Origin of the sequence: Cystobacter fuscus DSM 2262 (genome assembly GCF_000335475.2) — a bacterium.
In the GTDB taxonomy this organism is placed as follows: Bacteria; Myxococcota; Myxococcia; order Myxococcales; family Myxococcaceae; genus Cystobacter; species Cystobacter fuscus.
The window spans coordinates 288,358-403,700 of the sequence record NZ_ANAH02000005.1 but is presented as its reverse complement, the minus strand read 5'-3'; the positions used below and the strand labels follow the sequence as shown (position 1 = coordinate 403,700).

The 115,343-nt window shown below is 67.8% G+C and carries 83 protein-coding genes and 2 pseudogenes (1 of these 85 running past the window's edge); 49 read left to right on the top strand and 36 right to left on the bottom strand.

From position 1 onward, the window contains the following. Positions 1-1,879, top strand: partial view of an ATP-binding protein gene (locus tag D187_RS49690; RefSeq protein WP_002623368.1) — the 3' portion only. Its footprint begins 65 nt before the window's first position; 1,879 of the gene's 1,944 nt are visible here — the last part of the coding sequence; the start codon falls outside the window, past its left edge; the stop codon is at positions 1,877-1,879. A gap of 29 nt (positions 1,880-1,908) precedes the next feature. Here the strand turns inward: D187_RS49690 and D187_RS09185 are convergent, their stop codons facing one another. After that, positions 1,909-2,565 carry a class I SAM-dependent DNA methyltransferase gene (locus D187_RS09185; RefSeq protein WP_002623369.1) on the bottom strand — a complete coding sequence of 219 codons (657 nt, stop codon included), beginning with the start codon at positions 2,563-2,565 and terminating at the stop codon, positions 1,909-1,911. A 280-nt stretch (positions 2,566-2,845) separates the two neighbouring features. Between D187_RS09185 and D187_RS09180 the strand changes: the two genes are divergently transcribed. After that, positions 2,846-4,186 (top strand): cytochrome P450, encoded by a 1,341-nt coding sequence (locus D187_RS09180; RefSeq protein ID WP_002623370.1) that lies wholly within the window; start codon positions 2,846-2,848, stop codon positions 4,184-4,186. 62 nt (positions 4,187-4,248) lie between these two features. Here D187_RS09180 and D187_RS09175 read toward each other — a convergent pair whose 3' ends face one another. Next, positions 4,249-5,022, bottom strand: coding sequence for a peptidoglycan recognition protein family protein (locus tag D187_RS09175; protein WP_245591654.1), 774 nt, complete (start codon positions 5,020-5,022; stop codon positions 4,249-4,251). A gap of 185 nt (positions 5,023-5,207) precedes the next feature. Between D187_RS09175 and D187_RS09170 the strand changes: the two genes are divergently transcribed. From D187_RS09170 to D187_RS09160, 3 genes are all read left to right on the top strand, one after another. Beyond that, a complete protein-coding gene (locus tag D187_RS09170) occupies positions 5,208-6,692 on the top strand; it encodes a glutamate-cysteine ligase family protein (protein ID WP_002623372.1) in 1,485 nt (494 codons plus the stop codon). A gap of 178 nt (positions 6,693-6,870) precedes the next feature. After that, positions 6,871-7,368 (top strand): hypothetical protein, encoded by a 498-nt coding sequence (locus tag D187_RS54910; protein WP_155893265.1) that lies wholly within the window; start codon positions 6,871-6,873, stop codon positions 7,366-7,368. A 13-nt stretch (positions 7,369-7,381) separates the two neighbouring features. Beyond that, complete coding sequence (locus D187_RS09160; protein WP_043428947.1) at positions 7,382-7,780, top strand: hypothetical protein; 399 nt, start codon at positions 7,382-7,384, stop codon at positions 7,778-7,780. A 10-nt stretch (positions 7,781-7,790) separates the two neighbouring features. Here the strand turns inward: D187_RS09160 and D187_RS09155 are convergent, their stop codons facing one another. The 3 genes from D187_RS09155 to D187_RS09145 all read right to left on the bottom strand — a co-directional run bounded on the left by D187_RS09155 (position 7,791) and on the right by D187_RS09145 (position 11,591). Further along, a complete protein-coding gene (locus D187_RS09155) occupies positions 7,791-8,492 on the bottom strand; it encodes a hypothetical protein (protein ID WP_002623378.1) in 702 nt (233 codons plus the stop codon). 66 nt (positions 8,493-8,558) lie between these two features. Further along, positions 8,559-10,355, bottom strand: a complete 1,797-nt coding sequence (locus tag D187_RS09150; RefSeq protein ID WP_169433418.1) for a CBM96 family carbohydrate-binding protein — start codon at positions 10,353-10,355, stop codon at positions 8,559-8,561. 297 nt (positions 10,356-10,652) lie between these two features. After that, complete coding sequence (locus D187_RS09145) at positions 10,653-11,591, bottom strand: L-lactate dehydrogenase (RefSeq protein ID WP_002623384.1); 939 nt, start codon at positions 11,589-11,591, stop codon at positions 10,653-10,655. 191 nt (positions 11,592-11,782) lie between these two features. Between D187_RS09145 and D187_RS09140 the strand changes: the two genes are divergently transcribed. The 8 genes from D187_RS09140 (at position 11,783) to D187_RS49680 (ending at position 21,529) form a co-directional block, all read left to right on the top strand. Further along, positions 11,783-13,738, top strand: coding sequence for a carbohydrate binding domain-containing protein (locus D187_RS09140; protein WP_002623386.1), 1,956 nt, complete (start codon positions 11,783-11,785; stop codon positions 13,736-13,738). A gap of 132 nt (positions 13,739-13,870) precedes the next feature. Then, a complete protein-coding gene (locus tag D187_RS09135) occupies positions 13,871-14,500 on the top strand; it encodes a CHAP domain-containing protein (RefSeq protein ID WP_002623388.1) in 630 nt (209 codons plus the stop codon). A 112-nt stretch (positions 14,501-14,612) separates the two neighbouring features. After that, positions 14,613-15,179, top strand: a complete 567-nt coding sequence (locus D187_RS09130) for a TetR/AcrR family transcriptional regulator (RefSeq protein WP_002623390.1) — start codon at positions 14,613-14,615, stop codon at positions 15,177-15,179. Positions 15,180-15,241: 62 nt separating this feature from the next. After that, a complete protein-coding gene (locus D187_RS09125; protein WP_002623392.1) occupies positions 15,242-16,603 on the top strand; it encodes an alpha-amylase family glycosyl hydrolase in 1,362 nt (453 codons plus the stop codon). A gap of 23 nt (positions 16,604-16,626) precedes the next feature. Further along, positions 16,627-17,775, top strand: coding sequence for a GspE/PulE/PilB domain-containing protein (locus D187_RS09120; RefSeq protein ID WP_245591653.1), 1,149 nt, complete (start codon positions 16,627-16,629; stop codon positions 17,773-17,775). A gap of 210 nt (positions 17,776-17,985) precedes the next feature. Beyond that, positions 17,986-18,852, top strand: coding sequence for a response regulator (locus D187_RS49685; protein ID WP_002623404.1), 867 nt, complete (start codon positions 17,986-17,988; stop codon positions 18,850-18,852). Next, entirely contained in the window at positions 18,849-19,829 is a 981-nt protein-coding gene (locus D187_RS09110; RefSeq protein ID WP_002623406.1) for a phosphate/phosphite/phosphonate ABC transporter substrate-binding protein, read from the top strand. Before D187_RS49685 ends, D187_RS09110 begins: the two co-directional genes overlap by 4 nt. Positions 19,830-19,846: 17 nt before the next feature. Then, positions 19,847-21,529 carry a sensor histidine kinase gene (locus tag D187_RS49680; RefSeq protein ID WP_002623407.1) on the top strand — a complete coding sequence of 561 codons (1,683 nt, stop codon included), beginning with the start codon at positions 19,847-19,849 and terminating at the stop codon, positions 21,527-21,529. Between the two features lie 58 nt (positions 21,530-21,587). On the opposite strand, the gene D187_RS09100 is transcribed toward D187_RS49680, so the two are convergent. Next, positions 21,588-23,291, bottom strand: a complete 1,704-nt coding sequence (locus tag D187_RS09100) for a phosphatidylinositol-specific phospholipase C (RefSeq protein ID WP_043428941.1) — start codon at positions 23,289-23,291, stop codon at positions 21,588-21,590. Between the two features lie 85 nt (positions 23,292-23,376). Between D187_RS09100 and D187_RS09095 the strand changes: the two genes are divergently transcribed. Both D187_RS09095 and D187_RS09090 read left to right on the top strand, forming a co-directional pair. Further along, positions 23,377-24,042, top strand: a complete 666-nt coding sequence (locus tag D187_RS09095) for a hypothetical protein (RefSeq protein ID WP_020917897.1) — start codon at positions 23,377-23,379, stop codon at positions 24,040-24,042. Positions 24,043-24,268: 226 nt separating this feature from the next. Next, on the top strand, positions 24,269-26,500 hold the full coding sequence (locus tag D187_RS09090) for a hypothetical protein (RefSeq protein WP_002623414.1): 2,232 nt from the start codon (positions 24,269-24,271) through the stop codon (positions 26,498-26,500). A gap of 60 nt (positions 26,501-26,560) precedes the next feature. On the opposite strand, the gene D187_RS09085 is transcribed toward D187_RS09090, so the two are convergent. The 4 genes from D187_RS09085 to D187_RS09070 form a co-directional block, all read right to left on the bottom strand. Next, on the bottom strand, positions 26,561-27,469 hold the full coding sequence (locus D187_RS09085; protein ID WP_002623415.1) for a MaoC family dehydratase: 909 nt from the start codon (positions 27,467-27,469) through the stop codon (positions 26,561-26,563). Positions 27,470-27,531: 62 nt separating this feature from the next. Next, entirely contained in the window at positions 27,532-28,182 is a 651-nt protein-coding gene (locus tag D187_RS09080) for a hypothetical protein (protein WP_002623418.1), read from the bottom strand. A gap of 29 nt (positions 28,183-28,211) precedes the next feature. Next, positions 28,212-31,352: a TonB-dependent receptor gene (locus tag D187_RS09075; RefSeq protein ID WP_002623419.1), complete on the bottom strand. Its 3,141-nt coding sequence runs from the start codon at positions 31,350-31,352 to the stop codon at positions 28,212-28,214. A gap of 160 nt (positions 31,353-31,512) precedes the next feature. Further along, a complete protein-coding gene (locus D187_RS09070) occupies positions 31,513-33,741 on the bottom strand; it encodes a glycoside hydrolase family 44 protein (protein WP_043428940.1) in 2,229 nt (742 codons plus the stop codon). Between the two features lie 685 nt (positions 33,742-34,426). Between D187_RS09070 and D187_RS56335 the strand changes: the two genes are divergently transcribed. Continuing rightward, on the top strand, positions 34,427-34,906 hold the full coding sequence (locus tag D187_RS56335; RefSeq protein ID WP_162159632.1) for a tetratricopeptide repeat protein: 480 nt from the start codon (positions 34,427-34,429) through the stop codon (positions 34,904-34,906). 35 nt (positions 34,907-34,941) lie between these two features. Here the strand turns inward: D187_RS56335 and D187_RS09060 are convergent, their stop codons facing one another. After that, positions 34,942-35,556 carry an SRPBCC family protein gene (locus D187_RS09060; protein ID WP_002623426.1) on the bottom strand — a complete coding sequence of 205 codons (615 nt, stop codon included), beginning with the start codon at positions 35,554-35,556 and terminating at the stop codon, positions 34,942-34,944. 182 nt (positions 35,557-35,738) lie between these two features. On the opposite strand from D187_RS09060, the gene D187_RS09055 reads away from it, so the two are divergent. Further along, positions 35,739-38,660, top strand: a complete 2,922-nt coding sequence (locus tag D187_RS09055) for a hybrid sensor histidine kinase/response regulator (protein ID WP_002623430.1) — start codon at positions 35,739-35,741, stop codon at positions 38,658-38,660. A 45-nt stretch (positions 38,661-38,705) separates the two neighbouring features. On the opposite strand, the gene D187_RS09050 is transcribed toward D187_RS09055, so the two are convergent. The 4 genes from D187_RS09050 to D187_RS09040 form a co-directional block, all read right to left on the bottom strand. After that, entirely contained in the window at positions 38,706-40,082 is a 1,377-nt protein-coding gene (locus D187_RS09050) for an L-serine ammonia-lyase (protein ID WP_002623431.1), read from the bottom strand. A gap of 196 nt (positions 40,083-40,278) precedes the next feature. Further along, entirely contained in the window at positions 40,279-40,725 is a 447-nt protein-coding gene (locus tag D187_RS09045) for a hypothetical protein (RefSeq protein ID WP_155893259.1), read from the bottom strand. Beyond that, complete coding sequence (locus tag D187_RS57620) at positions 40,650-40,865, bottom strand: helix-turn-helix domain-containing protein (RefSeq protein ID WP_076606122.1); 216 nt, start codon at positions 40,863-40,865, stop codon at positions 40,650-40,652. Before D187_RS57620 ends, D187_RS09045 begins: the two co-directional genes overlap by 76 nt. Further along, positions 40,822-41,166, bottom strand: a complete 345-nt coding sequence (locus D187_RS09040; protein ID WP_002623434.1) for a DUF2845 domain-containing protein — start codon at positions 41,164-41,166, stop codon at positions 40,822-40,824. The genes D187_RS57620 and D187_RS09040 overlap by 44 nt, the downstream gene beginning before the upstream one ends. 95 nt (positions 41,167-41,261) lie before the next feature. Here D187_RS09040 and D187_RS09035 point away from each other — a divergent pair, with 95 nt between their 5' ends. Then, the gene (locus D187_RS09035) at positions 41,262-41,897 is read left to right on the top strand and encodes a hypothetical protein (protein WP_155893258.1); all 636 of its coding nucleotides are present in this window, start codon (positions 41,262-41,264) and stop codon (positions 41,895-41,897) included. A 57-nt stretch (positions 41,898-41,954) separates the two neighbouring features. Next, positions 41,955-42,446, top strand: coding sequence for a VOC family protein (locus tag D187_RS09030; RefSeq protein ID WP_002623436.1), 492 nt, complete (start codon positions 41,955-41,957; stop codon positions 42,444-42,446). Between the two features lie 18 nt (positions 42,447-42,464). Here the strand turns inward: D187_RS09030 and D187_RS09025 are convergent, their stop codons facing one another. The 3 genes from D187_RS09025 to D187_RS09015 all read right to left on the bottom strand — a co-directional run bounded on the left by D187_RS09025 (position 42,465) and on the right by D187_RS09015 (position 46,639). Then, complete coding sequence (locus tag D187_RS09025; protein WP_002623437.1) at positions 42,465-44,033, bottom strand: serine hydrolase domain-containing protein; 1,569 nt, start codon at positions 44,031-44,033, stop codon at positions 42,465-42,467. 223 nt (positions 44,034-44,256) lie between these two features. Further along, on the bottom strand, positions 44,257-45,291 hold the full coding sequence (locus D187_RS09020) for an Ldh family oxidoreductase (protein WP_002623439.1): 1,035 nt from the start codon (positions 45,289-45,291) through the stop codon (positions 44,257-44,259). Further along, complete coding sequence (locus tag D187_RS09015; protein ID WP_211241481.1) at positions 45,173-46,639, bottom strand: Tm-1-like ATP-binding domain-containing protein; 1,467 nt, start codon at positions 46,637-46,639, stop codon at positions 45,173-45,175. The genes D187_RS09020 and D187_RS09015 overlap by 119 nt, the downstream gene beginning before the upstream one ends. A gap of 242 nt (positions 46,640-46,881) precedes the next feature. Here D187_RS09015 and D187_RS09010 point away from each other — a divergent pair, with 242 nt between their 5' ends. Continuing rightward, complete coding sequence (locus tag D187_RS09010; protein WP_020917894.1) at positions 46,882-47,715, top strand: Ig-like domain-containing protein; 834 nt, start codon at positions 46,882-46,884, stop codon at positions 47,713-47,715. A gap of 36 nt (positions 47,716-47,751) precedes the next feature. On the opposite strand, the gene D187_RS09005 is transcribed toward D187_RS09010, so the two are convergent. From D187_RS09005 to D187_RS08995, 3 genes are all read right to left on the bottom strand, one after another. Beyond that, positions 47,752-48,573: a carboxypeptidase regulatory-like domain-containing protein gene (locus tag D187_RS09005; RefSeq protein WP_002623442.1), complete on the bottom strand. Its 822-nt coding sequence runs from the start codon at positions 48,571-48,573 to the stop codon at positions 47,752-47,754. Between the two features lie 97 nt (positions 48,574-48,670). After that, positions 48,671-49,588 (bottom strand): gluzincin family metallopeptidase, encoded by a 918-nt coding sequence (locus D187_RS09000; protein WP_043428938.1) that lies wholly within the window; start codon positions 49,586-49,588, stop codon positions 48,671-48,673. Beyond that, positions 49,585-50,520, bottom strand: coding sequence for an alkaline phosphatase family protein (locus D187_RS08995; protein ID WP_043429096.1), 936 nt, complete (start codon positions 50,518-50,520; stop codon positions 49,585-49,587). The genes D187_RS09000 and D187_RS08995 overlap by 4 nt, the downstream gene beginning before the upstream one ends. 24 nt (positions 50,521-50,544) lie before the next feature. Between D187_RS08995 and D187_RS08990 the strand changes: the two genes are divergently transcribed. Further along, the gene (locus tag D187_RS08990; protein ID WP_020917893.1) at positions 50,545-51,627 is read left to right on the top strand and encodes a DUF4388 domain-containing protein; all 1,083 of its coding nucleotides are present in this window, start codon (positions 50,545-50,547) and stop codon (positions 51,625-51,627) included. Between the two features lie 15 nt (positions 51,628-51,642). On the opposite strand, the gene D187_RS08985 is transcribed toward D187_RS08990, so the two are convergent. Further along, positions 51,643-52,890, bottom strand: coding sequence for a dipeptidase (locus tag D187_RS08985; protein WP_002623446.1), 1,248 nt, complete (start codon positions 52,888-52,890; stop codon positions 51,643-51,645). Between the two features lie 189 nt (positions 52,891-53,079). On the opposite strand from D187_RS08985, the gene D187_RS08980 reads away from it, so the two are divergent. From D187_RS08980 to D187_RS08940, 8 genes are all read left to right on the top strand, one after another. Next, on the top strand, positions 53,080-54,834 hold the full coding sequence (locus D187_RS08980) for a carbohydrate-binding module family 20 domain-containing protein (RefSeq protein WP_002623447.1): 1,755 nt from the start codon (positions 53,080-53,082) through the stop codon (positions 54,832-54,834). A gap of 911 nt (positions 54,835-55,745) precedes the next feature. Further along, positions 55,746-56,699: an amino acid ABC transporter substrate-binding protein gene (locus D187_RS08975; protein WP_002623448.1), complete on the top strand. Its 954-nt coding sequence runs from the start codon at positions 55,746-55,748 to the stop codon at positions 56,697-56,699. 14 nt (positions 56,700-56,713) lie between these two features. Next, on the top strand, positions 56,714-57,628 hold the full coding sequence (locus tag D187_RS08970) for a DMT family transporter (RefSeq protein ID WP_002623449.1): 915 nt from the start codon (positions 56,714-56,716) through the stop codon (positions 57,626-57,628). Next, positions 57,625-58,152: a cobalamin-dependent protein gene (locus D187_RS08965; protein ID WP_002623450.1), complete on the top strand. Its 528-nt coding sequence runs from the start codon at positions 57,625-57,627 to the stop codon at positions 58,150-58,152. Before D187_RS08970 ends, D187_RS08965 begins: the two co-directional genes overlap by 4 nt. Positions 58,153-58,166: 14 nt before the next feature. Beyond that, entirely contained in the window at positions 58,167-59,222 is a 1,056-nt protein-coding gene (locus D187_RS08960; protein ID WP_002623451.1) for an aspartate-semialdehyde dehydrogenase, read from the top strand. Positions 59,223-59,447: 225 nt separating this feature from the next. After that, complete coding sequence (locus tag D187_RS08950; protein ID WP_002623453.1) at positions 59,448-60,533, top strand: amino acid kinase family protein; 1,086 nt, start codon at positions 59,448-59,450, stop codon at positions 60,531-60,533. Between the two features lie 27 nt (positions 60,534-60,560). Beyond that, positions 60,561-61,940 (top strand): methylaspartate mutase subunit E, encoded by a 1,380-nt coding sequence (locus D187_RS08945; protein WP_002623454.1) that lies wholly within the window; start codon positions 60,561-60,563, stop codon positions 61,938-61,940. A gap of 64 nt (positions 61,941-62,004) precedes the next feature. Continuing rightward, entirely contained in the window at positions 62,005-62,991 is a 987-nt protein-coding gene (locus tag D187_RS08940) for a TauD/TfdA family dioxygenase (protein ID WP_002623455.1), read from the top strand. A gap of 113 nt (positions 62,992-63,104) precedes the next feature. On the opposite strand, the gene D187_RS08935 is transcribed toward D187_RS08940, so the two are convergent. Then, the gene (locus D187_RS08935; protein WP_002623456.1) at positions 63,105-64,220 is read right to left on the bottom strand and encodes a glycoside hydrolase family 43 protein; all 1,116 of its coding nucleotides are present in this window, start codon (positions 64,218-64,220) and stop codon (positions 63,105-63,107) included. A gap of 143 nt (positions 64,221-64,363) precedes the next feature. On the opposite strand from D187_RS08935, the gene modA reads away from it, so the two are divergent. Next, complete coding sequence (modA, locus tag D187_RS08930) at positions 64,364-65,188, top strand: molybdate ABC transporter substrate-binding protein (RefSeq protein ID WP_002623457.1); 825 nt, start codon at positions 64,364-64,366, stop codon at positions 65,186-65,188. 25 nt (positions 65,189-65,213) lie between these two features. On the opposite strand, the gene D187_RS08925 is transcribed toward modA, so the two are convergent. The 4 genes from D187_RS08925 to gstA all read right to left on the bottom strand — a co-directional run bounded on the left by D187_RS08925 (position 65,214) and on the right by gstA (position 69,390). Then, positions 65,214-66,371, bottom strand: a complete 1,158-nt coding sequence (locus tag D187_RS08925; protein WP_002623458.1) for a GTP-binding protein — start codon at positions 66,369-66,371, stop codon at positions 65,214-65,216. Continuing rightward, positions 66,368-67,513 (bottom strand): anhydro-N-acetylmuramic acid kinase, encoded by a 1,146-nt coding sequence (locus tag D187_RS08920; RefSeq protein ID WP_043428936.1) that lies wholly within the window; start codon positions 67,511-67,513, stop codon positions 66,368-66,370. Before D187_RS08920 ends, D187_RS08925 begins: the two co-directional genes overlap by 4 nt. Positions 67,514-67,674: 161 nt before the next feature. Continuing rightward, positions 67,675-68,688: a beta-helix domain-containing protein gene (locus D187_RS08915; protein WP_002623460.1), complete on the bottom strand. Its 1,014-nt coding sequence runs from the start codon at positions 68,686-68,688 to the stop codon at positions 67,675-67,677. Positions 68,689-68,781: 93 nt separating this feature from the next. After that, positions 68,782-69,390, bottom strand: coding sequence for a glutathione transferase GstA (gstA, locus tag D187_RS08910; RefSeq protein ID WP_002623461.1), 609 nt, complete (start codon positions 69,388-69,390; stop codon positions 68,782-68,784). 158 nt (positions 69,391-69,548) lie between these two features. Here gstA and D187_RS08905 point away from each other — a divergent pair, with 158 nt between their 5' ends. Beyond that, on the top strand, positions 69,549-70,715 hold the full coding sequence (locus tag D187_RS08905; RefSeq protein ID WP_002623462.1) for a DUF6051 family protein: 1,167 nt from the start codon (positions 69,549-69,551) through the stop codon (positions 70,713-70,715). Between the two features lie 13 nt (positions 70,716-70,728). Here D187_RS08905 and D187_RS08900 read toward each other — a convergent pair whose 3' ends face one another. Further along, positions 70,729-71,958, bottom strand: a complete 1,230-nt coding sequence (locus D187_RS08900; protein WP_002623463.1) for a hypothetical protein — start codon at positions 71,956-71,958, stop codon at positions 70,729-70,731. Positions 71,959-72,282: 324 nt separating this feature from the next. Between D187_RS08900 and D187_RS08895 the strand changes: the two genes are divergently transcribed. Further along, entirely contained in the window at positions 72,283-74,064 is a 1,782-nt protein-coding gene (locus tag D187_RS08895) for a CotH kinase family protein (RefSeq protein WP_002623464.1), read from the top strand. A 25-nt stretch (positions 74,065-74,089) separates the two neighbouring features. Here the strand turns inward: D187_RS08895 and ccrA are convergent, their stop codons facing one another. Beyond that, entirely contained in the window at positions 74,090-75,286 is a 1,197-nt protein-coding gene (gene ccrA, locus D187_RS08890; protein ID WP_211241480.1) for a crotonyl-CoA carboxylase/reductase, read from the bottom strand. A 185-nt stretch (positions 75,287-75,471) separates the two neighbouring features. After that, entirely contained in the window at positions 75,472-76,488 is a 1,017-nt protein-coding gene (locus D187_RS08885) for a hypothetical protein (RefSeq protein WP_002623466.1), read from the bottom strand. Positions 76,489-76,930: 442 nt separating this feature from the next. Between D187_RS08885 and D187_RS49675 the strand changes: the two genes are divergently transcribed. Together D187_RS49675 and D187_RS49670 are read left to right on the top strand one after the other, a co-directional pair. Further along, positions 76,931-77,902, top strand: a complete 972-nt coding sequence (locus D187_RS49675) for a hypothetical protein (RefSeq protein WP_002623467.1) — start codon at positions 76,931-76,933, stop codon at positions 77,900-77,902. Between the two features lie 254 nt (positions 77,903-78,156). Further along, on the top strand, positions 78,157-79,608 hold the full coding sequence (locus D187_RS49670) for a metallophosphoesterase (RefSeq protein ID WP_043428931.1): 1,452 nt from the start codon (positions 78,157-78,159) through the stop codon (positions 79,606-79,608). 107 nt (positions 79,609-79,715) lie between these two features. Here the strand turns inward: D187_RS49670 and D187_RS08870 are convergent, their stop codons facing one another. Beyond that, positions 79,716-81,440, bottom strand: coding sequence for a M20/M25/M40 family metallo-hydrolase (locus tag D187_RS08870; protein WP_020917891.1), 1,725 nt, complete (start codon positions 81,438-81,440; stop codon positions 79,716-79,718). Positions 81,441-81,928: 488 nt separating this feature from the next. Here D187_RS08870 and D187_RS08865 point away from each other — a divergent pair, with 488 nt between their 5' ends. Continuing rightward, a complete protein-coding gene (locus D187_RS08865) occupies positions 81,929-83,932 on the top strand; it encodes a glycosyl hydrolase family 28-related protein (RefSeq protein WP_245591652.1) in 2,004 nt (667 codons plus the stop codon). Between the two features lie 49 nt (positions 83,933-83,981). On the opposite strand, the gene D187_RS49665 is transcribed toward D187_RS08865, so the two are convergent. Continuing rightward, positions 83,982-86,537, bottom strand: a complete 2,556-nt coding sequence (locus D187_RS49665) for a sensor histidine kinase (protein ID WP_002623472.1) — start codon at positions 86,535-86,537, stop codon at positions 83,982-83,984. A 475-nt stretch (positions 86,538-87,012) separates the two neighbouring features. On the opposite strand from D187_RS49665, the gene D187_RS08855 reads away from it, so the two are divergent. Further along, positions 87,013-87,441: a DUF533 domain-containing protein gene (locus tag D187_RS08855; RefSeq protein ID WP_002623473.1), complete on the top strand. Its 429-nt coding sequence runs from the start codon at positions 87,013-87,015 to the stop codon at positions 87,439-87,441. Between the two features lie 93 nt (positions 87,442-87,534). On the opposite strand, the gene D187_RS08850 is transcribed toward D187_RS08855, so the two are convergent. Further along, entirely contained in the window at positions 87,535-89,055 is a 1,521-nt protein-coding gene (locus D187_RS08850; protein ID WP_162159631.1) for a flavin monoamine oxidase family protein, read from the bottom strand. A 430-nt stretch (positions 89,056-89,485) separates the two neighbouring features. On the opposite strand from D187_RS08850, the gene D187_RS08845 reads away from it, so the two are divergent. The 8 genes from D187_RS08845 (at position 89,486) to D187_RS49660 (ending at position 102,115) form a co-directional block, all read left to right on the top strand. After that, positions 89,486-90,019, top strand: coding sequence for an RNA polymerase sigma factor (locus D187_RS08845; RefSeq protein WP_002623475.1), 534 nt, complete (start codon positions 89,486-89,488; stop codon positions 90,017-90,019). Between the two features lie 754 nt (positions 90,020-90,773). Beyond that, complete coding sequence (locus D187_RS08840; protein WP_211241479.1) at positions 90,774-92,333, top strand: cellulase family glycosylhydrolase; 1,560 nt, start codon at positions 90,774-90,776, stop codon at positions 92,331-92,333. Between the two features lie 273 nt (positions 92,334-92,606). Beyond that, positions 92,607-93,485, top strand: a complete 879-nt coding sequence (locus D187_RS08835; protein ID WP_002623477.1) for an aldo/keto reductase — start codon at positions 92,607-92,609, stop codon at positions 93,483-93,485. Between the two features lie 879 nt (positions 93,486-94,364). After that, positions 94,365-97,172: a serine/threonine-protein kinase gene (locus tag D187_RS08830; RefSeq protein ID WP_002623479.1), complete on the top strand. Its 2,808-nt coding sequence runs from the start codon at positions 94,365-94,367 to the stop codon at positions 97,170-97,172. A 52-nt stretch (positions 97,173-97,224) separates the two neighbouring features. Next, positions 97,225-98,085 (top strand): hypothetical protein, encoded by an 861-nt coding sequence (locus tag D187_RS08825; protein ID WP_020917887.1) that lies wholly within the window; start codon positions 97,225-97,227, stop codon positions 98,083-98,085. A 220-nt stretch (positions 98,086-98,305) separates the two neighbouring features. After that, on the top strand, positions 98,306-99,691 hold the full coding sequence (locus tag D187_RS08820; protein WP_002623481.1) for a cytochrome P450: 1,386 nt from the start codon (positions 98,306-98,308) through the stop codon (positions 99,689-99,691). Beyond that, the gene (locus tag D187_RS08815) at positions 99,688-100,755 is read left to right on the top strand and encodes a terpene synthase family protein (protein WP_002623482.1); all 1,068 of its coding nucleotides are present in this window, start codon (positions 99,688-99,690) and stop codon (positions 100,753-100,755) included. Before D187_RS08820 ends, D187_RS08815 begins: the two co-directional genes overlap by 4 nt. A 61-nt stretch (positions 100,756-100,816) precedes the next feature. Further along, a complete protein-coding gene (locus D187_RS49660) occupies positions 100,817-102,115 on the top strand; it encodes a glycosyltransferase (RefSeq protein ID WP_002623483.1) in 1,299 nt (432 codons plus the stop codon). 11 nt (positions 102,116-102,126) lie between these two features. Here D187_RS49660 and D187_RS08805 read toward each other — a convergent pair whose 3' ends face one another. Next, positions 102,127-103,005 carry a class I SAM-dependent methyltransferase gene (locus D187_RS08805; RefSeq protein WP_002623484.1) on the bottom strand — a complete coding sequence of 293 codons (879 nt, stop codon included), beginning with the start codon at positions 103,003-103,005 and terminating at the stop codon, positions 102,127-102,129. A gap of 528 nt (positions 103,006-103,533) precedes the next feature. On the opposite strand from D187_RS08805, the gene D187_RS08800 reads away from it, so the two are divergent. The 4 genes and pseudogenes from D187_RS08800 to D187_RS52055 all read left to right on the top strand — a co-directional run. Continuing rightward, the gene (locus D187_RS08800) at positions 103,534-106,962 is read left to right on the top strand and encodes a CHAT domain-containing tetratricopeptide repeat protein (protein ID WP_043428930.1); all 3,429 of its coding nucleotides are present in this window, start codon (positions 103,534-103,536) and stop codon (positions 106,960-106,962) included. Positions 106,963-107,164: 202 nt separating this feature from the next. Then, positions 107,165-107,602 carry a hypothetical protein gene (locus D187_RS54900; RefSeq protein ID WP_155893254.1) on the top strand — a complete coding sequence of 146 codons (438 nt, stop codon included), beginning with the start codon at positions 107,165-107,167 and terminating at the stop codon, positions 107,600-107,602. A gap of 144 nt (positions 107,603-107,746) precedes the next feature. Then, positions 107,747-107,858: pseudogene (locus D187_RS59505) on the top strand (IS5/IS1182 family transposase); the annotation flags it as partial. Between the two features lie 572 nt (positions 107,859-108,430). Then, positions 108,431-109,306: pseudogene (locus D187_RS52055) on the top strand (CHAT domain-containing protein); the annotation flags it as partial. Here the strand turns inward: D187_RS52055 and D187_RS08795 are convergent. Beyond that, a complete protein-coding gene (locus D187_RS08795) occupies positions 109,287-110,267 on the bottom strand; it encodes an ADYC domain-containing protein (RefSeq protein WP_020917886.1) in 981 nt (326 codons plus the stop codon). The pseudogene D187_RS52055 and the gene D187_RS08795 sit on opposite strands and share 20 nt — an antisense overlap. Before the next feature lie 72 nt (positions 110,268-110,339). After that, the gene (locus D187_RS08790; RefSeq protein WP_002623487.1) at positions 110,340-114,245 is read right to left on the bottom strand and encodes a bifunctional serine/threonine-protein kinase/formylglycine-generating enzyme family protein; all 3,906 of its coding nucleotides are present in this window, start codon (positions 114,243-114,245) and stop codon (positions 110,340-110,342) included. Positions 114,246-114,365: 120 nt separating this feature from the next. Between D187_RS08790 and D187_RS08785 the strand changes: the two genes are divergently transcribed. Further along, positions 114,366-115,298, top strand: a complete 933-nt coding sequence (locus D187_RS08785; RefSeq protein WP_081713622.1) for a hypothetical protein — start codon at positions 114,366-114,368, stop codon at positions 115,296-115,298. Positions 115,299-115,343 lie beyond the last annotated feature (45 nt).

Below are 115,343 nucleotides of genomic sequence, written 5' to 3'. Positions count from 1 at the left end.
GGTTTCCGCGCCCCCCGTGGTCCGCTCCTGGCTGATGGATCGGCTGGACTCACTGCTCTCGGAGTCGTTGCGGCGGGCGGAGCCCTCGGAGCTCATCCGCCACCGGATCATGGTCGGCGCCGCCTGCTTCTTCTCGCTGATCAACGTGGTGTTCGTGCTGCGCTCCATCTCGCAGGGCAACCACCCGTATGTGGCCCTCCTCGCCAGCATTGGCTTCCTGGGGACGTTGGTGCTGGCACGCAGGGGCCGCGCTCCCATCGCGCCCGCGATGGTGCTGCTGGCGACCCTGTTCCTGGGGCTGGTGCTCACCACCTTCGTGAGCAGGAGACCCACGGGCGGCGATCATGCCGTGAACATGTTGCTGCCCGTCCTCGCGGTGTACCTGGTGGGGCCACGCCTCGGGTTGTCCATCACCCTCGCCCTGTTCGTGGCGCTGGGCCTGCTCCACCCGTATTACCGGTCGCAGGTGGGCATCGACCCCAGCACCCTCACCCTCGGCGGCCTCTGGTTCAGCCATGTGTTCGCGGGCATCTCCTCCCTGGGTGTCTGGGCCCTGAGCTCGTTGCACAGCACCGCGCGCGACGCGGCGCAGGCCACCATCGAGCGCACGGTGCGGGAGCTGCGCGACAGCCAGAGCAAGCTCAACAGCGTCTTCGAGAGCACCGACGACATCGTGGTCTCGATTGATTCACAAGCGCGCCTGCTCACCGCGAACTCGGCCGCGAGGTTCATCTACGAGCATCGCGGTGGCATCGTGCTCGAACCGGGGACGCCGCTCTTCCAGCATGAGCCGCCCGAGAGCCGCAAGGCCTGGGATGCCCGGCTCGTCCAGGTGCTCCAGGGCCAGCGCCTGCGCTTCGAGCAGATCTACGAGGACCAGCAGGGCCTGTTGGTGCTGGACACCAGCGTGCATCCCATCGTGGATGAGGGGGGCCAGGTCGTGGGGATGACGATCTTCGGCCGTGATGTCACCGCCCGGAGGCAGGCCGAGGCCCGGCTGGGGGAGATGCACCGCACCCTGGTGGACGTCTCGCGCCAGGCGGGCATGGCCGAGGTCGCCACCGGCGTGCTCCACAACGTGGGCAACACCCTCAACAGCGTCAACATCTCCACCAGCCTCGTCATCGATCAGATCCGCAGGTCCCGGGTGACGAGCCTGGCCCGGGTCGCCACCCTGCTGCGTGAGCACCTCGCCGACATCCCCGCCTTCTTCGCCCGGGATCCCCAGGGCCAGAAGCTCCCGCCCTTCCTCATCGCCTTGTCCGAGCAGCTCCAGGAGGAGCGGGAAGCGATGCTCCGGGAGATGCACTCGCTGGGCGAGAGCGTCGAGCACATCAACTCCATCGTCAGCATGCAGCAGAAGCACGCGCGGGCCGCGGGCGCCGTGGAGCATGTGGCCGTGCCTCGACTCATCGACGAGGCGTTGCGTCTGCACGCCGTCTCCTTCGAGCGTCTGCTCATCCACGTCGAGCGTGACTACGCCGAGGTGCCTCCCATCTTCGTGGACCGGCACAAGCTGTTGCAGATCCTCATCAACCTGGTGAGCAACGCGCGGCACGCGCTGGTGGCGAGTCCGAAGAAGGACAAGCGGTTGGGCATCCACGTGCGGCGCGCACCCGGGACAGGGCATCTGCACATCGAGGTGACCGACAATGGGGTCGGCATCGCTCCGGAGAACCTGGGGCGCATGTTCTCCCAGGGCTTCACCACGAAGAAGATGGGGCACGGCTTCGGCCTGCACATCAGCGCCCTGGCCGCCGCCGAGATGAAGGGGCGGCTGTCCTGCTCCAGTCCTGGCCTGGAGCAGGGTGCCACCTTCCTCCTCGAGCTGCCGATGCAGACCGAGGTCCCCCCGGACCAGGACGCGGAGCCCTCCTGAGAGGGGACCGGGTGGAGGAGGGCGGGTGCTCAGGCCCTCCGCCAGAGCAGGGCGAGCAGCCGGGGCACCTCCGAGCGCGGAGCACCCGGGTCCCGGCAATCCCTCGCTCGCACCAGCACGAAGCCCGCGTCCGCGGCCGCGTTCAGGTACTCCGAGACTTCGTGCAGGTGGCTGCGGACGTTCTGGAGGGCACCGGTGTCCGGGTCCACGAAATACGCCTGCTTGCCCTGGAGCTGCCGGAAGGGGTGCAGCTCGCAGACGAAGAGCGCGCCGCCCGGCCTGAGGACGCGCCTCGCCTCGGAGAAGACGAAAGACAGCTCCTCGATGTGCTCCAGCACCAGGTTGCAGGTGACGGTGTCGCGAGAGGCCTCCGCGACGGGCCAGCGCTCGCGCAGGTCCTGCAGGAAGAACTGGACGTGTTGAACCCCCGGGCGCTCGCGGGCGCGGTTCAACATCTTCTCCGAGGCATCGAGCGCGAGCAGGCTGCGCGCCCGGGGGGCGAGCCACTCGGTGTTCTTCCCGGTGCCGCAGCCGATCTCCAGGACGTCACCTCGGAAGAGGGACGGGTCCTGGCCCTGGAGGATGGCGGCGTCGAGGTCACGCGTGGCGTTGGCCTGGGTGTCGTACACCTCGGACCAGACGTCGTACGCGGTCGCCACTTCGTCGGGGGGGCGCTTCGTGGTCATCTTCATCTCCTCCGCGGGGAGGTGACGAAGGCTCGTCACCTTCCCGTGTCTGGGGCCTCGCGGCCCACGGGTTCAGGTGACGTAGCTTTGTTCGCCCCCTCGAGGAGGAGGCCCGCAGCAGCGTCACTGCTGCGGTCCAGCGGTCGCTTGGCTACCACGCCCTCGGGGGAGGTGTCAAAGCGCTCCGCTCCCGCTGGGGTGGGGCTCTCTTTCCGGTGAGATAGGGTTGTAAACTTTCATCTCCAAGGGCCATTTCCCCCACGGCCCGGAGACGCGCGACATGACGCCCCAGGCCGACACCCCTTCCCCCGCTCCCGAGAACCTTCCGCTCCCGCCCGGCAGGACGGGACTCCCGCTGCTCGGCGAGACGTTGGATTTCCTGCGCTCCAGCCGTGACTTCGCCGAGCGGCGGCGGCGCCAGTACGGCCCCGTCTTCCGCTCGCACGTGCTGGGCGCGCCCGCCGCGTTCCTGCTCGGCCCGGATGCCCTCCAGTGGATCTTCGCGGGCGAGGGCAAGTACTTGAAGAACCGCTGGACTTCGGGAGTCCGCCAACTGCTCGGGGCCAACAGCCTGGCGCTGCTCGAGGGCGAGGAGCACCTGGAGCGTCGCCGCCTGCTCGCGCCCCACTTCAGCTACGCGACGATGCGCGGGTTCGTGCCCGCCATCGAGTCGCTCGCCACGCGGCACTTCGAGCGTTGGGCGGCGCTCCCGGGGGACTTCACCCTGTGGCCCGCCATGCGGGAGCTGGCGTTCGAGATCGCCCTGTCGCTCATCTTCGGCCAGGACCGCGTGGACGTGCCGTTCCTGATGCGCCACTTCCAGGCGTGGACGGCGGGGCTCTTCGTCCCGCTGGCGGTGAACCTGCCCTGGACGACGTTCGGACGGGCGCTCGCCGCGAAGAAGGCGATGATCACCTATCTGGACGAGCTCGTCGCCGAGCGGCAGAAGCGGACCGAGCAGCCGCCGGATCTGCTGGGCTCGCTGCTGCGGCACCGGGAGGGGGAGGAGCCCCTGTCGCGAGAGGCCATCGTCGAGGAGCTGCAGTTGCTGCTCTTCGCCGGACACGACACCACCGTCACCGCCACCTGCAACCTCATGCTGCAGCTGGCCCAGCACCCGGACGTGCTCCAGAAGGGCCGCGAGGCGGTGGCGGGCATGGAGGGTCCGCTCACCCTGGATGGGCTGCGGGCGATGCCCTACCTCGTGCAGCTCATCCACGAGGGGATGCGCCTCATTCCCCCCATCGGTGGGGCCTTCCGCGTCACCACGCGGGACGTGGTCTACAACGGCTACCGCATCCCCAAGGGGTGGATGGTGCCCGTGACCATTCGGATGGCGCACTCGAGCGAGCACTGGCCGGCGTGGGAGCGCTTCGATCCCGAGCGCTTCAGCTCCGAGAGCAACGAGCAACGCAAGCCGGGCACGTTCGTCCCCTTCGGAGGGGGACCGCGCATCTGCCTGGGGCAGCACTTCGCGATGGTGGAGATGAGCGTGATGCTGGCGCTGCTGCTCAAGCACTACACGTGGGAGCTCGTGCCGGGGCAGGATCTCTCGTACATCCTGGTTCCCTTCGCCAGGCCCCGAAGCGGCATCCAGCTGCGTTTGCGCCGGCGGGACTGATCGGGGCCGATGGGCCGGCCCCTCGGGGGAGGGGCCGGAGGAGCATGCGGTCTGGCGGCGCGTCAGAGGACGGCGTCCACGGCGCGGCGCACACGGGCCCAGTCGAAGTTGTCGGCGGGGTCCGTCTTGCGGCCCGGGGCCACGTCGCGGTGGCCGAGGATGTTCTGCTTGGGCACCCGGTACGTGCGGGCCAGGTACGGCACGAGCCGCTCCAGGACGCGGTACTGCTCTTCCGTGAAGGGCGTCGTGCCGGAGCCGTCGTTGGTGAGCTCGATGCCGATGGAGCGCAGGTTGACGCTGGGCTTCGTCTCCCCGTACAGCGAGGACACCCCGGCGTGCCAGGCGGCGCGCGAGTCCTGCACCAGTTGGTAGAGCGTGCCTCCAGGCGCCACGAGGTAGTGCGCGCTCACGCGATTGGGACCGCTGCCCTTGCGCAGCGTGGCCAGGTCCACGCTGGCGCGGTTGGAGGCGGTGTGGTGCAGGAGGATGACGTCGATGTCCGTGCCCCGGCGCGGCTCGTGGTTGGGGGAGGGCCGGGACACCACCTTCGGCTTGTAGACGGGCACCAGGGCCTTGAGGAGCGCCGCGCGCGTGCCGGGCCCATAGACGCCGTCCGGGGTGAGCCGCCAGTCGCTCTGGAAGGCCTGGAGCGCGGCCGTCGTCTTCGGCCCGAAGTCCCCATCCGCCCGGGTTGTCAGGTACTTGAGCCGCACGAGCACCGTCTGGAGTCGTTGCACCTCGGGTCCTTGCGCGCCCTCACGGAGCTCATCCTCGGGCAGCGACGAGGAGGTCGGAGCGGCGGAAGAGGGGGATATGGCGTTAGCGGTGGTGGACATGGGTTCGATCATACCGAGAAGCCATTCGACGAGCCGCTGGCTGGCGGCCAACTGTCCAGCCGAGCGCTGAATGACACGCCCGCGAGGGTCGGTTCGCCCAAAACACGGCATTGGCCGCCAGTCCATGGGGGCTCCCTCTCCTGGAGAGAGGCTCCCTATCTTGTATGTGACGACAGGAGGCCCCCGTGGGTCAGGCCCTCGAGAAAGAGGAGTTCACTCCGGAAGAGGTGGCACGATTCTCGGCGCGACTGGAGGAGTCGCTCGAGGCGCTGGAGCGAGTCCTTGCCCGTCCAGGCTTCGGCGTGGGGCCGCGCACGTTGGGTGCCGAACTGGAGGCGCACCTCGTGGACATTGGGGGCCGAGCCCTGAGTGTCTGTGGGGAGGTGCTCGCGCGTGCCCGCGACCGTCAACTGACGGTGGAGCTGGGCCGCTTCAACGTGGAGATCAACGCGCGGGTGGTGCCGCTGGCGGGGAGGCCGTTCCGCGAGTTCGGGGCGGATCTGACGCGCATGCTCGCGCGGTTGCGGCATGCCGCGGGCGAGGTCGGCGGCCGCGTGGCGCTCGTGGGCGTGCTGCCCACCCTGCGGCTGGAGGAGCTGGTGCCGGGGGTGATCTCTCCCTTGCCGCGCTACCGGGCCCTCCAACACGGCCTGCGTAGTCACCGCGCGCGCCCCTTCCGGCTGCACATCGAGGGGGAGGAGACGCTCAGCCACGAGCTGGAGTACATCAGCGCGGCGAGCGCCTGCACCTCGCTGCAGTACCACCTGAAGGTGGATCCGGCGGACTTCGCGCGAGCGCACAACGCCGCCCAGCTCGCCATCGCCCCGGTGCTCGCGCTCTGCGGCAACTCGCCGCTCTTCCTCGGTCGCCGGTTGTGGCACGAGACGCGCATCACGCTCTACCGCCAGCTCACGGACGGACGCTCGAGCGAGGAGGAGTCGATGGAGCTTCCCTCTCGCACGGGTTTCGGCCACGGCTGGGTGCGACAGGGTGCCCACGAGCTCTTCGCCCAGGGGGTGGCACTCCATCCCCCCATCCTCCCGGTCCTGGGACACGAGGCCCCGCTCGAGGTGGTGGCGCGCGGTGGGGTGCCGAGCCTGAGCGAGCTGCGGATGCATCAGGGCACCGTCTATCCCTGGAACCGCGCGGTGTACGACCCTTCCGACGGTGGGCATGTGCGGGTGGAGATGCGTGCGCTGCCCTCGGGGCCCAGCGTGCCGGACATGCTGGCCAATGGCGCCTTCCTGCTGGGGCTGACCCTGTCGCTGATGGAGGAGGTGGAGGCGCTCGTGTCGCGGATGCCCTTCCGTTGCGCGCGCACGAACTTCTACCGCGCGGCGCGTGAGGGGCTGGACGCGCCCTTGTACTGGCCGGGTCGTCCTGGCCAGCCCCTCGTGGTCCAGCCCGTCCGGGAACTCCTGCCCCGCCTGTTGGAGCGGGCGCGGCAGGGGCTCGTGTCAGCAGGGGTGGAGCCGGAGGATGTGGAGCCGCTCTTCGAGCTGCTCGAGGGCCGGCTGCGCACGGGCCGCACCGGAGCGCGTTGGCAGCTCGACGCCCTCGCGCGGCTCGAGGCGGACCGGCCCCGGCACGAGGCGCTCACCGCGATGTTCGAGCGCTACCTGGCCTACTCGGAGGAAGGCATGCCGGTGCATACCTGGCCGGACGCGTGAGGGGCTGGTTTCGTCCACGCCTCCCACCAGTCATCCCGACCACCCCAAGAGGGGCCTCACAGGCCCTGCTCCCGCAGTCACGGCTCTCCCTACCGATTCGAGGGATATGTGCCGGCCTTACCTGCCCGAGTCTGGTAGATAGGGCCGCACGCGCAGAGTTACCAGGAGAACTCCAAGGATGACACAGGCGGTCGCCAAGGAAATGAGATTGATTGTCCTGATAACCGCTCTGGTACTGGCCATCTCGGGATGTGCCCACTCGCAACGGCCAGAGTCCCGAATCTATGTTGTCTCCTCTCAATCAGAGGGAGTTGGCTCCGCGCTCGGAAGTGGTGGTGCTGGTGGTTATGACTGCAACGACGAATTCAAAAAATGCATGAAGAGATGCTGGGATAAACGCTATCCGTGGCCCCACAACAAGAAACAGAGCGGCTGGTACCACGAGCACTGCGAGCAGGATTGCAACAGGGCGTTCAATGAGTGCGAGGATGAGAAGAAGAAGGAGGAGGAGAGGCAAAAGAAATTGAAGTTCTCGCACATGGACGAGGCGATTGACTGGATCAAGAATCACAAGGCCGAGGTGGCGATTGGGACTGTCGTCATCGTCGCTGGCGTTGCCTTCGTTCTCTCAACGGGCGGTTCTGGCACTTTGATTCTTGCTCCTCTTGTTCTCTAATCAGAATGAGGAAATGATGTATAATAAAGATTTTGATGTTGATTTTGTTCTTGAAGTCCTCCGCGTCATGGACGAAAAATACCAGGAAGGCTCGCCAGAAGATGAAGCAATCCGAGTCGCCTCGGTGGCGTTGTTCTATGTTCGTGAGATCCAGAAGCTGAACGATTACCGCGAATTCTTCCGGAAGTTCTATACGCCCGCTGCCGACTATATCGTGCCTTCGCATACGTTTGCGACGAGAGAGGAGGCGGATGAGTGGCTCGCCAGTGGAAAAGCCAACGAGGGTGAACTCGTCAAAATCGCTGGCGAGGGATTCCGGGTGATCCCACTGCGAGATGCGAAGGGGTTGAGGTTTCGTCCAACGCCCCTTCCGGAAGAACTAGATAAAATGAATCCTCCCGACTCGGAGTAGATACCAGGGCTCAGCCGCTCCACCGGCCCACGAGCACGCCGAGCAGGAAGGCCATGGCGATCGCGGCGAGGCCCCAGCCCAGCGGCAGTCCCCGGGGCGCGGTGGCCGGGGGCGAGGGGACGGGCTCTCGGGACGGCAGGGGATCATCGGGGATGAGCACGCGAACCCGGATGCCGCCCGAGCGCAAGGCCACCTCGAGATCCTCGATGCAGCGCTCGTAGTCCTTCGCGGCCATGTCCAGCGGAGTGCCATGGTGGGCCTCGTAGCGTCTCGCCACGGACTCATAGCCGCGCAGCTGGGCCTCTTCCCGGGCGACGTCCACCCACCCGCAGACGAGGGTGGGGGCCGTGCCGCTCCGGGTGACGAGGGAGAGGGGCTGCCGGGCGAGGCGTCCTCCGGCGGTGCTCGGCCCCTCCGGCTCGTCGATGCGCAGGACACGGAGGTGGGGCGCGCGGCCGTAGCGCTTCTGGGCGAAGCGCTCGCGCAGCCGGTCCGCGAAGAGCGCCGCATGGGAGGCGAACATCGTCCGGTTCGATTCGCCCGCGGAGGCGGGGGGGAGCGTCTCGGGCTCCTCGTCCTCCACCACGGGCGCGACCCGCGTCTCGTTCGAGCGCGCGCGCCGGGCGTACTCCCGCTCGTCCTGCTCCAAGGAGCCGGCGCGCGTCTCCTCGGACCGTCTTCCGCCACCCTTGCCCTTGCTGCCATTCGCCATGCGAACTCCTCGTGCACGGCGGAGGATACCTCCCCGGAGGCGGGGCGTCCCCGGGCCCGTCGGCGCTCACGGCCCGGTGTACACGCCGATGGCGCCGGGTTTGCTTGGGGTTCCATCGAAGGCGACGAGGATGCGGCGCTGGGGGCCCGAGCGGTCCACCTGGATGTCCTTCACGGGCAGCCAGTGGACGAAGCTGGGGAGTACGCTCGCGCCGTAGAGCAGCACCTCACCTCCACGCACGCGGCTCAGGCCCTCGCCCCAACTGGCGCCCGCCCAGACGCTCTCGTCGCTCGGGTCCGCGGCCACCGCGGACACCCGGCCCGCTCCATCCACCAGCTCGGTGGACAGGGTGCGCAGCCGCTGCCCGTTCGAGTCCAGCAGCGCCAGGCCCCGGGTGAAGCTGCCCACCCACACGCTCTGGTCTCCCATCACCGCCATGCCCGACACGTTGTCATCCACCCGCTGCTCCCGGGTGGGAAGGGTGGGTTCACTCACGGCATCCGGCCACACGTCGATGCGGTTGGCGCTGTAGGCCCTGCCCTCGGTCTGTACCTGCGCGCTCCAGTAGTTGTAGCCCAGGGTGCCATAGCGGAAGCGGGTGGAGCGGATGGCACCGCCAAACCAGACATCCCCGTTGGGGGCCAAGGAGACGCCGTAGTACGCGTCGGTGAGCAGCACTACCCCCGTCCCGCTCGCGTTCCAGCCGTTGATGGCCGGATGGACATGCTCCATCACCCCCGCGCAGCCGTAGTTCCAGGTCCCCGGGGCGCACGAATAGCCGGTGAAGTCCGCGTTGCCCCAGGCGAAGCCATGGTTGGCGCCAAACCAGACGCCGCGCGTCTTCGGATCATAGGCGATACGCAGGATATGACAGAGCTTCTCCCGCCCGCGAGGCTCGGCGGCGACCATGTTGGGCCCCGAGGAGATGTCGTAATGCACCACCTGGATGCCGGAGCCGGAGAGCGTCACGCGATCCGCGTCCCCGCTCTTGTAGATGCTCGCGTCCGGGGTGCGGCCCGCGGAGGGGGCCGCGTCCCATTCGTCCTCACACGTGGGCATGCCCGCGGCGGGAGCCTTGCCTCCATAGCCGACGAAGGCCACGCCCGCGGGGCCTCCGGCGACCGAGATGACGTTGAGGTACTTCGTCCCCAGAGGGGCGCTCCCATCGATCATGTAGCCATAGGGGCGCAGGCCGTCCTCCATCGTGAAGCGGCGGAAGCGGGTCTGCCCCTTCTCGAGGACGAACAACCCATTCTCTCCGCCCGCCACCCAGAGGTTGCCGCCCGCGTCGGCGCTCACCCCGAGCACACGCGAAGGCAGGCCCTCGGCGCTTCCGTAGAACGTCCAGCCCCCCTGGGTGGGGGCGCCGCCGCCGTCCACCGTCACGACGAGCTGGGGCCTCGTGTCCGTGCTGGGCGACTCGCGCGAGTTGAACACGGTGCCATCCGTCCCCGTGGGACCCAGCGAGAAGCTCACCGTGCTCTTGCCCTGGACGGCGGACGTCACGTCCCACTCCACCCAGGAGTTGGCCGCCACGGACCCGGCGCTGGCCACCCAGGTCTGGTTGCCTGGCCGGGTCTGGTAGGTCACCGAGCCTTCCTGCCACGTCTCATCTGTCGTGTAGACGGCGGGTCCGTTGACCGTGGCATCCGTGGCGTACAGCCGCAGCTTCGCGCCGAGCACGGTCCCCGTCAGGCCCTGGAGCTCGAAGCGGAGGAAGGACTCGTATTGCGGCGAGCCATCCACCTTGAGGACCGAGGAGCCGCCGAAGTTCTGCGTCGCGGTAGTGCCCTCCACCCGGGCATCGGCCACGGGAGCGAAGACCCGGGAGTTCTGCTCGGACCCGGCGGCCAGGGCCGCCATGCCCTGTCCTCCCCATCCACACACCCCGGCGCCCACGACCCAGACACACACTGCCCCTCTCCAACTGCGAGACCCTCTGGCCATGTCCTTCTCCCACCTTGGTTGTCGCGTCTTGTCCTGCCCGCGTGGCCGGGCAGTGCATCCTGGATGCCGTTCGAGGAGAGGGTTTTCGCGAGCCCCCGCGGCTCGAACGGGGAAGGGTGTTTCTCCGCGTGGGAAGACGTGAAGACCTGAGTGCCTTCCCGCCGCCCACGCGGGGAGAACCTGGAGGAGTGCGTCAGGCGTTGGCGCCTGACTTCAGAAGCCCAGGGTGCGGATGGCCTTCCGGATGGTGTCCGCGCTGTGCTTCAAACCCTCGCGCTCGGACTCATTCAGGGGCAGCTCCAGCACCGCCTCCACGCCGCCGCGGTTGACGATGCTCGGCACGCTCATGCACACATCCTGGATGCCCAGGTAGCCCTCCAGGCGGGAGCTCACCGGGAGGACGCGCTGCTCGTTGTGGAGCAACGCCTCGAGGATCTGCGCCGTGGCCAGACCGATGGCGTAGTTGGTGGCGCCCTTGCCCTGGATGACCTGGTAGGCGGCGTTGCGCACGTTGTCGAAGATGCGCTGGCGGTCCTCGTCCGTGAGCCGCGCGCGCCCGGGGACGGCCCACTGCATCAGGGGCACCCCGCCCACGGAGGCCAGGCTCCACAGGGGGAGCTCCGAGTCCCCATGCTCGCCCGCGATGATGGCGTGGACGTTCTGCACCGCCACGTTCAGGTGACGTGCCAGCAGGAAGCGGAAGCGCGAGGAGTCCAGCACCGTGCCGCTGCCGAGTACCCGCCTGGTGGGCAGGCCGCTGAGCTTCTGCACCACGTACGTCAACACGTCCACCGGGTTGGTCACCAGCAGCAGCAGGGCGTCAGGGGCGACCTTCAGCAACTGGGGCACGAGCGAGCGGCACAGCGCCACGTTCGCCTCCGCCAGTTCCATGCGCGTCTGTCCGGGCTTCTGCTTGGCGCCCGCGGTGATGACGATGACGTCCGCCCCCGCGCACACGCCGATGTCGTCCGAGCCTTCCAGCGTGGCCATGGGGACGAACTGGAGGCCATGGTTCAGGTCCAGCACCTCCGCGTCCACCTTGGCCCGGTTGACGTCATAGATGGCGATGTTCTTGGCGACTCCGCGAATCATGGACGCGTAGGCCACCGTGGCGCCCACCGCGCCCGCTCCGATGATGGCGATCTTGCTCACACGCTCTGTCATAGGCGGCGCAGACAACCACACCGGGTTCCAGGAGGGGGAGGCAATTTTTCCGACGGTCTTCCGGCGGACGCCCGCCCTCCGCGGGGGAGCGTCCGCGTATCCTCGGACCGCTGTCTACACCCCGTGGAGAATGCCCCGGAATGATGCGACGAAGCAGGAAGTCTGTAGGGACGCGGTATGTGTTGGCCCTCCTGGCCGTGGGCCTGATGGCCGGTGGATGCAAGGTGACCGAGGAGCCGCCGCCGGAGCCTCAGCCGCAGCCTCAGCCGAACCCCGAACCACCCGCCCCCCTCGTGGTGGACGGGCAGCGCTACTCGTTGACCTGGGAGGAGGACTTCGGCGGGGCGTTGAACGGGGGCCAGCCCAGGTCCTTTCTCAACACGAACTTCTGGACGAAGGAGAACCTGGGCGTCAACAACGAGCAGCAGGCCTACACCAACCGGGAGTGTCCCGACCATCCGAATGACTGGAATTACTGTGTCGAGAACGGCAGGTTGAGCCTGCGTGCGCGGCACGAGTCCCTGGACTGTGTCGTCTGGAAGCAATGCACGGCCGACGCCGAGTGCGGTCAGGGGGGCACCTGCGCGGCGACGAAGTACTGCGTGTACGATCAGAACAAGAACGGCGTGTCCGACCACGAGGAGTGCGCGCCCTTCAACGGCACGGGCAACGCGCCGCACAACGAGACGTCGTACACCTCGGGCCGCATCAAGAGCGACGAGAAGGTCGAGTTCCGCTACGGCTACATCGAGTTCCGGGCGCGCATGCCCTTCGCGGAGCTGCCCGCGGGCACCACGCCGCCCAATGGGATGTGGCCCGCCATCTGGATGCTCGGGGCCAACAGCGGCATCGAGAAGGGAGGCCGTGAAGACACGGTGGGCTGGCCCATGAGTGGGGAGATCGACATCATGGAGTACACCCAGATCAAGGAGAACCCGGTCCTCTATCCCCAGAACGAGGCCATGGGCTTCAACGCCCTGTGGCGCGAATATCCCGAGGTGGGCGAGGCCGCCATGGCGGCGGGGGCCTGGCAGCCCAACGCATGCAGCTCCTGGCCCAACAATGGAGATGCCAAATGTGACGGGGACGTGGGTGGGGCGCGCGTGAGCTGGGGAGGAAAGACGATCGACTACCACCAGTGGCACACCTGGGGTTTTCTCTGGGACGAGAACGGCTTCAAGATCTACATCGACGAGCTGCCCCAGAACGGGGGCAAGCCCGTGGCCTCCTTCAGCACGGGTGACGACGCGACCGAGTACCGCCAGCCGATGTTCCTCATCCTCAACAACGCGGTGGGTGGGGATCTGGGGTGCTCGGGCTGGTCGGGCCGTGCCTGCACCACCAGCGCGCAGTGCGCCAATGGCGCGGCGTGTGAGAACGGCATGTGCAAGGAGACGCCGGGGTCATGCGTCGACGTCGACTGGGCGGCCCATGGAGACAAGGCCCAGTTGGAGGTGGATTACGTGCGCTGGTTCCACCGCGACTCGGGTTATGCGCGGGCCAAGGCGGCGCCCTGCCAGGATGGCAACGGCGATGGGACGCCCGACAACATCATCCGCAACTGCGGCTTCGAGGAGGACTACACCTCCCACCGCACCGATCTCTTCTTCGAGGGCGGCGGCGGTCTGACGGACATCCTCAACGAGGGCGGTGCGCACGGCTTCGTGCAGTGGGTGCGCGTCGACAACGGGGGAACGCAGCCCTACAGCGTGCAGGTCCGGCAGGAGGGCTTTCAGTTGCAGGCGGGCACGTCCTATCAGTGGACGGTGGACCTGAAGACGAGCGCGGCCCTCTCCGTGCCCATCAAGATCACCCTGGCGCACGAGCCGTGGACGACCGTGGCTTCCTTCTCGTGTGACGTCGGCACGGCGTGGACGACGTGCGGCCCGCCCCCGTTCACCGTGACGGCCACGGACACCTACAAGTTCGAGATCGATCTGGGCAACGTCGGCGCGAGCAAGACCAACGGCATCCAGGCGTACATCGACAACATGTACCTGGCCACCACGGCGAACACCTGCCAACCCGAGTGCACGGGCAAGCTGTGTGGTGATGATGGTTGCGGTGGCTCGTGTGGCGCGTGCGCGGCGGGGACGACCTGCGGCGATTGGGGTCAGTGCGTCGCGCCGAAGTAGGCACGAGCACTCCTGGCGAAGCATCCCGGGCGGCCTCCAGCGACGGTCGCCCGGGGTCCAGACGAGCATGACGGGCCGAAGCTCGCCGACCCGCCGATGAATGACCGGAGGGGCACGTCCGTTCAGACCCTCATGAGGTTTCGTCTGCTCAAGCTCCCCTGGCTGCTCGGCCTGGCATGCGCCGCTTCGGCGGTGTGCGGGCGTGAGCGGCCCGAGGAGCCCGCCGCGACGTCCTCCGTGGAGGTGACGGAGCGAGGCGAACGTGTGGCCCTCCGGGCCGCGGGGCTCGTGGGCACCTCGTTGCGCCGCTACCCCGTGTCGGACGACTGCTCGGGGCTCGTGCGGCTGGCCTACCAGTCGGTGGGCGTGGAGCTGTTGTCGCAGGGCAAGCGTCCTGGAGAGAACGCGGCGAGCGCCATGTACCGGCGCGCCATGCGCACGGGGGCGCTTCACCGCCACACCCCCGAGCCTGGCGACATCGTCTTCTTCCGCGAGACGTATGACCGCAACCGCGATGGCCTGCGCAACGACGGGGTGACGCACGTGGGCGTCATCGAGTCGGTGGCCAGCGAGGGCACTGTCGTCTTCGTGCACCGGGGCGGCAAGGGCGTGGTCCGCGCGCGGATGAACCTGCGCCACCCCGAACGCAAGGGGCCCGGAGGCGAGATCCTCAACGACTTCATCCGCAAGGCCGAGGGGGGAAAGCGCGCGCGGCTCACGAGTGAGCTCTTCGCGGGCTACGCGTCGGCCAGCCGCCTGTGAGTTCCATGCCTCCAGGGTGACTCTCGGCTGAGCGCTCGCTGTCCCACCAACCCTCGCGGGCGGCTCCCGAGGCGACATTGCCGCTCGATATACCGATCGGTATATTGCGGTCATGGATACGCGAGGAGCCATCATCGACCATGCCGTGCGGCTCTTCGCGGCGCGAGGCTATGACGCCATCGGGGTGCAGGAGATCTGCGAGGCCGCGGGCATCACCAAGCCGACGCTCTACCACCACTTTGGAAACAAGCGCGGGCTGTTCGAGGCGCTGATCCAGGAGCGGTGCCAGCCTTTCCTGGAAACGCTGCGTCGCGCGGCGGACTACGCCGGGGATCTGCCCCGGTCACTCCAGCAGGTGACCCTGGCCTATTTCGAGTTCGCCCGGCGCGAGCCGATCCTTTATCGGCTCCTGCTGATGTTCTGGTTCATGCGCCCCTCGGACGAGGCGTTCCAGCGGGTCGCCGATTTCAATGAGAAGCAGCACCAGTTCCTGGTGGAGATGTTCCGCGAGGCGCAGAAGGGCCACGGCAACATGAAGGGGCGGCAGCAGGCCCAGGCCGCGACGCTGCTCGGGACGATCAACACCTATATCGTCATGTCCCTCAATGGGCATGTCGAGTTGAACGAGCACCTGGCCCACCAGGCCATGCATCAGTTCTCACACGGTATCTACTCGTAGTCCGCCGTCCAATGACTCATCAACCATCCCTCCGCGTCGCCGCGGGGGACGAGGAGCGTTCCATGCCCGCATGGGTTCGTGATGCCGTGGTCTACCATCTCTATCCGCTCGGGATGTGCGGAGCGCCCGCGCGCAACGACTTCACCTCGCCACCCGAAGCCCGGCTGGCGCGGCTCCATGACTGGATCGAGCACCTGCGCGGACTGGGGATGAACGCGCTGTACCTGGGGCCCGTCTTCGAGTCGAGCAGCCATGGGTACGACACCGCCGACTACTCGAAGGTGGACCGGCGATTGGGGACCAACGCCGACCTGAGCCGGCTGGTGGCGGCCATGCGCGCCGCGGGCATCCGGGTCATCCTCGATGGCGTCTTCCACCACGTCGGCCGGGACTTCTGGGCGTTCCGCGACGTGCAGGCGCACGGGGAGCGGTCGCGCTACCGCGATTGGTTCTCGGGGCTCCAGTTCGGAAAGCGCAGCCCTTACGGTGATGCGTTCTCCTATGACGGCTGGAGCGGGCATTACAACCTCGTCAAGCTGAACCTCCAGAACGCCGAGGTCCGCGCGCACCTGTTCGGCGTGGTGGAGCAGTGGATCTCCGAGTTCGGCATCGAAGGGCTCCGGTTGGATGTCGCCGAGGTGATGGATGTCTCCTTCTTGAGAGACCTCGCGGCGTTCTGTCGCCGGCTGCGGCCTGACTTCTGGCTGCTGGGCGAGGCCATCCACGGGGATTACCGCCGCCTGGGCAATCCGGAAACGCTCGACTCCGTCACCAATTACGAGGTGTACAAGGGGCTGTACTCCAGCCTCAATGATCGGAACTACTTCGAGATCGCCTATTCCCTCCAGCGTCAGTTCGGTGAGGGCGGCATCTACCGCGACCTGCCGCTCTACAACTTCGTGGACAACCACGACGTGAACCGGATCGCGAGCACCCTGAAGGAGCCGGCGCAGCTCCTTCCGCTCCACCTGATGCTCTTCACGATTCCGGGTGTTCCCTCCATCTATTACGGCAGCGAGTGGGGCCAGCAGGGGGTGAAGCAGGGCGGAGACGATTCTCCCCTGCGCCCCGCGCTCGTCTGGCCCGAGGCCCTGCAACGCGCGCCTCGGCCTTCGTTGGTCCGCGAGGTGGCCCGGCTGGCGCGCATCCGCCACCAGACGCGGGCCCTCCGCCAGGGCGCCTACCAACAGCTCCTCGTGGCCCACGAACAGTTCGCGTTCCTGCGCCGCTTCGAGGCCGAGCGCGTCGTCGTGGCGCTCAATGCCGCCAACGCTCCGGCGGCCATGCGCCTCGACACGGGAGCCCCCGAAGGGAGCACGTTCGTGGATCTGCTGGAGCCGGACAGGCGCTTCACGAGCCGTGGCGGAAGACTCGAGATCGAGCAAATCCCGCCTCGGTGGGGGCGGATTCTCGCCTTGTCCTGAAAAGAGCGAATTGGAAACAACGGATGGCGTACACACGCAAGAGAGTGGCGCCTACGGAGAAGAACCGGACGGGTGGAATGATCTACAAGGGGAGTTCTCCAGACCCCGGGGGGCGTCCGATGCAGATGATGAAGAAGCGGCTGGGTGACATCCTGTTGGAGATGGGCGGCGTGGATGGGTTGCAGTTGCAGTCGGCCCTGGCCTACCAGCGCAAGTGGGGCGTTCCACTGGGGCAGGTGGTGGTGGACCTGCGCTTCTGCTCGGCGGAACAGGTGCTTCGGGCGCTGTCGCGCCAGGCGGGAGTGCCCGCGACGGATCTCGACGCGGAGCCCTTGGATCCGACGCTGACGAAGCTGGTGCCGAGGCGCCTGGCGGAGCAGCACCGGGTGGTGCCGCTGCGGCTGGAGGGTCCCCGGGACGATCTGGTGGTGGCCATCGCCGCGCCCGCGAACCTTCATTCCCTGGACGCGGTGCGCAGCGTGACGCGCCGGGCGCGGGTGGTGCCCATGCTGGCCTCGGATTCGGCCATCGCGCGCGCCATCGAGCGGCTCTATCTGGACGGGGCGGGGGCTGCCCGGCGAGTGGAGGCGGAGGCCATCCAGCTCCCCGAGGCCGAGGAGGACATGACGCTGCACCGCGACTGCATGGCCTCGATGGTGGAGGGTGGGGAGTCGGCCTTCTCGGATCGCGCCATCTTCCTGCCGGACCTGGATCCCCGGCGTGAGGTGCTGGAGCTGCCCCTGCTCGAGCCGCTGGAGGTGGAGGAGCTGGCGGAACTCCTGGCCCTGACGGAGGTGGCGCCCCCCGAGGCCGTCGAGGACTCGAGCGGCGTGCTCGTCTATGGCTGGAGCGAGGAGGTGGCGGCCGGGCTGCTGCGCCTGTTGGGTGAGGCGGGCTTCCAGGCGCGGGTGGTGGGCGAGGAGCGGCTCCTGTCGGCGAGCGACCATGCGGTGGTCCTCTCTCCGCTGCCGGCGCTGGAGGAGCTGGAGCGGCTGCCCCGCTCCCAGTTGCTGGTCGCGGGCAAGGAGCCGGAGCGGGATGTGATGCGGGCCCAGGCCCTGGGCGCACGGGGCTTCCTGGCGGCGCCGCTGGACACGGACCTGCTGCTGCGCGCGGTGAAGCGGCTGGTGAAGGCGGCGGAAGCTCCCTCGATGTTTCACGCGAGCTGCTGAGGGCAGGAGCTGGCGCCTGTCGCCTCGAAGAGCAGGTTGCCTCGCGGGCGGGGACGGCGGGGGCCCTCACGGCACGGGTTGATCCTTTGCATTTCGACGGGGCACGGCCATAAACTGGCAGGCCCCTCTTCGGTCGTCATCCGTGTCGCGCCACACGTCTCGATGCTGGGACAGGGTTCACGGAGAACTACGTGAGAAGTCTCCCGCCCCATGAGCCCCCACCCGTCCGAGAACAGGCGAATCCTCGTCGTTGATGACAATGAGGATATCCATGATGACTTTCGCCGGATCCTCTCGCCCCGCGAGGATACCTCCGACCTGGACGAGCTGGAGGCAGCGCTCCTCGGCGGGACGAGCACGGCGGCACCCAGGCCGCCGACCTTCGAGCTGACGAGCGCCCACCAGGGCTCCGAGGCACTCGCGAAGGTCCAGAAGGCGCTGGCGGATGGCTTTCCCTACGCGCTCGCGTTCATCGACGTCCGGATGCCCCCGGGGTGGGATGGGGTCGAGACGCTCGCGCGCATCTGGCAGGAGGACCCGAGCCTCCAGGCCGTCATCTGCTCGGCCTACTCGGACTACTCCTGGGAGGCCATGAGCGCCCGCTTCGGCCGGACGGACCGCCTGCTCGTCCTCAAGAAACCGTTCGATCCCGTCGAGGTCCGCCAGATGGCGAGCGCCTTGGTGGAAAAGTGGAACCACCTCGCGCGGTCCCCGGCGCCGACGTCCCTGGCCCTCCTCCCGCTCTCCGAGGACGTCGTCCTCCTGCCGCTCCTCGGCCCGGTGGATCCAGAGCGGCTGCGACAGGTGAGGGAGGCGCTCGTGATGGGGCTGTCGAGCCGGCGCGCGCGGTTCGCCATTCTCGATGTGACGGGGGCGCCGGGCCTGGGCCCCGAACTCGCCGAGGGTCTCATCGGCGCCGCGCGGGCCGTGAGTCTGGCGGGTGCCGAGCTCGTCCTGACCGGAGCGCTGCCCGAGCTCGTGAGGGCCCTGGCGCTTCTCGGGGGCGACCTGGGCGGCGTGAGGACACATCCCACGCTGCAAAGCGGCGTCGCCTTCGCCCTGGAGAAGCCCCGATGAGTGTTTCCACGCGTGGCACCCTTCTGCTCCTCGGCCTCGCGGGGGTCCTCGCGATCGCTGGCGGTGCCTTCCTCGGGTGGCGAACCTCCGTGCCGGAGACCGACGTCGTCATGGCCGCCGAGCAGACTCCCTCCCCGAAGGAACGTACCGGGACCGACGGCATGACCATCCGGCTCGCCATGTCCGCCGCCTTCGTCTCCGAGTCGGGGATTGGCGTCTACTCGCGGCTCGCCGAGTACCTGACGCACAAGACCGGCGTCCAGACCGAGTTCATCAGTGGGCTGGCCTACGGGACCATCAACAGCATGCTCGAGGAGGGAACCGTGCACTGCGGTTTCATCTGCGGCCTGCCGTACGTGATGCTCCGCGACACCCCGAGGCCCGCGGTCCGGCTCATCGCCGCGCCCATCATGAAGGCCGCCCGGTATGGGGGGAAGCCCAGGTATTACTCGGACCTCATCGTCCGACAGGACAGCCCCTACCAGTCCATCCACGACCTCGCGGGCAAGACCTACGTCTACAACGATGAGATCTCCAACTCGGGCTACAACCTGCCCCGCTACCGGCTGCTCCAACTGGGCCTGACGAAGGGGTTCTTCGGCAAGGTGGTTCGGTCCGGCTCCCACGAGGAGTCGATCCGCATGGTCGCCGAAGGTGAGGCGGATGCGAGCTTCGTCGACAGCCTCGTGCTGGATTACGACCGGCAGAAGGGCTTCGGGCACGCCGCGAAGGTCCGGGTCCTCGAGAGCGCGGGCCCGGCCGGCATCTGCCCGATCGTCGCCTCGAACCGGATGCCGGAGGAGATCCGGGAGTCGCTCCAGCGCGCGCTGGTGACGATGCACGAGGATCCGGAAGGGCGGAAGATCCTCGATGAGGCACTGCTCGAGCGCTTCACCCTCGTGGACGATAGCAACTACGACGATATCCGCTCGATGCGGGAAGCCGCGGACAAGGCGGGCTTCACCCACATCCGATGAGCGCCGGAGAGACACGGATGGCGAACCAGACCCGGAGGCTGCTCTGGCCCATCGCGGGGATGGTGACGCTGGGCGTCGTCCTGCAGGTGTTCTCCCTGCTGGCCGTGGTGGAGAGTGACGCGATCGCGGACCGGAGCCAGCAGTACGTCGCGGTCGCGGCCGACCAGCGCACCACCGCCGAGCAGTTCGAGAACGCCACCTACCTCGCCCTCGTCGGACTGGCGACGGCCAACTGGGAGTTGCTGTTGCGGCAGCGGGCCAGCGCCCAGGCGCTGGCCGGGCGCTTCGTGGCCGCGAACACGGCGATGCTCCAGGGAGGAGAGGCGCGCACCGGTGACGTGATGGTGATGCTGCGGGGCGTCGAGGAGCCGGAGGTCCATGAGGCACTCACCTCCGTGTGGGCGCTGTGGGAGGAGACGCACGCGGCTCACGTGCGTCTTCTCCGCTCCGACAACCACTCCCTCAAGAACAACCCCGACGTGGAGCGCTTCCGCGCCGCGTCGTCGCGGTTGACCCGGGCACTGGGCGATGTCTCCGTGCTCCTGCAGCGTCGCGCGCAGGTGGAGGAAAGTCGACTCGCCGCCGTCCATGGCCTCACCCCGATCGGCCTCTTCCTGCTGATGCTCGGGAGCGCCGCGTTCGTCATCTGGCGCATCCTCCTGCCATTCGCGGCCTCGACGGAGGAGCTCGCACGCAGCGAGGCGGCGCTGCGACTGGCCCGCGACGAGCTCGAGCAGCGGGTGGCCGAGCGCACGCGGGAGCTCGCACAGACCAACGAGGCCCTGCGCCACTCCCACGACGGGTTGGAGGTCCGCGTCAAGGAGCGTACTCAGGAGCTGAGGGACGCCCAGCGCCGCGCCGTGGAGCTGGCGCGCCAGGCGGGCATGGCCGAACTCGCCACCAACGTGCTGCACAACGTGGGCAACGTCCTCAACAGCATCAACACCTCGGCCAGCATCCTGGACGAGCGGCTGCGCACGCTCCGCGTGCAACCGCTCGTCAAGGTCGCCGAGCTGCTCGAGTCGCACCGCGCCGACCTCGCGGTTTTCATGACGGAGGACGAGCGCGGACGACGCCTGCCCGAGTACCTCGTCAAGCTCGGGCAGCACCTGTCCTCCACGCGCGACGAGCTATTGGAGATGACGGCGGCGCTCCACCGCCATGTCGAGCACATCCGGATGATCGTCGAGCTCCAGCAGAGCTACGCCACGTCCTCGAGCATCGTGGAGGTGACCTCGCTGCAGGAACTGGTCGAGGACGCGCTGCGCATCAACGCGGCGGCGCTCGGGCGGCACGGCGTCACGGTCGAGCGGCACTTCGCCCCACTGCCGCACGTGATGGTCGACAAGCACAAGCTGCTGCAGATCGTCCTGAACCTCATCAGCAACGCCAAGTACGCGGTGAATGACAATCCAGACGGCGAGCGGCGTGTCACGCTGAGGGTCGAGCGTCCCACGGAAGACCGTGTCCAGGTGCAGGTGCGGGACAACGGCATGGGCATCGCGCCGGAGCTGCTCACGAAGATCTTCCAGCATGGGTTCACCACGCGCAAGGACGGACACGGCTTCGGGCTCCACTCGTGTGCGATCGCCGCCCGCGCGCTGGGGGGCTCGCTGGTGGCCCACAGCGATGGCCCCAAGAAGGGGGCGACCTTCACGCTGGAGCTTCCCTACCGGCCCGAGGAGCAGGGCAGCGCCTGAGAGAGATGGGGCCACCTGGGGGGCCCCATCTCCTATCACCGCGGCTTCGGGCGGTGATTCAGTAACGCCAGATCTCCACCGAGGAGGCTCGATCATTCCAGCCCACGGTGGGCAGATCATCCCGGGTCTGGGGGACGTACAACCCCGCGCCGGACCCGTTGTCGTTTTCCCAGAGGTTCGCGCGGTAGTTGCCGATGATCCGGACGGAGGAGGTCAGGTCATTGAAGCCCTGGCCGCGCAGCTCCGAGACGGAGCCCGTCAGGTGGCGGAGGTCCCCCAGGTAGCCCGAGTGCTCGTACAGATACACCCCCTGCTGGGGTGCATAGCCCCACACCGCGTAGGCGTAGTCTCCCTGCCAGCGCATGTAGTGCGCCCCCCACGGCTCGTAGGCCCAGTTGTCGAAGCCTCCGGGGGCGCGCTTGACCAGGACACTCCAGGACTGGAACGGGAAGCGCGCCCGGACCCGCTCGGCCAGTTGCACGGCCCGGTTCTCCGCTGAGCCACTCAAGCCGCCGAGCTGTCCGTCGACGTAGCTCTGCAGCAGGCTCGCGCTGACCGCGCTGTCGCTCGTCAGGGTATTGAAGGCCACGTGGCTGTAGCCGTTGACCCAGTCGGACTTCTGGTACAGCCCGTGGTGCTGCACGGTGTAGCCCCAGTTGTCGGAGCCGGAGGTGCCCGACACGATGATGTGCCAGGACATTCCCGGCAGCGTGTGGTTCAGGAAGGTCCTGGCCTCCAGGACCCGGTCACGCGCCTCGTCATCGCCCTCGCTGTGGAAGCCATGGGCGACGTTGTTGAAGACGGTCGCGAAGTCCCCGCCGATGGCCGCCGCGCTCGAGGCCAGGCGGAAGTTGTGGGCGATGATGGCGTCGATCAACCCCGCTCCCGGAAAGTCCATCATCAGCACGCCGGTGCGCTGCACGCCGGTGCCCATCAGGTAGTGGAGCGCGTCCTCGTTGACGCTGCCCGCGATGGCGCTGGGCGTTCCCCCGACTCCGGCGGCGCTCAGGAAGTTGATGTACAGGGTGTTGGGGTTACCGGCGCTCGCCGCCTCGAGGTGCGCGCGCACCAGGTTCCACTTCGTGTCGGTGTTGGTCTCTTCCCACGCGTCCTGCTTGTTGAGGCTGCCCCAGCCGATGCCGTGGTCTCCGCCATCGAAGTCATCCAGAATGACAATCTTGCCCCGGACCTCGCCGAGCGTGGGGATGTGGGTGCCTCGCCAGATGTAGGGGCTGTAGGCGGGCTGATCCCGGTACCACTCGAACGTCGCGGCGAAGGAGCGCGTCGTGTTCTCCTCGGTGTGCTCCTTCTTGACTCGCATCAGGAGGGTTTCGGTGGGATTGTCCCGCAGGAACTGCACCGCCGTGCTCAACACCCCATCGAAGTTGGCCATGAGGTGGTACGCGCCGTGGTGGATGGTGAAGCCATTGCCGATGTGGCGGGCGCGGATGTCCAGGGCCCGAACGCCCGCGTCGAGCTGGGGCCGGAGCTCCATCCCCTGGGTGAGGATCCAGGCCCGCTCGATGGCGGTCACATACCATTCCGTCTCGTTGGCCATGGTGTCGTGAGTCCCCGGCACCGAGAGCGCCGCGACGCTGGTGGAGGAGGGAATCCACCGCATCCAATTGGGATGGCTGGTGGGCACGGAGCCCGAGTCGTTGAAATACCGCCCATGCGCGGCGGCGAAGGGCGCCGGAAGCAGCAACGCCAGGAGGAGGGCCAACACGAGGTTCTGGACACGGGGGACTGGGTGTAACGGCATGGCTGCGTTCTCCACGGTAGAGTGAGCACCCGGAAGGCCCAGACGCTCGCACGGAGAGTATGACATGAATGGATGCTCGAACCGCATGCACTTGCTGGTACCGTTGCTCCTGCTCCTGCCTGGAGTCTCGGCCGCCCAACGGCGCGTCACCGCGCCGGTGGATTTCGCCGTCGGTCCCGCGGCCTTCTTCTTCTTCGGCCCCGTGTTCGAGGATCAACCCCTCCATACCGGGTTGAAGCTCAACGTGGAGGCGGTGCTCGACAAGGAGTGGCTGAAGAAGAATCAAGCCCTCATTCCGCGCCAGTACCGCGGCCGTGCCCTGAAGTCGGGGGAGATCCGCTTCGCCCCGGCGATCACCGCCCTCATTCCGGATTCCCTCATCATCTCGCCGAAGTACAAGAACACCGGCATCTACGGCGCCACCTGGAAGCCGCTGGGGGTGGGCCTCGCGCTCAGCCCCAGTCCCGTGCGACTCTCCCTCGACGCGGGGTTGCTCCTCACCTACGCCTACCTGTACTCGGACACCCTGGAGAACACCCACTTCCTCCGGCCGGGTCTTCAGCTCGGCGCGGACCTGGAGTTCCAGCTCGGCAAGGGCTTCCTCCTCAGTATCGGCTGGGCCTCGGCCCTCTATGTTCCCCAGAGGCTGGGGAGCTTCCTCGACGTGGGGCCGCTCGATGCCTCCATCTTCCACGTGGGGCAGGCGTATCTGCTGCTCCATTTCCGGGTTCCCGTCTCCACCCGCCTCTGAAGCCGTGTGGCTCCAGAGGCAACATCCTGTTTGTTGCTTTTGAAGCTACACACAGGCGTGTTGCTTTTGAAGCTACACACAGGCGCGTTGCTCCAGAAACAACACGGTGAAAGGAATTTCCCGGGTCCTCCGCTGCTCCCTGATTGTACTTGCTTTAATAGGAATTGTTTTCTTATTCTAGACAATAGCCACCCTGTGGGGTGCGCTCATCAGGGGGACACCTTTCATGAATCACGTGAGCAGACAGACCAAGGGGTTGAAGTCCACGCCGTGCTGGCTCCTGGGCGCCGCGCTGGCGCTCGGAGGGTGTCAGCCCGGGCCCACCTCTTCCGAGGAGACCACGGCTCAGCTCGCTGCTCCAGCGGCGGCCGCCGCGGAGGAGGAGGGGAGCAGCACCGCGCTCAAGACCCTGCCCCTGGTGGACGCGAAGTCGGCGACCAGGGTTTTCGTCCAGCAACTCGCCCGGCCCACGGCGCTCGAGGAGAACGTGGCGGTGAGCGTGAAGCTGCCCCCGCCCGCGAACAAGGAACTCTCCAACAGCCTCGTTCGCGTGCTCGGGGACACGAGCAATCCCCTGGTCCTCTTCCGCTCCGACACGCTCGCCCAGCTGGGCATGATTCCCAAGAGCCCCGGTCCGGACTTCTTCACGTCCTTCTCGCAGCTGAGCGTGACGGAGTTGGAGCGGCGCGCCAAGAACGAGCAGCAGATGGCCTCGGGCGCCTTCGGGGAGATCTCCACCGAGGCGGTCCTGTTCAATGGCCGCCACCCGGTCAGCCGTGCCCTCGGCGCCGCCGTGGACGTGCGGGCCTTCTCGGGGGGAGCGCTCACGCCGCTGAGCGTCTGTCCGGCCCGTCCCGTCTCCACCCAGGCCTCGTGGGGCAAGACGCTGCTCATCCGGGATCCCGCCGTCGTCCTCGATCCGGCTCGTACCTGGGATCCCTGCACCGGCAACGGCACGCAGGGCGGCGTATGGACCTTCGCCCACCTCATGCGCGAACTGGCGCAGGGCTCGGGCCAGACGCCCGAGAGCTTCGTGAAGGACTGGTTGTCGCTCTGGGTCAACAACTACACCGTCAATGGGGACAACGTCCTGGCGCGCACCGACATGTTCGCCAAGGTGATTCAACCCTGGGCCACCGCCAGCGGGATCTCCTCGGCCCTCGTCGTCAATCCCAGCACCCAGCGCAATGAAGTCCTGCTCGGCGGTTCGCTCAATCTCGACATCGCGCCGTTCCGGCTGCTGGCCATCGTCAACCGCGCCGATCTCGGCAAGAGCTCGGGTGGGGGCTACGGCGGTTCCTCCGACGCGGGCGAGCTGCGCTTCGTGTTCGGGGTGACCCGTCCCTCGCCGTGGGGCGGCGGTACGGAGGCGAGCTGCAATCTCAAGGAATTCACCGTCATCTTCGAGTACGGCGTGCCGCGCTCGGGTTGCCGCCAGGTCATCGACTGGGCGCAGCAGTGGGTGCAACTGGGCACCCACGCCAGCTTCGACGCGAGCTACCTCTCCCAGTTGGAGACGATGACCGAGAGCGTCGTCCGCCATGGCATGGCCCCCTCGAAGGGCAACCAGAACGCGCTCAACCAGATCCGCACCAACGAGAAGGACTTCAACCCCCAGTGGGAACTGCGCGAGTTCACGCTCACCACCGAGAACCCCTCGGGTCCCGATACCCCCGTCAATGGTGGGCTCCGGCCGCATACCGTGGCGCTCACGCCGGATGACGCCACCCACAACTCGAACTTCGACCCCGATGTCGCCTCCTTCGTCCTGGGTACCATCGCCCCGACGGGCGTTCAGTCGCCGCTGATGGTTCCGAGCCAGTGCGCGGCCAGCTACACCGTGCCCTTCAGCGTGAATGGCCGGCCCTTCCTGGGCGGTAACGCGCTCGTGCGCCTGCCCAATCGCTGGGCCGCGACGGGTGCCAACCCCGCCTCGCCCCAGGAGGTGTGCGCTCGCAAGGAGTTCTCCCTCAACACCTGCAATGGTTGCCACTTCGCCGATACCGGCACCACCGACCTCAACAACATCAACAACCTGAGCTTCACGCACATCAGCCCCACCTCGGGCATTCCCGCTCGCATGTCGAAGTTCCTCACGGGTGGCAATCCCGGGTTCAGCTTCGGCGTTCCGGACACCCAGTTCGGAGCCTCGGTGGCGACCTGGTCCTTCGCCGACCTGGAGCGGCGCCACCAGCGGCTGTATGACATCGCCACCTGCTCCACCTGCTCCTTGCGCTTCTCCTTGAGCGAGGGCTTCCTGGGGGCGATTCGGGAGGTGGCGGGCGTGGTGCCCTTCGAGCCGGCCATCGCCACGGGGAGCCAGACGCCGTTCAAGGTGGGCCCCATCACCAACGTGGACCTGGTGAAGCGGCTCGTGGAGCTGCGCCCGCAGTTCAAGAGCGACGTTCGCGACGAGCCGGTGGACTTCCTCCGCCCCGTCGAGACCTTCGTCCACTGAAGTCGCGTCCCCTGGGGGTTCCCGGGGGACGAAACCCTGGAGCGACGAGCCCCTCCTCGTTCACGACGTGGAGGGCTCGGCTCCAGGCCGCAGCTCGCCCAGGACGTAGGGGGTGAGATCCTCCCCCCGCACGCGGTAGGCGGTCGCCCCCTCCGCCAGCGGCGCCGCCTGGAACACCGCGCGCGCGGGTAGCAGCAGGGGCCGGCGGAAGTCCGAGGTGAGGGTCAGCGCGGGCGCTTCCGCCTCCTGGCCCAGCGCCGCCACGCCGCGGCCCACGGTCCACATGCCGTGCGCGATGGCTCGCGAGAAACCGAAGGGACGGGCCGTGAGCGCGTGCAGGTGGATGGGATTGAAGTCCCCCGAGGCGAGCGCGTAGCGCCGGCCGGTGTCCTCGCGCACCGTCCAATGCTCGGTGCGGCTGGAGGCGAAGCGAGCCTCCTCCTCCGGATCCGGCGTGAACGGGGATCGGGCGCCTCGCGAGCGCTCCGCCGCGCCCGGCAGCCGGCGCAGCATGGTGGTGACGGCGCTCCAGGCGAGCGTTCCGCCTTCCTCCACCCGGGTATGCACCTCCAGCTCCCGCCCCTGCCGGACCTCGCGTTGGCCCTCCACCCAGACGTGCACGGAGAGGACCGCGCCCTCCTGCAACCGGCGCCACTGCTGGATGCGGTTGCGCACGTGGATCATTCCGAGCAACCGGTAGGGGAAACCGGGGTGGTTGAGCACCGCGAGGTGCAGCGGCGTGACGAGCACCTGGGGGTACGTCAGGGGAAGGAAGCCATTCGCCGGGAAGCCCGTCACCTCCCGGTAGCGCGCGAGGGCGCGGGGTTCCGCGCGGAGGTGTCGCATCCGCGCCTCGAGCCGGGGGACGTCGGCTGGGCGTGCGGCGCGAGGGGAGAGGGCGGCGCGCAGCAACTCCCCGGGCAGGGAGGGAAGGACGTCGAACTCGAGGACGGGTGGGGTCTGGGGCATGGGGTGTTCACGGAGCGAGGCGGGACGGCACGAGGACGTCCGCCTTCCCGAGATGGTAGCCGCTACTTCAACGACGGCGGTCGCTTCGCCGGCACGCAACGAAGCAGGGTGGGGTGGCAGGTGACGGCGAAGTCGGGATTGATGGTGAGCTCGGTCTGGCAGACGCTGTCATCTGGCTCGCCGGCTTCGCTCCCGCACTCGACGTCTCCCGGCCACATGGCCCAGACCTCGTACTTCGCGGTACAGCCGTTCTCGATGCGCTCGAGCTCCGCCACCATCTGCGTGCCCGGCGCCTGGGCGGTGGCGAGGATCCGGACGTTGCTCCACTGGTAGGAAATGCTCGTGGCGGGCTCTTGCCCGGCGGCGGGTGCGTCCTTGCGCGCGACCGGCATCTCCATGGCGGAGCAGAAGCCCTCGGCGTCGGATTGCTTCGCCAGCGTGCCGAGCGAATACGACGGCTGGGAGGAGTCGCGCTCGTTGAGGGCCACGAGCGACTCGGGGTTGATGGACAGCCGCTCGTCACCAGTGCGGCTGGAGAACTTCTGGATGCCGAGCCTCTCTCCCGCGATGACGGGGCAGAGGGTCGGCTCCTTCAGGGTGTAGACGGCGGACCAATCCAGGCTCTGCACCGGACATCCGATGGGAGGCTGGGAGGAGTCACAGGAGGACAAGAGCGCCACGGCCCCGGCCAGCCCGAGAATTCGTCGAGTCATGCGTGAGAAACCTTTCCTGACCAGGAGGGCTAGAAGGACAGCCGGGCGCCGAAGCGCACGGAACGCGGAGACTGGTAGGCCGTGGGCTTGCCGAAGTTCTTGTTGAGGCTCGCGGCCTCGATCGGCTCGCCGTCGGGTCCCACCAGCTTCGTCGCCAGATCGGCCTTCTGGCCGCCCTCGATGGGGAGCACGGGCGAGTACGTGTAGTTCTGGTCGTACGCGACGGGGGCCTGGAAGTTGAAGAGGTTGAAGACATCCACGCTGAACGACGCGGTGAGCTCGCGGGACAGCCGGTAGTTGAGCGCCACGCGGCCGTCGACGCGGTGCGACCAGGGCAGGCGGCCCGCGGCGCCGCGCGGCAGGATGAAGGACTCTCCCGCGCCGTAGTCATCATGCGCGCCGAGATAGCTGTAGGGCGTGCCCGAGGACGTCCGATAGGACGCGCCGAGGTTGAGGCTCAGGTTGGGGCGCAGGGCGAACTCCCGCGCGCCGAAGACCTTGAGCTGGTGGGTACGGTCGGCGGGCAGTGGCCCGGAGCGGTTGGGCAGCAGGGAGACGAGGTCGAAGTCGGAGTTGATGTTGGGATCCAACTGGCCGGTGTCCGAGCGGAACAGACCCTCGTAGTTGCCGCGCAGGGAGGACCACGTGTAGCTGGCCTGGGCGAGCCACTGGTCGGCGAAGTTCTTCTGGAAGAAGAGCGTGACGGCGTCGTAGTCGCGCTGGGGCTTGTAGGGGGCGAAGTCCCGGGCGAACCCGAGCCCCGGGTTGCCAATGAAAAAGGTGGCCCCGTTGTCCCGGCTCATGTCCTCGATGGCGATGTTGAGGGTGCGCCGGGTGTAGGTCGCTCCCACGCGCGCGTTGGGCAGGAGCTCGTACTCGCCACCCACCACGAACTCGTCGGTGGACGAGGGCTGGAGGGAGGGATCCACGATGGTGGCACCCGCGCCCATGGTCTCCCACAGCCGGTTGGCGTCCAGGTCGCCCGTGAAGGGGAGCCGGGCCTGGTCGGTGTTGCAGACACCCTGTTGCTGCGCCGGATCCCGGGGATCGCAGGAGGTGGAGCTCTTGTTCGAGCGCAAGCCGGGCTCGCCCGGGAACGAGCGGTCCACGAGATCCAGCGGGACGCTTTCATAGTAACGGGCGTAGTTGGCGTAGACCTTGGCCTTGCCGGACCGGGTGGGATCGACGATCACCCCCAGCCGCGGAGACCACTGGTTGGCCAGCACCAGAGCCAGGTTGCCGCCACCCATGAGGTATTGGGCGTCATAGCGCACCCCCACGTTGAGCGTGGCCACGTCGAACAGGCTCCAGCTGTCCTGGAGGAAGCCGCCGACGGAGTTGGAGGCCGACACCCGCTGCTGGGATTGCTCGATGTCCACCTGGTCCGGAGCGACCAGGTAGCCGAACTGGCGGTAGTCGTAGAAGTAGGCCCCGTCCTCGGACTCCATGAGCACGGTCCTGCCGCTCGCGGCGCGGACGTGATCGTAGCGCATGAATTCCAGATCCATGCCGGCCTTGATGACGTGCTGCCCCGCGCCCTGGAGCAGCAGGGTACCGATGAGCTTGCCCTGGTAGCGATCCAACCGGGTGTCGTCGAGCCGGCCGGGACCGCCCGTCAGGTAGTTGAGCACGGGACAGCGCGTGCCTCCGGGGGCATCGGGCACGAGACAGACGGAGGGATCCGGCAGGGTCTCGAACTCGGTGACGGAGTGCGGATTCGGGCGTCCCGCCGCGTCGGTGCTCCGCTGCCACGTCGTGTTGGCGATGCCCGCGTACCCGATGGAACTGCCCACGGGGGAGCCATCCGAGGGGAGCACGGCCCCCTCCTGGTGGTGCCACCCGAGGGTGGCGTTGAAGAGCAATCGCTTGTCCAGGAAGGCCGAGGACCACTTGAGGCTCGTGTCCAGGGCGTTGGCGATGCGCTGTGTGGCGAGGGCACTTGGCTGCCCCGAGATGAGTTCCACTTCCGGCAGACCCGTGCGCTCACTGATGGCGAAGCGGCCCTCTCCGCCCGCGGACGAGGGCGTGCCCGTCACCGTCACGCTGACGTTGTGATCCTGGTTGAGCAGGTAGGTGAGCTTGCCGATGAACTGGAAGTTGCGCTGGTCCGCGAAGTAGTCGCGCTGGGTGCCCGGGATGCGCTCGGTCCGGATGAAGCCCCGCTCGTCCACCTGGGGCTGGCCGTTGGCGTCCAGGACCTGGGCGTTGAGGTTGCGCTCCAATTGGTAACGGGAGAAGGAGGGCGCCATGCCGGCGAAGAACCAGAGCCTGTCCTCGAGGAGGGGGCCGCCCACCTCGAAGCCCACGTCCGCCAGGTTCCACAACGCCGCCCGGCCAGAGATGGTGCCCGCCTCCTGGAGGATTTCCGTGCCGCGGGAGGCCAGCGCGCCCGGCGTGACGTTGCCGAACACCGAGCCATGAAACTCATTGGAGCCCGACTTCGTCACCGCGTTGACCACGCCGCCCGTCGAGCGGCCGTACTCGGGCAGGTAGCCGCCGCTGATGACGTTCACCTCGCCCATGAACTCCACGCTCAGGGGGGCGCCGTTGATGCCGAAGCCGGGATCGTTCACCGACACGCCATCGATGATGTACTGGTTCTCCGGAGAGGTGGCGCCGCCAATGGACACACCATAGGTGTCCGCGTTGGCTCCCGGGGCCAGCTCCGCCAGGGCCTCGAAGGAGCGCGAGGCGGCACCCTTGCCGGAGGGCGAGACGACCGCGATGTTGCGCAGGAAGTCCGCGCTGACGTTCACCCCGGTGGCCGCCGAGCCGATGTCCACGGTGGGCGCCTGGGCCACCACGGCGATTTCTTCTCCAAACGCCTCGGGTAGCAGCTCCACGTTGACGCGGACCGAGTAGTCCAGACGCAGGTTGATGCTCTCTCTCGACAGGGGCTTGTAGGCCTCCTTGTCGAAGCGCAGCGCATACACCCCGGGTGGAAGCTGGGGAATGCGGTACTGGCCCTGGCTGTCGGTGACGACCGTCTGCTCTCCCTGGAGGTTGGGCGAGGTGGCGGTCACCACCACGTCCACGACGGGCTCGCGCGTGGCCGCGTCCGTCACCGTACCGAGGATCACCGAGGTTCCCTGGGCGAGGGCACCACTTCCCGTCAGGAACAGGGCGAGCACGAGCAGGCCGGAGCGCCGGAGGTTGCTTCTTCTTGTCATGGGGCGTGCGTGCCCAGGGAGGAGGAGGGGGCCTCGCCCCTGGGCACTCCTCGGGTTCAGAAGACGGAAACCTTCACGCCGCGCCGGGTCTCCCCCCAGGCCCGCCGCGGCGGCTCGGCCCCCGGGAGCCCCCGGAGAGGGGCCGCCCCGAGGTCATGGCTCATTGCACGTCGGCGCCGTCCTGATTGGAGTACGCGGAGACATCCGTGCCCGAGAAGGCCCTGGCCCGGTACACGTACTCGCCCACGGGCACGTCCGAATCCACGAACACGGTCGTGTTGGCGCCCGTCCGTCCGATGATCTCGAACACCAGGGGCCAGGTCTCCTCCGCGCGCTCGAGGATGAAGCCATCCTCGTCCTCCGAGTTGTCCTTCCAGCGCATGGTCACGTCCGAACCCGAGGCCACGGCGTAGAAGTTGGTCGGAGCGGCCAGCGAGGAGCTGGTCGTGGTCACGGTGATGGCCACGGTGGTGGAGGCGCTGGCGCCGCCCGAGTCCTTCACCGTGAGCGTCGCGGTGTAATTGCCCGGCGCGGTATAGCTGTGGGTCACCGTGGCGCCGCTGCCCTGCTGTCCATCACCGAAGTTCCAGACATACGAGGTGATCGTTCCGTCGGGATCCGTGGAGGCCGCGCCGTTGAAGCTCACCAGCAGCGGGGCCGACCCCGTCGAGGGCGTGGCCGTGATGCGGGCCACGGGCGGCTGATTGGTGACGGTCTTCACGGGAATGACGAACAGGGTGATGCTCGAAGCCGGCACCGTGGTGCTCAGCCGTCCGCCGGACACGGACACGTCCGTCAGCCGGGTGATGGTGTTGGCCGACGTGAGCTGCCAGCGCTGGCTGATGGCCCCCGCGTTGAAGCGGGCGAGCTGGAGCGAGATCGCCGCCGTGTCCGTCAGCGCCTTGTTGAGCACCATGACGGTGAGGGCCCCATCGGACGAGCGCTCGGCGGCGAACGCCGACAGCTGATCCGGGTTGGGCACGGTGCACGACACGCTCAGATCTCCGAAGGCCGACTTCTTGCCGTCGTAGTTGCGGTAGAGCTTCATCGCCTTGAAGGTGGGCGTGCTCTCCGCGGGAGTCTCCCAGCGGATGCCATAGTCCAATCCCTCGCGGCCGAAGATGCCGAGCACGTCCGCCTGCGCGATGGCTCCGTTGATGTGGTTTTCCGCGCCCCAGTTGTACTCGGTGATGCCCACCTTCGTGCCGGGATAGTAGCTCTGCACCCAGCCCTTGAGCCGGGGGATGAGCGAGACCTTGTCATTGATCCACGTCTCGTCCACGTAGTTTGGATCCCACAGCGAGCGCGTGGAGCGGTTGCGCCGCAACTGCATGGCGGAGGTGACGTTCGTGCTGAACTCGCCACCCTGCGGGTAGTAGTGCACGGTGAAGATATCCAACAGCCGGCGGCCCGTGGCCTGCTCGTGCCGGCGCAGCTCCCCGAGCCACCACGGCAGATAGTCCACGTCGCCGTGCGCTTCGCGATCGGGGAACTCGGTGTACTCCTCCCGCTCGTTGGCATACTGCTGGTCATAGCCGCTGTAGAAGTAGCCGCTCCAGCCCCACTCCTCGGGACCCATCACGAGGGCATTGGGCTCCACGCTCTTGACCATGGAGGCATAGGCGATGTGCTTGTCACGCACCTCCTCGAGGGTCGCGCCGACGGGGTGCACATCGCGGTGGTTGGAGTACCAGAGGCTGGGCTCGTTATCCATGGCGAAGAGGCGGACGCCTCCCTGGGCCGCCGTGCCCCACTGCGCGCGGAGGTGTTGGAGCCACCCCGCCTGGAAGTCCGGATCCACGGGCGTGTTGGCGTCATTGGGATCATTGACCACGAACTCGCCATCCAACAGCCGGATGCCATTGCCGGCGTCGGGGAACCACACGGAGTCGCTCGACGTCTGCGGGCCGTACTTCAAGATGGAGAAGCTGGCCAGCCGCGAGCGATTGGGACCCAGACGCGCCGCCCAGCCCACCATGGGAATGGTGACGGCCGGTTGCGCTCCCGCCGCCCGGGTGCTGGCGATGAACTCATCCACCTCGCCCCCCGGCTCCGCGCCCTCGTGGGCCAGACTCTCGAAATACCAGTCCTGGCCCCGGTTGGAGGCGTTCTGCTCCCAATTGTAACGGGAGGAGGCGTTGCCTCCGTTACGATTGAGTGGAGAATTGAGTTCGCTCAGTTGCGCCTGGGTGGCATGGGCCACACCATAAATGTTGGGACTGATGCCGCGCCGGTTGGCGCCCGCGTCGATGGTGATGGTCGTCTGGGCAAAGCCGGGAACGGAGAAGAGGACCATCCATCCCGCGAGCCATGGCGTGGAAGGCCTCGCCCCCCGGAGCGTACGGGACAATCCCACCCACACGTCATGGCACCACTGCTGCGCATTCATGGGCACTCCTCTGCCGTAACGCTTCCATGTGCATGGAGCGCCCGGCGGGTCAGACGTCGGTCGCGAGGGGGAACTGGAAATCCAGGATCACCCGGCTCGGCATTTTTTTACGGAGTCAAATGTACAACGGGGATTGCGGTTTGTCCGCAACGCATCAGACGCCAAAGCGAGAAACTTATTTTCGGGGGCTGTGTCCGGCTAACAACCAGTCTGTCTGAAATCGTGCAGCGTGAATGTTCTCACCACGAGGCCGACCGCGAGCGGAGTTCCAGCTTCTGTTTTCTCACTTTCATATAGTCCACGCCAGAGGGTAGCGATTGCGCCGCCTGTTCCTCTCATCCAATCGTCGACGCTTCCCGGCACTGGCGGCTCGGGTTGCAGCACAATCGTATTTTTAATGACAATGCTCTCCTCCCGCGGTTCCTCGTGGGATGAAGGGGGCATGGGTGGGAACGTGTGCCCCTTGTTCCCCTGGGATGGCGTCCAGGGAGCGGGTCATTCCCAACCGGAGGTGGGTTGGCGTGGCCCCAGGGGAGGGGCACGAGCTTGTCTGGAATTGAGGGCTCGAGCCCTCGCGCGGAGGCAGGGCACTGCGCTGGCGGGTGTTTGTGATACACCGGCGGCGCGGTGGGCCGCGCCCGCATGGGAAGGATTGCGCGGCGACACGGTGGATGAGGAGGAAGGGATGCAAGGCATTTGGAGGGCGGTGTGGCTGTCGTTCCTGCTGGGGGCCTGCGCGGAGAAGCCCGCGCCGCCCGCCGCGCAGGACAAGAGCGCGGCGGCGCTGGCGGCGCAGGACGCGGCCTGCCCGGGCGGGACGGTGAAGGGATGTGTGGAAGCGGGCGCCGAGGCCGAGCGCAAGGGCGAGGTGACGCGCGCCGTCGAGCTGTACACACGCGGCTGCGAGGCGGGCGTGGCCCGGGTGTGCAATGTGTTGGGGACGCTCGTCTGGCAGGGGCGCGGCGTGAGCGCGGATCCCGCGCGTGCCTATTCCCTCTACATGCGGGCGTGTGAGGGGGGCGACGCGGCGGGCTGCTTCAGCGCCGCCATCTGCCACCGCACGGGCGCGTGCGCCGAGAAGAACGACGCCGAGGCCACGAAGCTGTTGCGGCGCGCCTGTGAGGGGGGGGACTCCCGCGCCTGCGCCAATCTGGGTGGACGCTGAGGCGCGGGTTCGAGGCGCGCGCTCCCCTCATCCCCTTAGGGTGATGGGGCGGGTGGGGCCTGTTGGGCCTTCTCCTCGGAGCGCGCCTTGATCAACGCGTCCCGCTCGCGCCGGTTGTTCGCCTCGGTCTCGGACACCGCGACGAGGGCCTTCAATCCCTGGTCGAGCTCCTCGCCCCGCCGCGCCTCCATATCGGTGAACAGGAACCGGACCTTGTCCAGCCAGGACAGTTGCCCCTCCTGGCTCCAGTGCAGCAGCACGCCCCCGGTGGTGGGTTGGAAGGAGAAGTCGAGCGTGCTCGTGGAGGGCCGGGGCGCGAGGCGCTCGAAGCGCACGCGGATGAACTCGTGGGGCCGGCTCTCCAGCACGGTCACGCGCCCCTTGCCCGCCTGTGCGTTGCCCGCCCAGGTGTAGACGGCCTCGGGGCCCGCGATGGGCCCGTCGAAGTGGCGCTTCATGCCCGGCTCGAGCGCGTCCCAGGGGGACCACAGGCGCCAGCGGTGCAGATCATTCACCAGGGCGAAGGGAATCTCGGCGGGCGCGGCGAAGGTCCTGACGCGTTCGGTCCGGTAGGCCGAGGGCCGAGAAGCCACCAGGGAGGCGAAACCCACCACCGCCACTCCCAGTGCGAGAGAAATCCGCTTGATCATCCTGTCTCCTGTTCTCCGGATGGCGACCCAGGGGGGATGAGACTGTACACCACCCTTGTTCCAGGCTTTTTTTGGGAGAACACCCGAGCCCATCCGAGTCGCCGCCCATCATGTTCGCCGGTCCGAGTGAAATGCACGCGCGCATTCGCGCACACGATTGGTCCGCGAGCAGCCTGGGGCCGATGGACGCCTGGCCCGAGAGCTTGAAGGCCCTGGTGCGCACGATGCTCTCGTCGCGCTACCCCATGATCCTCACGTGGGGGCCGTCCTTCCTCCAGTTCTACAACGATGCCTACTCGAAGCTGATCGGCGACAAGCACCCGGCGGCGCTGGGGCTCGACATCCGCGTCACCATGGCCGAGGCGTGGGACACGCTCGGGCCGATGATCCACCAGGTGATGGCCACCGGCGTGGCGAACTGGACGCCCGCCCTGATGCTCCTGCTGGAGCGCTCGGGCTACCGCGAGGAGTCCTATTTCAGCGTCTCGCATTCCCCCGCCGAGGATGACACGGGGCGCATCGTCGGCATGTTCGCCGTCTGCAGCGAGGTGACCCAGCAGCTGCTCGGGGAGCGGAGGCTGCGGCTCCTGAGGGATCTGGCCTCCCGGGCGGCGGTGACCCGGAGCGTCGCGAAGACCTGCGAGGAGGTCGTCACCGCCATCGCCGAGCACCCCCTGGATGTGCCCTTCGCGCTGCTGTACCTGCGCGATCCGGACGGCAAGGGGTTCACCCGTCACGGCGTCATTGGCCTGGAGGAGAACGCGGCGGCGTGTCCGCTCCGGGTGGAGGGCAGGGACGGCGAGCCGGTGTGGCCCCTGGCCCGCGCCGCCGAGGGCGAGACGGTGCTCGTCGAGGACGTGGAGCGCCGCGTCACGCTGACGGGGGGCCCGTTCGAGGATCCGGTCCGCACGGCGGTGGTGATGCCGGTGGCCGCCGCGGGCCAGAGCGCTCCGCTGGGCGTGCTCGTGACGGGGCTCAGCCCCAATCGGGCGCTCGACGAGGGCTACCGCTCCTTCCTCGAGCTGCTGGTGGGCCAGGTGTCGGTGGCGCTGCGCAATGCCCGCGCCCACGAGGAGGAGCGTCGGCGCGCGGAGGCCCTGGCGGAGCTCGATCGCGCCAAGACGGCCTTCTTCAGCAACATCAGCCACGAGTTCCGCACGCCCCTGACGTTGATGCTGGGGCCCACGCAGGATCTGCTCACCGGGCGAGCGGGCCCGCTGCCCGAGGCGATCCGCACCGAGCTGGAGGCGCTCCACCGCAACGCGGGGCGGCTGCTGCGGCTCGTCAACACGTTGCTGGACTTCTCCCGGTTGGAGGCGGGGCGGATGGAGGCCAGCTTCGCTCCCGCCGACTTCTCCACGCTCTGCGCGGACCTCGCGGGCACCTTCCGCTCGGCGGTGGAGCGCGCGGGGCTCCAGCTCCTCGTGAGCTGCCCGCCGTTGTCCCAGCCCGTCTATCTGGATGGCGAGCTCTGGGAGAAGGTCGTCCTCAACCTCGTCTCCAACGCCTTCAAGTTCACCCACAAGGGGAGCATCTTGGTGCGCACCTTCGAGCGGGACGGGTGCGCCGTCCTCGAGGTGCGCGACACGGGAACGGGCATCCCGGCCGTGGAGCTGCCGCGCCTCTTCGAGCGCTTCCACCGGGTGAAGGACGCGCATGCCCGGACGCACGAGGGCTCGGGCATCGGGCTCGCGCTGGTGCACGAGTTGGTGGGGCTTCACGGAGGACGGGTGAAGGTGGACAGCATCGAGGGTCAGGGAGCGACGTTCACCGTCGAGGTGCCCCTGGGCTTCGCGCACCTGCCCGAGGAGCGGGTTCGCGCCACGCGGGTGCTGCCCTCCACCGCGACCGGTGCCGGCCCCTACGTCGAGGAGGCGCTGCGTTGGTCCGTCCAGGAGCTCGCCGAGGCACCGCCCGTCGCGCCCGAGCCGAACCGGCCTCGCGCCCGGGTGCTCCTCGCGGACGACAACGCGGACGTACGCGACTACCTCCACCGGGTGCTGTCCGCCGGGTTCGAGGTGCAGACGGTGGCGGATGGCCAGGCGGCCCTGGAAGTGGCCCTGGCCCACCCGCCCGATCTCGTCATCTCCGACGTGATGATGCCCCGGCTGGATGGTGTGGGGCTCTTGCGTGCCCTGCGTGCCGCTCCCCATACCAAGGAGCTGCCCATCCTCCTGCTGTCGGCCCGCGCCGGGGAAGAGGCCACGCTCGAGGGCCTCGAGTCCGGAGCGGATGACTACCTCGTCAAGCCCTTCTCCGCCCGGGAGTTGCTCACCCGGGTGCGTGCCCACCTCGAGCGCGCGCGCATGCGCCGGGAGGTGGCCCGGGAACGGGCCCAGGTGGAGCACCTCCTGGAGGCCGTGCGGGCCCGGGACGACTTCCTGTCCGTGGCCTCCCATGAGCTGAAGACACCGCTCACCATCTTCCAGCTCCAGATTGGCGCCATCGAGCGGAGCCTGAACGCGTCCTCCCAGCCCGGGATTGGCGAGCGGTTGGACACGGCGCGCCGCTCCGCGCGCCGGCTGGCCGGGCTCATCGAGACGTTGCTGGACGTGTCGCAGCTCACCACGGGCCGCATGCAACTGTCGCGGGCCCAGGTGGAGCTGGGAGAGCTCGTGCGCGGCGTGGTGCTCGCCCACCAGGGCGAGGCCCGGCGGCAGGGCTGCACGGTGCGGCTCCAGCTCGAGGGCTCCCTGGAGGGCTTCTTCGATCGGGAGCGCATGGAGCAGGTGTTCCACCACCTGCTGTCCAATGCCTTGAAGTTCGGCGCGGGCCACCCCGTGGACGTCACCCTGCGCGAGGAAGGCGGGGGGGTGACGCTCTCGGTCGTCGACCATGGCATCGGCATCCCGGCGGTCGACCGACAGCGCGTCTTCGAGCGGTTCGAGCGGGCCGTGCCAGTGCGCAACTACGGCGGCCTCGGGCTGGGCCTCTGGGTCATCCGTCAGGTGGTCGAGGCCCACCATGGGCACATCCGCATCGAGGAGACGCCAGGTGGGGGCGCGACGTTCCACGTCCACGTGCCACGCCATGGTCCGCTCGCGCCCTCCGGCCTGTCCGCGTCCGAGGTGCCCGGGGGCAAGGGCCGCGACGTGGTGAACTGACACGCGGAGAGCCAATGTCCGGGCCCTCCGCCGGGTCCGCCGCCGTCAGCACTCGATGATGTTCACGGCGAGGCCGCCGCGAGCGGTCTCCTTGTACTTGGTCATCATGTCCGCGCCCGTCTGGCGCATCGTCGAGATGACCTTGTCGAGGGAGACCTTGTGCTTGCCATCTCCCTGGAGCGCCAGCCGCGCGGCGTTGATGGCCTTGATGGAGCCCATGGCGTTGCGCTCGATGCAGGGCACCTGGACGAGCCCGCCGATGGGATCACACGTGAGGCCCAGGTTGTGCTCCATGCCGATCTCCGCCGCGTTCTCCACCTGCTCGGGCGTGCCGCCCATCACCTCGGCGAGCGCCGCGGCCGCCATGGAGCACGCCACGCCGACCTCGCCCTGGCAGCCCACCTCGGCGCCGGAGATGGAGGCGTTGAGCTTGTAGAGCATGCCGATGGCTCCCGCGGCGAGCAGGAAGCGGACGGCCCCCTCGTCGTCCGCGTTCGGCACGAAGCGCCGGTAGTAGTGGAGCACCGCCGGCACGATGCCCGCCGCGCCATTGGTGGGCGCCGTCACCACGCGCCCTCCCGCCGCGTTCTCCTCGTTCACCGCGAGCGCGTAGAGGTTCACCCAGTCCATGGCCATGAGCGGATCCGCGCCGCGCATGTCCCCCTTGAGCTTGCGGTGGATGGCCGCCGCGCGGCGCTTCACCTTGAGCCCGCCCGGCAGCAGACCCTCGCGCTCGCAGCCGCGCTTGACGCACGCCTGCATGACCTCCCAGATGCGCAACAGGCCCGCGCGCACCTGGGCCTCGGAGCGCAGCGCCTTCTCGTTCTCCATCATCAACGTGCTGATGCTCAGCCCGTGCTGCTGGCAGAGCGCGAGCAGCTCCGCGCCCGTCTTGAAGGGGTAGGGCAGGCTCGCCTCGCGCACGCCCGCCGAGGGGGCCGCGGTGCCGTCGTCATTCACGACGAAGCCTCCGCCCACCGAATAATAGGAGCGGGTGATGGACTCGCCGCGCCGGGCGAGCCCCGCGGTGAAGCGCATGCCATTGGGGTGGCGCGGCAGCGACTGCCGCTTGTGGAAGACGATGTCCTCGGAGGGCTTGAACTTCACCGGCTGCTGGCCGAGCAGCTTCAACCGCGCGCTCTCCACCACGCCGGAGATGCGAGCGGGGACGGCGTCGCAGTCGACCTCCTCGGGGCGCTCGCCCTCCAGCCCGAGGATGACCGCGACGTCACTGCCGTGACCCTTGCCGGTGTGTCCCAACGAGCCGAAGAGCTCCACCTTCACGGAGTCGACTCCGTCCAGGCCTCCAGCCTCCCGCGCGACGGTCTCCACGAACTGACGTGCCGCACGCATCGGCCCCACGGTGTGGGAACTCGAGGGGCCAATACCAATGCTGAACATGTCGAACACACTGAGTGACAAGGAACGCCTCCCGCCCAACGGCTGGCGTTCCTATAACCCAAGCGGATGGGGCAATGCTGCCCGGGGGTGTTCGACGCATGACGACGCACCGTGTCTGACGGAGCGCGTCAGCTCGCCATGAATTCATTCACGAATGAAGCATCTGGAGTTCCCCGCGACGGAGAACCCCAGGCGGGCGGACGCTGAATCGAGTGACTCAGTGCCCCGAGGCCTGCGAGCCCATCATCTCCTCGGGGAGGATGGGATCATGGATGGGCAGCTGCCAGCGCTGGCCGTTCGACGGAGGGCTCTTCGCCACGGTGTTCCCCCGGGTGAGCTGGCGTACGCCACAGACCACGAGGGACACCAGCCCCAGGGTCATGGCTCCCGACACGGCGTTCCGGAGGAGGATCGGGCGCATTGCGCGCAATCCCCAGAAGCTCACGGGGAGGACATAGGTGGGAATGGCAATCAGGCCCGCGAGCGTGAGCATGCGGCGCTGACTGGGCGACAGGTTCGAGATGGCGGAGAGGTCCATGGTGCCCCACAACGTGGGTTGGGAAGGGGCTCCTGGGAAGGGGCCCTCGATCAGGATCCGGGTGTTCCAGGGAATGCACCTCCACCGGGTGGACGAGGGGTTGCCCGCCCGCCTGGGCTGGGGCATCCATGCTCCGGCTCGCGCTCGAGCTGGCGCACCTGCGCGGTGACGGCCGGCCGCGACAGGTGCGGCAGCCGCGAGGCCGCGGACACCTGTCCCGTCCTAGCGGCCGTAGCCGCCGCTGCGCACGTCGACGAGCCGGCCATTCTCGAACACCGCCACCTGCATCAGGCGCGAGGGGCCGAAGTTGTACGTCCACTCCTCGATCGTCTTCTGCACGGTGTGCTCCTGGGTGCTGCCGCCCTGCTCGTCGCGGGTGCGCGTCTTCTCACCCACGGTCTCCGTGCGGCTCTCCTTCGCCATCGGCTCTCCGCAGCGCATCAGGACATCCGACTTGGAGGCTCCGTCCGAGGCCAGTTGGTTGCCGCAGCGCAGCGTGGCCGCTTCACCCCGGACCGGGAGCAGGAGACAGGTGGAGACAGTCAGGGTCAGCAGGAGGGCGCGCATGGAATGGACTCCGAGGAAAATCGTTCCCGAGGATGCGCCGGACGCCTCCGGGTGAAAGGATATTCATCGTCCGCGACGCCCCGGGAGGTCCACCCATGACAGCACGGAACGAGGGCTTGAGGCTGATGGTGTACGACCGCACCTGCGCGGGGCGGTGGGGTCTGCCCGGGCTCACCGCCTCGTGGCGCGTGGGCAGCGTGCTGTACCGCGCCCTGGGCCGGCTCGATGACTGGCGCGGCGTCGCGAGCTGGCCCGAGGCCCTGGACTGGTTGCTCGCCCGTTCGGTGGAGCGGCGCATCGCGGAGATCCAGTACTGGGGCCATGGCACGTGGGGACGCGCCCTCGTCAAGCGCGAGTCGCTGGATGTCCAGGCGCTCGCGCCGCGTCATCCGTGGCGGGCGCGGCTGGAGGCACTGCGCGAGCGGCTCGTCCCGGGGGGCGAGGCGCTCTGGTGGTTCCGGACCTGCGAGACGTTCGGGACGGCCCGGGGCCATGCCTTCGCCAGGGCGTGGACACGCTTCTTCGACTGCCGCGCCGCGGGACACACCTATGTCATCGGGCCCTGGCAGAGCGGCCTGCACTCCCTGGCTCCCGGAGAGGAGCCCTCGTGGCCGGTGAAGGAGGGGCTGCGCCCGGGGGAGGAAGCGGGTGCACGCACCGCGCGCATGTCGGGTCCTCGAGAACCCAACACCATCACCTGTCTGCACGGCCAGGTACCGCCGGGCTTCTGACAGGGCGGAGCGCGGGTCCTTGCCTGGACGGGGCCCGCTCTGCGACGGTGCTTCGTCATGAGCACACGACCGTTTCGTATCCTGGGCCTCCAGCAGGTGGCCATCGGTGGGGCCGACAAGGCGCCCCTGCGCAAGCTCTGGGTGGACCTGTTGGGGCTCACACCCCATGGCACCTACCGCAGTGAGCGCGAGAACGTGGACGAGGACATCGTCATCGCGGGCACCGGCCCCTTCCGGGTCGAGGTGGACCTGATGCAGCCGGTGGATCCCAATGGCAAGCCGCGCGTGCACGACCCCGCCCTCAACCACCTGGGCCTGTGGGTGGATGATCTGCGCGCGGCCGTGACCTGGCTGGAAGGGCAGGGCGTGCGCTTCGCCCCCGGGGGCATCCGCAAGGGCGCGGCCGGCTTCGACGTGACCTTCATTCACCCCAAGGGCAACGAGCAGTTCCCCCTCGGCGGCGAGGGCGTGCTGATCGAACTGGTGCAGGCCCCCGTGGAAGTCATCTCCGCGTTCGACACGCTCGCCAGGGGCGCCCTGGCGCATTGAGCCTCGGCGCCGTGCTCCTCAGGGCGTGAGGCGGCGCAGCTCCGCGCGCAACGACTCGTCGAAGCGCAGGGTCTCGGGGCAGCCCCGGGACTCGCACACGGCCAGGTAGTCGTTGAAGAAGGCGAGCGGGCCGCGCGAGGAGTAGCCGCGCAGCTGCTCGGCCCCGAGCGCCTCTTCCAGGGTGCGCGCCATGTGGGCCCCCACCTGGATGAAGAGCTCGTCCCCGCGGGGCTCGTGGGCGGCGAGGATGCGCGCGCGTGCCGCGGCGGGCTCCCGGGCGATGGTGGCCCGATCCAGCAGCCGCGTCACCCGTGCGAAGGCCTCCGGGAGTCCGGCCGCCTCGGGGAGCGTCCCGGGCCCGTGCGCCGCCCAGTGGTGGTACGCGAGCCCGTAACCGAAGACCCGGCCCAGCCCCTCGTTCACCAGCGCGTCCACGGAGTCGCGCAGGCGGGCGTTCAGCCGGTGCTCCTCTCCCTCGAGCAGCCGCGCGATGAGCCCGTACGCGATGCGCTTGAGCGGCGCGGCCTGGCCCTCCACGTTGCTCGTGAGCGCCAGGGCCACGTCCTCCCCGGGCAAGAGCAGCAGCAGCGTCGAGGTCTCCGGCTGTGCTCCCGAGTGGGCCACCACGTAGTGGCCCCGGAGCGGCCAGGTCGCGAAGCCCATGCCGTAGTCGGTGAGCCGCCCGTCCCGCGTGCTCATCGAGCGCTGCATCTCCCCGGTGCTCTCTCTCGACACCAGGCGGTAGTCGAGCAGCGACTTCCCGAAGCCGAGCAGATCCTCGATGGACGCGCGCGTGCCGCCTCCCGCGAACCGGCCCGACACGTCGACCTTCTTGGAGGGCACGAGCCGCCCGTCCCGGAGCCGGTAGCCCGCCGCGTGGTGCTCGTCGCGCGTGCGGCGATCATCCAGCGCCGCGTGCACCATGCCCGCGGGGCCGAAGACGTGCGCCTGGAGGTACTCACCATAGGACTGGCCCGAGGCGGCCTCGATGGCGGCGCCCAGCAGGTTGTAGGCCCAGGTGCTGTAGAGGAAGCGGGTGCCCGGTTCGGCCTCCAGCTCATAGCCCGCCACCAGCGCCACCGCCCCCGCCGTGTCGAGCGGCCCGGTGTCCTGGCTCGGGCCGAGGCGACCGTAGTTCGTCACCCCGCCCAGGTGTCCGAGCAGTTGCCGGGGCGTCACCGGCCAGCGTCGCTCGGGCCAGGAGGGCACCCACGTGCGGATGTCCGCATCCAGGTCGAGCAGGCCCCGCTCCACGAGCTGCATCACCGCCACGGCCGTGAAGGACTTGGTGAGTGACGCCATGCGCCACGTGGTCCTCGGTGTCGCCGGCAGGCCCTGGGCCACGTCTCTCTGGCCATAGGCGCCCACCCAACGCTGGTCGCCCCGCAGCACCCCCACGGCGAGCCCCGCGTGCGGCTCCCGCTGCAGCTCCGCGCGGACGAACGCGTCGAGCGCCCGCTCCAGCTCCTCGGAGAAGGGCCTCGTGCTGGCCCGGGCCGGGACCACGGGCCGCTCGCACAGGGGCACCCGGGGGGAGGCTCCGGCCGGGAGGCCGAGCAGGAGCAGCAGCAGCGGCCACGCCTTCACCGGACGACTCCACGGGGGGACCGGATTCCGAGGGGCGCGGGTACTTGGGGCGGCGTTGTCCATTCCACTCGCCCGCGATGATACCCACCTGGGCGCGCCGGGCGCTACGGACGCGGGGTCACCTGGTGGATCGGCGCCGTATCGCCCTCGATGCTCGCTCCCAGGCGGAGCGTCCAGGTGGCCTCGCGCACACGGGCTTCCTCGTTGGCGGACGCCGCGCCCATCACCCGCGTGTCGATGAGCTCGTGGGTTGGTTCAGCAATGCCCTGACATCCGCCAGCAGCGCATCCGGCACCTCGACGCCCTGGGCATCGCTACGTGCCCGTGCTTCGAAGCGCCGCTGCGAGGGCAGGCGCGCCCCCTGGGCCTGGATGCCGGCGAACAGGGCTTCGGCGCGCTGTTGGTACTCGGCCACCGCGGGGCCCAGGAAGCGCTGGGGATCCAGGGCCAGGATCAGCTCCCCGTGATAGGGCAAGGCGCCGCTGCCGCCGTCGTGCGCCGAGGATTCCGGACTGGTGAGGTCACCGATGAGCGGACCGGCGAGCAGCTCGATCATGGCCGACAGGGCCGAGCCCTTGTGGCCGCCGAAGGTCAGCAGGGCTCCCTCCTCCAGCACGGTGCGCGCGTCCTGGCTGGGCTCGCCCTGGGCATCCACGCCCCAGCCGTCTGGCAGTGGCTTGCCGGCCCGGCGGTGCAGTTCGATCTCCCCCCGGGCCACGGCGCTGGTGGCGAAGTCGAAGACGAAAGGCTCCCGACCGGCTCGGGGCCAGCCGAAGGCGAGGGGATTGGTACCGAACAGCGGCCGCCGTCCGCCAGCCGGGGCGACATAGGCCTGGGTGGGATTGCAGGCCAGGGCCACCAGGCCGCGCGCCGTCAGCGCCTCGATCTCTATCCACAGGGCCGAGAAGTGCACGCAGCGATTGATGGCCAGGGCGGCGAGGCCATTGCGCCGGGCCTTCTCTTCCAACAAGGGCAGGCCGACGGCGAAGGCCAACTGCGAGAATCCGCCACGCGCATCCACCTTGACGATGGCCGGCGCCACGTCGTGTACCTCGGGCACCGCGTCTGGCACCACCTTGCCGGCCTTGAGGGTGGCGACGATGCCCAGCAGCCGATAAAGGCCATGGGCGGCGCATTCGTCACGCTGGCCGGCCACCAGGGTCGCGGCGATGGCCCGCAGCTGGTCTTCGATGAAACCGTGGTGGCGCAGCACCGCCTCGGCGAGCTGGCGCAATTCGTCTAGGGCCATTCGGGCCATGGCAAAGCTCCTTTGCGAAGCCCGGACTATGCCGCAGACCCAGGTGAGGCGCTTTCGAAAGAGGGCGTCGATTCCGCCAGAAGCCCCCTTGCTCTTCGGCACCTGGGACTATCGGGCCCCCTTTCTCCCTTCGGGAGGGACGATTCCCGTTGCCCATGCCAGCAACTGGTCGGACGGACCGGGTCCGACGGGGCCACTGTTCAAGCCCGGCGATGTCAGACGAGCCTGGCCAAGGCCTCGAGTCCCGCCGCGAAGGTGTTCCGACCGACCTGCTCGCGCAGCTTCGGCAGGTCATCCGTCCGGCACTCGAACTCGGCCCACCATCCTCGGGCAGGAAGAAGCGCACGGGCGCATGGCAGGCGTTCAGCTTGCGTCCGATCCACTCGCCCATCGCCCGGTTCTCCGCCGGCGTCGTGCGCATCAACGTGACTTGCGGATTGTGCACGTGGAGCGTCCGGCCGCGGTATCGCTCCGGGACCGTGTCCAGCGCGCCGAAGTTCACCATGTCCAGCGCACCGCAGCTCCCGACGTAGGGAATACCGGCTCGCGCCACGGCGTCCAACCGCTGCTCGCCAGCGCTGAAGATTCCACCCATCAACAGGTCACAAACCTCGGTGGTCGTCACGTCGAGGATTCCCACCAGCAGGTGCGAGGCGGCGAGCTTCTCCATCGCCCGCCCGCCCGTGCCGGTGGCATGGAAGACCAGGCAGTCGTAGTCGGCTTCGAGCGCTCGCGCGACCTGGGTGACGCAGGGGGTCGTCACACCGAACATGGTGAGTCCCAGCGCCGGCTTGCTGTCCTCCCGTGGGAGGTCGCGTCCCACCATGCCGGCGACCGCGTGCGCCGCGTTGCCGAGGACCCGGCGGGAGATCTGATGGAGGCCGGCGACGTCGGTGACCGAGTACATCATGCAGATGTCCGTCTCGCCCACATAGGGCGCCACGTTGCCGGACGCGACCGTGGACACGAGCACCTTGGGGACTCCCACCGGCAGGGCCCGCATGCCCGGCGCGATGATGGCCGTGCCGCAGGAGCCGCCGAGCCCGATCATCCCGGAGATGTCGGTACGACCCTCCACGAAGTGGAGGAACGCATCCGCCATGCGCGATACCGCCAGGCCCCGGTCGTCGATGCCAAGTACCGCGACCGCCCCGTCCGGGTGGTGCGCCGCCACCTCCCGCGCCGAGACATCGGCGGGAATGGCGGGTGGCCGCGTACCCACGTCCACGGTGACCGTACGCAGACCGGCCGCCGAGACCAGCCCGCGCACGAAGCCCAGTTCGGCGCCCTTGGTGTCATGGCAACCGACGACGTAGACAGTCGCGGCGCTCCCCGTCCCGCTTCGCATGTTCGGGTCTCTCCCTCCTCAGTGCACTCCCGGTGTGTCCGTGGAGAAAAAGGACACCTGCTCGTCCACGTCGTCCCTTCTGTCCACACCCGGCGGATCCTCTCCAGGCGAGCGGCCCCTGGAACATGGATTGCTGAGGCATCCCGGGTTTTATCACCCGGGTCCTTGGGACCCCAAAGTTCCCGCACATCCAACGTCCATCCAATGCTCGTCCTCCCAGACGAGCGCGAGGCACATTCATCATGAAGAGGTTGTTCAATCCGCTCCTGGCCACGTCCGTCATCCTGCTCGCCTCCGCCTGCCAGAAGGTGGAGCGCATCGAAGTGAAGCCGGAGAAGGTGGAGCTGTCCGAGGCGGGCCAGAGCGTCACCCTGGAGCCCCAGGCCCTCACCGGCAAGGGCGAGCCGGTGGACAAGGAGAAGGCGAAGTTCCTCTTCTCCTCCAGCGATGGGCAGATCGCCACGGTGGACCCCGCCGGCAAGGTGACGGCGGTGAAGAGCGGCTCGGTCACCATCACCACGAAGTCCGACGAGGTGAGCGCCACGACGCCCGTGGAGATCTCCATCCCCTCGGAGATCGTCCTGACGGGCGCGCCTTTCACCCTCACGGGCCTGGGCTCGGAGACGACGCTCACGGCCGAGGTGAAGGATGACGCGGGCCGGCCCGTGCAGGGGGCGAAGCTGGAGTTCGCGAGCGCCGACGCCAACGTGGTGGCGGTGGAGGGCAACAAGCTGACGGCCAAGGCCGTGGGCACCACGAACGTGACCATCACCTCCGGTGCGCTCAAGCAGACCGCCGAGGTCACCGTGAAGCTGCCCGAGGTGGCCTCCGTGGCCTTCGAGACCGTGCCGGCCACGCTCAAGGTGGGCGAGAGCACGCCCGTCGTGGCGATCGCCAAGGGCGGCGATGGCGCCGCCATCCAGGGCGTCTCCTTCACCTACACCACGAGCAACGAGAAGATCTTCACCGTGGACGCGGCCGGCACGGTGCAGCCGGTGAAGCCGGGCTCCGCCACCCTCAAGGCCGAGGGCGGCGGCAAGAGCGCCGAGGTGCAGCTCACCATCAAGAAGAAGTAGACGGCGGGCGAGGGCCCGGGGGGGCGGCGCGGGGAGCTACTTCGCCGCCACGAACTCGAAGGAGACCTCGGCCTCCTGGCCCTCCTTCACCGTCACCTGGGCCGTCTTCGTCCCCAGCGTCTCGTGCCACGCGCCCAGGGTGTACGTGCCCGGGGGCACGCCCTCGATGCGGAACTGGCCCTCCTCATCCGAGGTGTTGAAGTACGCGTTCGGGTTCACCACCACCCACGCCGTCATCCACGGGTGGATGTCGCACTTGAGGCGGATGACCTCCGCCTCCGACGGAGGCTGGGCCTCCTTCGTCTTCAGGGGCGGCTGCGTCACGTTGAAGAGCTGCTTGCCGCCGGACGTGCCGCGCACGTTGTGCAGCGTGCTGTCGCTGTTCATGAGCACGATGGGCTGACCGGCGACGGCGCCCTGGACGCGGGGCTTGTACGTGCAGCGGTTCTGGTCCACCACCACCATCTGGTCCGGCGGCGTCTGGGACTGGCCGGGCACCTCGCCCTGCACCCGCACCAGGACGTTGGCCAGCTTGCCCGCCTTCACCTGGACGGGTTGATCCACCAGATCCATCCCATCGCAGTTGGGATCCGTGCCCGGGGTGATGGGCGCGGGCGGGGGCGGCGTGCCCTTGAACGTGACCACTCCCCGGATGGTGCCACCGCCCTTGGGCGCCTGGGCGCTCTCCTCCTGGGGCACGGCCACGTCCTCGGACAGGTGCTGGGCCTTGATGGTGGGGGGAGCCGGAGCCTGGGCGGCGGGAGCGGGCACGGACGTGGCCTCCTCCTTCTGGCAGGCCATGGTCGCGGAGAGCCCCAGGGCGCCAAGCACCGTCAAGCTCAGTGTACGCAGCTTCATCTTGCAGTCTCCTCACACACCAGGGGACGCGAGGGGGACGCGCGCCTGGGTGGGGATGGTCCGGACCCGTCGTAACAGAAACGGACCGGGGGGCCAATCACGGTGGGTGTGACTCCCCCGATGCGGCAGGGGGGTCTCCGAGGGGGCGGGCATCGGCGGGGGGCCGAGGCGGCGACCGCCCGCCGCGAAATCCCCGCCACTTCACGTAGAGGGTGAAGTCGCGCACGAAGGCGTCCGGTGACAACCCGATGGCGGCCTCGAAGGCCTCCGGGAAGGCCGCTCCCCCCTTCATCTCGCGCATCACGCCGCGCACCGCCTCCTCGCCATAGCGCCGCACGAGGAAGGTGAAGGCGTGGTGCGCCACGCCGTACACGAGGTTCGACTCGTCGCGGTAGAGCCCCTCGGGCTTGCGCAGGGGATCCGTCTCGGGATGGCGCTCGAGGTAGCGAGCGAGCTCCTCCAGCGAGCCCCACCGGTACGTCTGCTCCGCCGTGTACGAGGCCATGCCCTCGCGAAACCACAAGGGGATGCGCTTGCGCGACCAGCCGAGGCGATCCGCCGAGAGCTGGTACATCAGGCTGTGGGTGATCTCGTGCACCAGTAGCTCGTTCAACTGGGCCGGCGAGGCTCCGGCGAGGCCCCAGGTGGAGGGCGCCTGGATGAACACCTCGTCATAGCGGCCCCAGGCGCGCAGCCACCCCAGGCCCTCCTGCCGCACGGCGGCTTCCAGGCTCTCGTGATCGGGAAACACCCGGAGGGTGAGGGGCTCGCGCAGCGTCCCCCAGCGCTCCAGCCGGGGCAGGGCCGCGTCCACCGCCCGCACCAGCCGGGTCAGCTCCCGCTCGTCTTCCGGGGCGTACTCGATGCGGTAGTGGCCCGTGGGGCTCTCCCAACTCGACGAGAGCGCCACCTCGCCCACCGCGAACCGCCGGAAGCTGGCACACCCCGTCAGCGTGAGCAGGAGCCCCAGCGCCACCGCCCCCAACACCCCACGCCCTTCCTCGCGCCCCTTCATGCTCCACCCCACCAACGCAGCACCGCGCGGCCCACGTCCGCCACGGTGGCCAGGGACTCCAGTTCGGGCGCTGGCGGTCCAAAATAGAGCACGGGCACCGGGTGCAGGGTGTGTGAACGTGTGGACAAATCTTCCACGTTGCCGTGGTCGCTGCACACGAGCACGCGGGCATCGGCCGGGCGGCGGGCGACGACGGCGCGGGCGAAGGCATCGAAGGTGTCCAGGGCGTCGCGGGCGGCGGCGAAGTCCTGGGCATGGCCCGCCTCGTCCGCCAGGTAGTGCTCGAAGAAGGTGAAGTCGGCTTCGCCGGCGATGCGCCAGAAGACCTCGGCGGCCTCGTCGGGCGTGCGCGTGGGTACGTCCAGGTCGCGCGAGCGGGCCCGGGCGCCGGTGATGTCATGGGGGAGGGCGAGTCCCGCGCGGGCGTCGTCCAGGGTGCGCAGGGGGACGCCGCCCGCGGCGAAGGCGAGTGTACTGGCCGAGGCCTTCAAGCGGCGCAGGGCGGCCGGGGGGAGGGTGAACTCGGGGGCGCTGGCCGAGGGGCGCCGGGGCAGCTTCAGGGCATCCAGGTAGGCCACGGGGTAGCAGTTGGCGAAGGTGGCGGTGCGGCCGGTGTCCACCAGGTGTTTGACGAGCGAGTGCCGCGCGAGAATCTCGCGCAGGGGGGCATCCGGATAGCCGAGGACGTGCCGGCCGATGAGCGCGGGGGCGGGCTGCCCGGTGAGGAGGGCGGTCTGATTGGAAGCGGACTGGGGACGGCCGGCGATCCCGAAGGTGGTGTCCACTGGGAAGCACTGGCCGGCCCCGGGGAGCGAGCGGGGCGGGGCATCCTGGAACCAGGAGAGCAGGTGGTCGCGCCCGGAGAGCGGATTGATGTCCGGGTCGTTTCGTCCAATGCCAACCCCATCGATGAAGAGGACCGCGACGCGCATGGCGGAGAACTGTAAGAGATGGCCATGGCCCTTCACGGTGATTTCTCCAGCTTCCCGCTTCCCGAGCTTCTCCAATGGTTGGACAGCTCCCGAAAGACCGGCACGCTCCAACTGCTCTCCTGGGAGGGCGGTGAGCGCTCGCTCTTCCTGCTCTCGGGGCAGGTGTTGGCCATCGCCAACGAGGGGCTCCGGGGCCGGGTGGCCCGGGTGCTCGCCCTGGCGAAGCTGGCGGATGGGGCGGCGGTGCTCTCGGCGCTCAAGGCGCTGCCGGTGGATGGCGAGAACCTCGAGTCCGTCTTCCAGTCCCACCACGTGGAGCCCAAGCTGGTGCGCGAGCTGGTGCGCGAGGAGATGCTCGGCTCCATGGTGGACCAGACGCGTGGCGGACATGGCGCCTTCCACTGGACGGAGGACCTGGACCGCTCGGGCGAGGAGTGGGCGCCGTGCGAGATGAGCCTGCGCGAGCTGCTCTTCGAGTCGCTGCGTTGGGTGGATGAGCAGGCGGACGTGGACCGGGTGCTGCCGGGGGATGCGCTGACGGTGCGCTCGCTCGTGGCGCCGAGCCCGCGTCAGCCGCTGATGCACCGCATCCTGCTCACCCTGTGCACGGGGGGGCAGAACCTGGGGCGGCTGAGGCTGTCGCTCGGCCTGTCGCGCTCGTCCACCACGCGCCGCGTCTTCGAGATGATGCGCGCCAAACAGGTGGAGGTGGAGGGCGCGCCGGAGGTGGTGGTGGATCCGGTGACGGACATGCTGGAGAAGGGCGCGGTGCTGGTGCGCGAGCGGCAGTTCGACGCGACGGAGCTGGTGTGCGCGACGCTGCTGGCGAGCGATCCGACGGACCGGCGCGTGCGCGAGTTCGCGCGCATGGCGCACAGCGAGCACGTGGCGTCGCTCTACGCCGCGCTGCCCCCCTTGAGCGTGCCGGTGCTGTCGCCGGACGCCGAGGAGCTGTCGCTGCTCAAGCCCGAGGAGCGGCAGGTGGTGGGCCTCATCAACGGCAACTGGGACGTGTCCACCCTGGTGCTGGCCAGCCCCGCGCGCGAGCTGGAGACGCTCAAGACGCTCGCCAAGCTCATGCGCATGGGCCTCTTGCGCATGCGCTGAGCGTCCGTCCGGGACTCAGGGCCGGGCGGCGGCCTCCACCTGCCGCCACACGCGGAAGACATTGCCCGAGGCGAGCTTCTCGAGCTCCGCCTCGCCATGGCCGCGCTCGAGCAGCACCCGGAAGAGGTTGGGGTAGCGCGACACGTCCTCGAGTCCCACGGGAAGGGTGGGGCCCACGCCGTCGAAGTCCGAGCCGAGCCCCACGTGCTCGATGCCCACGAGCTTCACCACGTGCTCGATGTGGTCGGCCACGTCCTCGACGCGCGCCCGGGGAAACGGGTGCTCGCGCAGCCAGTTCTCGATGAACGTCTTGACCTCGGGGCTCTCCCGCGTCAGGCCCCGCTGCTGGATGAAGGCCAGGGCCTCCGCGCGCAGCTTCTTCTCATGGTCTTGCGAGGCCTGGAGGAGGAAGCCCGAGCCGAAGCTGATCATCACCACGCCCCCCTTGGCGGCGATGGCGCGGATGAGCTCGTCACTGAGGTTGCGCTCGAAGCCGGGCGTGAAGTGACGGCACGAGGAGTGGGAGGCGATGACGGGCTGCTGGCTCGTCTCCAACACCTGGCGGATGGTGGCGTCCGACAGGTGCGACACGTCCACCATGATGCCCACGCGGTTCATCTCCGCCACCACCTGCCTGCCCAGGGGGCTCAGCCCGTTCCAGCGGTGCTCGCCCTCGGCGTAGGAGGAGTCACCGAGCAGGTTGTCCGCCGAGTGCGTCAGGGTGATGTAGCGCACGCCGCGCTTCTGGAAGTGGGCGACGTTGGCCACCGAGTCCTCCAGCGCGGAGCCATTCTCGATGCCCATCGCGAAGGAGATCTTCCCCTCGCCCGTGTTGCGGCGTGCCTCGTCCACCGAGCGCGCCAGGGCGAACTTGTCCGGGGACGCGCGGGCGAGCTTCTCCACCATGTCGATCAGCGAGTCCGCCAGGGCCTTCGAGGCACCGGCCGTCTTCTGGAGCTCCGCGGGGATGTAGATGGACATGAAGGGCACGTCCAGCCCGCCCTCCACCGCGCGGGGGTAGTCGAAGTCTCCCCCGGCGGTGCGCTGGGAGATGTCCTCGGTGGGCTCGCCCCCGGGACCCAGCTTCTCCTGGAGCCGGTAGGGCACGTCGATATGGCCATCGGCGATGATGAGCCGGTGGGCGAGTTCTCGTCCGCGCTCGGTGGAATCCCCGGGCGGGGGGGCTGGCCGCGTGAGGGCCTCATGTGTGCAGGACACGGCGGTGAGCAGGACGAGGCCCAGCAGGGGCAGGGGGGTTCTCATGGCCGGGGCTTAGAACAGCGGGCTCACACGTGCCAGCGCTGCTGAATCGAGTCTCCCAACACTTTCCGAGAATGACGCGCGAGGTCAACGAAAGCGGGCTTCTAGGGTCTCGCCCGTTCTTCTGGACAGTCGTGTCCAGGAGGAACAGCGTCCTGTGTCGTCTATTCCCCCTGCACCCAGGTGAAGAGCATGAGTAACGCGGTGAACAAGCGTGGTGGAGTGCTGAGCGCCCTTGGATGCGCGCTCGCGCTGAGCGTGTCCGGAACGGCGGAAGCGGGTGTCTACGTCCACCTGTTCGAGTGGAAATGGCCAGACGTGGCCCGTGAATGCGAGACATTCCTCGGGCCCAAGGGCTACACGGGTGTCCAGGTGTCTCCACCCAACGAGCACATCACCGGCACGCAGTGGTGGACCCGCTATCAGCCGGTCAGCTACCGGTTGGACTCGCGCGGCGGAACCCGGGCGCAGTTCATCGACATGGTGCAGCGCTGCAACGCGGCCGGGGTGGCCGTCTATGCCGACCTCGTCATCAACCACACGGCGTCCTACGGGGCCAGTGGTTCCAGCACGGGGGTCGCGGGCACGAAGTGGAGTACGCGCAGCCACCCCATGTACGGCTCCAACGACTATCACACCCCCATCTGCAGCATCAGCAACTACCAGGATGCCTACAACGTCCAGAACTGCGATCTGAGCGGCCTGCCGGATCTGAACACGGGCTCCAGCTACGTGCAGCAGACGCTGGCCAACTACATCAACGATCTGACCTCCATTGGCGTGAAGGGCTTCCGGGTCGATGCCGCCAAGCACATGTCGCCGGGAGACATCTCCGGCATCCGCAACCGCATGACCGGCTCGCCCTTCATCTTCCTGGAGGTGATCGATCTGGGCGGCGAGGCGGTCACCGCCAGCCAGTACTTCGGCCTCGGCTCGGTGACCGAGTTCAAGTACAGCGCGAAGATCGGCGAGCAGTTCAAGATCGGCCAGCTCAAGAACCTGAAGACCTTCGGTGAGAGCTGGGGTTTCATGTCCAGCGGCAAGGCGGTGGTGTTCACCGACAACCACGACAACCAGCGGGGCCACGGGGCGGGCGGCGCCAACATCCTGACCTACAAGGACGGCAGCCTGTACAACCTGGCCAACGTCTTCATGCTGGGCTGGCCGTATGGCTATCCGCAGGTGATGTCCAGCTACTCCTTCAGCAACACGGACGCGGGGCCCCCGGGCTCGTCCGTCCACAATGGCACGTCCGTGAATTGCTTCGGCGAGTGGCAGTGCGAGCACCGCTGGCGCGAGATCTCCAACATGGTCCGCTTCCGCGCGGTGACCGAGGGCACGGCCGTCTCCAACTGGTGGGACAACGGCAACAACCAGATCGCCTTCGCCCGCGCTGGCAAGGGCTTCGTGGTCGTCAACCGCGAGGGGGGCGCCCTCAACCGCTCCTTCGCCACGAGCCTGCCGGCCGGCACCTACTGCAACGTGCTCTCCGGTGACTTCAACAACGGCACCTGCACGGGCAGCACCGTCACGGTGGACGGCAGCGGCAACGCGACCTTCAACGTGGCGGCCATGACCTCGGCCGCCATCCACGTGGGGGCCGTCGTCTCCGGCGGTGGCAATCCGAACCCGAATCCGAACCCGGGCAGCGTCACCGTCAACTTCACGTGCAACAACGGGCAGACGTACATGGGCCAGAGCGTCTATGTCATCGGCAATCTCGGCGCCCTGGGCGCCTGGGCTCCCGCCAGCGCGGTGAAGCTCAACCCGGCGAGCTACCCCACCTGGACGGGCGCGATCTCCCTCCCGGCGAACACCGCCCTCGAGTGGAAGTGTCTCAAGCGCGAGGAGAGCAACCCGGCCAACGGCGTGCAGTGGCAGCCGGGGGACAACATCAAGTTGACCACGCCGTCCTCGGGCTCGGTGTCCACCACGGGTGGCTTCTAGTCTCCCACTCCCGCGACAGGGCCGCCGCGCGCACTCCCGCGCGGCTCACGCCCGCGGGGTAGCCCTTCTCCGCCCAGGCCCGCTCGAGGCGGAGCCTGGATGGGCGCGACCGGAGAAGTGGTGCTGGACGAAGTGATGGCGGACATGGTGTAGAAGAGTGTGGAAGAGGAATGACAGCGGAAGACGGCGTGACCTTCCCTCTCCTTCGCTGCTGCCCTCGGCGGAGGCCATTCAGTTCGCGAACGCGGCCTGTGGCGCTCGGGTGACGTCTCTCCATCTGTGCCATGTCTTTGTTACGCAAAGCATTCTCCGGCCCCTCCCGTTCCGGTTTGCTCCTTCATCGAGACCAGGCCGTACGCGGTTTTCTCCTCTCGCCACGCGTCGGTTTTTGTTTGTGGTCAAAGTAGGTTTACGGGCCACATGTGTGTGTCAGACAGGCGCTAGGAATGAGGCGCTTTTGGACGCCGCCAGGTGCCGTTGACTCGCGCGGGCCGGCGGACTGGGCATCCTCCTCCACTGCTTTCTCGTGCTCTGGCCGTTCGTGTCGCGCGCCTGGAGGAGGGCACTTTCCCTCGGGCGCTGCCCGGAGAAGCCGGAGGGTTTGATCCAAGGTTGTCACGGCGCGACCCCGAGCCATCCAACACACTGGGGCCGGTGGCTCCGCCGTCCTTTCCGTATTCCTGGAATTACCGCGAGAGCGTAGCAAGCGGAAAATCCAGCCCTCGGAACAAAATCCGTTCTAGGAGAATTAACTGGATGTTGCGTATCGAATATGTGTTGGGGTAGAACCCTTTGCGCCGCGCGCGGCTCTCGAGCAGAGCGGGTCTCGAGCGCATCGGGACTTCCGCCACCGAAATCCGCGCGAGCCGGGAACTCGAGCACGTCTCGCCCTTGATCGGGCTGGAAGAGTCATGACCAACGAAATGATCAAGACCATCAAGCAGCGGGGTCGGATTCGCTGTGGAGTCAGCCGTGGTATCTACGGCATGTCCTATCAGGAAGGACAGAGCTGGCGGGGCTTTGACGTCGACTTCGGGCGCGCCGTGGCCGCCGCGGTTCTTGGAGATGCGACGAAGGTCGACTTCATTTCTCTCAAACCCGAGGAGCGCTTCTCCGCCCTGAGGGATGAGACCGTCGATGTGCTCTGCTGCAACGCGACCTGCACCTTCTCTCGGGATTCGGCGCAGGGAATCACTTTCGCGGCCATGACCGTCTATGACGGAGAGACGATGCTGGTTCACCGGGATCTCGGTGTCACCAGCGTGCGGCAACTGAAGAACCCGACGGTCGCGCTTCAATCGGGAACGACCACGGACATCAATCTGCAGCGCTTCCTGCAGCAGCACGGCATCTCCTTCACCGGGCGCTACTACTCCACGCCCCAGGAGGCCCTGGACGGCTACGCGCGGCGCGAGTGCGATGCCTATGCCCTGGACCGCGTCCCGCTGACCGGCGAGCGCCTGCGTCTGCCCAATCCCGAGGAGCACATCATCGTTCCGGAGACTTTCTCCAAGGAGCCCATGGGCCCCGCGGTGAAGGCCGGTGACGGACTCTGGGAGAAGGTGGTCCGGTGGGTCATCTACCTGACCATCGAGGCCGAGGATGTGGGCGTGTCGTCCGAGAGCATCGACGCGCAGATCGCCGACAAGAACCCCGACGCGCTTCACCTTCTCAAGTCCGCGGACGCGGTCAGCTCTCATCTCCAGCTGGAACCGGGCTGGGCCCACCATGTCATCAAGCAGGTGGGCAACTACCACGAGATCTTCGAGCGTAACCTGGGAATGAAGTCCCGTCTCAAGCTCGAGCGCGGTATGAACGCGCTGTGGTCCAAAGGTGGCATTCTCTACGCTCCCCCCTTCAAGTGAGTCACACACACACCATGGATAATCAGCAGCAGCAGCAGCAGCAAAACAGGACGGGCGTCATTCAGCTGGTTTCGGCCATGGTGCTCTCGGGCACCATTGGAATCTTCGTCACCGAAGCCCACATGGACGCCTTCAACGTGGTGTTCTTCCGCTGCCTGTTCGGAGCCATCTGCCTGACGATCTTCTGTCTGGCCAAGGGGTTCTTCAAGCGCTCCTTCTTCACCAAGAAGACCACCGCGCTCATCGCGCTGGGCGGTGTGTGCATCGTCTTCAACTGGGTCTTCCTGTTCAAGTCCTACGGGCTGACCTCCATCACCATGGGGACCATCCTCTACCACACGCAGCCCTTCTACGTGGTCCTGCTCGGCGTCATCCTGTTCAAGGAGCGCATCTCGGCCAACAAGATCCTTTGGATCTGCCTGGCCTTCGTCGGCATGGTGTTCGTGACCAACCTGCAGGCCTCGGACCTCAAGGCGACCTACATCGAGGGCATCCTGTACTCGCTGGCGGCCGCGGTCCTCTACGGCATCGCCACCATCGTGGCCAAGCGGCTCAAGGGCATTCCTCCCCACCTGATCGCGCTGTGCCAGATCACCCTGGGCATGTTCCTGCTCTACCCGTTCACCACGCTGCAGAACGTCCCGACCGTGGGCACGCACTGGTACTACCTGGCCGGCCTGGGTCTGATCCACACCTGCATCATGTACATCCTGATGTACTCCTCCTACCAGAAGCTGGACACGACGAAGATCGCCGTCCTGTCCTTCATCTACCCCGCCGTGGCGCTGGTCATCGACTTCGCCGTCTACGGAACCCGGCTCGCTCCGATCCAGGGATTGGGCGTGGTCCTCATCTTCCTGAGCAGCATCGCGGTCAACCGCAACTGGAACTTCGCCTTCATCGGACCGAAGAAAGAGGCCCTGTCATGAACAATGAGATCTCGCATCTCCAGCCGCGAGGCTCTCGCGCTCCCGCTTCCAACTCCACGAAGACGGACTCCTCGCGGGGCACGGTGATCCTCGGAGTGGCCGCGAGCGACACCCACGTGGTGGCCAACCACCTGATCGCCCACATGCTGCGCGAGAATGGCTACACGGTGGTCAACCTCGGCGCGTGCACCCCCCTGCGCGACTTCATGGATGCCTACGCGAGCAACGAGAATGTGATCGCCATCGTCATCGGCAGCCTCAATGGGCACGCCAAGGATGACCTGCGGGGCCTGTTGGAGCTGAAGCAGGAGTACGGCGTGCGCTGCCCGGTGGTGCTCGGCGGCAACCTCTCGGTCGGCAGCCAGAAGGAGCTGGGCCTGGAGGAGTACTTCATGAAGCTGGGCGTGGACATCGTGCAGAACAGGCCGGAGCTGCTGGCCAAGCAGCTGCACCTCCTGTCGTCCACCAATTCCAAGAATACAGACAACGCCATGGCCGAGATGCGCCAGGCCGCTGGAATCTAGGGAGAACCTCGACAATGACGCAGAAGACGCAGCCTGTTGTGGCCATCGTGGGCGCCACTGGAGCCGTGGGTACGACCTTCCTCGAGCTGTTCGAGGAGCGTTCCTTCCAGTTCAAGGAACTGCACCTGGTGGCCTCGCCGCGCTCGGCGGGCAAGACCATCCAGTTCCGGGGCAAGTCGTACGAGATCAAGAACCTGGAGACCTTCGACTTCACCGGCATCGACATCGCCTTCTTCTCCGCGGGCACCTCCATCAGCAAGAAGTCCGCCCGCCGCGCGGCGCAGCAGGGCGCGCTGGTCATCGACAACACCAACGCCTTCCGCATGGACGCGGATACGCCGCTGGTGGTGCCGCAGGTGAACCGGCACCAGCTGCAGAACTGGCCGACGTCGGGCATCTACGCCAACCCCAACTGCGCCACCATCCCGGTGGTGCGCGCCCTCAAGCCGCTGGATCCGGTGTTCGGCGTCAAGAAGGTCATCATCAGCACCTACCAGGCCGCTTCGGGCCAGGGCCTCACGGGCATCGAGGAGCTGCGCGAGGGCACGCGCCAGCTGATTGCCGACGAGAAGAGCGTGGTGAAGGCCGAGCGCTTCCAGGTGCCGCTCGCCTTCAACCTCGTTCCCAACATCGACGCCATGCAGGAGACGGGCTTCACCCTGGAAGAGCAGAAGATGATCCAGGAGTCCCGGAAGATCATGGAGCGCCCGGACCTGTACGTGAGCAGCACCGCGGTGCGCGTCCCGGTCATCAACTGCCACTCCGAGGCCGTCTACTTCGAGTGCGAGCGGCCGCTGGAGCTGGAGCGCATGCTCGAGCTGCTGCGCGGCGGGGAAGAGCTGCAGGTCTATTACGGCCCGGGCGCGGAGAACTATCCGACGCCGCGCACGGTCCGTAACCAGAACGACGTGCATGTGGGCCGCATCCGCGTGGACGCGACCAACAAGAACGCCGGCTGGCTGTGGATCGTCTCCGACAACCTGCGTGTGGGCGCGGCGCTGAACGCGCTCCAGATCGCCGAGGAAGTCATCGCCAACGGTCTGCTGGCCCGCAAGCCGCTGGCCGCCTAGAGCACCCGGAGCGGGTCCGGCGCGAGCACTCCCATGGGAGTGCCGCCTGGACTCCGCCTCGGGAAGTGTTGAAACCCCTTCCAGCGGCGAAGCAGTCCCTCCTGGCGAGGCTCCTCCCGAAAGAGGCCTCGTCCACGGGAGACGTCCGCCCGGCCCTCGAGGCCGGGCCCGCCGCTGGCGCAGTGGAGCGTCAAGGAATCGTCCAGGGAGAGAGCGGGAAACACCATGCGGATTCAGGTCATGAAGTTCGGAGGCTCGTCCTTCGCCAGTGATGAGCACTTCCATCGCGTCGCCAGCTATATCCAGGGGCGGGTCGCCGAGGGAAACAAGGTCGCCCTGGTCGTCAGCGGACTGCCTGGCGCCACCGAGGCCCTGCGCGCCAAGTGTCTGTCCATCAATCCCGAGCCCTCGGGCGAGACGATTGACTGCCTCATTCCGTTGGCGGACACGATCGGTGCGGCCTACTGCCGGGCGGCGCTCGAGCGCCAGCGCGTCAAGGTGACCACCCTCTATTTCTCCCAGCTCGGCCTCCTGACGGACTCGAACTACTCGCGCGCCCGGATCCAGGAGTTCGATCCCACCCCGCTGCGCACCGCGCTGGAGACCCACGACGTGGTCGTGGTGCCCGGGGGACAGGCCCGCAACGCCCAGGGCCAGCAGATGTGGATGGGCAAGAACAGCTCGGATCTGTCCGCCGTCGCCGTGGCGGCCGCGCTCGGCGTCAAGGATTGCGAAATCTACTCCGACGTCTGCGGCGTCTACTCGTCGGACCCGAACCAGATCTCCGGTACCCAGCTGGTTCCGGAGATCTCCTACGACGCCGCCATCGACATGTCGCTGAGCGGCGCCAAGGTCATCCATCACGGCTCGGTCCGCTATGCCAAGCGCCACGGTGTGGAGATCGTCTGTCGCCTGAACCAGGATGACTTCCGGGTGGGCACGCGCATCGGGGAGAAGGGCGCCCCGGCCGTCCTCGTGCTGGATCAGCGCTCGGTCGTCCTGGAGTTCGCCGCCCAGGCCGAGCAGGAGCGCGCCGTGGCGGCACTGAGCGCCATCGAGGTGCCGTTCGTCGACATGGCGCGCCCGGGCGAGTCGCGGCTGGCGGTCACCTGCGGCTTCTTCGACGTGGAGCGGTTCCTCCGGGAGAACAATCTCCAGCCCCGGACGCTGGACCGCTACCTGGCCTCCGAGTTCCGGCGGGATGGGAGTGTGTCCCGCCACCTGCCCGAGAAGAGCACGGCGCAGGCGTTCTCCCAGCAGTTGCACGACCAGCTCTACTCCCAGCGCGGTCATCTCGGAAGCGCCGCCTAGGCGCCGTCTTCCAAGAGGAGCCCCACCATGAACGAGCAGATACTGGCCATAGACAAGAACTTCTCCTACGAGCTGCCCACGCGGCAGGAGACGGTCGAGTACATCCGCAACCTGCGCAAGCAGAATGTCCACCAGCGGTTGAAGCAGGCGGATGCTTTGGGCACGTTGCTGGTCCAGCCGCGCTGTGGCGTGGGTTCCCAGCAGAAGATGGGCGAGTTGTTGCAGTTCCTGGAGCGCGAGGCCCAGCCCGACATCCTCTCGCTCACCATCGACGCGTATACGCGGTTGTGCCAGTTCGACAAGGCGAACGCCGTCCTCCAGGAGAACCCGCAGAACCTCAACGGCTATCCCCTGGTGTGCCACGGGTACAAGAAGGTGCGTGAGCTGAACGAGTCGGTTCAGGCGCCCATCGAGATCCGCCATGGCTCGCCGGATGCGCGCTTGCTGTTCGAGTCCTCCATCGCGGGGGGCATCACCTCCTTCGAGGGCGGTGGGATTGGCTACAACCTGCCGTATTCGAAGAACGTGCCCATCAGCTCGAGCATGCAGAACTGGCGCTACGTGGACCAGCGCTGCGGTGAGCTGGCGCAGGACGGCATCATCGTGGACCGGGAGCTGTTCGGCACCTTGACCGCGGTGCTCATTCCTCCCTCCATCGCCCTGTCCATGACCCTGCTCGAGGCGCTCTGCGCCGTGCGCGAGGGCGTCAAGTGCCTGTCCATCTCCTACTGCCAGGGTGGACACATCGCGCAGGACGTCGCCGCCCTCCGGGCCATTCGCAAGATGGCGGCCAAGTACCTGCCGCCGGACGTGGATGTCTTCCCCGTGCTGCACCAGTTCATGGGGGCCTTCCCCGCCGCCAGGCATGATGCCGAGGCCCTCATCCTCAAGGGAGCCATCGTCGCCAAGAAGGGTCATGCGACCAAGGTCATCAACAAGACCTACGAGGAGGCGCTCGGCGTTCCGACCCCCCAGGCCAACGCGCTGGGCATCTGGACGACCCGGATCGTCAACAGCACCATCTCCGACTTCGTGAAGGTGGACAGCGCGGAAGTCGAAGAGGAGTTGCACTGGATCCTCCGCGAGGTGGATGAAATCGTGGCCCCCATTCTCGAGAAGCCGGACATCTATCGCGCCATCGAGGAGGGATTCGCGGAGGGCATCCTGGACATCCCCTTCAGCGCCAGCCGTTATGCCAAGTCCGGTGTCCTGCCGATGCGTGACCGGAGCGGAGCCATCCGCTACCATAACCCGGGAGGGCTCTGCATGAGTGATGCGGTCCGTTCCCGCAACGCACAGATGCTCAACAACGCGACGCACTCGCCGTCCTTCAGCCTCTTCAGCAAGCTCACACGCGACATCATGTATTTCTCGAACATGTCGCTGCAGGAAGCCATCGAAGTCTGAGTCCCCATTCGCCGCACCCCGTTTCCTTTTCACATCGATCTCGCATCAAAGAAGGAGAATGCCCATGAAGCCTCTGGCTCTGGATGACACCCTGTCGAAGAACATTGGCGCGAAGCTGCAGGCCATCACCTCTCCGTACGAGAAGTTCGAGGACTCGCTGGTCCAGGTGTACAAGATCTTCGCGGAGCTCCCCGCGAACGTCATCAAGGACATCATGTCCTTCGGGCGTTTCCCCGAGAGCCCCGGGATGATGCTGCTGGAGAACATGCCGCTGGACCCGGTGCTCCCCCCGACGCCCAAGGACGGCAAGCCCGTGACGGCGCGCAACAGCTTCGTGGGCGAGGGCATCCTGCTCGGGCTGACCCAGATGCTGGGCGAGCCGGTCGGCTTCACGTCCGAGAAGTCCGGCAACCTCATCCACTACGTGACGCCGGTGGAGTCGGGCAGCTACACCCAGTCCAATCAGGGCTCGAAGGTGTTCCTCAACTACCACAACGACTCGGTCCACGATGAGAGCGGGTACTACCACCGCTTCAACCCGGACTACCTGATCCTCCACTGCATCCGCGCGGACAAGGAAGGCAAGGCCTACACGTACTACGCCGATGCGCGCGACATCTGCAAGGCGCTGCCGGCGGAGACGGTGGCCCTGCTGCGCCAGCCGCTGTTCCGCATGGCCGCTCCGAGCACCTTCTCGCGCGAGCGCGCCGGCGGCGCCCAGGTCTGGTCGAACCTGGTGCCCATCATCTCCGGGCCGGACGCCTTCCCCGAGGTCTCCATCGCCGCCAACGGCGTGAAGGGCGAGACGCCCGAGGCCGAGAAGGCCCTCGAGCAGCTGCACGCCGCCTGCCACGACGAGAAGGTCCACACCAAGGTCGCCCTGCGGCCCGGCATGACGATGCTCATCAACAACCGCAAGGGTCTGCACGCGCGCGGCGTGTTCGAGCCGGGGTTCGACGGTGAGGACCGCTGGCTGCTGCGGACCTATATCCGCCGCAACATGTGGGAGATGCGTCACCGCTCCATCGGCACCCAGCGGGTGTTCGCCTAGTCGAAGCAAGGCCAGGCAAGACGCCCCGCTCCACCGCGCCTCTGTCGCGGTGGGCGGGGCGTTGTCGTTTCCGCCCGAGCGTGGAGCCCGGGCGGTGAACGGCTCCGCGGGGACTACTCGTAGAACTTCAGGCTCCAGCCCGTGTTGCGCTCCGTGCCGCGCGTGTACGTGATGTTGCCCCACCACTGGAAGGTGCCCGAGTACCAGTAGCGCGCGCCCCAGAAGTCGCTCGGGTACTCGTTCTTGTTCACGCCGTGGTAGGCGAGGGGGAAGGTGGGGCCCGCGGGCGGGCTCGTGTTGGGGTCTCCGTTGAGCAGCACGAAGGAGTGGTGGCCCACGCCCTTGGCGTACAGCGTCGGATGCCACCCGCTCATGAGGGTGTTGGCCGCGGCGCCGAAGAGGCAGCCATTGGACTTGTACCAGTCCCAGACATAGGTGGGATCTCCCCCGGCCTTGAGCCGCAGATCCGCCAGACAGTAATTGGCGCCCCAGCTCCCATTGGCCGAGTACACGATGTGCAACTGGCCGCTCGGATCGATGAGGGGCTCGGGGCCCTCGTTGACGCGGCAGGGGGGATTGATGTCGACCTTCTCCCACGTCTCACGGGGCTGGGAGATGACGAAGCGCGCTCCCGTCACCTGCGTGGGGCTCGACATGCGCGCGAGGAAGAGCGTCTGCTCGCCGTTGCTGTCTCCCACCCAGCCGGACCAGACGAAGTACCACTGTCCCTGGTAGACGAAGGCCGTGCCGTCGATGGCCCACTTGTTGTCCGGCAGCGCCAGCGGCGCCGGCGCCGTGTAGCCCGAGTTGGGGCTCTGCGATTGAATGACATACATGCGGTGCGCGGCGCCCGCGCCCGCCGTGAAGTAGATGTAGTAGGTGGTGCCGCTCTTGATGAGCTGCGGCGCCCACACCTCGGCCCAGCCATTGGGGTTGCTGAAGACCACCTGGCGCGCGGCGCCCGACAGCCCGTCCACCGACGAGGCCGTGCGCACGTAGATGCGCCCCCCCTCCACCTCCGCGGAGATGTAGGTGCTGTTCACGCGGATGACGGTCGGGTCCGCGTTGCGGATGGACAGGCGCGCGGCCTGCTCGCTCGTGCCCACCGGCTCGTTGACGATGCTGGGGCCCACCGGCTCGTGGACGACGCTGGGGCCCACCTCGGGGCCTCCGCACGCCAGGAAGGACAGCGCCAGTGCCATACCGGGGTAGATCTTCGACAGCCTCATGGGGGCTCCTCACCGCTCGACGGGAATTCCTCATGTTCTAATTATTCGGGAACTTCCTGTCTATAAGGAAGGCTGCCTGGGCCGCCTTCTTCTGCCGCGGGCTCTTCGTGCACTCCTGGGCCGGGCGTGGATAAAGAGGAGGGATGAAAAAGCTCGTGAGGAGCGCGTTCCTGCTGGGAGTCCTGCTCATCCTCGGCGCGGGCTTCGTGGCCGGCATGGGTGTCTCCGCCGCCGCGGACGCGCCGCCCCCGCCACGCACCCACACCCTGCGGATCGCCGCGGCGGCGGATCTGAAGTTCGCGCTGGACGAGCTGTTGAAGGACTTCCGCGCGAAGCACCCCGACGCCCGGGTGGAGGTCACCTACGGCGCGTCGGGCAACTTCCTCGCCCAGCTCTCCCAGGGCGCGCCCTTCGACGTCTTCCTCTCCGCGGACATGTCCTACCCGCGCAAGCTCGTCGAGCAGGGCCTCGTGGCGCCGGACGGGGTGTTTCCCTACGCCGTGGGCCACCTCGTCCTGTGGGTGCCCCGGGACTCGCCGCTGCCCGTGGAGAAGCTCGGAATGAAGGCGCTGCTGGAGCCGGGCGTGCGGCACATCGCCATCGCCAACCCCCAGCACGCCCCCTACGGCCGCGCGGCCGAGGCCGCCTTGAAGAGCCAGGGCCTCCATGACGCCGTCAAGGACAAGCTGGTGCTCGGGGAGAACGTCGCGCAGACGGCCCAGTTCGCGCAGAGCGGTGCCGCGGACGTGGGCATCATCGCGCTGTCGCTCGCGCTCGCCCCGGCCATGAAGGCACAGGGTCGCTATTGGGAAGTCCCCACGAGCGCCTACCCGCGCATGGAGCAGGGCGGGGCCATTCTCCAGAAGGCAAAGGATCCGGAGCTGGCCCGGCGGTTCCGCGACGCGCTGCTCGGCCCCCAGAGCCGGCCGCTGCTCGAGCGCTACGGCTTCACCGCGCCGGGGCCGTGACGGAGCACGTCCCGCGAGGCGTGGCTCACTCCGTGGCGGGCGCGGGCAGGCCGGCGGTGTGGAGCCGGGTGAAGATCTGCATCAGCACGTACAGCGCGAACGCGGCGTCATCCACGCGGTGGTTGCCGCCGCGGGCCCCGAGCGTCTGCAGCTTGAGCAGATCTCCCCCATCCACCTGGAGCAGGTAGGCCTGTGCGCCCAGGGGCCCCTCGCCCGCGAGTGCGAGCCCGCGGCGGGCGGCATCGATGCAGGCCTGGATGCACGTGCCGTAATCTCCGGCGGCGAACGCGCCCTCCGCGGCCCGGGCGTGGTCGAACAAATCCGAGGGCGCGAGCGCGCTCGCGGCGCCCAGGGGCCTCTGCCCGGTGAGCCCCGGGGGCGCGATGGGTGGGACCACCACCTGCGGTGAGGCCCCCACGGCGGGCATGCTCCGCGACGGCATGGCGGGGCGGGGGGCCGCGACCGAGGTGGCCGTGGACGACGCGGGGGCGGCCACGGGGGTGCGGCCCACCAGGTGCTGGCTGAGCTCGGCTTCCAGTCCTCGCCCCGCGGGACGGGGAGCCGCCACGGGGTTGGCCGCGCGGGGCGGGGGGACGATGCGCTTGGCCCGCAGGTCCTGGATGACCAGCCGGGTGATGCCCTTGAGCACGTCCAGCACGCCCTTGCCGCTGATGGCCTCGGTCTCGAAGTCGGGGACGAGGCGGGGATTGAGCGCCTCGCGCAGCTCCGCCACGGGCAGGGCCGAGGGCAGGTCGCGCTTGTTCCACTGCACCACGAGCGGGAAGCGCTCCAGCCGGATGCCCTGCTCCAGCAGGTTCTCCTGCAGGTTGGCCATGGACTCGCGGTTGGCGTCCATCATCTCCGGCTGCGAGTCCGCCACGAACACCACGCCGTCGGCGCCCTGGAGCACCAGCTTGCGCGTGGCGTTGTAGAAGACCTGACCGGGCACGGTGTACAGCGCCAGCCGCACCGTGCAGTCGTTCACCCGCTCCACCTTCACGGGCAGGAAGTCGAAGAAGAGCGTCCGGTCTCCCTCGGTGGCGATGGACATCATCTCGCCGCGGTGCGCGGGGCGCACCGTTTCGTAGATCTTGCGCAACGTGCTCGTCTTGCCGGACAGACCCGGTCCATAGAAGACGATCTTCGCCGCCACTTCCCGAGCTACCAGGTTCACGCTGCTCACGGTGTCAGCTTTCCTAGAACGACTTGACGCCTCGCGCCAGTCGCTGACGGCACGTTCGCCGGAGTTCCCGCCAGATGCTCGTTGGCCAGCAGCGCGAAGCACACCGCTTCCTTGGCGCCCTCGGGCAGGCCCAGCACATCCACCGGGTGCACCGGCAGGGGCGCGAGCCGCGCCGTCAGCCGTTCCATCAGCACGGGGTTGCGGATGCCGCCGCCGGACACGTACACCGCCTCCAGCGTGAAGCGCGGCAGGAGCCAGGTTTCGTAGGCGCGCGCCGTGGCCTCCACGGTGAACTCCACCGCCGTGGCCATCAAGTCCTGGGGCCGCGTGTGCCGGGCGCGCTCCCACAGCCGCGTCACCAGCGCGTCCCCGAAGCCCTCGCGTCCGGCGCTGCGTGGCGGGGGCAGGGCGAGGAAGGGGTGGGCGAGCAGCTCCTCGAGCAGGTGCGGCACCACGTGGCCCTCGCGCGACAGGTGGCCGTCGAGATCGCACGAGAGCTGGCCGCCGGAGATGCGCCGCGCCAGCCCATCCATCACCATGTTGCCCGGTCCGGTGTCGAAGGCGACGGTGTCCTCCAGCCGCTCGCTCACCACGCTCACGTTGCCGATGCCACCCAGGTTCTGCAGCGCCCGGGCCACGCCCGGCTTCCGGAACAGGGCCCAGTCCAGGTAGGGCACCAGCGGGGCGCCCTGGCCTCCCGCCGCCATGTCCCGGGTGCGGAAGTCGCTCACCACGGCGATGCCGGTGCGCTCGGCGATGACGGAGGCCTCCCCGAGCTGAAGCGTGGAGGGCGTGTCCGACAGGCTCGAGGGCCAATGGGCCACCGTCTGTCCATGCGAGCCGATGACGTCCACGTCCTCGGGGCGCAGGCCCGCCCGGGTGATGACCTCCAGCGCCGCCTCGGCGAAGTGCTCGCCCAGGGCGAAGTTCAGCTCACACAGCGCGCGGGCGTCCTGGGCGGAGAGCACCCGCTGGGTGAACTCCGGGGAGAAGGGCCGCGAGACGTGGGCGAGCAGGGTGATGCGAACCCCCGCTCCGGTGCCCTCGATGCGGCAGAGCACCGCCTCCACCGCGTCCACGCTGGTGCCAGACAGCAGCCCGACACACAGCCGTGCGCGGGAGGGGTGGGATCCCGAGTCCATGTCCTCAATGTAAAGCCTGGCTCCCTCGCCCGCCGGGCTCATCCGGGGTGAACGACGAAAATCCCTCACTCCGGGAAAGCCTGGGGAGCGCGGGCGGGCCTCCCCTGGTGGGGCTGGGAGTGGCGTGGGGGTAGTCGCCCGGATGCCCTCCGGGTGGCGGCTCAGGGGCGGGCCGAGCGGCCCGTTCCCTCCTGGCGCCGCGTGTCCGGAGCCACGCGGAGGCGCTCGTTCGTGCCTCCGGGTGGGGTGGAGCCCCGAGGCTGTCGGCCGGAAGCGGCCGGGAGGTTGCGCCGGGGTGTGTCCTGGCGCGGCTCGTCGTCGACTTCGCGCTGGCGCTCCTGATTCTTGCGCCACTGCCGGATGCCGGGGCACTCCGGCGGCTCGTTCACCTGGGGTTCGATCGCGCAGTCGCCGACGTCCACCGCCGAGGGCAGGGGGCGGGAGAGTCGCGGGGCCGGAGCCTCCTGCACGGGTGTGCGTCTGGTGGGGGTTTCCGTCCGGGGGGGCTCCGGGGGCGGGACGGAGGGACGTTGCCGGGCAGCGGGTGGGGCGGGGGGCTCCGTGTTGCCCCGGGACGAGGACGTGCCGTTGGCGAGCCGGTTGTCCTGGGCGCGGGTCTCGCTCGGCGCCATGGAGCCCGCGGGAGACGCCCGCTCACGCCCTCCACATCCGCTCACGTCGTTGGCCTGGAGCGAGGAGGAGCCCCACGTCACCTGGATGCAGTCCCGGGCGAGGGCGCTCACCGAGGTGTTCCTCACCGCCGCGCTCATGCCCAGGGAGATGCCCTGGGTGGCCAGATCGATCCGGGCGCCGTCGATGACCGTGCCCCGGCCTCCGCGCACCCGGACGCCGTACCAGGAGCCCGGACGGCCATGGGAGGTGAACTCCACGGGTTGTGACGGGGTGCCGCGCACCACCAGCGTGCCGTCGACGATGAACTCCACGCGCTCGGGGTCCACGCCGGAGCGCAACCCGTCCTCGGGGATGGCGATGATCTGCACGCCGGCTTCCACCGTCAGCTTCGCGGCCCAGGGCACCGTGACGTCCCCGGTGAGCACGTAGGGGTTGAGGTCCTTCTTCCACACCGTGTCCCCGGCGGGCAGCGCGCCCTGAACGTCCACGGCGGACGCCAGGGCGGGCAGCAGCAACAGCAGGGCGGACAGCACGGCGCGCATGACGGAGTGAGCGTAGCTCCCACTCCGACAGATCGTCCAGGTCATCCGACCTGGACGGTTGCTTTCCGGGCGGCATTCACCCTCGGTGGAGGCTTACTTCAGCAGGCCTTCGGCCTTCAGGGCGGCCTGAACGTTGGGACGCGCGGCCACGCGCCCCTGGTAGGCCTGGATCGCCGGGAACTTGCTCAGATCGACGCCCACGTGCCCGCTCCAGCTGAGCACGGTGAAGAGGTAGGCGTCGGCGATGGTGAACTGCTCGCCGAGGAAGTGGGACTGCTTGGACAGCCGCTCGTTCACCGCGGTCAGGCGCTTGTCGATGTTGCCCTTCACGATCGTCCGGGCGTCCTCGGGGAAGGCGGGATTGAAGAGCGGGCCGAAGCCCTTGTGCAGCTCGGTGCCGATGAAGTTGAGCGCCTCCTGCAGCTTGTAGCGCTCCAGGGTGCCGTTGGCCGGCGCGAGCTTGGCCTGGGGCGCCTTGTCGGCGATGTACTGCACGATGGCCGGGCCCTCGGTGAGGGTGCTGCCGTCGTCCAACTGCAGGGCGGGCACGTAGCCGTTGGGGTTGACGGTGTTGAAGTCCTTGCCGCTCTCGGTCTTCTTGGTGCGCAGGTCGACCTTCTCGATGTCGAAGGTCTGGCCCGCCTCGCGCAGGACGATGTGGGGCGACAGCGAACAGGCACCAGGCGTGTAGTAGAGCTTCATTCGAGGATTTCCTTGGGAAGAGGTTGCCCCGAGACGGCGGGCGCGCCTATTTGCCCACTTCCTCGGGCTCTCGCCACGAATTCCGTCCGCATTCCAGTGACTGACCGTGTACGTGACACTTCGCGTTATCGGATCGTCGCTCCACCAGGAGGCTGTTCATGGGTTTCATCGGCACGTACCGCGGGCTGGCCGAGGCCTTTCAAGGGGGCCGGGGCCATGGGCCGATGGACGCCGGGCTCGTCCTGCACGCCCGGCGGTTCCTCTCCGCTGCCCAGGTGCCCTGGGCGTCCACCGCTCCGCTCGAGGGGCTCGTGCCCGGCTCCTTGGAGAGCCAGGTGGACCAGGGCGACGACTGCGAGGAGAACCGGACCTTTCCCTACCGCATCCTCGCGCCCACGGGCCTCGAGCGAGGAGCCCGGGGGGTGGTGCTCCTGCACGGCCTCAACGAGAAGAAGTGGGAGAAGTACCTGCCGTGGGCCAAGGCGCTCGCCGAGGGGCTCCGCGCGCCCGTCATCCTCTTTCCCATCGCCTTCCACATGGAGCGCTCCCCGGCGCTCTGGTTCGAGCCCCGGCCCATGCGGCAGCTCAGCCGCGACCGCCAGGCCCGCATCCCCGGCCTGGAGCTGTCCTACTTCGCCAATGCGGCCCTGAGCTCCCGCCTCCACGCGCGGCCCGAGCGCTTCCTCTGGGCGGGTTTGCGCACCTTGGAGGACGTCGTGGCGCTCTCCCAGCGCGTGCGTCAGGGGGAGGAGCCGCTGCTGGCGCCGGACGCGCGGCTGGACTTCTTCGGCTACTCCATTGGCGCTTTCCTCTCGGAGCTCCTCCTGCTGTCGGATGAAGACGGACGCTTCTCCGAGTCCCGGGTGGTGAGCTTCTGCGGCGGCTGCGTGCTCTCGCGCCAGGAGCCGCTGGCGCGGGAGATCCTCGACAGCGCGGCGGCCCAGGCGTTGCGTCACTTCCTCCTGCGGGAACTGGAGCCGCTCAAGCGGGTGCGGCCCGAGCTGAGCCGGTTGTTCTCGGAGCACCCCGCGGGCCGGGCCTTCGAGCTCATGGTGAGCGAGGAACACCTGCGCGCCGAGCGGGAAGCGGCGCTGCGACGGGTGGGCTCGCGCATCCAGGCCATTGCCCTCCAGGAGGACCGGGTGGCGCCAGCGGGCGCCGTGGCGGACACCTTCGCGGGGACGGGCGCGCGGGTGGACATCCTGGCGCCTCCTTATGACTACGAGCACGTCAACCCGTTCCCCGCCGTGACCGCCCTGGAGGCGGACGTCGAGCGGAGCTTCTCGGACGCGTTCGGGCGTGCGGTGGAGTGGCTGGCGCGCTGAGCCGCGCGCCGGCTCAGTAGACGGAGAACCCCAGCGACCAGGAGTGGACGAAGCCGCGGGTGTCTGGATTCGAGGAGGGCAACCAGTCCTGGGTCCAGCGGAACGTCAGCCCCAGGCGCGTGGTGAGCTCCAGCTCCGCGAGCGCGCCGAAGGAGATGTAGGGCCGCGTGCCCTCGGTGGTGGGCAGGCCCACGCCCGCGGTGGCGGACCAGGATTGTCCCCCGCCGACGAAGGGGCCCAGGTGCAGGCGCCACAGGGACAGGGGGTACCACTGCGCCTCCAGGCCGAGGCGCGCGTTGTAGTAGCCGCGCACGGCGTTGTCGTCGAACTGCAGGCGCGTGTCGGCGAGCAGGCCGAACGTCTTCGTGGGGTAGTAGCCGAGCGCGAAGCGGAAGCCCGGGCCTCGCTCGGTCCGTCCCCGGGGGAGTGCGAGGCTGTCGTTGCCCGCGCCGAACTGGTACGAGAAGCCCGCGCGGTTGAGGGGGGCGGCCCCGCTGAGCCACATGCCGGCGCCCTCCTCGCCCGAGAGCGTGACCTCGGAGACGGTGCTCAGGTCCGCCGCCGTGAGCTCATCGAGCGCGACGATGCTCTGGCGCCCGTCGCGGTGCCACAGGTGCACCGGGTGGTGCGGGTGCACGGCGATCGAGCCCTCGTAGCGGGCTCCTTCGGTAGCGGCCAGGCCGATGCCCACCGCCACGCCCACGACGACGGCGACCACCAGGAGCTTGTCGACTCCATTGATGTTGCCGAGCCCGCCGGAGGAGGAACCGCCGGAGGAGCTGCTCGACGTGACGTTGTCGGGGACCGGCGAGGCGCCGTGGACGCCCCCGCCGGCCGAGGAGCCGTGGACGTCGGCGGCGGTCGCCACGACCGGTGACCGGTAGATGGGAGGCTCGTAGTAGGGCGTGCCGTAGAAATCGAAATAGAGGGACGGCACCCAGTGCCCATGGTGGGTGACCCCGTAGCCGGGAGGCGGCTCGCCCGGGGGCGGCTCCCAGGCGGGGGCCGGCTCCGGATCCTCCGCGGTCGAGAAGCGCTGCACCGCGTAGATGTTGCGTCCGCGCTCCTGCGGAGGCGTCTGGACGAGGCGCTCCAGCTCTCCCCGGGACACCTCGTAGTGGTGGCCCAGACATCCGCTCGTCAGCATCAGTGCGATGAGGGGAACGATACAGGCGGGGGAGCGCCAGGGGCTCGTCCGGCGCGAGTGTTCGCTCGCGGAAGCCTTCCGGGTGTCATGCTTCATGCTGTCTCCTGACAGGCACACGATGCCATGCCGGGCAGGCGTCGAACAGGCGACACCCCGCCCGCTGACGCGATTCACGTGCGCACTTCTCTCGGGGCGAAGGCGTGGGGCTCCCTTCGGTTCCGAGTCCTCGCGGCTTTCCCATCCGGTCCACCGGAGTGCCATTCGGTGGGTCCGGGAGTCGCCACGGTGGGAAGGATTTTTCCCTGATGTGGGAGGAAACGGGCCCGAAGAGACGCCTGGACGTGGTTTTCCGTTCCATTTGGGGACCCAGCGTGAGGCACGGCGTCTGCACGGTGGGCCGCGACTCTGCACGGAGGCGGTATGGGACGATGGAGTGGGTTGCTGGGGATGAGCGTGGTGGGATTGCTGGCGTGTGGGCCCGGCGCCATCCCCGCGACGACGGATTCCGTGGGGGGCACCCTGGGCTCCGATCCCGCTGTCCCCACGCCTCCGGCGTCCTCCTCTGGGACGGGGAACACCCCGCCTCCGGGGAACGCGGGCACGCCGGGAGGAGCGGGCGTGCCGGAGCCGGGGGCCTATCCGCCGGTGCAGAGCCGCGTCCCGGTGTTCGAGCTGCGCATCTCCCCGGCGAACCTGGCGCGGCTGGACGCGAAACCGCTCGAGGACGTGTCCGTGCCGGCCGAGGTGGTGCTCGACGGGCGCGCGGCACCGGCGCGGGTGGAGTACCGGGGTGCCAGTACGCGCACGCTTCCCCAGAAGAGCTTCAAGATCAAACTGGACAAGGGCCACGAGCTGGAGCAGCGGGATCAGTTCGAGCTGCTGGCGAGCTGGTACGACAGCGGCAAGCTGACCGAGAAGTTCGCGGTGGATCTCTACACGGCCCTGGGCCTGCCGGTGCCGAGCGCCCGCTATGTGCGCGTGAGCCTCAACGGCCAGCACAACGGGCTCTACCTGGACATGGAGCACGTGGGGAAGGAGTACCTGGAACACCACGAGCTGGAGAAGAACTCCGCCATCTACCGCTGCGGTGGCCGCAACTGCGAGCTGACGCTCGAGGCGGGCTCCCACCAGGACGACTTCGAGAAGAAGACGCAGGAGTCCCAGGACAACTCCGACCTGGGAGCGTTCCTCGAGTGGATCAACCGCGGCGACGACGCCCAGTTCGAGGAGAAGCTCGAGCAGTTCGTGGATGTGGAGGCGTACCTGGGCAACCTCGCCGCGGACATGCTCATCTCCAACATCATCATCGAGGACTCGCGCAGCTATTGGATTCACGAGCCGCGCAAGGATCAATGGCAGTACACCCCCTGGGATTTGAACAACGCGCAGATGCTCGCCTGGCGCACGTGGGCGCCCGAGGATCCGCCCATCACCAACCGCTGGCCGCAGACCTTCAGTCTGTATGATCCCCTCGTGCAGCGCGTGTACGAGCAGCGCGTGACGGAGCGCCCGGCCTACCGGCCCACCTGGAACGTGCTCAATACGCGCATCTGGGACAGGCCGGCCCTGCGGGCCCGGCTGCTGGCGAAGCTCGAGGCGGCGCTCGCGGGTCCCTTCTCCCAGGCCCGGGCGAGTGCTCACATCGACGCGCTCTGGGCGGTGGTGGGGCCGGAGATGGCGCGGGATCCGTATGCCTCGCCCGCGCACGTGGCTCGGGCGCGCGACTTCCTCCAGCGGTATGTGCGCGAGCGCCGCGCCTTCCTGCTCCAGACGCTGGGTGAACTCAAGAACCACGGCACGGGCCCCCTGGTCATCCAGACGGTGTCCGCCGGGAGCAAGGGCTATGTGGAGCTGTACAACCGGGGGACGTCCGCCGTGTCCCTGGCGGGGTATGAGCTGACGAACGACTTGCGAGCCACCGTGCGCGCCCGGCTGCCGTCCGTCACGTTGAATCCGGGCCAGCGCCTGCGCCTGGCGGCGGATGGCAAGACGTCGGAGGGCGCCACCCATCTGCCCTTCGTCCTGAGCCGCCAGGGCGGCGAGGTGGGCCTCTTCAATGGCAATCGCTTGTCGGCCAGCGGCAAGCCGCTCGTGTATGGCCCGGAGGATGTGGCCTATTACGGCCCACTGCCCTCGGGGATGAAGTATGGCCGGGTGACGCCCGGGAGCGAGGACTTCGAGCGCCAGCCCACCGGCTCATGAGTGGGCACCACGAGTGGCGGGGGCGCTACGGCGCGTCCTTGAGGCCCGGACGCGGTGCTCCCACGAGGATGGCCATGTTGCCATCCGGGTGCTTGTTCTCGCTCATGAGTTGGTGCGCCTCGGCCAGGTTGCCGAAGGAGAACGTGCGGGACAGGCAGGGCGAGAGCCGTCCGTCCCGCAGCAGCTCGTTGAAGGCGGCCGCCTGTTCGCGGTTGGCGAAGTGGGAGCCCTGCAAGCGCTTCTGCCTCATCCACAGGTAGCGCAGATCCATCGTGGCGTTGTAGCCGGTGGTGCCAGCGCAGGTGACGACCATGCCCCCCGTCTGACAGAGGAAGATGCTGGTGGGGGTGGTGCTCTCGCCCGGGTGCTCGAAGACGAGGGTGGGGTTGCGCTTCTCTCCGAGCGCGTCCCAGAAGGCCTTGCCGAAGGCCTTGACGCCCTCCATCCACCGGTCATACGCCGGGGTGTCCATCCAGTGCGGCATCATCCCCCAGTGATCGAAGTTCCGGCGGTTGATGGTGCCGACCGCGCCGAGTTGTTTGCAGAACCCGGCGCGCTCCTCACTGGACACCACGGCCACCGGCCGCGCGCCCGCGAGCACCGCGAGCTGGATGGCCATGCAGCCCAGGCCTCCCGCCCCTCCCCAGACGAGCACCGGCTCGCCCTTCTTCAGGGTGTTGGGCGTCCAGCCGTGCAGCATCCGGTAGGACGTGGCGCCCACGAGTGTCGGCGCCGCGGCCTCCTCCCACGTCAGGTGGGGCCACTTGGGCAGGCATTGCAGCTCCCGCACCCGGGTGAATTGCGCGAAGGAGCCCCAGTTGGATTCGTAACCCCAGATGTGGAACGAGGGGTGGAAGACTGGATCCATGCCCTCGGCGATCTCCGGCGCGTCCTCGTCCCAGCGGCCGCAGTGGACCACCACGTGGTCTCCCACCCGTACCCGGGTCACCTTCTCGCCCACCGCATAGACGATGCCGCTGGCATCCGAGCCGCCCACGTGGAAGTCCGAGGGATCTCCATGGCGAGCGTGCAGCTTGCACGCATCCACGGGGGTGCCCTGGGCGGCCCAGACGTTGTTGTAATTGATGCCGGCGGCCATCACGAGGACGAGCACGTCCCTGGGACCCAGCGGGGGGACCTCCAACTGCTCGAGCTGGAAGGCCGTGCGCGGCTCGCCGAGGCGCGAGGAGCGAATCACCTGGGCGAACATCCGACGGGGCACGACTCCCAAGGGGGGCAACTCACCAATGGGAAAGCAGTCTGGGCGCATGGGAGGCGATCTCACGGGGGTGGGGGTGGGGGTTCACCGTGAGTCTTATAGGCGCTCCGTGTCCCTGGGAACAGGGAAGCACCCGCCGCGGGGGCCGGGTGCCGCCGGGTTCCCTCGCCTTTGGTGGCGAGGGGAGGTCACTCGCTCCAGTAGGTCTCGGTCAGCAGGCTGAAGCCGCTCACGGTGTCGACGAAGATGGCGACGTTGTTGCCGCTCCACGGATCGTTCGCGTAGCTGAAGTAGCACCCCTTGAACGAGCGCCCCGCGGTCCGTGCGTCGAGGTTGGCCAGGCCGGCGTCGATCACGCTCTGGGGAATCTCCTTGTTCCGGTTGGCGAGGTTCAGCGTGTCCAGGAACTCGGCACGCACTTCGGCGGCGTCGGCCAGGTTCGGGCGGACGGTCGCGCCATACGGAACGCTGCTCGGCTCGAGCCCGAAGCACTCCAGCTGGCCAACGCGGTAGGTGCCGCGCGTCGTCACGACCTCCCACCAGTCGAAGTGGCGGGCCATGTTCGCGCCGTAGAGGTCCTTGTTCGGCAACGCGTTCACCGTGGCGATGAGCGCCTCGAGGGGCCGGCTCAGCGTGGCCGCGTTGCGGAGGTTGCGCAGGCCCACCTCGCTGATCCCCGTGACATTGGAGATGGCCTGGACCGACGTGAACGGGCGCAGGTTGAGCAGGTTCACGGCGCCATTCCACGCATACGGCAGGACGTCATGCAGCTCGCTGTCACTGATGCGGTTCACCAGCGACACGATCGCCGCGGCGTCATCGGTGGACACCGCGAGGCCATCCAGGATGCCCACACAGTTCGGGCCGACGTACTCCTCTTCCCGGGCGCCGCCCTCGATCTGCGCGATGCGGGTCGGACCGACCAGCCGGACCGAGGCGACGTCCGCCAGGGACGTGAACGGCGACGACGTGCGCCGGGCGATGAGGTTGTTGGCGACGTCGCTCGGCAGGTACACGTCCAGCGTCTGGAAGGACGCCGTGTTCACGAAGTCGATGATTCCCTGGCACTCCGGCGCCACGTCCACGTCCGTGGTGGTGAGCGGCGCCCGCTGCTGCGCGATGGACTCGGTGGATGGAGAGGGTTCGGTACCACCGCAACCGGCGAACAGGCTCACGGCGAGAAGGGCTTGGCCAAGACGACGCATCAGGGACTCCTATCGAACAGACAAAGGGGGGATGCGCCCCAATACACCAACTCCAACCGGCGCTCGGGTGACTATCCTGTCACTTGACATCCTTTCCCTCGCCCCATCTCCGCACCCGGCTCATGACGCGATGTGGTCCACCGCCCCTCTTCGCGGGGGTCGGCCCTCGCTCGGGGTCCCCTCCGAGACCCCTCGCGCGCGAGACCGGTTCGGACTGGAGTCACCACCCCTGGTGACCGCTGTCACCAGCGATCACCCGCGGGAGGACCGTTCTTCTCAGGCTCCGAGAGGGACTCCGGCGCGGATAACCCACGTTTTCTCGAATGGTGGGGATTTCCAAGGCACATGGACGCTGGCATGATGGCTGCAATACTCTTCCCCATCGCAGTCACTCACACCTCCCCGCGCAGCATCCCCCCCCCGCCATTTTCCGGAGCTTCCCATGTCCTTCTCCGTCAAGAACAACTCCAACAACCTGTTGCTCCAGCTCCTGCAGAACTCCCCCACGCAGGGCACCCAGGGACAGGGCAAGCTCAACCTCGAGACCGCTGGCAAGATGCTGCAGATGCTCGGGCAGATGATGACGGCCCTGCAGACCCTCCAGGACAGCGTTCAGGGCCAGGGTGACTCCTTCGGGAGCGGCAACAAGCCGGGCGGCGCGGGCGGCGCGGGCGGCGCGAACGGTTCCGGCGGCGCGGGTGGCGCGGGTGGCGCGGGTGGCGCGGAAGGCACCAATCCGCTGATCCAGCAGTTTATGCAGCTGCTTCAGACGCTGGGGGCCCTCCAGAACCAGCAGGCGGGCGGCAACCAGCAGGGTGCCGGGGGTGGCGCGCCGGGCGCCGCCGGTGGCACGCCGGGTGGTACGCCGGGTGGCACGCCGGGCGCGCAGGGAGGGGTGACGTTGCCCTTCGCCGCTCAGGCCCAGGTGCTCAACAACGCGAAGCAGGAGCAGGCCGCCCTGCTGGGCAAGATCTCCGAGGGCGTGAAGTCCGGGAAGATCACCCCGCAGGAGCTCGGCCCGCTGATGCAGGGCGTGAAGAAGCTGGCCGAGGCGACCCGGGCCGCGTCGGCGGACGGCAACGTCACGGCCGAGGAGGCGGCGAACCTCCAGAAGCTGAGCATGGAGAACATCAAGAACACCAAGTCGGCGTTCGAGAACGGTGACAAGGCCTCCTTCGCGTCCATCAACCCGGCGGCCCAGCACCAGGCCCAGCAGATCAGCGACATCGCCAAGGGCCTCGAGGACGGCTCCATCAGCAACCTCGAGCTGACCGACCTCGCCGAGGAGCAGGGCGCGGTCGCCGAGGCCCAGGGCAATGTCTCCTCGACCGAGGACGCCTCCAAGGTGCTCCAGGCTCAGCAGATGATCGACCTGACCATCCAGCTGGCTCGTATGACCGGCAACAAGGCCTGAGCCACTCCCTGAATCAGTCCTTCACCCCTCATCGGCTCCGTGCCGGTGGGGGGTGACTCATTTCTGGGGGTCCTCGACGAAGGCCCCCGGCCGGTCGAGCGTCTCGTCCCACTCCTTGGAGATGAGCGCGATCAGGGAAAAATCCCGTCTTTCCTTTTTTTCTGGGACGGAGGCCGGGCCGGTCGCTCTTCCTCGGGGAGAAGAGACGTGGGGTCAACCACCTCGCGTCTGACCCACCCTGGAAGGAGACATCCTTGAGGACGTTGAGATTCGTCGCATCCCTGGCACTGGCGGGCGGGCTTTCCGCCTGTGGAGACAGCCTCCCGGCCGAGGCTCCCGAGTTCGCCACCGTCGGGTCCGCGTTGGACTGCGCCGCCCTGAGTGCCCCCGTGTATCACCGCATCCGGACGAGCTCGGGCGACAGCCTCTACACGACCAACGCGAACGAGGCGGCCAACGCCGCGACCACCTACGGCTATACCGATGACCGCGGCGTGGCCTTCCGCGCCGCCAGCGCCACGGGGACGGGGTTGTCTCCCGTCTACCGCATCTACAGCCCGAGCCGGGGCGAGCACTTCTGGACCATCGACGCGACGGAGAAGCAGGACCTGGTGAGCACGGGGGGCTTCACCACCGACGAGGGCATCGGCTTCTACGCCTCGAAGACGGCGGACGCGTGCCTCGTGCCCGTGTACCGCTTCTCCAACACGACGCTCAAGAAGCACCGCTTCGCCACCACCCAGGCCGAGCGTGACAGCCTGCGCGCCGCCGGGTGGGCCGACGAGGGCATCAAGCTCTACGCCGCGCCTTCCTCCCCCCAGCCAGTCGACACGAAGTTCACCTTCGTCGTCATCCCGGACACGCAGAACGAGGTCGTCAGCAACTCGACGCTCATCGACCACCGCATGCAATGGCTCGTCGACAACAGGTCCGCGCTCGACATCCGCTTCGTGACGCAGACCGGAGACATGCAGAACTGGGACACGCCCGACCACATCCAGTACGAGCGCGCCAGCAATGCCCTCGAGAAGCTGGACGCCGCCGGGATTCCCTACGCGCTCGCCATTGGCAATCATGACTCGGCGGCCACGTGCCCTGGCGGCAGTGCCTGCCCGGGCAACGTGAACGCCAACCTGCGCAACACCACCACGTTCAACACGTACTTTCCGGTGACGCGGTTCCAGGCGCTCGCGGGCGTGTACGAGACGGGGAAGTGTGACAACGCCTATCACACGTTCACGGCGGGAGGCCTGAACTGGCTCGTGCTCAACCTGGAGCTGTGGGCGCGCACGGGCGCGGTCGAGTGGGCGAAGACCGTGCTGGCCCAGCATCCCCGCCACAACGTCATCGTCATCACCCACTCGCACCAGACGAGCAGCGGTGCCATCGAGCAGAGCAACGGGGGCTATGGCAACAACAGCCCCCAGTACGTGTTCGACAACGCGCTCAAGCAGTACGCCAACGTGCGGTTCATCTTCTCCGGTCACGTGGGCACCTCGGCCTACCGGAAGACGACCGGCATCCAGGGCAACGAGATCCACCAGATCCTGACCACCTACCATGACTCGTCGACGAACCCGACGCGGCTGATCGAGGTCGACACCGCCGCGAACACCTTCTCCACGCGCGTGTACTCGCCCTACACGAACGCGGAGAAGCAGGACGGCTCGAAGTTCTCCGTCAGCAACGTCTCCTGGGTCCGTTAGCCCTGAGCGGTCCCTCACCCCTCCTGGTGGGGGAGCCCGCGTGACCCCATCCTCGGCGGGAGGGGACGGGGTCGCGCGGAACGTCGCTGGAGGCTTCTCGTCGCGGACTAGTGGAAGTCCGGCGTGACGCGCATCGGCGTGAAGAGGGGCGGGACGGTGGACGAGGCCTTGGCCGCGCCTTCCACCTCATCCGTCAACAGGTTGTAGAGGATGTTGGCGCTCTTGCGCAGATCCCCGACCGGAGCGCCCTCGTTGATGCCGTGGAAGTTGATGGGCGGCCCCAACTTCTTGGTGAACAGCGCGCCAGCGGCGATCAGGTGCGTATTGCCCTTGGCATTCGTCGCGCCACCCACCGCCAGTGTCGGACACTGCTCGCCGAGGAGCTGCTCGTACGCCGAGCTGACGCGCTGGAACGTATCGCCCGTCGTCAGCCGGACGTCGGGTGGAAACAAGGTCGTCGTCTGGAATGCGAGGGTGTACCCGGCCTCGGCGGGGAATTGCCCCAGCAACCGCGTGAAGATTCCCGGGAAGCGGCTGGGAGTTCCCTTGACTCCGACCAGGCCCTCGGTCTTGCCGTCCCAGGCCACGCTGTTGTGGCCAAGGGCATAGCGGACGTCGACCTCTACCCGCGCGGCGATGTCGGGAGCGCCCGCCGGGTCGGTGTAGAAGCGGGTCACGGCATACGTCGTCCCGTTGCCCGCCGTGAAGACCGCATCGTTGCTCAGCAGCAGGTCCGGGTGGTGCTCGCCGAAGACCTGGGTGCCCCAGCTCCAGGTGATGAATCGGGCCATCTCGCTGATTTCATTGCGCGCCAGCGGGTTGCCCACCTGCGAGCTCAAGAAGTTGGCCAGCGAGACCAGCGGGTTGGCGCCCCCCTCCCGGTTCTCATCCGGCGTCGAGGCGTGCTGCGCACCGCTCACCTTGGTGGTGAGGACGAGGCGGTTGTTGGCCAGTCCCGACGTGTCCACGGTCAGTTGGGCCCGGCGATAGGCGGGGTCGTCGAATCCATGGCCCTGGTACAGAGACGCCACCTGCTGGGCGAAGTTCTGGAGCGCCCGCGGGGAGTCCGAGCGGATGACGGCGGTGGCCGAGTCGGCAATCTGGTTCACGGGCCCCTGGGGGGTGTTGAGCGATTCAATCCACACGCCCGTTGGCGCCGCGGTCCCGCGCTTGATGGTGAAGACGGGGCGCTCCATTCCCTTCTCGGCGCGCACGCACCAGATGCCGTCGAAGATGACCCCCAGGTTCGGGTTCTCCTCCGGCTTGTCTTCCAGGTAGTAGGGCATCGCCATGTCGGTCTCCTCCGAGGTGTCGAAGAGGACCTCCAGGGTGACGCGGTCGAGCCTGGGATCTCCGTCGAACTGCCGGGCCACGGCCTTCAGGACGTTGAAGGCGACGAGGGCGGGGCCCTTGTCGTCGATGGAGCCGCGGCCGACGTAGAATTCCTGCTCCGAGCCCAGATAGAGCCGCTGCTCCTTCACGAGCGTGAAGGGCGCCCAACTGTCCTGGTTCCCAGCGGGAACCGTGTCCAGATGGCTGCTCAGCGCGACCCGGCGCGGCCCGGAGCCCACGCGCACGCCGAAGAGCCAGTACTCACGGCCATTGATCGTCTTCTTCCACTCGAAGGGGACGAGCTTGTGGACCTGCTGCGTCGCATTGAACTGCTCCGTCTGGAGCTGCAATTCCTGTTGGAGCTGCTGGATGTTGGCCACGACCTGGGCCTCGGACAGGTCCGCCCCGCGGTAGGTCTGGACCGCGACGAACTTCGAGAGGTCATCGAACAAGCGTTCGTCGATGTAACGCTGGAGTTGTTCGAGTCCATCGTTCGACAACGCCTTCTTCGACGGCCCCTCTTTGGCCGGGGTACACGCGCACACAAACCCTAGTAGCGCCACCAAGGCGAGTCGGATTCTAAATATAGACATGTCATTCTTTCTGTTCACACGGAGCATTCGCTCCGCTTCGGCTGGATCCGTCCCTTCAGGGAAGGCCCTTGCAGACAATGACAAAGTTCTTCCGTGACGACAGCCAGGGTGGGGGGCTCATAATCAAGGCGAGCCAATGAAGTAAAGCGAATCTGTAACCTCGCGAACTCACTCGATGTAGAGCCTGGCGTATGGCCGCAACTGAGAACTCTCTGAGAAATGCGGGCTGCAACGCCTGGCTTGGAATCTTCTCAGGAAAGCCCACCGGCTTGCTGGAGCAGGGGCGGAGTTGTCGGGTTCGGTTGACAATCCACAGAGAGCTGACTAGTCATATTCATGAAAAAGCCGCGTCCCAATTTCTTGCATGGGCGTGTGTGTTGATTCTCAGGATGGATATGAAAGCACTCGTTCGTGGGAAACTGCTATCGCTCCTGGTGCCACTGTCGGCCGTGCTCTCGGCTGGGCCCGTGCTGGCGCAGGTGGGCGCGAGCACTCCCTTCGTGACCCTGGAGGCGGAAGCGGGAACGCTCGGCGGTGGCGCGACCCTGAGGGCGCTGGCCCCAGGCCCGCTGCCGGCCGCATCGACTCCGGAGCTCGAGGCCTCGGGCCGCCAGTTCGTCCAGCTCGACGCGACCGGCGAATCGGTCTCCTGGACCAACACCACGGGCATCGCGATCGACAGGATGGTGATTCGCGCCTCGATTCCGGACGCACCAGGAGGAGGGGGCATCACCGCCACGTTGAACCTGTACGTCGACGGGGTGATGCGCCAGGCCATCACCCTGAGTTCCCACCAGAGCTGGGTCTATGGGACCGGCACCTGGGACAACAACTCGCCCTCGGGCGGAGCGCCCCAGCGCTTCTACGACGATCAGCGGGTCGCCATCACCGGGACGCCCATCGCCCCGGGGAGCAGGTTCATGCTCCGCAAGGACGCGGCGAACACGGCCGCTTTCTACCACCTCGATCTGGTCGACGTGGAGCGCGCTCCCGCGGCACGGGTTCAGCCGACCAATACGCTCTCGATCACGAGCTACGGGGCGGTCGCCGACGACAACGGAGATGACAGCGATGCCATCCAGAACTGCATCAACGCCGCGCAGGCCCAGGGAAAGGGGGTGTGGATCCCCGCTGGCCGCTTCGACACCCGCCGGGTGATCTCCGCGAAGGGAATCACCCTCAGCGGAGCGGGCATGTGGTACACGACGCTCTACCGCGATGTGCCCATTCCCAACCAGGGTATCGACCACTGGTGGGAACTCGAGAACTGCACGCTCCGGGATGTCTTCATCGACGTGCCCTCCACCGGGAGGAACAGAAACCTCGGCGCGAGCTATGGACTGACCCTCTCGGGTGCCACCGGCTGGCTGGTCGAGCGCGTCTGGATCCAACACACGGATGCCGCGATGTGGGCGAGCGGCTCCCATGGCACGGTCCGGGATTCACGGATATTGAATCCCTGGGCGGACGGCATCAACCTGAACAGCGGTCCTGGTGCGGACCATGCGGGATACAATCTGACCGCCCAGAACAACTACGTGAGGGGATCCGGTGATGATGGCCTCGCCATCAACGCGGATGTGTTGTGGCCCCAGATGGATACCGTGAGGTTGTTGAACAACACCTCGATCTGCGCTGTCGGAGCGAACACGCTGCGCATCGCGGGAGGCCGGAACGTCACCGTGCAAGGCAACCTCGTGGCCGATCCGGCCCAGGAGGTCGGCATGGTCGTGGGCGTGTTCCACGCCGGCCGTGCTCTGGAGTCCGCGCTGGTCCAGGGCAACACCATCCTCCGGGGGGGCGGCTTCAGGCCTTACGGCGGGGTGAACGCCGCCGCGGTGATCGGGCATGACAACACTCCTGTCGCGGCGACGTTCGATGGCAACCTGATCATCGACTCGCTCGGCGAGGGGGTGCTCATCGGGACCTACGACGTGGACCTCGTTTTCAGTGACAACACGATCACCCATCCCGCCGCCAACGGCATCCGGATCAAGGCGGGCACCACGGGGACGGGAGATTTCGAACTCAACACGGTGTCCGACCTCGCCAACGGCCAGCTCGCGTTCGTCAACGGCTCCAGCGGCTTCGCGACCACCTTCGCTGGAAATAGCTGGGACACGAGCGCCCCCGGCGTGGTCTTCTTCCAGGACATCAATTATGGCGGCGTGGCCGGCCCGGCGTTGCCCGTGGGCAACTACACTCTGGCGCAGCTCTCGGCCCTGGGGGTGCCCAATGATTGGGCATCCTCGGTGAGGGTCCCCAGTGGACGGACGTTGATCATGTATTCAGATGACAACTTCTCGGGTGCTTCGTGGACCAGGACGGCGGACACCCCGGATTTCACCACCCTGAGCCCGAACGCGAACAACGTCATGTCCTCGTGCCGGATTCAATGAGAAGGAAGGGGAGGAGGGCAGGGCAGCCGACCCGGAACCCTCCCCCATGTCACCTGGGTCTGGTGCGTGGCAGGACAACGGAGAAGGTGGCGCCGTGCCCGGGTGCGCTCTCCACCTGGATGCCGCCCCCCATGGCATCGAGGATCTGCTTCACGATCCACAGGCCCAGTCCGAAGCCGCTGTAGTTGCGCTCACTGGCCACCCGCTCGAACTTCTGGAAGAGGCGGGCCTGTGCCTCGGCCGCGATGCCGATGCCGTGGTCGCGCACCGTCACCGTGGCCGAGGCCGCGTCGGCGCGTACCGTCACCGTCACGGGCTGGCCGTGGCCGTACTTGAGGGCATTGGACAGCAGGTTCTGGAGCACCTGATCCAGCCGCAGCCGGTCCCACTCACCCACCACCGAGTCGGGGACGTCCAATCGCAGCTCACAGCCCGCTCGGGCCGCGTCCTCCGCGCAGCGCGCGGCCACCTCTCGGGTCACGGCGACGAGGTCCACCTCCCCCACCTCGAGATTCAGCCGTCCCTCCGTGATACGCGACACGTCCAGCAGCTCCCTCACGAGGCTGGCGAGCCGGTCCACCTGGCGCTGGATGGACGGGAACTTCACGCGGACCGTCTCCGCGATCACGCCGGGCAGCAGCGACTCCAGGCCACGCCGCAGTCCATGGAGATTCAGCTTGAGGGAGGTCAGGGGGGTGTTCAGCTCATGGGAGGCGATGCCGAGGAAGGTATCCCGGGCGCGGATCGCCTCCCGAGCTTCCTTGTAGAGAAGGGCATTCTCGAGCGCCATGGCGGCGCGCCCGGCCAGCTCCTCCGCGAGCGCGAGGTCGGCCGGGCCATAGCTCTGTCCCGGCTCGGACCGCATCAGCGAAATCACGCCCATCGGCCTGCCTCGGGTGACGAGCGGAACCATGATGCAGGAGCTCACGCCCAGGGCTCGTATCAGACGCAGGTGCTCCTCGTTCTGAGTACCCCCCACCAGCACTGCCTCATCCACCACATCGACCAGATGGGGCCGTCCCTGCCGCAACACCCTCAGGTAGCGCTCATCCCGATGGTGGTTGGGGGAGAAGCGGCGCTCCAGTTCCTCGAGGAGCGGCAGCTTGTCGGCGTCCTTGTGGACGGCGACGATACGATCGAGCGACCGCTCGTCGTGGAGCGCGGTGACGGTGCACCAGTCCGCGATGGCGGGGACGGCCAGCTGCGCGATGCGGGTGAGCGTGGCCTCGTAGTCCAGGGATTGCATGAGGGCCGTGCCTACCTGGGCGAGGAAGCTGGCGCGCTGCTCGGCCCGCCGCTGCTCCGCGTAGAGGCGGGCCCGTTCCAGGACCTGGGCGCACAGGTGGGCCAGGGCCTGCTGTAGCTCGCGCTCCTCCCTGGACAGGGGACACCATGTCTCGTAGGCGAAGCCCATCGAGCCGATCACCCGGTCCTCCACGCAAAGGGGGAGGCTCGTGCGGGTACCACCCTGGAAGGTGTCGGTCCGCGCGGCGTCCGGGTACTCGCGCAGGTAGTCCTCCTCCGAGTCACAGAAGATGGGCCGCCGCGTCTTCACCGCGTCCACCGGCACGAGCTTCGTCGTCATGGGAATGCGGCTGTATTGGCGAATCGGGTCGTCACCCAGCCCCACCGTCCCCACCGCGATGAGTTCCGTGCCGTCCGGGCTGAGAAGGCTGAGCCCTCCCGCCCTCGCCCCCAGCAATTCGATGCCCGCGGAAGCGCTGATGCGGGCCACCTCGGCGGGTGTCAGGGCACGCGAGAAGGCGGCTGTCACCTCCTGCAGCTTCGAGGTGCGCTGGAGGTGCGCGACGCGCTCGGCCTCCACCCGCTTGTGCTCGCTGATGTCCTGGACGGTCACTCCGCGAGCGAGAATCGCCCCCGCGGCATCGCGCACGGCCGTCATCTCGAGCATCACGGGGAAGCGGCTTCCGTCCTGGCGCAGGTGGACGGACTCCCAGGTGACGTGTCCCTCTTCATGGACCTGGCGCAAGAGCTCGGGGAGCCGCGCCCGTTCCTCCGGCGCGAAGAGGGCCTCGAGCGCCATTCCCTCCATGTCGCTCGGGGAGTACCCGTGCATCCGGCAGAACGCCGGGTTGGCCCATGTGAGTCCCTGGGCGTCTGGCATCCCGAAGACGACGCCAATGGACGAGCTCTGGAAGAGCATCTCCAGCATGCGGAGGTTCTTGCCGAGGGACTCCTTCTCCGCCACCACCTCGCGCAGCCGATCGCGCTCGGCTTCCGCCTCTTCTCGCGCCACCCACTCCGCCGTCTCGTCCTTGAAGGCGATGGCCACATGGGACACGTCGCCCCTCGCGCCCATCAGGGGAAAGAAGGTGCAGGAAATGGCCGCGCGCCGCGCCTCGCGCACGCCGAGCTCCCGGTGCGCGTTGGGGTCATACCAGACCGTGGGCGCCTGGATGGTCTCGCCTCGGAAGGCACGGCGCACGAACCCGACCAGCCCCGTCCGCTCGCTCTCCTTGTCCTCGAAGAGGTTGTACCCGGGCGGCGGCTCGGCCCCGAACATTTCGCGATAGGCCCGGTTGCTCAGGCGCGCGTGCCCGCCCGCATCGAAGATGATGAAGGGCACGGGGGAGCGCGTGAACATTCCCTCCAGCAACGCCAGTGGCTCGGGACTCCATGCGAGCCCCTCCCTCGGAGGGCTGTCTGCCGGGTTGGAAGCAGGTGCTCCCGCGGGCTCATCCTGGGAAGCCACGTCGCGTCCGGCGTTGTCGTTCGGGGAGGGCGGATTGGACACGGGGACCTCGGCGGAGTCGCCTTAACATCTACTCCCGGCGGGGCCGAGTCGTCTTCCAATCCTCGTGGGGCGGCAACCCGTCCCTCGCGGAGCGGAAAGTGTTCCCTGGCCTGTTGGTTGGAGGACGAAAGCACCGCGATGGGCTGGGTGCACCCCTCGGGAGCAGGCTCACCACGTCAGCGAGCGCCGCCATGCTTCCACGCGCCCGGGCGAAAACCCTTTCCGGTCCTCGTTGGCGCCCACTATCCTGCCTCGCCGAGCGGCCCGGCCCTTCCTGTGTCCGCGAGCCCCTGGCCAGCCGCGCGCCGCTCGCCAAGGAGACGACATGACGCGCGAGTATCCCCAGGAGCAGCTGATGGCGTTCGTCCAGGCCATGGCCAACGTGGCGGCGAGCGATGGCCGCATCACCGAGGACGAGCGCCAGCAGCTCGATGAGGTGGTGATAGGCATGGGCCTGTCGCCCAGCGACGAGCAGGTCGCCGCGCTCATCGAGCAGGAATTCCAGAAGCCCAGCCGCCTCACCGACATCGTCGGCAAGATCGAGATCCGCGAGCTGCGCGCCTCCCTCCTGCGCATGATCGTCGAGGTGGCGTGCGCCGACGGTGAGATCGCGAACGAGGAGCGTGCGTCGGTGAAGGAGGCCGCTGGCGCCTTCGGTTTCGACGTGTCGGTCGCCGACGAACTCATCGACTGGACGCTCGCCTCGATCAAGCTCGAGCAGCGCGAGCGCGAGATCATGGCGAAGCTGCTCTAGCGGAGGGCTCCCGCGGAAGGTGGGTTCGTGGGCACGGCCGCGCCACCGCGACGGGTGGATCGGGAGCACGGCCGGCCCACGCGGAGGTTGGAGCTACCGCGCGGCGGCCCGGGGAGACTCCACTGGCTCCCGCAGCTCGTTCCGACGCTCGATGATCTGCCGCGCGATCCGGAGCCCGGCGATGACGGCCCCTTCCGAGTGGCTGTTCTCCGTCGTGTCGCCTCCGATGTAGAGGCGGCCCTGGGGACGGCGCAGCTCGTTCGCGAGGGCATCGAAGCGGGAGCGCCCGAGCTCCAAGGGCCAGTAGGCCACCGCCTGCGGGTAGACGAAGATCTCCGAGGAGCGGATGTGCTGGCGGACGCCCGGGAAGAGGGTGTCGAGGGCCTCCGCGCTCTTCTCGCGCATCTCGTCGACCGGCAGGTTCATGACCTCGCGCGCGAACCGGGCGTGCAGGAGCAGGGTGAGGACGCGGTCCCGAGGCTGCTGCTCGTTCTCCTGAAGCTCCGACACGTCGTAGATGCTGCCGGCCGGCGAGTCCGAGAGCAGCGTCAGGACGTTCTCACCGTTCACCTCCCACAACGGGGACGCCTCGGGAGCGACACGGAAGTGCACCTTGACGTAGCTCCCCATCTTCGTCGTCTGGATGGCCTGCCACTTCTCGCGGCTGAGCGAAGGCGAGAACTGGATCCTCCCCAGGAGATTGACCGGCACGGTGACCACCACCATCCGCCCGGTGATGTCGAGGAACTGTCGGTCATCCTGGAGGACCCGCACCTTCACGCCCGAGTCCGTCTGCTCGACGGCGGTGACGCGGGCCTGGGTCATGAGCTGGCCGGGACGCAGGTGGGCGGCGAGCCCCTCGGTGAAGAGCGTGTTGCCACCGAGGACGTGGTAGTTCTTCTCGCCGAACCCCTCCGGTGAATCCAGGAAGAGGCGCATCTCGTCGAGGCCGTCGAGCGCGGAGATCTTGTCCCACTCGATGGCGATCTCGGGCTCCAGCGTGACGCGGATCCACTCACTGACCTTGTGCGGAAGTCCTTCGCGGGCGATGAACTCCGCGAAGCTGATGTGCATGAGCGCGTCCAGCTCCGGCGTCAGCGGCGTTCCCGCCTCATGACTGGCATGCAGCTGGGAGTAGAGGTTCCAGGCCTTGGCGTTCCACCGGAGGAACGCCGCGCGCTCCTCCTCGTTGAAGATGCCCGCGAGGTACGTGTCGCGCGCCCCCTCTCCCTGGTAGGGATGGATTTGCCCATCGAGCCGCACGGACGAGTGGGCGACGTCCTCGCTCAAGGGGAGGTTGAGCTCCCGCAGCAGCGCCACCGCGGGGCTGCGCTCGAAGAACTCCTCCATGTGTGCCTCGGCGGTGGCGCCGTCGGAGAAGGTGATCGTCTGGACGCGGCCGCCCAGGCGCGGAGCCGCCTCGACGAGCAGTGAGTTGATGCCCGCCTTGTTCAGCTCGTAGGCCAGGGTCAGCCCCGTCAGCCCCGCGCCGACGATGACGACGGGGGCGTCCCTCGAGGGGGTCGCGGGGGGCTCCGGGGTCCTGCCCGAACAGGACTGGATGGCGAGAACCACCATCAATAAGGATGAGAGCCAATACCTTCTCTTCATCATGTCGTACCCCCCATGGAGAGCTTGTTTCGGCAATCCTAGACGGGGGGATCGCTGTCGAGTCGTGTCGTGCGGCCCGAATGGGTACTCGTGAACAGCGAATAGGACAGACAGGGCTCTGCCGAGCATGGAGCGGTGTCAGCCGGGGCGGATGGACGGGGCTCGCCGGGCAAGCGCGACGCGCGCGGAGTCCGTCATGGTAAGGAGAGGGTGACGAATGACATTCCCGCGACGAGCAGGCCGCCGATGAAGCCGAGTTCGGGCTTCCACGCGTGGGCCGCCCACCGCGCCAGGCGACCCTGTCCGGCCCAACCCCACCCCAGCCGTGCCCGCTTTCCGACCTGCTGGTTGACACCCACCGCCTCGCGTGCAACGCGTCCCGGGCTCGCGCATCCCCTCCGCCAATCACCCCCCTCTCGACTGACGAGTTTCCATGAGCCAGCCTTCAGCAGCCAGCCTCCCCTTCCTCGGTTGGGTGTCCGAACTCGCGCGGACGCAGGTGAACTCCCTGACGCGCATCGCTCGCCACGAAGGGCTGTCCGCCGAGGATGCGCTCGATGCCATCCAGGAGGCCTTCCATACCTACCTCCTGCTGCCCCACGCACGCGCCTTGTCGGACGATCGCGAGGATTCGCGGGCATTGCTTTCGGTGTTGGTGCGCAACACGGCGCGCAACATGCGCCGGCGCCACCACCGCGCGATGCCCCACGAAGACGTGGACTCGGCGCGGGAGCTCTCCGCGCCGCAGCCCACGGCGGACGAGCTGCTCGTGCTCGCCGAGGACCACGTGAAGCTTCGGGGCTGCGTGAACAAGCTCAACGAGGTGCAGCGGCAAGTGGTCACGATGCGCATGCTGGAGGAGGTGAACGGCGCGGAGGTGGCGCGCGAGCTCTCCCTCACGCCGGGGCACGTGGCCGTGCTGCTGCACCGGGCGAAGGCGGAGCTGCAACGCTGCGTGATGTCTTGACGGCGTTCCACCGCGGCGGGCGCGGGGGCCGTGGTCTTGACGTCCCGCGCTGACGGACCGGCGCCTCGCTCATGACGCTGAGCGCCACATCCGCCCAGCTCCCACCGTGCCCGGTATTGTCTTCTGGATGAATCGCTTTGCCACCTCCGAAGAACTGTCCTGCATCCGACATGTTCCGGAAGAGGCGGTTTCGCTTGAATTTCTCCAGAATCTGGTTTTAGTTACTGTCATTGTTGCTTCGCGTCTGATGGGGCGGACTCAGCGGTCGCGCCCCCAACTCCCACGAACCACTGGAGGATGCGCTCCATTGTCACGAGACCGGAATTTTCCTTCAATCAAAAATGACAACGTTACGATTCGTTTCCGTCCCTCTTGTATTCGCGCGGGAGTCGTTGCCGTCAGACTGGAATATTTTCATCGTCCAGAAATGACAACGTTGCGATTCGCTGTCCCCCTCTCGTGACCGCGGAGCAGCCCTCACTCGGGCCGAAGAGGGGCTGTCGAGAACTACCCCAGGGAGAGGAAGAACAATGCTGTCAGAAATCGCAGACCCATGGCGGGTCCAAGCCTGCCATTGGGAGCTGTCTCGTTTGGACGCGGCCTCGGCTTGATTTGGAAACCGCCGAAGTCGTGGAGCACGTCTCAATCACTCGCTTCTGGAGGCACCTGACTTATGTCCCGACAGATTCTTCATGCTGATACCCGTAGTGCCTGGTTCTGGTGGCGAAGGCTCTTCACCACCGCGACAACCGCGGTGCTGACCGCTGTCCTCTCCGTCCTCGCGCCCATCGGCGCCGCCCATGCCGCTGCCGGCGGTTTCCATATCGCCAACGGTCGGCTCCTCGACGCGAACGGCAACGACTTCATCATCCGCGGTATCAGCCACCCGCACGCGTGGTTCTCGCAGAGGACCAGCGCGTTCGCTGACATCAAGGTGGTGGGGGCCAACAGCGTCCGCGTCGTGCTGAGCGGTGGCCGGTGGTCGGTCAACACGGCCAGCGACGTGGCGAACGTCATCTCGCTCTGCAAGCAGAACCGGCTCGTCTGCGTGCTCGAGAACCACGACACGACGGGTTATGGGGAGCAGGGGGGCGCCTACAGCCTCGATCAGGCCGTCGACTACTGGCTGAGCATTCGCAGTGCGCTCGTTGGCCAGGAAGCCTACGTCATCATCAACATCGGCAATGAGCCGTATGGCAACACCCTCTACACGGAGTGGGTCGGGGCGACCATCAATGCCATCCAACGCCTGCGGAGTGCTGGGCTGACACACACCTTGATGATTGACGCGCCGAACTGGGGACAGGACTGGTCCAACACCATGCGGGACAACGCCGAGGAAGTCTGGGCGGCCGATCCGCTGCGCAACTCCATCTTCAGCGTCCACATGTACGGCGTCTACAACACCCCGGAGAAGGTCAAGGCCTACCTCGACGCGTTTACCAGCCGTGGCCTGCCCATCCTCGTCGGCGAGTTCGGGTGGTACCACTCCGACGGAGATCCGGATGAGTTCACACTCACGGAGTACACCACGTTGCAGGGTCTCGGCTACATGGGCTGGTCGTGGAGCGGCAACGGAGGTGGCGTCGAATACCTCGACATGGTCACCAACTTCAACCCGGCCAGCCGCACGGACTGGGGCACCTGGCTCATCACGAGTGCCAATGGCCTCGAGGCCACCTCCGTCGAGGCCTCGGTTTTCGGGGGCGGTGGTGGCGACACGCAGCGCCCGACCGCGCCCGGCAACCTGGCGGCGACAGGCTCGACGACGAACAGCGTGTCGCTCGCGTGGGGCGCCTCGACGGACAACGTCGCGGTGACTGGTTACGATGTCTACCGCGGGTCCTCCCGAGTGGCGACGCTCCCCGGCGGCACGCTGACGTACACGGACACGGGGCTGTCGGCGAACACGGCTTACAGCTACAAGGTGTATGCGCGTGATGCCGCTGGGAACGTGAGCGAGGCGTCCAACACGGCTTCCGCGACGACCCAGTCCTCCGGGGGAGGAACCGGCGGCTGCACGGCGACCTACCAGTTCGATAGCGAGTGGGGCTCTGGCTTCGGCGCCTCCGTGACGGTGACGAACACCGGGCTCACCGCGACCAAGGGCTGGACGGTCAGCTGGACCTTCGGTGGCAACCAGCAGATCACCAACATGTGGAACGCCACGTCGACCCAATCCGGCGCGAGCGCCACGGCGCGGAACATGAACTACAACGGTGTCCTCCAGCCGGGGAGCAGCACGACCTTCGGCTTCCAGGCGGCATATTCCGGTGCCAACACCGCGCCCACCCTGACCTGCACGGTCAACTGAGGGAGCCCGTGGCTGGGAGGGGTCGAGGTGGGTCCCTCCCGGCCCGTTTGTCCGCCCACCGCCCCATCAGGTCTCGCGGTGGCCCTTCGGTGAGGTGGGGCCCGGGCGGCGGGCTCAGCGCCGCCCGAATCGTGCCACGGAGCCAGTGGGCCTGGCCGTGCCCACCGGGCATTCGCGGCCACCCCCTGGCTGGGCACTCCCGTGCGTCCCGCTCCGAAACGCATCTGCTGCATATGCATCTGTTCGGACATGCACAGCACGGAGGAAGAACCCATGAGCAGCACCTCATCGCGCCCCGCGGAGAAGAGTGGCACTTTCAAGCTGGGCGGCGACCTGCCCATCCATCGTCTGGGCTACGGCGCCATGCAGCTCACCGGCCCTGGCATCTGGGGTCCGCCCAAGGACCGTGCGGAGGCGGTGCGCGTGTTGCGCCGCGCGCTGGAACTGGGGGTGAACTTCATCGACACGGCGAACTCCTACGGCCCCTACTACAGCGAGGAGATCATCGCGGAGGCCCTGCACCCGTACGCCAAGGGCGTGGTGGTGGCGACCAAGGCGGGCCTGGTGCGCACGGGGCCCAACGAGTGGCACCCGGTGGGCGCGCCGAAGTACCTGCGCCAGGAACTGGAGCTGTCGCTGCGCCGGCTGAAGCTGGAGCGCATCGACCTGTACCAGTTGCACCGCATCGACCCGAAGGTGCCGGTGGAGGAGTCGCTGGGCGAGCTGAAGGCGCTGCAGAAGGAGGGGAAGATCCGCCACATCGGCCTGTCGGAGGTGTCGGTGGAGCAGATCCAGCGGGCGCGCGCGGTGGTGGACATCGTGTCGGTGCAGAACCGCTACAACCTGGTCGACCGCGTGCACGAGAAGGTGCTGGACTACTGCGAGAAGGAGAACCTGGGCTTCATCCCCTGGTTCCCGCTGGCGACGGGCGGCCTGGCGAAGCCGGGGAGCGCGCTCGACTCCGTGGCGAGGAAACACAACGCGACCCCCTCGCAGATCGCCCTCGCCTGGCTGCTGGCGCGCTCGCCGGTGATGCTGCCCATCCCCGGCACCTCCTCCGTGAAGCACCTGGAGGAGAACCTGGTGGGCGCGGAGGTGAAGCTCGGCAAGGAGGAGCTGGCCGCCGTGGACGCGCAGGCGTCGGGCCGCTGAGCCGGGTCCGTCACCTCCGCTTCACGTCGCACGGGCGTGTCCTCCGGAGCCGCCTTCCTGGAGCGGCACGCCGGCAAGCGCTTCCGTCAAGGCATACATCGTGATGCCCGACGTGACGTAACGCCCTCGTCAGCGGAACTCCTCGGCACCTGCGCGGCAAGCCCCCTCAATCGCGCTCCATATTGAAGATGTGTTTCTTTGCATTTGCTTTTGTTTCGCGGCGAATCGCGAATTGCCCCCACATGCCGAACTATACCCGCACCCGGCTCGACGAGTACTCCTCCGTGCGTTGATTCTCCTGTCAGGAGACGCGGGAGTTGGCCCCGCGTCATTGGTTCAAACGCTCCGAGACAGCCCGACGGCCCGCATCCTGGTGGGGGCGTCGGGTTGCTCCTGGGGGGAGGAGGTGCCAGTGGGGCGCACCTGGGGTGACCCTCGCGTCCTGCTCGGCTGGCGGGGTGTTGTGCTGAAAGCAGCAGGGTGCCCCACGGGGCAGTCCCCCTTCCGTCTTCCATCTGAAAAGGTGGCTTGGGCAGGCGAGCCCTCCCTCTTGCCCATACGCAGACAAGTCCGCGATGGAGGGCACCCTGGCGTTCTCCGGCACGAAGAACGGCACCCGCTTGTCCCACTCGGCGGCCGGACCCAGGAGGCTCATACCGAATTCAGACAGTGTCTGGTGCTGCTCACGGCTCGGAAGTCAACCTTCCGACAACACGTGTAAAACGCGATATTCTGGTAAGAATTTGGTGCCATCGTCAATTCAGTGAATCGCTGATGGGGCCCCCGCGAGGGGGTGCCTATCTTGGGTCCTCCTGCGCTGTGCCTCCCGGGTGCTCGTCGTTCCTCGCTGAGCAGGAAGAGTCGCCTCTGGAGTCCCCCGTGCAGAAGAATGACAGTCAAAGCAATCCCGAGTTCACCTCGGCCTACATGAAGGAAGTGGACGCGCCCCCGCCCGGACGCCGGAGGATTCCCCCGTCCCTGGCCGCGCGCTACACGGACATCCACCTGGCGGGTGAGGGCGCGATGGGGGTTGTCTACCGGGCGGTGGATCCACGGTTGGGCCGCACCGTCGCGCTGAAGTTGCTCAAGAATGACAATCCCGCGCTCATCCAGCGGTTCCTCGCGGAGGCGCGTTCCCAGGCGCGCCTCGAGCATGAGCACGTGTGTGGGGTGTACGAGGCCGGGCTGGCGGAGGACGAGCCGTACATCGTGATGCAGTACATCGATGGGCCGCCGCTGTCGCGCGTGCGCGAGCGCATGACGCTCGCGCAGCAGGTGAAGCTGCTCCAGGAGGTCGCCACGGCGGTGCACGAGGCTCACCGCCTGGGGATGATCCATCGGGATCTCAAGCCGGGGAACATCCTCGTCGAGCAGCACGGGGATGGGACGTGGAAGCCCTACGTCGTGGACTTCGGCCTGGCGCGCCAGGTCGCCGAGCAGGGGATGACCCAGACGGGAGAGATCCTCGGGACGCCGGCCTACATGTCGCCCGAGCAGGCCAATGGAGACGTGCGCCAGCTGGACCGCCGCTCGGACGTGTACTCGCTGGGGGCCACGCTGTACGACGTGATCGCCGGACGGCCGCCCTATGTCTCGGAGCACCCGTGGCGGCTGCTCTTGATCTCCACCATGGAGGAGCCCCCCCCACTGGGGCAGGTGAAGCCGGGCGTTCCGAAGAACCTCGAGACCATCGTGATGAAGTGTCTCGAGCGGGACCCGGCGCGCCGCTATGACTCCGCGCGGGCGCTCGCGGAGGATCTGGGGCACTGCCTGGACGGCGGGCCCATCCAGGCGAAGCCGGCCTCCTGGGGAGAGCGCCTCCGGAAGACGATGCGCAGGCACAAGCTGCTCACGGGGGTGCTCGGGGCCCTCTTGTTGGGGGTGCTCGGGGTGGGCGCCGTCTGGGTGGGGGCCCAGCGGCGCGCGGCGGAGCAGGCGCGGCTCGCCCGGGAGCTGGGCGAGAGCGTGAAGGAGATGGAGCTGTTCCTGCGCGCGGCGTACGGGCTGCCGCTCCATGACGTGGAGCGGGAGCGGGACGTGGTGCGCGCCCGGCTCGGGGAGATCGCGCAGCACCTGCACGCCTCGGGCGACGCCGGACTGGGGCCCGCGCACACGGCGCTCGGCTTGGGGCAGCTCGCGCTGGGCGAGCCCACGCGGGCCCGGGAGCACCTGGAAAAGGCGCTCGCGGCCGGGTACACGTCGGCGAACCTCGAGTATGCGCTGGGGCGGGCGCTCGGAGAGCTGTACCGGCGCGCCCTGGAGGAGACCCGGCGCATCACCCAGCCGCGGGAGCGGCAGCGGAGGGTGGCGCTGCTGGACACCTCCCTGCGCCAGCCGGCGCTCCTGCACCTGCGGGCGGCCATGGGGACACGGCTCGAGGTGCCCGAGTACGTGGAGGGGCTGATCGCGCTGTACGAGGGCCGCCACGACGAGGCGATCGCCAAGGCGAAGATGGCTTTCGGCAAGGCGCCCTGGATGTACGAGCCGAAGAAGCTCGAGGGTGATGCGCTGTATGCCGAGGGCAGCAAGTACCGGCATGACGCGGCGTTCGACTACGAGAAGATGAAGGGTTATTTCGCACGGGCCGCGGAGGCGTACCGGGTGGCGGCGGAGATGGGCAGCAGCGATCCGTCCATCCACTGGGCGCAGTGCGAGCTGTGGGAGAAGCAGGGGTGGGCGGACTACTCGCGAGAGCTCCCGCCCGGTCCCGCGTTCGAGACCGCCGAGGCGGCATGTGGCCGCGCGGTGCGCTCGAGCTCGAGGGATGGAGGCGCCGTGGTGCAGCGGGCGCTCGTGCTCCTGGCGCGGGCCTTCGTGAGTGGCACCAACATCCCGGGGGGCGCGCTCCCCCTGGTGGAGGAAGCGCTCGAGAGCGCCGAGGCGCAACGGAACGCTCGCCCCCAGGATGTCATGTCCCACTACGCCGTGGCTCAAGCCCTCTACCTTCGGGTCCGGCTCCTGGAGGGGCAGGGCGGTGAGGTGTCCCTGGAGCCGGCCATCGCGGCGTACCAGCGGGTGCTGTCCCTGGAGCCGGGCTTCACCTGGGCCCACAACGAGCTGGGGGACGTGTACCTCCAGGAGGCCAGGCGGATCGGCGCGCGGGGAGGGGAGGCGGCAGCGCTGCTGGAAAAGGCGGTGGCGCAGTACACGCGGGCCCTGGAGCTCGATCCCGGCTTCGCCCTGCCCGTGGGCGGTCTGCTGGATGCCGCGGCGACCCGGCTGGAGGCGGAGATCGCCCGGAAGCGAGAGGCGCCCGAGGCGCTCCAGGCGCTCTCCCAGGCGCTGGTCCAGCTGGAGAAGTCAGGCGCCACCCCGTGGGTCCTCGCGCTGTGGAAGGCGCGCGCGTCCCGGCTGCGTGCCCACCATGAGCTGGTGCTGGGCAGGGACTCCCGTCCGGTGTTGGCGTCGCTCTTCGAGGTGATTCGCGCGGCCGCGGGGGAGTCGCCGACAGACCCCTGGCTGTTGGAGGAACTGGTCCTGGGCCGTGTCCTCGAGTCAGAGAACGAGCGGCTTCATGGGCGGGATCCGGCGGTGGCCCTGGAGCGGGGGCGGGCCCTGGTGCGGCAGCTGGGCGAGGTGGATGGAGCGCGGGCCACGGAGACCTGCGAGTTGGCGACCCGATTGAGTTCTGTCCTGGCCCGGGAGTGTCAGCGTTTCTCGAACCCGTCCCAGGCGTCTTTCCCTTAGCGCCTGGACACGGCGCGGCCCTTCCTACCCGTATCACCCATTGGAGGTTCACATGCCCATGTGGCGCGTATGTCGTCTGTTCATTGCTCTCGTCGTGGCCTGCTTCGTCGGATGCGGCGGTACGGCGGAGGAGTTGGAGCAGGGCTCGTCCCTCGCGAGCATCCATCAGGCGTTGGGTGAGGGCATCTATGACCGCCCCCCACCCAATGGTTTGAATGGCACGTCCCCTTCCTGCTTCTGGGCGCATGGGACCCAGTATGCGCTCCGCTCCATGGGGAGCGCCGCGCTCGATCAAGGGGAAGGGAACCTGCCGAACTTCCCCTTGAACCTGATCTCCGAGTCCTGCCGGCACGTGCTCCGCTCCGCGGTCGAGTGTGCGCTCACGACAGAGCAGTCCGTGCGAGATCCCGTGACGGGCGCGCTGTACACGGGGTGGTGGGGGCTCGCGCCCTCGTGGCTGGGAGACGCGCTGGATACCTCGGGCCGCCGGTATGTGACGGCGTGCATGGTCCAGCGGTTGAACTTCTATGGCACCTCCGTTCCCATCCTGTTCGAGGGCGACCATCCCGCCATCACGCACAGCACGACCTCTGCTTCCCAGTATCCGATCCAGGAGTCGACCGTCTTTGGCGACCTCTTCTCGTCCACCACGCCCCTGCTCGGCCTGTTGCCCGCCTTCAACGTCTTCGTCTGCTGGGAGTCCCTGTTGCCCCAGTCGTGTGGTCTGTTGGGTCTGCCGCTGCTCGAGCAGCGGATTTGCGACGACGCGCCGCTGTGTGGCCTCCTGCCGGTGGGTCCGTGTGCGCTGTCCTGCGTGGCGTCGGGGCCTTATTGGCAGTGCCGACCGCACCTGCTCGCTCCGTTGTGGACGGAGACGGTGCGGGTGAAGCTGGAGACCTCCAGCTGTCAGTGAGCCCCACCCGGGGTCCGCCGGTGAGGCACGGGACTGCAGACTTTTCCGTGCCCAGTCAAACGGCTTTTTCAGTAATCTAGTGAAAACTCGCGTTGCCTGCCAGTCGGGAATCCGATAGGAGCAACATCGCCTTCCCCCAGGCGTTCCTCACCGAGCTTCTTCTCACCCGATGCCGGCCATGGCCGCTATTGGGAATCATTCAGCGAGGAGTGTTCCTCTCATGGACACCGTGACCCCTCCGCCCGATGCCGCCATCGCCCCAGAGGTGCCAGGTGGGTTGCCGCTGCTTGGCCATGCGCTCCGGCTGCTGCGCTTGCCTATTGCTTATCTGCAGTCGTTGCGTGAGTTCGGTGACATCGTCCAGCTCCGCATCGGCTCCTCGCCCGTGTATGTGGTCACCTCCCCTGAGTACATTCATCAGGTGCTCGTCACTCACGCCGACAGCTTCGAGCGAGGGCGCGTCTTCGACAAGGCGACGGCCGCGATCGGCAAGGGGCTCATCGTCTCCAACGGAACTTTCCACCGGCAGCAGCGAAAGCTCCTGCAGCCGGGGTTCCACCGGCCGCGCATCCACGGCTACATGGAGATCATCCATCGGCAAGCCGAAGCGCAGATCGCCGGGTGGTCGCCAGGGGCCCGCATCTCGCTGCGCCAGGAGATGCATCGTCTGACGCTCAATGCCGTCACCCGGACGCTGTTCGGCGCGAACACCGAGGAGAGCCTCGCCACGGAGATCGGCGACTACATCGACGCCGCCAACTCCTGGGTGGGTCTCCACACCGTGCTCCCCGGCCACATCTTCGAGAAGCTGCCAATGCCAATCAACCGGGCCTTCGCGCGAAAGAAGGCCCGCTTCGACGAGATCATCAATACGTTCATCGACTCGCGGCGCGCGGATGGCCGCGACCAGGGGGATCTGCTGTCCGCGTTGTTGGCGTCACAGGATGACGAGACCGGCAAGGGGATGAGCGATGAACAGCTCCGGATGGAGATCGCCGGCCTGTTCGTCGCCGGATCCGAGACCACGGCGACCGCGTTGAGCTGGCTCTTCCACGAAGTGGGACGCCACCCCGAGGTGGAAGCGCGGATCCACGCCGAGGTGGACACCGTGCTGGGGGGCAGGCCCGTCACCGCGGAGGATCTGCCCCGGTTGCAGTACATCCAGAACGTGGTCTCCGAGACGCTGCGTCGCTACCCGATCGCCTGGCTGCTGATGCGGCGCGCCACCCGTGACGTGAATCTGGCGGGTACCCTCCTGCCGGCCGGGGCCGAGGTCATCGTCAGCCCGATGATGGTGCACCGCAACCCACGTCTCTACCCCGAGCCGTTGCGGTTCGACCCCGACCGGTGGCTGCCGGAGCGGGCGCGGGAGCTTCCGCGCCACGCCTTCCTCCCCTTCGGAGACGGCAAGCACAAGTGCATCGGTGACTACTTCGCCCGCACCGAGATGGTGATCGCCGTCGCCACCATCGCCGCCCGGTGGCGGCTCGTTCCGGTGCCCGGTCACCGCGTCTGGGAGGTCCCCCGCTCGGTCTTGCGGCCCAACCAGGTCCTGATGACCGCCGTTCCCCGTTCCGCCACACCCCCCCCGCAGGAGCTCCAGTGAAGATTGACACCCAGCGCGCCGCGATCGAGTTCCGCTTTCCGTTCCCTCGCGACCTCAGCCCCGACATCGAACAGGCCCAGCGTCACAGCATCGAATGGGCCCGCCAGATGGGCCTGGCCACCACCGACACCGCGCTCCGGTTTCTGGAGGCGTGGAACTGGGGACGTCTCACCGGTCACTGTCTGCCCACCGCGCGCGGTGCCAACCTGGACCTGGCCACGGATTGGATGACCTGGGGGTTCCTCTACGATGACCAGTTCGCCGGCCCCCTCGGCAACCAGCCGGCTCGGGTGGCGCGAATCACCGAGAACATGATTGGCGTGCTCCACGCCACGTCCGCGACCCCGGGGGACGACGCCTGCGCGCGCGGCATCACGGACATCCTCCAGCGGCTCTCCACGAAGATGTCCCCGGCCTGGATGGCCCGCTTCCGCGACGACCTGAAGTGGTTCTTCATCGGGGTGCTGCGGATGACCACCTACCGCAACCACCTCAGCCAGATCGACACGCGGACCGCGTTCGAGATCCGTCGCCTCGACATCAGCATGGACGCCGTGATCGATCTCATCGAGGTCGCGGAGGGGTTCGAGGTGCCCGAGGCGCTCTTTGGCACCACGCAGATCCAGGACCTGCGCCAGTGCGTCATCGACATCGTCATCCTGCAGAACGATGTCTTCTCCCTGCCCAAGGACCGGCACCAGCAGGAAGTCAACGTGATCCTCGCCATGGAGCGCTCGGAGAACCTCACCACGCCCCAGGCCCTGGAGCGCATCTCCGCCCTGGTCGACGAGAAGGTGCAGCACTTCCTCTCCGTCAAGGCTGGAATGCCCGCCCTCTACGAGACCCTCGGGCTCGATGCCACCGACCGTGCCCGCATGGACCGGTACGTCCACTGCCTCGAGCTCATGATCCACGGCTGCGTCTATTCACATGCCGAGTGCGTTCGTTACTCCACCCGGTCCGAGCACACCCAGCCCATCGCGGGCCGCGGCTTCATCCAGGACCTGCACCTGGACGCCGGTATCGATCGGGCGCAAGCGCTCATCCGAACGACCCAGGGGTGAGCCCCGGCCTGGCCGCGAGAGCACCGCTCTCGCGCTTCACGGGCGCTGAAAGGAACGAGCGATGAAGCTCACCGTGTTGGTATTGGGCACCCGTGGGGACGTGCAGCCCTTCATCGCGCTGGCGATCGCCTTGCAGCGTCGCGGTCACGAAGTCCGCGTCGCCACGTCCCGCGGCTTCGCCGACATGGTCGCGCACAGCGGTGTCCGGTATGTCCCCGTCTCGGCGGATTACGAGGAATGGTTCCAGTCGGAGGAGGGCATCCGGTGGATGGCCGGCTCCGACAACACCGCGAAGTTCATGCGGATGCTGGCCGGGGAAGGGGTGGGGATCGACAGCAGGCTCAAGCCTCGGATGCACCGCGAACTCCTGGCCGCTTGCGAGGGCACCGACGCCATCGTCGCGAACCTGGTGATCGAGGACAGCGCCGCCTGCATCGCGGAGAAGCTCGGGGTGCCCTTCATTCCCGGCTACACCATGCCGATGCTGCCGACGTCGGAGTTCCCCAGCCCGTTCCTCTCCGCGCGCGAGCTGCCGCTGCGCGCGATGAATCGGCTCACGCACTCTCTTCTCGAGACGTTGTACTGGCAGGGACAGAAGCGCCTCATCAATGCCTGGCGCGCGGAGCTCGGGCTGCCGCCCACGGCCATCTCGATGCGGGAGAAGCTGTGGCGCGCCGGAACGCCGATCCTTCATTGCTACAGCAGTCACCTCGTCCCGCGCCCGTCCGATTGGAGCGCCGCGAATGTCATCACCGGCCCCTGGATGATGCCCCCGGACGTTCGCGTCAACGCGGGCGGCGTCCCCTCGCCGGAACTCATCCGCTGGCTGGATGAGGGGCCACCGCCCATCTACCTGGGTTACTGGCGGCTGCCTTCGATGGACAAGGAGGGGATGCTGCGTCTGGCGATCGAGGTCGCGAACACGCTGGGTGTCCGCTTCGCCATCGGAGCGAGCTGGAGCGCGGAGGAGATCGCGGCGCTCCGAGTGCCCGCGAGCATTTTCATCACGCGATCCGTGGACCATGACTGGCTGTTCGCGCGCTGCAGCGCGACCGTCCACCACGGCGGCGCGGGCACCACCGCGGCCACGCTGCGTGCCGGGCTGCCGACGGTCATCTGCTCGATCTGCAATGATCAGCCCTTCTGGGGCAACCGGGTGACGGCGCTCGGGGTCGGCTACAGCATGCCGTTCAAGCAGCTCACCGCGGCGAGGCTCACCCAGGCGCTGCGCCACATCCAGGACGGCGCGGTGCGTGACCGGGCGAACAGGCTGGGAGAGCTGATGCGGCGGGAGGATGGCACCGCCACGGCGGTCCGCATCATCGAGGAGCGCCTGCCGGGCGCCCCTCTGCTCTCTTGAGGTGATCGGCGTCAGTCCAGACGCAGCTCCCACAGGATGCGGCTGCGGCGCAGGATGTCGAGTTGCTCCGGGGTCGTGCCGACGCGCTCCGCGGAGGAGAGCGCGAAGGTGCCGTCGATCTGCGCACGGGGCGTGACGCGGAAGCCCAGCTTCGAGAAGAAGTCCTTCACCTCGTCCACGCGGGTGAAGGCCTCGTCGCGCAGGTTGCGCTGAGTGGAGCGGGCGATCACCGAGAAGATTCGTGCGAAGTGGGGATGGGTCCAGCGCTCCCGTGATCCGTCGTCGCTCAGCTCGAAGTCCGGGGTCAGCCAGACGCCGCCGTGGCGCTTCAGGAGCCCGGCGACCAGCAGGGCCGTCGCGCGCTTCTCGTCCCGGGTGAAGTATTGGAGCAGCCCCTCGTGAACCACGGCCACCGGCTCGCCCGGGACGAGGTGCTGCTCCAGGACGGCGCCGTCGCCAGGAGCCACCGCGTTCAAGGACGTGAAGACCACGTGCTCCTGGGCCGGGAGCACGCCGTCCCGCCGCAGCTCGTCGCGCAGGCGCAGCCGGGTTTCGTGCATCTCGGGGAGGTCTGTTTCGATATAGCGCAGGGGAGTGGTGCGGTTCATGGCGTCGCCACGGAACGCGAAGCCGCTCCCCAGTTCCACGACCTGCTTGATGCCAGCCGCCTTGAGGGCCGTCTCCAGGCACTTGTAGCGGGCTTCGATCGTCGGAGCCATCCAGCTCAGCAGCTCGGGCGCGGGGGCGTCTCCGCCCAGCATCTCCCGCACCAGCTCCGCGGAACCCATGCGCGTGGCGATTTCCTCGGCGAAGGGAATGTCGGAATGGCGCCGCATCTCGGCGACCAGCCTGGCCGTGGGGCTGATGTTGTCGTAATCGCGAAGGCTCATCTCATTTTCCTCGGTTGCGCCTGGTTTGCCGCCGCCCGATAAGCCGGTCACGGTCGGAGTGCAAGCGCCACGACCGCGCCGCCGCGCTCTCACTTGACGGAACTTCACGCTGGGGCTGGAGTGTTCCGTCTCCAAGGAACGCCCGGGGAGCGCTGTCCGAGCTTTGGAGGGACGGGCGAGAAATAACGCAAATTCCCTGCATAGGTTGCCCACGTCCCCCTTCTAGGGAAATGAAGGGCGGAGGAGCGGGGGGGAGCCTCCGCGGCGAGAGCAGTACCTGGAAGAAACGTCAGGCATCTTTCCTGGCGTCGCGTTCGCTCACTTGGGAGCATCCAGCCTGGACCCCACCTCCGAGCCATCGCTCGGAGGTGGGGTCGTCGGTCACGTGGGGAGAGAGGGATTGACGAAGTCCTCCCGGTGGCTGCCGGACTGGAGCTCAACCAAGCTGACTTATGCGGTATGTCCACTCGAGCGGAGTTGGCTCATGGGTTCCGTGCGAACGACATACAGCCCATTCAGGGGGAATCGATGAGTCAGGTTGTGGGATGGATGATGGTCGTGATGCTTTGTGGTGCGGCGGACGACGGGGGCACCGTCGAGGAGACTCCAGAGGCGCGGCAGCAGGAAGCGCAGGCGGACTATGACGCGGCAATGAAGCAAAGGGACGCGGGCGAGTATGCCAAGGCCCGTACACAGGCTGAGCATGCACTCATGCTCCGGGAGGCCGAGCCCGGAAGTTCGCGTTCCCAGGTCGCCGACGCCCTGGACCTGCTCGGGGATCTCCACCGGCTTCAAGGAGACCTGGTCCAGGCCGAGTCACTCTTGCAGCGCGCGCGCGGCCTTCGGGAGCAGATTCTCGGCAAGAGCCACACCGACGTCGCCCTCTCGGACTACCACCTCGCCACTCTCTATCTGGACCAGGGGCTGTACGGCCGGGCCGAGACCTTCTTCCTGCGCGCGCTCGCGCTCCGGGAAGCCGCGCTCGACAAGAACCACCTCGACGTCGCCACCTCGCTCCACGGCCTCGCCGACCTCTACAGAGCCCAGGGACGCTACGGCGACGCCGAGCCCCTCTATGAGCGTGCGCTCGAGTTGCGGGAGGCCGCGCTCGGTGACAGCCACCCCGACGTCGCCACCTCGCTCCATGGCCTCGCCGCCCTCTACAGCGCCCAGGGACTCTATGAGCAGGCCGAGTCCCTCTATGAACGTGCGCTCTTGATCCAAGAGGCCGTGCTCGGCAAGGGTCACCCCGACATCGCCACCTCGCTCCACGGCCTCGCCGCCCTCTACAGCGCCCAGGGACGCTATGACCAGGCCGAGCCCCTCGTGCAGCGTGCGTTCGGCATACGGGCGCTCGCCCCCGGCGACAACCACCCTCAGCTTGCCGCCTCTCTCAACGCCCTCGCCGCTCTCTACATCGCCCAGGGACGCTACGGCGACGCCGAGCCCCACGTGCAGCGCGCGCTGAAGATCCAGGAGGCCACGCTCGGCAAGGGTCACCCCGACGTCGCCACCTCGCTCCACGCCCTCGCCACCCTCTACAGCGTCAAGAGGATGTACGACCAGGCCGAGCCCCACTTGCTTGACGCGCTCAGGATCCGGAAAGACGCGCTCGGCGAGAAACACCCCGACGTCGCCACCTCGCTCCACGCCCTCGCCACGTTCTATCTGAGCCAGGGGATGTACGAGCGGGCCGAGCCCCTCTTGATTCGCGCGCTCGAGCTGCGGGAAGACGTGCTCGGTGACAGCCACCCCGACGTCGCCACCTCTCTCCACGCTCTCGCCACCCTCTATCTGGGCCAGGGATTGCTCAAAAAGGTCGAGCCCCTCTTCAAGCGCGTGTTGAAGATCCAGGAGGACACGCTCGGTGCCAGTCACCCCGATTTCGCCACCTCGCTCCACGGCCTCGCCACCCTCTACGCGCGCCAGGGGCGGTACGACTGGGCCGGACCTCTCTACCAGCGTGTGCTCGAGTTACGCGAGGCCCAGCCGGGCGGCAGCCAGCTCCACGTCGCCACCTCGCTCCACGCCCTCGCCACCCTCTACGTGAACCAGGGGCTGTATGACCAGGCCGAGCCCCTCTTGCTTCGCGCGCTCGAGATACGGAAGACCGCGCTCGGTGACAGCCACCCCGATTTCGCCACCTCGCTCGAGGATCTCGCCCGGCTCCGCCTGGCCCAGCATCGCCTCGCCGACGCCCTGCCGCTCTACACCCGCGCGTTCTCCATTTCAGAGCAACGCCTGCGGAAGGAGGCGCTCGACTCCTCCGAATCGCGTCTCACCCGCTTTCTCCACCAGCTACGTGCCTCCGAGGAGGCGCTCTACGCCCTGTTACGCGCACACCCAGAGGACGCCGACGTGCGGCATCTGGCCCTCAGCGCCGTGTTGCTGCTCAAGGGCCGCTCCGCCGAGGAGACTGCCCACATCTCCCGCACCCTCAGCCATAGCCTGAACGCCGAGGACCGCTACACCCTCGACAAGCTCAGGAGCCTGCGCGCCCAACTGGTGTCCCGCTCGCTCGTCGGCCCCGGCTCCCTGTCCTCCGAGAACTACCAACAGGAACTCAAGGACCTGACCGAGAAAGGCGACGCGCTGGAAGCGGAACTCGCCAAGCGCTCCGCGTCCCTGCGCGCCCTGGCCGCGCTGCCCCCTCCCTCCCAGATCGTCGAGCACGTCGCCGCGTCCCTCCCCAAGGACGGCGCGCTCGTCGAGTTCATCGCCTACGAGGACAGTTCCCTGCTCCTCCCTTCCGGCACGCCGCGTGTGAAGAGCGCCAGTCAGTTGCGCTATCTGGCGTTGGTGCTCTTCCCCGATGCCTCCACCAGGGCCGTGGACCTGGGTCCCGCGGAGCCCATCGATAAAGAAGCCTCGAGCTTGCGCGACGCCCTGGCCCAGCGGAACCCTGACTTTCAGGGCACCGCCCTTAAGCTCTACCAGAGTGCCTTCCAACCCCTGCTGCCTCTGCTGGGTTCCACCCGCCGCATCCTGTTGTCCCCCGAAGGCCAGTTGGGCCTCGTCCCTTTCGCCGCCCTCCACGACGGCCGGGGCATCCTCCTGGACTCCTTCGACTTCACGTATCTCACCTCGGGCCGCGAGTTGCTGCCTCGTCCCCAGGAGAGCATTCCCTCCCCCTTCGTCTTCGTCCTCGCCGATCCCTCCTTCTCGGCGCCCGTCGCCGTCGCGTCTTCCAGCTCTCCTCCGTCCTCCCCTCCCTCCGACGCGCTCGAGCGCTTCTTCTCCTCCTCGCGCCCGCTGCTGGGACGCGGCTTCCCGGCGCTGCCGGGCACGCGGCTGGAAGCCGAGGGGATTCTGCGCCAGTTGCCCCAGGCGCAACTGTTCCTCGGCCCCGAGGCCACCAAGGAGCGACTGCTGCACCTGCCCACCCCGGGCATCCTCCACCTGGCCACCCATGGTTTCTTCATCAACAGTGATCTCTCCGCCTTGAACTCCCGCGACGTCGTGGATCCGTTGGCGCCTCCCTTGAGCCTTCCCTCATCCCAGCAGGCACCGTTGCTCAAATCGGGTATCGTCCTGGGCGGACCGCCCACCACGGATCCGAGTCGTACCGACACCATCCTGGTCACGGCGCTGGAATTGGCCGGGCTCGACCTCTGGGGCACCCAACTCGTGATCCTCTCCGCCTGTGACACGGGTCGCGGAGAGATCCACCTGGGCCAGGGCATCTACGGCCTGCGCCGCGCCCTGGTGGTGGCCGGGGCCGAGACGGTGGTCATGAGCCTGTGGAGTGTGAACGACGACGCCACGCGCCTGCTCATGGACGCCTACTACCGCAACCTCCTGCAGGGCCAGGGCCGCGCCTCCGCGTTGCGCGAGGCCATGCGCTCGTTACGCGCTTCCCATCCCCATCCCTACTACTGGGCCCCCTTCATCGCCCTGGGTAGCGATGCCCCCCTGCGGGCCATCACTCCCTCCGAGCAGAGCAAGCCAACGCCCTAGCTCTACGACCGCGGCGCGGGGACGTGGAAGCCCGACGACGGGACCGAGAACATCACCATCAGGCCTCTCTGCCCGTCATGCCCCGCCCCGGTCCCACCGGAGGCGGGGTTTCTGAGAGCAGTACCTGGAAGAAGCGTCAGGCATCTTTCCTGATGTCACGTTCGTTCACTGGCACCGTTGCACTTACAGAAAGGCATTCATCATGACACAGCCCATCCGCCCTGGAGTGACCTCGTGCACCATCGGCATCCTCTTCGCCGCGATCCTGGCCGCGTGCGGGGCCGACCAGCCCGCTGATACAGGGCGGGGCGAGACGATTGCCCCAGCCGAGTCCGTGGGAGATGGCACTGATTCTCTCTCCGGCTGGGCCGTTACCGGCGGTGATGGTCCCGCCGCCACACGGCCATCCCACTACGTGGAGCCGGGAGAAGGTTCAGGGGCAGCCGCCGAGGGGGGCCGCGTGGAGTCGTTGAAAGAGTGCGCCTACATCGACTATTGCAACGAACCCGGATACTGGGGCACGGTCTGCCGCGCCAAGTCGGGCTGTGCCTCCCATGATGCCATCGTGGCAGAGTGTGACAGGGACGCGAAGGCTGTCTGTGGTAGCCCCGTCCTTCCCAAGCACCTCGTTTATTACTGACCTCAAAGAGTACCTTGGGGTTTGGTGATTTCTTAAGTTGGAACGAAATGCTTGACCTCCTGCATTAGGTGAGCAGGAGGTCGAGCCATGGGCACGGTGACACAGGATGACGACTGACGAACCCCGGACGAGTTCTGGGCCAAAGTGGAACCCCTGCCAACGCCTCATCTCAGCCACCCCTGGGTGCCACAACCCTCGCGTCCCGGACACACAAGCGATGGACGCCATCTTGTTGATGCTGCGCACGAGCATGCAGTGACGGGCACACAATCTACTGCGCCAGACGCTCGAGTCGCTGCCGGTGCCGAGGCCCGAGGGTCGACCCGACGAGCCAGGAGCCACAAGGGTTGTGTCTGGATGCAGACTACGACTGCAAAGAAGCGAGGCGAGCAGCGGCAGACTTCGGACTGACACCGCATGTACAATCGCGAGACCACCGTAAGCACGAGGTGGCGCGCGAGCCCGGCAAACAGTCGCGGCGGTGGGTAGTGGAGAAGGCACATTCATGGGTAACACCTCGCCAAGCCCCGTGTGGATGAGACGAGGATGGGCCAGCCGAGACGTCGCCAGTTGTTTGAAAAGAGGACCTGGCACATGCCACCCCGACGTCGCCTCCTCGCTCACCAACCTCGCCATCCTCTACGGCATCCAGGGGTTGTACGGCCAAGCCGAGCCCCTGTTCCAGCGCGCGCTCTCTCTAATATTTGCGTGCCAAAGAAGAGACGCTTTTCTCCCTGCTGCGCGCACACCCACAGGTCGCCCGCGTGCGACGTCTGGCCCTCAGTTCCATGCTCCTGCGCAAGAGCCGCTCCGTCGAGGAGATCGCCCACATCTCCCGTACCATCTACCGCAGCTTGGGTGCCGAGGAGCGCGACACCTTCGAGCGCCTCCGAGGCCTACGCACTCAATGGGCCTCTCTCTCGGACCCTGGCTCGCTCTCCCCAAAGGACTACCTCGGAGCTGCTCCGAAGCGCGTGGGTAGCGCTGCCGGGCACGCGGAAGGAGGCCCAGGACATTCAAGGAATGCTGCCCCAGGCCCAGCTCTTTCTCGGCTCCGAGGCCACCAAGGAGTGGCTGCTCCACCTGGCCGCCCCGGGAGTCCTCCACCTGGCCACCCATGGTTTCTTTCTCGAGGACGCCTCCGACGCCTCTCCCCCGACATCCGGCTCTCCCGTTCAGTTCAACGCACCCGGCGGCAGTCTCCCCGTGCTCCGTTCCCAGGACCCCCTGCTGCGCTCCGGCCTCGTTCTCGCGGGTGCTCGCGCCCCGGCAACGGACGCCTCCACGCCTCGCTCCGATGTCTCCCTCGTTACTGCGGCGGAACTGGCCGGGCTCGATCTCTGGGGCACCCAACTCGTCGTCCTGTCCGCCTGCGACACCGGCCGCGGCCAGGTCCGCATGGGCCAGGGCATTTATGGCCTGCTCCACGCCCTGGTGATCGCCGGAGCCGAGACCGTGGTCATGAGCCTGTGGAAGGTGAACGACGGCTCCACCCACCAGCTCATGAACACCTACTACCGCAACCTGTTGGCGGGACAGGGTCGCGCTTCCGCCCTTCGCGAAGCCATGCGCTCGTTTCGGAAAACGCATCCCGATTCCCATCCCCATGACTGGGCCCCCTTCATCGCCCTGGGCAGCGATGCCCCCTGCGAGCCATCGCCCCCAGCGCGCCTCGAAGCGAAGCCTATGGCGCCGCGCCCTGAAACAGGGCCTGCTCGCCATGGCCATACGAGCGGTTGCGCAGCGGCGCCTCCTCGGCGCGTACCTCCTTGCGCACCACCGTGCACCGGTCGCCCTCGCCCAGGTCCTTGTCCGCTCTCTGGAAAAGATCGGGGCATTCCGCCATCACCTCATCCACCGCCCGCCCGTCTCGCGTATGTGACAAGCACGAAGCGCCCTCGGTGCTCCACGCCGCCTCGAACGAACCCCGTCGCACATCCCAGAGCGTGGACGACACCCTCGAGCGCGTCATCACCTTCCGCTCATCGTAGACATCGATGGGGCTGCCATCCCGCGTGTGGCTGCTCCCATTCCCGCAGTAGTCCGCCCTCGCCATGCGCGTGCACGCCTGGTGAATGTCCGCCAGCGATTTCCCATCCTTCTCCTCCCATGGCTTGTAGCCCCACTCCACGCACTTGGCGATGGCTCCGGCCTCACACGCGAAGGTGAACGTCCCCGCCTCCTCCTGGCGAGCACCGCGCGCATCCCACACCCCCGGCACGGCGAGCGCTCGCGGTGTGAACTCAGGGTTCGTGGCCATGCACGGGTTCTCCCACATCGCGCGCTCTGGCCTCCACACCTCGATTTGGTACCTCTCCCGGGAGGGATCCATTCGATCGGGCTCGGCGCGGCAGAGCGCCACCTCCACGGACTTGCCATCGAGGGTCTTCCCCTGGAACACCACTCCCTCCAGGGAGTGGAAAGCGGAAGAGGCCACCAGGCGCCCCCCCTCCAGACGCAGTCCCGACAGGGTCTTGTCCTCGAGCAGCGCACCGTCCAGCGCCACCGAAGCCAGCACGCCCTCTCCGTTCATGCCCCAGAGGAGCGTGCCCTGTCGCGTGCCATTGCGGTCGAGGCTCCGGCCGTGGCAGGGCCGCGGATTTGCGGCGAGTACGGGAGTGCCCACCACGAGGCAAGCCACAACGACCAGCGGATTCTTCATCATGATCCTCTCTTCGGGGTTCATGGCAGAAGAAGGCACTGCCCACGGAGTTATGCGGAAATTCTCATCCGCGCATCACGGCATGGGCCTTGAGGCGCACAGGCGCACACCCACGGTGACATCCCGAGACGTGGCGGTGAAGGCCTGACGATTGGGAATGAACGCCACGATGCGCTCGAAATACCAGGCGCCCCCCGGAATGACGATGTCACCGAGATCCGCGACCGGCGGTTGAACCATCTCGGAGACATTGCCCGCCATGTCGTGGATGCCAAAGGGGCTCACCGCGGCGGGATGGGCGCCGACCTCATCGGGCCCGAAGTTCTCGGGCTGACGGCCATAGGTCTCATCGAAATTGGCATCGTCCGGCTCGAGCCGGGAGCCGTGCGGATACCTGCGATCGTCGGCCCCCCGCGCGGCACGCACCCACTCCATCTCATCGCACAGGCGCGCTCCCGGCAGCCGCCCGGTGCGGTTCAGCCAGGAGAGGTAGCCCGAGATCTCCTCGGCGGAGATCCCCGCGAGGGGGAAGCGGCGCCAGTCCTGCTCCTGGCGCAGGCTCCGGTGGGGGTAGCGCAGGCGCTCGTCGTCGCGCGCCTTGAGGACGCGCCCACTCGCCAACTCGAGGGAAAACTCCCAGGAGCCAGCGCTCAGGGGCCGCAGCGTGAGCGCCCCCCACGCGCTGGATTTCTCCTTCTCCAGCAGGCTTCGCTCCTCCTTCGTCGCGGCCCCGGAGTCGAGATACGCCATCCAGTCGCCCAGGGTCACCTCGTCCTTGCCCATGAGGTAGCCCTCCGTCATGCAGCGCTTGTGCATCGGCATGCTGCGCATGAAGTCCCGCACTTCTTCCGGGTCGTTGCTGCCCATGAGGAAGCACCCGGGGGGAATGTAGACGTAGCCCTCGGGCACGAAGGCGGGAAGGTCGAGGTGGATCTGCTCGGTCTTGCCCCGCTCGAGCAGGAGCGGAAGGTCGACCGGCGCCTGGCCCTCTCGATTGAAGCGGAGATGATAGGAGCCCGCCTCGAGGGACAGCCGGGCGATGGGCGTCTGGGGGCTGGGCAAACTCACGGGCTCGCACCGCCACATGCCCTTGGACTTTTTGTACCGACAGAGTTCGACACCCGCGCCCGGCGGCGTGGTCTGGATCTCGAGCCCCGCCAACGCATCGAGCCGCTCCCGCCAGACGGGGTCCGTGGCCGTCAGCCGCTTGAGGTCCAGGAGGAACTGGGCGCTTGCCTCCGTGCGGTGGAATTCCTCGGCGAGCAGGAGGCGCTCATGGGTGAGCTGGATGCGGAGTTCGTGCGTATCCGTCTCATTGCCGACGCGCTCGAGGATATCTTCGAGAGCTCGCCACGCTTCGGCATGGGCGGCGTCGGCGATGTTGAACGCCTGGAGCGCCTCCTCGCGCCAGAGCTCCTCGGCCTCCGCCCAGCGCTGGTGAGGGTCTCCTTTCGTCCCGGTGCCTTCAGGGTCGAACAGCTCGAGCGCCCGAGTGCGGGCGGCGCTGGCGCGCTGACTCCATTCGTGCCCCAGGGCGAACTCCGCCCGGACGAGGCCCCGCTTCTCGCCGACGAAGCGCTGGGTCTCCAGATGCCCCCACAGACTCAATCCGCCATAGAGCCCTCCCATCAGGAACACGACGAGGAACATGGCCAATCCGCGGCGCAGCTCCTCGCGGCGCACGGCGCGCCATGAAGCCCGGAGGAAGTCCTGCTCGCGCGAGCCCGGGTCGGCGGCGGGGAGAGCCCGCGCCTCATCCAACTGGCGCTTGCGCCAGAGGAGCTCCTCGGGATGCCCCAGACGCTCCCACTCGGCACGAGCCACCTCCAGACGCTGCCGGAGCGCGCGCTGGCCGACGTCCTCATCGAGCCAGCGACGCAACGTCCCCCAACTCGTGATGAGTGCCTCGTGGGCCAGCTCGTAGTGGGTCCGTCCACCCACGGCGCGCGCCTGGATCAGGCGACCTTCGACGAGCGCTCGCAGGGCGGCGCCGGCCTCCGGGGAGACCGCGAGAAGTTCCTCTTCGCTTCGCTCGCCACGGGTCCCCTCGGCCGTGATGAGCAGGCCGAGCAGTTGACGCGCGGCCCGCTGCCCGGCCTCGTGGAGCGGCGCGAGCACCGCGTCGGCATGGCGCGACAGCGCGCCGGCCACGCCCCCCATGGCCTCCAGCGAGGCCTGGGTGATGTGGCCCCTGACGGAGTCCCGGCGCTCCCACAACTCGGCCAGGGCGAACTGGAGCAGGGGCAGGCTGCCCGAGCCCCGATCCATGGCCTCGACGAGGGTCTGGAGGGCCGCGGTCTCGAAGGTCACGCCTCGACCCCGGGCGGGGCCGACAATGGCCTCGCGGACCCCGTCGGCGCTCAGGGGCCGCAGCAGGTAGAGCGCCCGCTCGAACGCGGTGTCCAGGCCCGGCAATACACCGGCCCGGGTGAGGAAATCACCGCGCACCGCGAGGAGCACGCGGACTCCGGACGAGGACACGGTCAACTCGCCCAACTCCCCCAGGAGTCGCGCGAAGTGCTCCGCCTGGGCGGGCTCGCTGAGGGTGATGAGCTCCTCGAGCTGGTCGACGAAGAGGAGCAGACCCCGCCCTGGCCCGTAGAGGGCCCGGAGCGCTGGCCCCAGCCGTCCGGGCTGCTCGGCGAGCCAGGCGCCGAGCTCGTCCTCTGGCCGATTGAGGACGGGCACGAGCGCGGCGGCGAGGGTCACGAGAGGACGTCGGCCGGGCTGGAGCGTGAGGGAAGTGAAGTGGCGGGAGCCGTCGAGCGCGCCCTGGGTGGCCCGAGGGAGGATGCCGGCGCGGCACAGTGAGGACTTGCCGATCCCCGAGTCCCCGGCGATAAGGACGAGGGGCTGGCGGCGCAGGCGCTCGAGCACCCCTTCGATGTCGGCGTCGCGCCCGAAGAAGAGCGCGCGGTGCTCGGCCTCGAAGGACGCCAGGCCCCGGTAGGGATTGCCCTCCCAGCGCACCTCGGGCACATGGAGTCGCTCGAGCGCGGCACGCAGGGCCTCGGCGGAGCCGTAGCGCTGGTCGGGAGCGACGTGGAGGCAGCGCTGGATGAGCGAGGCGAAGTCCAGATCGATGCCCGGCACGTCCTCGGTGAGCGGAGGCGTGCCCTCGTCCTCCGAGGGCCGCGCGGGCTCGAGAGGAGATTTCTCGCTCCCGGCCCAGGAGCGCGCGGGCAGCTTCCCCGTGCACAACTGATAGAGGACCACGCCGAGCGCATAGAGATCGCTCTGTGGCGTCGCCGATTTTCTCTGGAAGAGCTCGGGTGCCATGTAGGAGGGTGTTCCCACGACGGTACGCGAGAGGCCCGGCTCGCCGGGGGTGGAGTGGTCGACGAACTCGGCCAGCCCGAAGTCGAGCAGCTTCACTTCACCCGAGCGGGTGAGGAAGGCATTGGAGGGCTTGAGATCCCGGTGCAGCACTCCCGCGGCATGGGCGGCCTCGAGCCCTCGCGCCAGACCGACCCCCAGACCGAGGGCACGTCGCCAGGGCAGCGGCAGCTCCAGCGTGCTCAGGGTTTGTCCTTCGAGGTACTCGGTGACGATGTAGGGGTGGTCACCCACCTGGCCGATGCGGAACACGGTGACGACGTTGGTGTGTTGCAGTTGCGCGATGGCCTGCGCCTCCTTGTGGAACCGCTCTCGGGCCTGCTCCTCCGGATGGCGCGAGGCGATGAACTTCACCGCGACCAACCGTCGCAGCCGCGTGTCCTGTGCGAGGTAGACGACACCCATGGCACCTTGGCCGAGCGGGCGCACCAGACGGAACTCATCGAACTCGGTGGGAGGTGTCCAACCCGCGATGGGAAGCGGCGCCGTCTCTTCCTGGGTGGAAGTGTGGTGGATGAGCCCGAGGACGAACTCACGGCATTGGGAGCATTCATCCATGTGCTCATGCATACAGGCCAGCTCATCCTCGGTCAGCCTCCCATCGAGGAACCTCGCGAGGGTCTCATCCGTCAGACATTCGGACATCGGGTTCTCCGTCGGGTAGCCAGGGTGACTCCGCGACCATGGTAAGCGAGGCGACACTCACACGAACCTACCCACAAGGAGGCGGCGGGAAGAAGACAATCCAGGTAGCGTCCGGGGGCCATGAAACCACTGAAACCACTCACCTTGGTTTTTTTTCAGCATGCGAAGGGACGCGGAGACCTGCCAGCCGATGGCGAGGAACTGGAACGCCTGCTCGAGCAAGCGGTCGGCCGCGGTCGTCAAGGGAGGCTGTTCGGCTTGGATGACAAGGTCTTCGTGGACTACCTCGCACAGCGGCTGCCTCCGGCCAAAGAGGGCGACTCGCTTGCCAAGGTCTTCGCGGACATGTACCTGGAAGATCTCTATCTCGCGTTCGCCTGCGTGCACAAAGTGCCCGAAGCCATCGCGACGTTGGAGGAGCACCATCTGCGCGAGCTACGAACCTGGCTCAAGCGGACGAACTCCGTGGTGGATGACCTTTGTCAAGATGTCCGCATTCAGCTTCTGGTGGGCCTGACCCCCGCCGGGCCGCGGCTCGCGACGTACCGGGGCAGCAGCGCCCTACAACACTGGATTCATGTCGTCGCCAGTCGTCTGCTTCCACCCAGCAAACCGCCGTCCGGTAATGGCTCGTCCGGCAGTGGCTCGCCCCCGGCGAGCCTCCTCAATGCCCTGGAAAACATCCCCTTCCAGAGGCCCGACTTGGATATCGAACTCATCAAGCGTCTATCCATGGATGATTTCCGTCAGGCATTGAGTGGTGCAGTCCGCGCGCTGTCGGAAGAGCAGCGACGGCTGCTCAAGTACTACTATGTCAAACGGCTGACGACAACCGAGCTGGGTAGGCTGATAGGTAAGGATCAATCAACGGCGTCTCGCAAACTCGCGCTCGCACGGGAGGCGGTCTACGAAGAGACGAAACGTCTCCTCAAGGAGCGCCTCAGTCTGGCCTCGAAGGAGTTCGACAGTTTCGTGGCCGCAATCCAAAGCAACTTCGATATGAGCCTCAGTCAAATCCTGGGTGAGACGGACGAGGAGGAGGATGAAAAGTAGGATGGCCAGCTCTTGCCGGAGTGCGCCCCTTGTGAAGAAAGAGTT

Excerpts from the sequence above, each read along its gene's own strand:
- D187_RS56335 (WP_162159632.1), top strand. The coding sequence starts at position 34,427 with ATGCAAGGCATTTGGAGGGCGGTGTGGCTGTCGTTCCTGCTGGGGGCC.
- D187_RS08895 (WP_002623464.1), top strand. The coding sequence starts at position 72,283 with ATGGGACGATGGAGTGGGTTGCTGGGGATGAGCGTGGTGGGATTGCTG.
- D187_RS08965 (WP_002623450.1), top strand. The coding sequence starts at position 57,625 with ATGAACAATGAGATCTCGCATCTCCAGCCGCGAGGCTCTCGCGCTCCC.
- D187_RS09060 (WP_002623426.1), bottom strand. The coding sequence starts at position 35,556 with ATGATCAAGCGGATTTCTCTCGCACTGGGAGTGGCGGTGGTGGGTTTC.
- D187_RS08985 (WP_002623446.1), bottom strand. The coding sequence starts at position 52,890 with ATGAGAACCCCCCTGCCCCTGCTGGGCCTCGTCCTGCTCACCGCCGTG.
- D187_RS08990 (WP_020917893.1), top strand. The coding sequence starts at position 50,545 with ATGGCCCTTCACGGTGATTTCTCCAGCTTCCCGCTTCCCGAGCTTCTC.
- D187_RS08785 (WP_081713622.1), top strand. The coding sequence starts at position 114,366 with ATGAAACCACTGAAACCACTCACCTTGGTTTTTTTTCAGCATGCGAAG.
- D187_RS08995 (WP_043429096.1), bottom strand. The coding sequence starts at position 50,520 with ATGCGCGTCGCGGTCCTCTTCATCGATGGGGTTGGCATTGGACGAAAC.
- D187_RS08805 (WP_002623484.1), bottom strand. The coding sequence starts at position 103,005 with ATGAGCCTTCGCGATTACGACAACATCAGCCCCACGGCCAGGCTGGTC.
- D187_RS08915 (WP_002623460.1), bottom strand. The coding sequence starts at position 68,688 with ATGCGCGCCGTGCTGTCCGCCCTGCTGTTGCTGCTGCCCGCCCTGGCG.
- D187_RS08905 (WP_002623462.1), top strand. The coding sequence starts at position 69,549 with ATGGGTTTCATCGGCACGTACCGCGGGCTGGCCGAGGCCTTTCAAGGG.
- D187_RS09045 (WP_155893259.1), bottom strand. The coding sequence starts at position 40,725 with ATGCCCCAGCCCAGGCGGGCGGGCAACCCCTCGTCCACCCGGTGGAGG.
- D187_RS49665 (WP_002623472.1), bottom strand. The coding sequence starts at position 86,537 with ATGTTCACGCGCTCCCCCGTGCCCTTCATCATCTTCGATGCGGGCGGG.
- D187_RS49675 (WP_002623467.1), top strand. The coding sequence starts at position 76,931 with ATGTCCTTCTCCGTCAAGAACAACTCCAACAACCTGTTGCTCCAGCTC.
- D187_RS57620 (WP_076606122.1), bottom strand. The coding sequence starts at position 40,865 with ATGGCCGGCTCGTCGACGTGCGCAGCGGCGGCTACGGCCGCTAGGACG.
- D187_RS09150 (WP_169433418.1), bottom strand. The coding sequence starts at position 10,355 with ATGGCGGCCCTGGCCGCCGGGTCCGAGCAGAACTCCCGGGTCTTCGCT.
- D187_RS08970 (WP_002623449.1), top strand. The coding sequence starts at position 56,714 with ATGGATAATCAGCAGCAGCAGCAGCAGCAAAACAGGACGGGCGTCATT.
- D187_RS09120 (WP_245591653.1), top strand. The coding sequence starts at position 16,627 with ATGGCGTACACACGCAAGAGAGTGGCGCCTACGGAGAAGAACCGGACG.
- modA (WP_002623457.1), top strand. The coding sequence starts at position 64,364 with ATGAAAAAGCTCGTGAGGAGCGCGTTCCTGCTGGGAGTCCTGCTCATC.
- D187_RS08825 (WP_020917887.1), top strand. The coding sequence starts at position 97,225 with ATGCCCATGTGGCGCGTATGTCGTCTGTTCATTGCTCTCGTCGTGGCC.
- D187_RS09035 (WP_155893258.1), top strand. The coding sequence starts at position 41,262 with ATGACAGCACGGAACGAGGGCTTGAGGCTGATGGTGTACGACCGCACC.
- D187_RS49680 (WP_002623407.1), top strand. The coding sequence starts at position 19,847 with ATGGCGAACCAGACCCGGAGGCTGCTCTGGCCCATCGCGGGGATGGTG.
- D187_RS09005 (WP_002623442.1), bottom strand. The coding sequence starts at position 48,573 with ATGAAGCTGCGTACACTGAGCTTGACGGTGCTTGGCGCCCTGGGGCTC.
- gstA (WP_002623461.1), bottom strand. The coding sequence starts at position 69,390 with ATGAAGCTCTACTACACGCCTGGTGCCTGTTCGCTGTCGCCCCACATC.
- D187_RS09090 (WP_002623414.1), top strand. The coding sequence starts at position 24,269 with ATGAATCACGTGAGCAGACAGACCAAGGGGTTGAAGTCCACGCCGTGC.
- D187_RS09130 (WP_002623390.1), top strand. The coding sequence starts at position 14,613 with ATGGATACGCGAGGAGCCATCATCGACCATGCCGTGCGGCTCTTCGCG.
- D187_RS08850 (WP_162159631.1), bottom strand. The coding sequence starts at position 89,055 with ATGATGAAGAGAAGGTATTGGCTCTCATCCTTATTGATGGTGGTTCTC.
- D187_RS08940 (WP_002623455.1), top strand. The coding sequence starts at position 62,005 with ATGAAGCCTCTGGCTCTGGATGACACCCTGTCGAAGAACATTGGCGCG.
- D187_RS08820 (WP_002623481.1), top strand. The coding sequence starts at position 98,306 with ATGGACACCGTGACCCCTCCGCCCGATGCCGCCATCGCCCCAGAGGTG.
- D187_RS09015 (WP_211241481.1), bottom strand. The coding sequence starts at position 46,639 with ATGCGAAGCGGGACGGGGAGCGCCGCGACTGTCTACGTCGTCGGTTGC.
- D187_RS54900 (WP_155893254.1), top strand. The coding sequence starts at position 107,165 with ATGACACAGCCCATCCGCCCTGGAGTGACCTCGTGCACCATCGGCATC.
- D187_RS08845 (WP_002623475.1), top strand. The coding sequence starts at position 89,486 with ATGAGCCAGCCTTCAGCAGCCAGCCTCCCCTTCCTCGGTTGGGTGTCC.
- D187_RS54910 (WP_155893265.1), top strand. The coding sequence starts at position 6,871 with ATGACACAGGCGGTCGCCAAGGAAATGAGATTGATTGTCCTGATAACC.
- D187_RS08855 (WP_002623473.1), top strand. The coding sequence starts at position 87,013 with ATGACGCGCGAGTATCCCCAGGAGCAGCTGATGGCGTTCGTCCAGGCC.
- D187_RS08885 (WP_002623466.1), bottom strand. The coding sequence starts at position 76,488 with ATGCGTCGTCTTGGCCAAGCCCTTCTCGCCGTGAGCCTGTTCGCCGGT.
- D187_RS08865 (WP_245591652.1), top strand. The coding sequence starts at position 81,929 with ATGAAAGCACTCGTTCGTGGGAAACTGCTATCGCTCCTGGTGCCACTG.
- D187_RS49660 (WP_002623483.1), top strand. The coding sequence starts at position 100,817 with ATGAAGCTCACCGTGTTGGTATTGGGCACCCGTGGGGACGTGCAGCCC.
- D187_RS09125 (WP_002623392.1), top strand. The coding sequence starts at position 15,242 with ATGCCCGCATGGGTTCGTGATGCCGTGGTCTACCATCTCTATCCGCTC.
- D187_RS09135 (WP_002623388.1), top strand. The coding sequence starts at position 13,871 with ATGAGGTTTCGTCTGCTCAAGCTCCCCTGGCTGCTCGGCCTGGCATGC.
- D187_RS09070 (WP_043428940.1), bottom strand. The coding sequence starts at position 33,741 with ATGAATGCGCAGCAGTGGTGCCATGACGTGTGGGTGGGATTGTCCCGT.
- D187_RS09095 (WP_020917897.1), top strand. The coding sequence starts at position 23,377 with ATGCACTTGCTGGTACCGTTGCTCCTGCTCCTGCCTGGAGTCTCGGCC.
- D187_RS09000 (WP_043428938.1), bottom strand. The coding sequence starts at position 49,588 with ATGAAGGGGCGCGAGGAAGGGCGTGGGGTGTTGGGGGCGGTGGCGCTG.
- D187_RS08900 (WP_002623463.1), bottom strand. The coding sequence starts at position 71,958 with ATGAAGCATGACACCCGGAAGGCTTCCGCGAGCGAACACTCGCGCCGG.
- D187_RS08935 (WP_002623456.1), bottom strand. The coding sequence starts at position 64,220 with ATGAGGCTGTCGAAGATCTACCCCGGTATGGCACTGGCGCTGTCCTTC.
- D187_RS09030 (WP_002623436.1), top strand. The coding sequence starts at position 41,955 with ATGAGCACACGACCGTTTCGTATCCTGGGCCTCCAGCAGGTGGCCATC.
- D187_RS08960 (WP_002623451.1), top strand. The coding sequence starts at position 58,167 with ATGACGCAGAAGACGCAGCCTGTTGTGGCCATCGTGGGCGCCACTGGA.
- D187_RS09100 (WP_043428941.1), bottom strand. The coding sequence starts at position 23,291 with ATGCCGTTACACCCAGTCCCCCGTGTCCAGAACCTCGTGTTGGCCCTC.
- D187_RS08790 (WP_002623487.1), bottom strand. The coding sequence starts at position 114,245 with ATGTCCGAATGTCTGACGGATGAGACCCTCGCGAGGTTCCTCGATGGG.
- D187_RS09040 (WP_002623434.1), bottom strand. The coding sequence starts at position 41,166 with ATGCGCGCCCTCCTGCTGACCCTGACTGTCTCCACCTGTCTCCTGCTC.
- D187_RS09110 (WP_002623406.1), top strand. The coding sequence starts at position 18,849 with ATGAGTGTTTCCACGCGTGGCACCCTTCTGCTCCTCGGCCTCGCGGGG.
- D187_RS09155 (WP_002623378.1), bottom strand. The coding sequence starts at position 8,492 with ATGGCGAATGGCAGCAAGGGCAAGGGTGGCGGAAGACGGTCCGAGGAG.
- D187_RS08945 (WP_002623454.1), top strand. The coding sequence starts at position 60,561 with ATGAACGAGCAGATACTGGCCATAGACAAGAACTTCTCCTACGAGCTG.
- D187_RS08920 (WP_043428936.1), bottom strand. The coding sequence starts at position 67,513 with ATGGACTCGGGATCCCACCCCTCCCGCGCACGGCTGTGTGTCGGGCTG.
- D187_RS09075 (WP_002623419.1), bottom strand. The coding sequence starts at position 31,352 with ATGACAAGAAGAAGCAACCTCCGGCGCTCCGGCCTGCTCGTGCTCGCC.
- D187_RS09185 (WP_002623369.1), bottom strand. The coding sequence starts at position 2,565 with ATGACCACGAAGCGCCCCCCCGACGAAGTGGCGACCGCGTACGACGTC.
- D187_RS09055 (WP_002623430.1), top strand. The coding sequence starts at position 35,739 with ATGGACGCCTGGCCCGAGAGCTTGAAGGCCCTGGTGCGCACGATGCTC.
- D187_RS08800 (WP_043428930.1), top strand. The coding sequence starts at position 103,534 with ATGAGTCAGGTTGTGGGATGGATGATGGTCGTGATGCTTTGTGGTGCG.
- D187_RS09020 (WP_002623439.1), bottom strand. The coding sequence starts at position 45,291 with ATGGCCCGAATGGCCCTAGACGAATTGCGCCAGCTCGCCGAGGCGGTG.
- D187_RS08980 (WP_002623447.1), top strand. The coding sequence starts at position 53,080 with ATGAGTAACGCGGTGAACAAGCGTGGTGGAGTGCTGAGCGCCCTTGGA.
- D187_RS09010 (WP_020917894.1), top strand. The coding sequence starts at position 46,882 with ATGAAGAGGTTGTTCAATCCGCTCCTGGCCACGTCCGTCATCCTGCTC.
- D187_RS08975 (WP_002623448.1), top strand. The coding sequence starts at position 55,746 with ATGACCAACGAAATGATCAAGACCATCAAGCAGCGGGGTCGGATTCGC.
- D187_RS08795 (WP_020917886.1), bottom strand. The coding sequence starts at position 110,267 with ATGATGAAGAATCCGCTGGTCGTTGTGGCTTGCCTCGTGGTGGGCACT.
- D187_RS49685 (WP_002623404.1), top strand. The coding sequence starts at position 17,986 with ATGAGCCCCCACCCGTCCGAGAACAGGCGAATCCTCGTCGTTGATGAC.
- D187_RS09080 (WP_002623418.1), bottom strand. The coding sequence starts at position 28,182 with ATGACTCGACGAATTCTCGGGCTGGCCGGGGCCGTGGCGCTCTTGTCC.
- D187_RS09160 (WP_043428947.1), top strand. The coding sequence starts at position 7,382 with ATGATGTATAATAAAGATTTTGATGTTGATTTTGTTCTTGAAGTCCTC.
- D187_RS08835 (WP_002623477.1), top strand. The coding sequence starts at position 92,607 with ATGAGCAGCACCTCATCGCGCCCCGCGGAGAAGAGTGGCACTTTCAAG.
- D187_RS08950 (WP_002623453.1), top strand. The coding sequence starts at position 59,448 with ATGCGGATTCAGGTCATGAAGTTCGGAGGCTCGTCCTTCGCCAGTGAT.
- D187_RS09180 (WP_002623370.1), top strand. The coding sequence starts at position 2,846 with ATGACGCCCCAGGCCGACACCCCTTCCCCCGCTCCCGAGAACCTTCCG.
- D187_RS09085 (WP_002623415.1), bottom strand. The coding sequence starts at position 27,469 with ATGCCCCAGACCCCACCCGTCCTCGAGTTCGACGTCCTTCCCTCCCTG.
- D187_RS09175 (WP_245591654.1), bottom strand. The coding sequence starts at position 5,022 with ATGTCCACCACCGCTAACGCCATATCCCCCTCTTCCGCCGCTCCGACC.